The following is a 112,699-nucleotide window of genomic DNA, read 5'->3' as shown; positions in this document are numbered from 1 at the left end:
GGGGACCGGCTTGACCACAGCAACCGCTTTCAGTGTCCCGCCGGAGTCTCTCGGCTGGTGGCAGCAGCGGCTGCAGACACTTGGGGTCGACGCGGACGAGCCGGTCGCTAGCTCCGACGAGGAGGTCTTGAGGCTGCGCGATCCCGACGGCTTGGTGATCGAGTTGGTCGCGTCCGACGGCGACAGCCGGTCCGGTTGGGACGGTGTTGCGGCCATACCGTTCGATAACGCGATCCGGGGGCTCTTCTCGGTCACCATGACGGAGCAGCTGCTCGATCCGACGGCCGAGATGCTCGCAGGCATGCTGGGGATGCAGCACGGCCAGGACACCACCGATGGGTCACGGTTCGTGATGTCCGGCGGAGCCGAGGGTACGGCGGTGGATGTCCGGCCCAGCAACGTGTCTCGCGGAGTCCAGGCGGCCGGAACGGTCCACCACATCGCGTTCCGGGCACCCGATGGCGAGACCCAGGCGAAGTGGCGGATGGAATTGATCGAGGCCGGCGTACAGGTCACCGAGATCCTCGACCGGCAGTACTTCACCTCGATCTACTTTCGTGAACCGGGCGGGGTGCTGCTGGAGATCGCGACCGACCAGCCAGGCTTCACCGTGGATGAACCGCTGCTGGAACTCGGCCAGCACCTGAAGCTTCCGCCCTGGCTCGAACCGAACCGAGAGCAGATCCAAGCCACGTTGCCGGCCTTGCGCGTACCACCGCAGCCGGACAAAGCCGACTCATGAGCGACGACCCGCTGCAGCGGCCGCACGTCTGGCAGCCGGGCTCGTCCGCGCCGCCGCTGCTGTTACTGCATGGCACGGGAGGCGACGAGCACGACCTCCTTGTACTGCGGCAGCACCTGGCGCCCGACGCACCCGTGCTGTCTCCGCGGGGGACCGTGTCGGAGCAGGGGATGGCACGGTTCTTCCGCAGGCTCAGCGAGGGCGTGTTCGACGAGGACGACATTCGGCTGCGCGCCGACGAGCTGGCCGCCTTCCTCACCGCCGCAGAGCAGAAGTACGACGTGGCCGCCGGCTCGTGGCTCGCGGTCGGCTTCTCCAACGGCGCCAACATGGCCTCCGCGCTGCTCCTCCGCCACCCCGAGTCGCTCGCCGGAGCCGTACTGCTGGCCGCGATGGTCCCCTTCGGGCAGGACGAGCCCAGGGACCACGCGCTCGCCGGCAAGCGGGTGCTCATCGTCAACGGCGACAGCGACCCGATGGCCACGCCCGAACAGACCAGCAGACTGACCGAGCAACTCCGCCGTCGAGATGCCGACGTCGAGCTGCTGCCGTTCTCAGGCGGCCACACCATCGACCCTGGCCAACTTCCCCACATCAAGAAGTTCATCGACGCGGGCCGCCCGAGCGGCTAGCTCAGGTGAGGGACTCGATCGCGGAGTGGATGAGGTCGGCGACCGCTTGGGGCTGGGAGACGTAGACCGAGTGGCTGCCGGGGACCTCGCGGACCGTTGCGCCGGTGCGCTGGGCCATCTGGCGCTGGGCCGGCGGTGGGATCATCCGGTCGTCGGCGGCGACCAGGTACCAGCTCGGCTTGGAGCGCCAGCCGGGTTCGGTGACGGTGCCGTCGAGAGCGTTGACACCCCACGGGACCTGGGAGTCGGCCATGAAGGCTGCCTCGTCGGCGGGCAGGTCGCCGGCGAACGAGTCGTGGAACTTGTCGCGGTCCAGATACAGGTAGCCGTCGCGAGGCGGCAGGATCGGCGGAACCGGTGCGCCGGGCGCCGGGTTGGCGATCAGGGTGTTGACGGACTCGCCCTTGTCCGGAGCAAACGCCGCGATGTAGACGAGCCCCGCGACGCGCGGGTCGCTGCCGGTCTCGGTGACGACGACGCCGCCGTACGAATGTCCGACCAGGATCGCCGGGCCGTCGAGTTCGTCGAGCACCTGCATGGTCGCGGCCACGTCGCCTTCGAGTGACATGGTCGGGTTCTGTACGACGGCCACCCGGTGTCCCTGGGCTCGGAGACGATCGTACACACCTCGCCAGCCGGAGCCGTCGACGAAGCCGCCGTGGATGAGTAGGACGGTCGGCTGTGTCGTTGCGGTCATTGCTTCCTCCTCGAAATATTGGGTACGGCGGCGACGCTACGGATGGGATCGCTCTCATCGCAGCAGGGGAAACCCTCGATCGGGTCCGGCCCGACCCTCGATCGACGGGGCAGGGTGCCGGATGATGACCTGGTGGACGAGGTATCGGCGGCTGCCTACGGGCTGTACGGTCGCGAGGACGCCGTACGGGTCATTGGCGACCTCTTGGAACACGGTGGCAGCGTGGTCGCGATCGGCGAGCCGGGTGTCGGCAAGAGCAGTCTGCTGAAGGTCGCGGATCAGCTGGCGCAGCGCCGGGGGCGGAGGGTGCTGTCCGTCACGCCGACGCAGTTCGACCTCGGGTTGCCGTTCGCGGGACTGGCCGAGCTGGTGAGTCAGTGTCCGGAGTCAGCGGAGGATCGGCTGCCGGCGCCGCAGCGCCGCGCCCTGGCCGTTGCTCTGCAGCGCACGGAACCCGATGACCGCGAGGTCGACGCCTTGGCGGTGCCGTTGGCGATCCGGACCCTCCTGACCCAGCTGTGCGAGGCCGAGCCGATCCTGCTCGTGATCGACGATCTGCAGTGGCTCGATCAGGCGAGCGTCGGCAGCCTTGGGTTCGCGCTGCGGAACACCGACTCGCGTCGATTGAGTGTCCTCATCGCATCGCGACCCGATCCGGACTCCGGAGGCGACCTGATCCGGTCCTTGGTGGAGCCGCGCCGGGAGCTCATCCTCGGTGCCTTGCCGGAGTGGGCGATCGGTCAGTTGCTGCGCAAGCGTCTTGGGCCGCGATGGACTCCGCCGATGAGCGCCGGAGTGGCCAGGGCGAGCGGAGGGAACCCGTTCCTCGCCCTGATGATCGCGCAGGCCATGCAGTCCGATGTTTCGAAATGGCGGTGGAGCGCGCAGCAGGGCCACGATCCGATCTTCCCGGTCCCACCGAGCCTCACCGGACTTCTCTGCGAGAAGGTCGGACTGCTTCCGCAGGGCGCTCGCGACGTTCTGCTGCTGGTGTCCGCGGCGGGACGGCTCACAGTGACGCAGTTGCAGCGGTTCGTCGAGGAGACTCGGCTTCGGTCGGCCCTCGAAGCCGCCGGTGATGCTGACGTGGCGAAGGTCGGTGCGGGGTCGGTGGTCGCGTTCACGCACCCGCTGCTGGCCTCGGCCATGTACGACGTTGCCACGCCGGAAGAACGACGTCGTGCGCACCGGGTCCTTGCCGAAAAACTCGAGGATCCGGTCGAGCGCGCACGCCATCGCTCCACGTCGATCACCGCTCCCGACGAGATGGTGGCGAGTGAGCTGGAACGGGCCGCCGAGACCTCCCGGAGCCGTGGCGCACTGCAGTTGGCCGGTGAACTGCTGGAAGGCGCCGCTCTGGCAACCCCTTCCGATGTGGACACGGCCATCGGCTTTGCTCGCTGGCTCCGGGCCGTGGACACCTACACCGGTGCCGGCGACCCCTTGGCCGCACGTGCTGCCCTGGACAAGGGGTCGGCTTTGGCCGACGAGCCGCAGCAGCAAGCCCAAGTGCTGGTACGGCGTGCTCGGCTGGCCGACGACCTGACTGGGGCTCGAGTGCTCGCCGAGCAGGCGTTCCGGATGACGCCGCCTGGCAGTGAGAGCCGCGCCGAGATCCTGCAGGAACTCAGCGAGTACCACCGCATGGAAGGCCACGGCAGGCTCGCGCTGCGGCTGGACCAGATGGCCGTCCGCGAGGCGGCTGCGGTGAACCGTCCGGATATTCAGATCGTCGCGTTGAACCAGCTGCAAGGCGTCCAGCGGCTCTGGGGGATCGGAGATCCCGAGGAGACGTTGAGCGAGATCGACCGACTGGTCGAGTCTTCTTCACTGGAGCTGTCCCCGGCGGAGTGGGCCTGGGCTCACGGCTTTCATGCGCCCTGGAACGACGAGACCGCCGAGAGACGCACCCGCGACGGCATCGTGCGGACCATTGACGGCGGGCGATACGGAGAACTGTCGGGCCTCTTCATTTGTCTGATTCTGAACCTCATCCGCGCCTCCAAGGTTCGTGACGCCCGGGCGGCCCTGGACGAGGCGGATCGCATGGGCGCCTGGGTGAGCGGCTTTGGCCGCCAAGAAGCCATGGCTCGGGTTCTGGTCACGGAGTACGCGGGAGAGTTGGACGAGGCTCGTGTGTTGGCGCAGGCGGCGGCCGATCAAGCGAGAGCGAGCGGGCTGGTCTACTGGCTGGGTGGCTTCCTGGCACAGCTTGGGTTCATCGAGACTTCTGCCGGGGACTGGCGAGCGGCCCTCGTGCCGTTGCGTGAGCTCGCGCAGATCTTCGCGAGTACCAAGCTGGTCGACCTGGAGCAACTGCTGTGGCCGGTCGACTACGCCGACGCGGCTTTGCAGGTCGGCGCACTGGACGAGGTTGCGACGGCCATCTCCTTGCTCCGACGTCAGGCGGCGGCCGGCCGGCCCGAAGCGGCGGTCGCGGCGGACCGTTGCCAGGCACTGTTGAGTGCCGCTCGCGGGGAGATCGACAACGCGTTGTCCGAGCTTCGCAAACTCGTTGATCGGAAGGGATCCGAGTGCCCGTTCGAAGCGGCCCGGACCCGGCTGGCGCTGGGACAGGTCTGTCGTCGTGCCGGGTACCGAAGCATGGCCGACGAGCATCTGACCACGGCCGCAGAAGCCTTCGACGAGCTGGGCGTACCGCGATGGGCGGAGCGTGCCCGCCTTGAAGCCGGCCGGATCGGCCTGCAACCCACAACGAAGTTGCTCACAGCAACAGAATGCCGCGTCGCCGAGCTCGTCGCCGCCGGCCGCTCGAACCAGGAGACCGCCGCGGAACTCTTCATGTCCGTCAAGACCGTGGAAGCCAACCTGACCCGGATCTACCGCAAACTCTCGGTCCGATCCCGCACGGAACTGGCCAACAACCTGAAGAGCTCCGACTCGCCATGATGAGCGGTCACAGTGCTGGACTGCCACGTCGGCTGCACTTCAGACGAACGCCGATTGGCCGGTGATGGAGCGGCCGACGATGAGGGTGTTCATCTCGCGGGTGCCTTCGTAGGAGTAGATGGCTTCGGCGTCGGCGACGTAGCGGGCCACGTTGTGTTCGAGGAGGATGCCGTTGCCGCCGAGGAGTTCGCGTGCGTAGCCGACGGTTTCCCGCATGCGGACGGTGCAGAAGGCTTTGGCGAGCGAGGCGTGTTCGTCGTACGCGAGACCGGCGTCCTGCAACTGGGAGAGACGGGTGCAGAGGGTTGCGGACGCGGTGGTGTTGGCGAGCATCCGGACGAGCAGGTCCTGGACGAGCTGGAACGACGCGATCGGCCGGCCGAACTGCTCGCGCTCACCTGCGTAGGCAAGCGCATGACGGTAGGCGCCGCGCGCGCATCCGACCGCCATCCACGCGACACCGGCGCGGGTCATCAGCAAGACTTTGGCGGTGTCGCGGAAGGACTGAGCGCCCGCGAGGCGGTTCGTCTCCGGCACCCGTACGCCGTCCAGCGTGATGAGCGCGTTCTGTACGACGCGCAGCGCCATCTTGTCCTCGAGCTTCGTGGCCGTGAATCCCGGTGTGTCCTTCTCGACCACGAAGCCCTTCACCTGTCCGTCCTCGACGTCACGGGCCCAGATCACCGTGAGGTCGGCGAAGGTCGCGTTGCCGATCCACTTCTTCTGCCCGTCCAGCACCCACGTGTCGCCCTCGCGCCGGGCGGTGGTCTGGAGACCGCGTGAGGCGCCGGATCCGACCCCGGGCTCGGTGAGGCCGAACGCGCCGATCTTCTCCAGCCGGGCCATCGCCGGCAGCCAGCGTTCCTTCTGCTCCTCGGAGCCGCACAGATAGATCGATCCCATCGAGAGCCCGCTGTGTACGCCGAAGAACGTGGCGATCGACGGGTCCGCCGTACTGAGCTCCATCGAGATCAGGCCGTCGAGCAGGAAGCTCCGACCCGGGCAGCTGTACCCGGTGTACGGCGTACCGGCGATCCCCAGGTCACGCAGCGCCGGGACGAGTTCGAACGGGAACGCGGCCCGGTTCCAGTAGTCGTTGATGATCGGCGCCACCTGTTTGTCGCCGAACTCGCGGACGGCATGAAGGAGCTCGCGATCGTGGTTGTCCAGTAGCAGTTCGAGGCCGTAGAAGTCGATCGGGTCGGTGGTCATGGTTCCTCCTCAGCGGGATAGGAATCGGGTGATGACGGGCACCAGCGCGGGTGCCTCGGTGACGAGCTCGACGTGCCCGCCGCGGTAGATGTGCAACTCGGCGTGCGGGATCAGCCGGGCGAGGATCCGGCCGTTGACCACTGGGATGATCGGGTCGTCGTCGCCGGTCAGTACGAGCGTCGGCTGCCGGATCAGGCCGAGGAACGGCAGGCTGGTCCAGCAGGCCCCGGCCGCGAGTTGGTACAGGTAGCCGCGCAGCGATCCGGCCCGCACCTGGTTCTCGAAGACCGCCCGGATCTCCCCAGCGTGCTTCCGGGCGCTGCCGCCGTAGATGGCGCCGGCGATTCCTGCGGCGTACTCGGGATCGCCGAAGCGCCGCGGTGTGAGCATCCGCAGCAGCGTGCTCGGCCGTCCGGGCACCATCAGGATGCCCGTGCCGGTGCTCACCAGGACCAGGCGCCGGACCCGCCGCGGGTGCTGGACCGCGAGTTGCTGCGCGAGCGCGCCACCCCACGACAGTCCCAGTACGTCGACCTCGTCGTACCCGAGCTGCGACAGCATCCGGTCGACCATCCGGGCGAGTCGGGGGATGCCGTCCGGGAGCAGCCCGGTCTGCGAGCCGCCGACGCCGGGGACGTCGAACCGGATCACCGTCCGGTCCAGCGCGTCGACCACCGGCTGCAGCACTTCGAAGCCGGCGCCGATCCCGCAGCACAGCAGCAGCGGAGTACGTCGTACGTCCCCAGGGCGTACGTCGTACCGGATCCGTCTCCCGGCGGCGGTCAGCATCTCCACGTCACGTCTCCCGGACATAGCTGCCGGGCGCGGGTTCGAGCGGCTCCAGCCCGCCACCGCCGAGGCTCTCGGGCGCGGCCTTCGTCCGACCGCTCCGCCTGCCCAGCCAGTCGGCGTAGTCGGGCCACCACGACCCTTGCCGTGTCATTGCCGTCCGCAACCATTCGTCCGGATCCGGTGGGTTGGCCTCGTTGAGCTGGTACGTCGCCTTCGGATTGCCGGGCGGATTCACCATGGACGCGATGTGCCCGGCCGTGGACAACACGAACCGGCTCTCCCCGCCGAGCAACTGGGTACTGCGATAGCAGGCCTGCCAAGGGCAGATGTGATCGGAGATGCCGGCGATCACGTACGACGGGGTGCCGATCTTCCCGAGGTCGATCGCGGACCCGAGCATGGTCGCCTGACCCGGCTGGGTCAGCGCGTTCGTCATCGCCAGCTCGACGAAGCCGCGGTGCAGCGCAGCGGTCATCCGGGTGGTGTCGGCGTTCCAGAACAGCACGTCGAACGCCGCCGGTGGCCGTCCCTGCAGGTAGTTGTTGACCCAGTAACTCCAGACCAGATCGGTCGGGCGCAACCAGGCGAATACCTCGGCGAGCGCCCGGCCGTCCAGGTATCCCTTGGAGGCGGACGAGGCGACGGCCGCGGCGGCCACCCGCTCGTCGAGCGCGGCCGATGCGAATCCGGCGTGCGTCTGGTCGAGCACCGAGACCGCGAGGGTGAACCCGGCGACGCGGTCGAGTACACCGCGATCGGCGAGCTGACCGAGCAGCATCGAGGCCAGGATCCCGCCGGAGCAGGTGGCGAACAGCTGCGTGCTGTCGGTACGGCAGATTCGCTGGACGGCGTCCATCGCGTCGATGATTGCCTGGCCATAGGTGTCGATATCCCAGTCGCGGTGCCGGGCGTCCGGGTTCCGCCACGAGATGGTGAACACCTGCTGGCCCTGCTGGACGAAGTACTCGACCATGCTCCGGCCCGGCGCGAGGTCGACGACGTAGTACTTGTTGATCACCGGCGGCACGATCAGCAGCGGCACGGCGCGGACCTTCGGGGTCTGCGGGGCGTACTGGATCAGCTCCAGGACCTCGTTGCGGAACACGACCGCGCCAGCGGTCGCGGCGACCGTCTTGCCGACCTCGAACGCCGTCGGCTCGACCATGCTCGGGACGCGCGGTGCCGTGGCCAGGTCGCGGACCAGGTTGCGGGTTCCGGCGACCGAGCTCAGGCCGGCGGTGTCGATCATCGCCTTCCAGGCCACCGGGTTGACCAGCGGGTTGTTGCTCGGAGCAAGTGCTTCGACGAGGTTGTCGACAACGAAGCCCATCCGTTGCCGGTCCCGCCACTCCAGTTGCGCGTCCGCGGTCAGCGCGCCGGCGGTCTCGGCCGCGGCCAGGTAGGCCTGCACGATCCGGCGCAGCACCGGGTTGTGGGTCCACGCGGGGTCGGCAAACCGGCGGTCGCGGCGGGAAGGTGCCCGGTCGGAGTGGCCGATCGCGATCCGGCCGAGCTCGCCGGCCAGGTCTGTGGCGCGCCCGGCGACCGTGCGCGGCCGGCGAGCCAGTCCGGTCGTCATTCGGGCCCAGGAGGCGTTCGGCAGGAACCGGCGCAGCGGGCTGACGGCGGCACTGGTGAGCAGCAGGTCGAGCGCGGCGGCGAGCTCGTCGGCGTGCGCGTTGTGGGTGCTCATCGGAGGACTCCGTCCGGTACGACGACGTCGCGGCGCTGGATCTTGCCGGTCGGCCCCTTCGGCAGATTGTCGACAATCCACACCGCGCGCGGATACTTGTACGCCGCGATCCGGGTCTTGATGAAGTCCCGCAGTTCCTCGGGGGTCGCCGTCGTACCGGGCTTGAGGGCGACGGCGGCGCCGATCTCCTCGCCGAGGGACGCGTGCGGGATGCCGACCACGGCCGCCTCGGCGACCGCCGGGTGCTCGTAGAGGACCTCCTCGACCTCGCGGGGATAGACGTTGTACCCGCCACGGATGAGCAGGTCCTTCTTCCGGTCGACGATGAAGAAGTAGCCGTCCTCGTCCTGTCGCGCCAGGTCGCCGGTGCTCAGCCACCCGTCGGCGTCGACCGTGGCGGCGGTGGCGTCAGGCTTGTTCCAGTAGCCCTTCATCACGTTGTGCCCACCGATCTGGACCTCGCCGATCTCACCGGTCGGCAGCGGCTGCCCAGTGTCGTCGACGACCCGCATCCGCACGCCCTCGATCGGCGTACCGATCGACCCGGGCTTGCGGACCGCGTCCGGATGGTTGAACGAGGCGACCGGAGACGTCTCGGACAGCCCGTAGCCCTCCAGGATGATGCAGCCGAACGCGTCCTCGAAGGCGCGCAGCACCTCGACCGGAAGGGCCGCCCCGCCGGACACGCAGGTGCGCAGCGTGCTCACGTCGTACTTCTCGCGCTCGGGTACGCCGAGCATGGCGGCGTACATCGTCGGCACGCCCTCGTACACCGTGACGCCGTCGCGGGCGATCACCTCGAGCGCCTTCGCCGGGGCGTAGCGGGGGATGAGGGTCAGTGTCGCGCCGCTGGCGATCGCGGTGTTGAGTCCGCAGGTCAATCCGAACACATGGAAGAGCGGCAGGCATCCCATGACCACGTCGTCCGGGCCGATCCGGAACAGCGTCCGGGCGCTGACCGCCTGGTTGGTGTTGAGGCCGGCATGGGTCAGCTCGGCGCCCTTCGGCCGGCCGGTGGTGCCGGAGGTGTAGAGGATGACCGCCGTGTCGGAACCGTCCTTGCTGACCGGATCGGCGATCGGTTCGCGGGTCGAGATCAGAGCGCGGAACTCGTCCGGTGACACCGTCACCAGCTCGGCGCCCGCGGCCTTGGCGCCGGCTTCGGCTTCGGCGGCCACCTCGTGCCAGGCGAACAGCACCTTGGCGCCCGAGTCGGCGAGGTAGTACTCGACCTCGCGCCGCTTCAGCAGCGGATTCATCGGTACGGCGATCCCGCCGGCCAGGAGTGTTCCGTAGAACACGATCGCGAACTCGGGGATGTTCGGCAGCATCAGGCCGACCCGGTCACCGGACTGCACGCCGTACTCGCGGAGCAGGCTCACGATGCGGGCTGCGGCGTCACCGAGTTCGGCATAGCGCAGGACGTCGTCGTCCAGCCGGATTGCGGGGTGGTCCGGGTACATGGCCGCGGACTCGGTCAGGTTCAGGCTGAGATTCGTCATGGCGTCGCTCCGGGGATGGTTCGGGGGGATCTGACTCCACGATCCGTCCGGGTCCGGCCCGCGTCGATGGTCCGCAGGCCAACGTGGCGGGCGCGCGAGTGTGCCCGTGAACAACGGCCCGGGGCTTATGCTCCGAGGGTGAGCACGGAGCGCGCCAGCTCGGAGATCGAGGATCTTGTCGCCCGGCTCCGGGGCCGGGCCGGCGAATTCATCGAGGCCATGGCGGCCCAGATCGAGAGCGAGATCGACTTCTACCGCACCGGTGGTCTCGTACCGCCGGCCGCGTTGCGGGCGTCCTGCGGGGCGAACTTCGACTTCATGCTCGAATCACTGGTCGGCGACCGCTCCGACCCGGTGTCCGCCCGCGAGACCGGGCGGCTGCGGGCGGAGCAGGGTGCACCGCTGGCGGACGTGATGGCGGCGTACCGGGTCGGCACGCGCTATCTCTGGGACGCGGTGCTTACCGAGGCTCATTCCGCTGGGATCACCGACCAGGCCCTGGTGCGCGCATCGAGCCGGCTGTGGCAGATGCAGTCGTCCTACACCGACGCGATGACGGATGCCTATCGCGACGTGCAGTCCCGGCGGATGCTGGAGCAGGACCAGCAGCGCTCGGCGTTGGTCGAAGCGTTGCTCGAGGGCCGCGTGAGCGGCGGCGGCACGTTGTGGGAGGCGGCCGAGCTGTTGCGGCTGCCGCACAAGGGACCGTTCGTGGTCGTTGCCGCGGAGGTGCCCGAGGTCGGTCGGCAGGCACTGACCGCGGTGGAGGAGCGGCTGCGGTCTGTGGGTCTCGCGTCTGCCTGGCGACTGTTGCCCGAGCTGCAGATCGGCGTGGTGGGCGTGCCGCCCAGGCGTCTCGCCGTACTGATCGACCTGCTGCGCCAGTCCGCGACCGGTCGCGTCGGCGTCAGTCCGCCGTACGACGAACTCGACGGGACCGGGCAGGCGGTGCGGTTCGCGCGGGTCGCGTTGTCGGGTTCGACGCCGGACTCTCCGGTGGCGCTGTTCGACGAGTCACCGTTGACGATGGCGGCGGTCGCGGCACCGGACGTGATGCAGTACTTCGTCCGGAAGGTGCTCGGTGGGCTCGATGACCTACCGATCGACGACCGGGAGGTTCTGCTCGAGACCCTGGCGGTCTGGTCGACGCATCACGGCTCCGCCACCGAGACCGGCGAGCAGCTCTACTGTCACCCGAACACCGTCCGCCATCGTCTGCGCCGCATCGAGGAACGCACCGGGCGCTCGCTGAGCGATCCACAGTCGGTCGCCGAACTCCTCCTCGCCCTGGAAGCTTCCCGCCACGCTTAGCTCACATCAGCGGGTGATGCGGTCGATTCGGCGGCCGTTCGCGTCGAAGATGTGGAGGCGCGAGGTGTCGACGGACAGGCGTACGGTCGCGCCGGTCTGGAGACCGTCCGCGGCGCCCACCTCGATGACCAGGTCGCTCCGGCGATGTGCCGGAGTGGAAGGTTCCTCGGCCGGGGGCTGCGGGGGCCGCCGTCGGAAGGCGGCCTTGACTATCGCTCCCAGTGCTGATGCGAGTGCAGGCGAAGAGGCAGCCGCATGCCGCGTGCGTGTGCCGCTGGTCGGTGATGGCGGAGGTGGCGCCGTCGGCCGTGCCGGGACTGCGCCGACCAGGTCCGGGTTGATCATCTCGAGGTCGCAGTGGACGAACGCGATCCACTGATGACCGTGGAACTCGAGCGTTCGCAACGTTCCCGAGAGTTCGTTGGCGTCGCCGCCGGCGACCGGGGTGAACGCATCCGAGCGGGCGCCGACGATCACCTGGCGGCCGTCGTTATGCCTCAGCATCAACGACCGGCGGTCGATCGGTGGCAGCAAGATCGTCTGGGTGCCGAAGTCGAGGAAGACGCGATGGTGGTCGGTGACCCGGACGGTCGCCGACATCAGGTTGATGCGCGGGCTGCCCATGAACCCCGCAACGAAAGCGGTGGCCGGGTCGTTGTAGACCTGGGCGGGCGTCCCGACATCCTCGATCCGGCCTTCGCGCATGATCGCGATCCGGTCCGCCAGGGTGAGGGCCTCGATCTGATCATGAGTGACGTACACCGTGGTGACGTTGAGATCCCGGGCCATCGCCCCGATCTCCTGCCGCAACTCGGTCCGCATGGTCGCGTCGAGGTTGGACAGCGGCTCGTCCATCAGGAAAATCCGCGGCTGTCTCACCACCGCCCGTCCGATCGCGACCCGTTGCCGCTGACCGCCGGAGAGCGTTCTCGGCAGCCGGTCGAGATTCGCGTCGATCCCCAGGATCTTCGCCAGCCCGCTGACCTTCGCGTTCGCCTCGGTGGAGTCCTCGCCGGCGATCTCCAACGGGAACATGATGTTCCCGCGTGCCGTGCGGTTCGGATACAAGGCTCCGTTCTGAAAGACGAGCGCGACGCCGCGGTCCCGGGGTGGAAGAACTGTGGTCCTGATGCGGTCGAACCACAATTCTCCCTCGGTGATCTCCTCCAGACCGGCGATCATCCGGAGCAAGGTGGTCTTGCCGCAGCCTGATGGCCCCAGGAGCACCATGAACTCGCCCGCGGCGACCTCGAGCGAAACCCCGTCGACCGCAAGGTATTGGCCGTCGTACACCTTCGAAACAGCGTCCAGCCTGATTCCTGTCATGACCACCTCCCTCCGGCGAACACGGGCGAGTACACAGCCCAGGGATGTGCTTGTCCAGTGCCAGGGACGGGATCGAGTCCGGACAACGGTTGCCCGAGGCAAACGGTGAAAGAGATTCACTCCAGGACGGCCGACATGGAAGCTAGGCAACGGAAACGTTCAGGAACCCAGGGCGGGAGAAGGTCGACTTCGGCGACACCGCCGACGGAGTAGCTCAGCAGGTTCGCCTCGCCGGCGTCGGTGACGTTCGATCGCGAGGAGCGGTTGCTTGCCCGGGACAACGATCCGAACAGGCCCGTGCCCGTAGGGTCGTTGTGTGACCGTTGAAACGCTCCGACTGCGCGCGGCAACGCTGTCCGACGATGTGTTCACCTACACGGTGCACAGAGAGGCTCTCGGCGAGGTCGTCGAGGCCACGTGGGGGCCGTGGGACGACGTCGGCGATCGGACGGGCGCTGGTGAGACAGCCGCGGTTTCGGGTCCTACTGTGACGGGTAGAGCTGGGCTTCGATTACTTCCGGGCGGTTGCGGGCTTCTATTGACTGCAGGGACTCGCCTTGGCGCCAGAGGGTGCGGGCGATTTCGGCGTACGGGCGGACGGCTGTGGGGTTCCAGGTGTCGGGTTTCCAGGTTCTGGAGCGGGCGAAGGATTTCGGGCAGTGGAAGAACGTTTCCTCGACCGCTACGACGAGCACCACGGGGGGGCGCCGGACAGAGTGCCTGCGCAGGATCGGGGGCGTGGTCACGTCGAAGTCAACGGGGTAGTACGCACTGTGATGGGGGCTGCGCGACACTTGGCGATCGGGGGCGAAAGGCGGGGCGCGGTTCTACGATGGCGGAACGATGACGCCTACTCAGCTCCGCGCGTTCTCTGCGGTCGTCCGTCTCGGTTCGGTGAAGGCCGCCGCCGCCGAACTCCAGGTCACCGAGGCTGCCGTCTCGCTGCACGTTGCCCAACTGCGCAAGGAACTCGGGGATCAGCTCTTCACCCGGACGACGTCGGGCTTGGCGTTCACTCCCGGCGGACTGCGGCTCGCCAGCCGCGCCGTCGAACTGCTCGGGCTGCAGAACCGAACGATCCAGGAGGTCAGCCAGGCCGGGCGCGGCCGGCGGCTGATGCGGATCGCGTCCTCGACGTTGTTCGCCGAGCATGCCGCTCCGGGTCTGATCGAACTGTTCGCCGCCCGGGCCGACGACCTGGACGTCGAGCTGAGTGTGCACCATCCGCGCGAGTTCGCCGCGCTGCTGTCCGAACGCGCGGTGGACGTTGCCCTGGGCCCTGTTCCGGCCGACCTGCCGGATTCGATCCGGCGGATTCCGTTCCTCAACTACCGCCTGGTCGTGGTCGCCGGCAGTGCGCACCCCGCGGCGATCGGCCCGGCCCGGCCGGCGTTGCTGCGCGAGCAGACGTGGTTGCTGGGACCCTCGGCGGTCACCGACGGCGCGGTCGCGGCGATGCTGCGCAAGCTGGAGGTTCCGGAGTCGAGGCAGCGGATCTTCCAAAGTCACGCGGCGGCGATCGAGGAGGCGAAGCGTGACGGGGGAGTTGCCGTGGCGCTGTCGTCCGCGGCCGCCGGTGATGTGTCGAGTGGCCGGCTGACGATCGTCACCGGGCGGGGGCTGACGATGGGCGGAGTCTGGACCGCGATGACGCTGCCCGCGCATGCCGTCGTACCGGCGGCCGCCGAGTTGACGCGCTTCATCACCACACCACGTGCCACCCAGGCGATGCTGCGAGGAGCGGGGGTGACGATCGGGCATTTCCGGCCGTCGATCCACGTCACCTTGTGGAGTTGACCACCTCGGCGAGGCCATCGAGGGTGTTGCCGGGGAGCAGAGCATCGCAGTACGGCAGTGCGGCGACCAGCGCGCCGGTGAGTGGTTGGTAACCGGGTGCGGCGACTCGCGGGTTCAGCCAGATCACCCGATGGGCGCGTCGGGCCAGCCGGGCCATGGTCCGAGCCAGTTGCCCGGGATCGTCGCTGTCCCAGCCGTCGGAGGCGATGATCACCACCGCACCACGGACGAGAGCGCCGTACCTCGACTTCAGCAGTGCGCCGAGATTGGTAGCGATCCGGGTCCCGCCGAAGCGGTCCGTGACCAGCTTCGTCGCCTGGTCGACGGCCACCGCGACATCACGATGAGCGAGTACGGCGGTGAGCCGGGTCAACCTGGTCCCGAAGGCGAACACCTCGGCGTCGGCGGTGATCGTTGCCGCGCGCATCAGATGCAGGTACGGCGTGATGAAGGCCTGCATCGACTGGCTGACATCGCACAGCATGACCAGTCGTCGGGGTTTGTGGACGGGTCCGGTGCGAACGAGCTCGGTCGGTTCCCAGCCGGTGCTGCGTGAGCGTGCCATGGTGGCCCGGAGATCGATCATCGTCCCTCGGCTCCGCGTCGCGAAGCGGCGAGTACGACGGGTTGGCCAGTGCTCGCGAGCACTTTCGAGCCACGCTCCGACTTCCGCCAACTGCACCGGGTCGAGGACGTCGAACGGGGTGTCGCGCAGCCCGGCCAGTGCGCTCGGAAGCCGTTCGGGGACAGCGAGACCGGTGTTCGCCTCTTCGGCGCGGCCCGTGGCTGCGGCCACCGTGATCCACGGCAGACCTTCACCGTCCTGAACCGCCGAAGTTGGTGGCGAGATGGGGCCGGAAGCGCGCTCGAGGGCGGAGTCGAGCGGTCGGCGCCGGGTCTGTGGGTCGACACGGAGGACCGCGTCGGCGAACACGGCGGCGAACACGGCGTCGTACTTGTCGAGATCCGGCCGGCGGCGAACCAGGGTGACTCGGCCGAGCCAGTACAACCGGCGCCGGTCGGGTGCCGGGATCACGGTCAACGCCTCGGTGAAGATCTCGGTCGCGGTGAGATCGACGGCAGCTCCGGCCAGCCGTAGCCGTTCCGAGAACGCTACGGCGAAGGCCGCGCGGTCCACCGCGCGAAACAGGACAGCGTCATCGGACAAGGAAGTAGATCACCACCCCCACGACCACGACGCTCACGAGCACCGGCAACGCCCGTCGAGCCACCGATCCACCTGCCAGCTGCATCAGATCGAGCGGAGCTGGTTCCTCGCTGCTGCTTGACGTCGTGCCCGGCGACGGTTCCGCCACAGTGCTGGCTGGGCGATTAGCAGCGTGCCCGGCGCTCGTCGCGGTGTGCTGCGGTGCGGACACTTGTTGTGTCCCCGAGCCCAGTGCGCCCGCCGCCAGCTTGGCTTCCAGGCAGGTGGTGAACTCTCCGAGGAGCTTCTCGGACACCTGCTTGATCATGCTGCTGCCGAACTGGGCGACCTTGCCGGAGATGGTCAGATCGGTGTCGACACTCACCACAGTGCCGGCCGGATCGGGCCTGAGGTCCGCGGTGATCCGCGCGGCTGCGTTGCCGGCCCCGCGGGAGTCCTTGCCTTTGGCATCGATCACGGCGTGGTGCGTCGCCTCGTCCTTGGCGGTGAACCGGGCGGTGCCGCCGAAGTCGCTGATCACCGGTCCGAGCTTGACCCGGACCTTGCCCTGGTAGGTCTCGCCGTCGAACCCGGTCAGGCTCGCACCCGGCATACACGGCGCGATCGCCTCGAGGTCGGTCAGCACCGCCCAGGCCTCGGCCGGCGGTACGCTCACGGTGAACTCGTGGGTGATCTTCATCCTGTGCCCTCGCTCGGTTCGAACAGTTCGGTCATGGCGTCCACGTCGTCGGGCGACTTGGCGATCGCCGACAGGGTCCGGAGCGCGTTGTCGCGACCGAGCGAGCTCACACCGAGCGCGCTCAGTGCGGCCACCCAGTCGATCGTCTCGGCCAGCCCCGGCGGCTTGTCGAGATCCAGTTCCCGAGCCCGCCCGACGAAGTCGGTGACACTGCGGACGAGCGCTTCGGCGGCCGCCGGGATCCGGCGCCGGACGATCCGGACCGCTCGGTCGGGCGACGGGAACTCGATCCAGTGGTAGAGACAACGGCGCCGCAGCGCGTCGTGCAGCTCGCGGCTCCGGTTCGAGGTGAGGACGACGTACGGCGGTCTCGCGGAGGCGAACGTACCCAGCTCCGGGATCGTCACCGACGCCTCGCCCAGGAACTCCAGCAGCAGCGCCTCGAATTCGTCGTCGGCCCGGTCGATCTCGTCGAGCAGCAACACCGGCGGCACCGGCCCGGTCGCCGTCACACTGCGCAGGATCGGCCGCTCGATCAGGAACTCGGCGGTGAACAGGTCGGCATCCTCGAGCCGGTCGTGCCGGGATTCGGCCAGCCGGATCGCGAGCAGCTGACGCTGGTAGTTCCACTCGTACAAGGCTTCCCGCGCGGTCAGCCCCTCGTAGCACTGCAGGCGGATCAGGGACGTACCGAGAACCGTCGCCAGCGTGAGCGCCGACGTCGTCTTCCCGACCCCTGGCTCGCCTTCGAGCAACAGCGGCCGGGGGAGGGTCGACGCGAGATACAACGCCATGGCGGTGCCTTCGTCGAGCAGGTGCCCGGCCTCGTCGAACCGAGTGACGACCTCCTCGGGATCCTGGAACGGCGCCGTCATCGCCCGATCCCCTGTGCCAGCAGGCTTTCGTAGTCGGCCCAGGTGTCCACGTCGGCCGGCACGTCATCGTCCACGGGAACCTCGACGATGGCATGACTGCCCGACTCGATGAGCTTCCAGACCCCCTTGTCCCCGTGCAGGTTCGCGAGGTCGGGGAACACCGACCGGGCGAACCAGAAGGGATGGCCGATGCCGTCGCGGTACCGGCAGACCGCGATCGGCGCGTCCGGACGGATCACCGAGCGGGCCGACTCGGCACCCACTCCGGGCTGGTCGCCGAGCAGGAGCACGATGCCTGCCGAGCGATCGTCGACCGCCTCCAGCGCGGTGACGATCGAGGAAGAGCAGCCGGTCCCGTACGACGAGTTGAGAACGACCGCGGTCCCGGTCAGATCCACCGCCTCACGGACTTGCTCGGCAGCTCCGCCGAGGGTCACGAGCAGTTGGTCGAATGCACAGTCCCGTGCGGTGCGCAGTACGGCGTCCAGCAGCGTCGTGCCCTGGTAGGGGAGGAGTTGCTTCGGCCCGCCCAGCCGACGCGACCCACCCGCGGCGAGCACGAGTCCGGTGACGAACATGCCGCTCAACCCGTGACCTGCGCGGCGTACGCCTCACGGCAGCCGGTTCCGCAGAACCAGTAGGTGGTGCCATCGACGTCCAGGTACGGCGTGTCCGGTGTGATCACCACCGACATTCCGCAGACCGGATCAAGAGCCTGTGCAGGCACTGCGCTCTGCCCGGGAGCCGGGCCGAGACCCTCCTGCCGGACCGAGCGGACGATATCGGCGAGAACGGAGAGAGCGATCTCTCCCGGGGTCTCAGCGCCCAGATCGAGGCCGGCCGGGGTTCGGATCCGCGCACTCTCCTCGTCCGTCAGTCCGAGCTCGGCCAGCACCGCACGACCACGCTTGCTACTGGCAACCAATCCGACGAAGCCGACGCCGGCGTCGAGCGCGGCCCGCAGCGGTCCCGTCTCGTCCCGGCCGAGCCCGGCCACCACGATCGCCAACGTGCCCGGCGACGGCGGCTTGGTCCCGTCGAGCCGATCGATGGCGAAGCCGGCCGCGGCCCCGACCGCGGCGATCGCGTCGGCGATCGGAGTCGACCCCGAGATGCCGAGCAACGGCGGCGGGATCTGTGGTCGGAGGAAGATCTCCAGCGCGCCGCCACTCAGGCAAGGGTTCGTCGCCACCACCGCGCCCGGTACCTCCGGAAAGGCACCCGCCTCGGTGGGCACGACGCGCAGCAGGACCGCGCGGCCGTCGGCGAGGCTGTTGAGGGCGGCCGAGACCACCGACCCCTCGGCACAGACTCCGCCGACGAACCCCTCGATCGATCCGTCCGCGAGCACGATCGCATCGTCACCCGGGCGCGCCGAGGTCGGGTGCTCGGCGCGTACGACGGTCGCGTGGACGAAGGGCACCCGGGCACCGGTGAGCTCGGCGACCCGATCCGCGACGCCTGTCTTCATCAGCACCTCACACCGGGGGCCGTGGGTGGCCCTGCATGGCGTCCCAGACTCGCGACGGCGTCAGTGGCATGTCGGCGTGCCGGACCTCGAACGGCTTGAGCGCGTCCACCACGGCGTTGACGACCGCCGCCGGCGACCCGACGGTGGCGGACTCACCGATGCCCTTCGCGCCGATCGGGTGGTGCGGCGACGGAGTCACGGTGTAGCCGGTCTCCCAGTCAGGGACCTCCAGCGCGGTCGGAATCAGGTAGTCCATCAGCGATCCGCCGAGGCAGTTGCCGTCCTCGTCGAAGGCGATCATCTCCATCAGCGCCATCCCGACCCCGTCGGTGAGGCCGCCGTGCACCTGGCCCTCGATGATCATCGGGTTGATCCGCGTCCCGCAGTCGTCCACCGCGACAAACCGCCGTACCTTGACCACGGCCGTGCCCGGATCGATGTCGACGACGCAGATGTAGGCGCCGTACGGATAGGTGAGGTTCTCCGGGTTGTAGCAGATCTGGGCTTCCAGGCCGCCCTCGATGCCCTCGGGCAGATCGCCCGCTCCATGCGCCCGCATGGCGATGTCCTGGATGGTGACGGCAGTCCCCGGGTCGCCCTTCACATGGAACGAACCCTTGGTCCACTCCAGGTCCGCGACCGAGACCTCGAGCATCCCGGAGGCGATGATCCTGGCCTTGTCCCGCACCTTGCGGGCGACCAGGGCGGCTGCCGCCCCGGAGACGGGGGTGGAGCGGCTGCCGTACGTGCCCAGCCCGAACGGCGTGTTGTCCGTGTCGCCTTGCACCACCTCGATGTCATCGGGTGGGATACCGATCTCCTCGGCGACGATCTGCGCGAACGTCGTCTCGTGCCCCTGGCCCTGGGTCTTCACCGACAACCGGACCACGGCCTTCCCGGTCGGGTGGACCCGCAGTTCGCAGCCGTCGGCCATGCCGAGGCCGAGGATGTCCATGTCCTTGCGCGGCCCGGCGCCGACCGCCTCGGTGAAGAACGAGACGCCGATCCCCATCAGCTCGCCGCGCGCCCGACGTTCGGCCTGCTCGCGGCGCAGCTCGTCGTACCCGGCGAGCTCCATCGACAGCCGCATCGTCTTCTCGTAGTCGCCGGAGTCGTACACCCAGCCGGTCTTGCTCTGGTACGGGAACTGTTCGGGCCGGATGAAGTTCCGCAGCCGCAGCTCGACCGGGTCCATCTGCAGTTCGTCCGCGAGACAGTCGACCAGCCGCTCGACCAGGTACACCGCCTCGGTGATCCGGAACGAGCAGGCGTACGCGACACCGCCCGGTGCCTTGTTGGTGTAGACGGCGGTCATCTTGCAGTACGCCGCCTCGAGGTCGTAGCTGCCGGTGAACACACCGAAGAAGCCGGCCGGGTACTTCACCGGAGCCGCCGTGCCGTTGAACGCGCCATGATCGGCGAGCACGTTGGTCCGGATCGCGAGGATCTTGCCGTCCCGGGTCGCCGCGATCTCACCGCGCATGATGTAGTCGCGGGCGAAGCCGGTGCTGGTCAGGTTCTCCGACCGGTCCTCCATCCACTTGACCGGCTTGCCGAGCACGAGTGACGCGACGATCGCGCAGACGTACCCGGGATAGATCGGGACCTTGTTGCCGAAACCGCCGCCGAGGTCGGGAGCGACCACCCGGATCTTGTGTTCCGGCAGGCCTGACACGAGTGCGTAGATGGTGCGATGGGCGTGCGGAGCCTGACTCGTGGTCCAGAGCGTCAGCTTGCCGTCGACACGGTCGAAGTCCGCGACACACCCGCAGGTCTCCATCGGGGCCGGGTGGACCCGCGGATAGACGATGTCCTGCTTCACGACGACATCCGCCCGGGACATCACCTCCTCGGTCGCGGCCGCGTCCCCGGTCTCCCAGTCGAAGCAGTGGTTGTCGGTCTTGCCGTCCAGATCGTCGCGGATCACCGGCGCGTCCGCGGCCAGCGCCGTACGAGCGTCAATGACGGGCGGCAGCGGGTCGTAGTCGACGTCGATCAGTTCGAGTGCGTCACGGGCGGCGTACCGGTCCTCGGCGACGACGAAGGCGACCTCCTGGCCCTGGAACCGGACCTTGTCGGTGGCCAGCACCGCCTGGACGTCGTTGGACAGGGTCGGCATCCAGGCCAGGCCCTTCTCGGCGAGGTCGGCACCGGTGATGACCGCCTTCACCTTGGGATGCGCCTGCGCCGCGGAGACGTCGATGCTGAGGATGCGTGCGTGGGCCAGCGGCGAGCGCAGGACCGCGAGGTGCAGCATGCCCGGTAGCTGGATGTCGTCGACGTACCGGCCGAGGCCGCGGATGAACCGCGGATCCTCCTTGCGCAGCATCCGGCCGTGCCCGAGCGGCTTCTGGTCGTTGTTGTCGAATCTCTCGGTGGGACGAGTCGGTGTCGTGGTCATGCTGAGCTCCCGGCGGGCTCGGTGGCGCCGACGGCTTCTGGTTGCACACCGTCGGGATGGGTGGCGGCCCAGCGGATCGACCGGACGATCGTCGAGTAGCCGGTGCAGCGGCAGATCTGGCCCGAGATCGCCTCGCGGATCTCCTGCTCGGACGGGTCCGGCGTACGGTCGAGCAGTGCCCGAGCGGTCATCATCATTCCCGGCGTGCAGAAGCCACACTGCAGGCCGTGGCACTGCATGAAGCCCTGCTGGACCGGATCCAGCCCGTCCTCGGTCTCCAGGCCCTCGACTGTCCGCACCTCGTGTCCGCCGGCCATCGCCGCGAGCACCGTGCAGGACTTCACCGGTTCGCCGTCCATCCACACCACGCAGGTCCCGCAGTTGCTGGTGTCGCAGCCCCAGTGCGTCCCGGTCATCCCGAGGTTGTCCCGGAGGAAGTGCACGAGCAGAGTGCGACCCTCGATCTCGGCCGAGACCTCTTGGTCGTTGACGGTCATCGTCACCTGCATGGTCAGGCCCTCTCTTCCCCGGAGCGTTCGGCGTACCGCTGGACGGCTGTTCGGAGCGCGCGGGTGGTCAGCTCCGCGGCCAGATGCCGCTTGTACTCGGCACTTCCGCGCATGTCGGTGACGGGTTCGCTCGCCGCCGCGGCGAGCTCTCCGGCCTGCCGGAACAGCTCCTCGGAGGGCGGGTTGCCGCGCAACGCCTCGGAGATCGCCGGGATACCGGTCGTGTTCGGTCCCACGGCGGCCAGCCCGGCCCGGGCGTCCACGATCACGCCGTCGCGGATCCAGACCGCGGCACCGGCGGAGACGACCGCCCAGTCACCGGCTCGGCGCTCGACCTTGTAGTACGCACTGGAACCACCCGGCCGGATCGGGAACCGCACCTCGGTCAGGATCTCGTCGTCGCCGACCGCCGTCTCGTAGGGGCCGCGGTAGAACTCGTCCATGGTCACCACCCGGGTGCCGGACCGTCCCCGGATCACACAGCTCGCGTCCAGCGTCGTACACACCGCGGACAGGTCCTCGGACGGATCGGCCTGGCACAGGGAGCCGCCGATCGTCCCGCGGTTGCGGACCACGGGATCGGCGATCACCCGCTCCGCGTCGGCGAAGATCGGGAACAGGTCCGCGAGCTCGGCCGACTCCAGCAGTTCGCGGTGCCGGGTCATCGCGCCGACGCGGACCTCGTCCGGCGTGACCGTGATCCTGCCGAGCTCGTCGTGCAGGTCGTTGATGTCGATCAGGTACTCGAAGTTGGCCAGCCGCAGCTTCATCATCGGCAGCAGGCTGTGCCCGCCGGCGACCAGCCGGGCGGTGCTTCCCAGCCGGTCGAGCAGCTCGACGGCGTTGTCAACACTGGTGGCGCGCTCGTACTCGAATGGTGCTGGAACCTGCATGCCGGGTCCCTTCGTCGACGCTGACACCTCGATATCACCGCTCCGCGGGAGCGCTGTCAACGAGCACCTAAGACATCGCTTAGGTGCTCAGGCGGGACTTGCGCCAGACAATCGCCTGCGGCCTGGTCCAGCGGTCGCGCGGGCTACTTTCGACGTACCGGAGAAGGAGGCGGGATGCGCGATCTGCTCGACGACATCGACCGGTGGCGAGCCGACGGCCGGGCCGTCGTACTCGCCCGGGTGGTGGACTTGGAAGGCTCCGGCCCGCGCGGACCCGGCGCCGCGATGGCGGTCAACGACCGCTTGGAAGTCACCGGGTCGGTCTCGGGCGGTTGTATCGAGGGTGCGCTGGTCACCGCTGCCGAGGAGGTCTTCGCGACGGGGGAGCGTTCGGTCCACACATTCGGCTACTCCGACAGCGAGGCGTTCGCCGTCGGTCTCACCTGCGGCGGCACGATCCACGTGTACGTCGAGCCTCTCGACTGGTGAGGAACGTGTACGCCGAACTCGCCGACGCACTGCGCACCCGGCGGCCCGTCGTCCTCGTGACCGTGATCGACGGGCCCGAGACCGGAGCGAAGCTGCTGATCACGGCCGAGGGCGAACGATTCGGGAGCCTCGGCGACGAGACCCTCGACGAGCGGGTTGGCCGGGACGCATTCGGAGCGCTCGCGGCGGGCCTGACCGGAGTGCGGCACTACGGACGCCACGGCGAGCCGGCGCAGACCGAGCTGACGGTCTTCGTCGAGTCGTTCACGGCACCCCGCCGGATGATCATCTTCGGTGCCGTCGACTTCGCCGCCGCGCTGTCCCAGGCCGCAACTCTGCTCAAGTACTCCGTGACGGTGTGCGACGCGCGGCCCATCTTCGCCACCCGGGCGCGCTTCCCGCAGGCCGACGAGGTCGTCGTGGACTGGCCCCAGCGGTTGCTCGCCCGGATCGGACCCAGCCTGACCACCCGAGACGCCGTGTGTGTGCTCACCCATGATGCGAAGTTCGACGTACCGGCCATTGTTGCGGCGCTGGGAACCGAGGTCGGCTACCTCGGTGTCATGGGGAGTCGTAACACTCACCGCGACCGGTTGGAGAGACTCCGTGCCGAAGGCGTTCCGCCGGAGTCACTCGAGCGCCTGCACGCGCCGATCGGGCTGGACATCGGTGCCTTGACACCAGAGGAGACCGCGATCTCGATCTGCGCGGAGATCATCGCCGAACGCGCCGGCCTCGACATCGTCCGGCCCCTGCGACAGCTGAGCACCCCGATTCACCACTAGGCCGGGATCCCTGAGCATTCGAGTCAGCTGGTGGGACGGCCGTGGTTCTTCCGGCCGGATGCGACGGGCAGGTGATAGACAGGCTGTTTGAATCTGGGGACGGAGCGCGGCTCGGATGGTGATGGCCTGGCGGTTCGGCGCGATTGGCGTCGACGCCGTGATGGCGGTCGTCCAGGACGCGGAGCGGATCGCGGACTGGGTGGTCGCCGTACCGCCCGACGTTCGCGCCGATGCGCGCTGGCCACAGGCCGGCAGCGTGGTGCTAAAGGACACTGACCGGGAGCCCCATGGCAGGCACGCCTACGACCGCCATCTGACGGTCGCCGTCGTCGAGACCTGGCGGCCGGACCAGGAGTTGGTCCTCCGCCTGCGGAGCGGCCTGGGCGGATGGATCCGGCTGACGATCAGACTCCAGCCGCGTCCGGGCGGCTGCCTGATCGAGGTCAGGTCCGATCCGCTCACCGCCTCGGCCCGGCTGAGGTACGCCGGCCCGGCCCGATCCCGCGCCGAAGAGCGCTGTGCCCTGGTCGCCGAGCACCTGATCGAACTGGCAACGTCACCGGAGCCTGAGCCCTGATCGTGTGGACACCGCGCGGCGCGGTAGGCAGAGTTGGGCGGCCAGTAGGCCTGCCGCGCCGATCAAGGGCCATATGAGGAGACCGAAGTCCCGCGCGCTCAGACCCACGTCGCTGACATGCAGGGGCAGGCCGACGGTGGACTGGATGTAGACGAACTCGCCGACCACGGTCATCACGATCGCCGTCAGCCCGGCGGTGGGTACGGCGGACAGCACGATGGTCCATCGCCCGCCGATCTTGTCGGCGAGGTAGCCACCGATGGCGTTGCCGAGCACGTTGCACAGACCGGACACGCCCAGCACCAGCCCCGCGGCACCGGCGGAATAGCCGCGCCCGGTCAGGTAGAGCACGATGAACACGGGCAGGAAGTTGCCGACCCGGTTGACCAGGATGCCGAGACTGACGATCCACACCCTGCGGGCAGGCTGCGCAGTGCGTCGCGGAATCGCGGCTCGTCGACACCCGACCGGTCCGAGCCGCGCGTGACCATCTGGAGCGCCGCGGACACCCTTGACCCGGGGTTGGGGCGCGGAGGAGGCTGGCGGTAGTTACGACGCTGGGAAGGGGATTGCGATGCCTAAGGTGCTGATTGTTACCGGGGACGCGGCGGAGGATCTGGAGGTGTTCTACCCCTATCAGCGGTTGCTGGAGGAGGGGTACGACGTCGATGTGGCCGCGCCGGAAGTGAAGAAGTTGCAGTTCGTGGTGCATGACTTCGTGGACGGGTTCGATACCTATACCGAGAAGCCCGGGCACACGTGGCAGGCCGACGTGGCGTTTGCCGACGTGGACCCGGCGGACTACGTGGCCCTGGTGATTCCGGGTGGGCGGGCGCCGGAGTACATCCGCAACGATGCCGACTGCCAGCGGATCGTGAAGCACTTCTACGGTGAGTCGAAGCCCGTGGCCCAGCTCTGTCACGGACCGCTCGTCGCTGCGGCGGCCGGCGTACTGGCCGGTCGCAAGACTTCGGCCTACCCAGCTCTGGCGCTCGACATCAAGGCTGGGGGAGCGGAGTGGGTCGACGGCGACGCGGTCGTCGACGGCAACGTCGTATCCGGCCGCGCCTGGCCCGACCACCCGACCTGGATGCGCGCCTTCATGACGATCCTCAAGGAGCACGCACCTGCCTGACCCAGAGTGGTGGTGGCTGGCCCCGAGCCAACCGAGTGGGGTTCGAAAGTACGGCCCGAATCAGGCTGACTTTCAGCTGGGGAGTTTGCGGGTGTCGATCAGTTCCTGGGCGACGTCGCGGAGTTTGGTGTTGGTGTCTTGGGAGTAGCGCTTCAGGATGGTGAAGGCGCGGTCGGCGTCGACGGCGTACCGCTCCATCAGGATGCCCATCGCCTGGCCGACGAGCTTGCGGGCGTCGACCGCGGCTTCCATGGTCCGCTCGTGCCGGGCGGTCGCGAGCGCGACCGTGGCGTGCCGCGCCAGGATGTGGGCGATCGCCTCGTCGTCGGCGTCGAAGGCGTCCGGTTTGGGGCTGTACAGACCCAGTACGCCGACAGTCCGTGACGACTGCCCGAGCGCCAGCGGCACGTCCAGCACGCTGCGGACTCCGAGGGCGCTGACCCTGGCCGCCCAGTTGGGCCAACGGTCGTCGGTCGTGGTGTCGCGGACCAGGACCGTGGCCCGGTCCCGCATCGTCGCGATCAGCGGACCTTCCTCGCCGCGCAGCTGGGACTCGTAGATCTCGGCGACCACGGGGTCGGTCACGGCGGGTATCTCCGGCGGCCCGCCCCGGGTATGCAGTGCGACCCCGGCGAAGGTGCAGTTCAACGCCTGCAGAGCGAACTGGACGACCGACTCGACGGTCTCCTCCACGCCTTCGGCCTCGTGCATGTCCAGCGCCAACTGCGCGAAGGTCTCCGCCATCCGGCCACCGACGGGATCATCCGCCGCTAACTCACCTTCTTCCATGCCTCCCATCATGCTCCTCCTCAGACGCGCCGAGGCCACGAGTGGCGGGTCTCCACCATTTCCGCGGCGGCGGACCGCGGGATGCAGCATTCGTGCAGCGTTCCAAGCGGCAGGGTGGGGGATGAGTGGGGATTGGGTCGCGGAGAGGGGAGATCATGCCTGTCGCGCCGTTGAAGGGGCTTGTCGACGAGGCACTGGCCAAGGGGTACGCCGTACCGGCGATCAATGTGGTGGACGAGCTGAGTCTGCGGGCGGTCGTCGACGCGGCGGTGGAACTGGGGTCACCGCTGATCATCCAGACGTCGGTCAAGACGGTGAAGTCGGTCGGCCTCGATGTCGTCAAGGCGATGTTCGACGCGACGGTCGCTTCGGTTCCGGTGCCGGTCGCGCTGCACCTCGACCACTGTCCTGAGCGCGACGTGATCAGCTCGTGCCTCGCCGCGGGCTGGAACTCGGTCCTGTTCGACGCCTCCGCGCTCCCGGTCGAGGAGAACCAGCGCCAGACCGTCGAGGTGGTCGCCGAGGCCAGGAAGTACGGCGCTCACGTCGAGGGCGAGATCGAGGGCATCACCGGTGTCGAGGACGGCGTGGGTTCGGACACCGAGGCGGAGCGACACTCACTCGAAGTCGCTACTCGTTTCGTGGAGACGACCGGTGTGGATGTCTTCGCGCCGGCGATCGGGAACGCCCACGGCATCTACCACTCGACGCCCGAGCTGGACTCGCAGCGGATCACGGATCTGGTGGCGGCCACCGGCATCCCGATGGCGTTGCACGGCGGCTCGGGGCTGACCCGTGAGCAGTTCCAGGACCTGATCGGCCGGGGCTGCGCGAAGGTCAACATCTCCACGGCCCTCAAGGTCGCGTACATGACCTCATCGCTCGAGCACCTCGAACAGGCGCGGGCCACGAACAAGTGGGATCCGCCGACCTTGTTCCGTCACATCCACACGGCCGTGAAGACTATGACCGCCGAGCACATAGAGATCTTCGGCAGCGGCGGCCGGGTATGACCGCTTTGCTCTTCGACTGCGACGGTGTGCTGGGCGACACCGAGCGCGACGGGCACCTGCCGGCGTTCAACGCGACCTTCGAGCAGTTCGGGCTCCCGGTGCGGTGGTCGGTCGAGGACTACGGCCGCCTGCTCCGGATCGGCGGTGGGAAGGAACGGCTGGCGACCGTCCTCGACGACCCGGATGTCTGGCGCGCGGCTGGTTCACCGGCGACGCCCGAGGAGCGCGCCGACGTGGTGGCGACCTGGCATCGGGCCAAGACGAAGGCGTTCACCGACCTGGTCGCAGCCGGGGTCGTTCCGCCGCGTCCCGGCGTACGGCGGGTGATCACCGACGCACTGCGGGAGGGCTGGACGGTCGCGGTCGCGTCGACCTCGGCGGAACCGTCGGTCCGCGCGGTCCTCGCCGGAGCGGTCGGCGATGAGGTCGCGGCCACGATCCCGGTGTTCGCGGGTGACGTCGTACCGCGGAAGAAGCCCGACCCGGCGGTCTACCAATTGGCTCTCGAGAAGCTCGCCCTCGACCCGGCCGGCACCCTCGTCATCGAGGACTCGCGCAATGGACTCCTCGCTGCCATCGGTGCCGGGCTGGCGACGGTGGTGACCGTCAGCGGCTACACGCGCGACGAGGACTTCACCGAAGCCGCCCTGGTCCTCACCAGTCTGGGCGACCCCGACGGCGAACGGCTCGAGGTACTCGCGGATCCGTCCGGCATCGGCCCGGTCGACGCGCTCACCCTGGCCGATCTCGCCCGGCTGGCCGAGAACGCACCACGACCCACGCAAGGAGGCCAGACATGACGGACAGCTGGGGCGAGGTCGACCTCGTCCTCACCACGATCATCACCACCTGCCTCGACAACGAGAAGTACTTCGGCGACCTGGACTCGGTGGTCGGCGACGGCGATTTCGGCTACTCGCTGGCCCGCGGTTTCGAGAAGCTCCAGGACCAGTACGGCGATCTCGACCGGACCGACATCGGGACGTTCCTGAAGAAGGTCGGGATGCTGGTGACGTCCCGGATCGGGGGTACGTCGGGACCGATCTGGGGGACCGGGTTCCTGCGGGCCGGCATGACGGCCGGTGCGACCACCTCCCTGGACGGGGCCATGGTCGTGGCGATGCTGCGCTCGGCCGTGACGGGGATCCAGGCCCGCGGCGGCGCCGAGCTGGGGGACAAGACCCTGCTCGACGCGATCGTCCCGATGACCGATGCCATCGAGGAGTCCCTCGCCTCCGGGGCAAGCAGTGACGAGGTCGTCGAACGGGCCGCGGTCGCGGCCCGGACCGCGGCCGACGCGACGGCGGAGCTGGTCGCGAAGCGAGGCCGAGCCGCCTACACCGGCGAGCGGAGCCGTGGATCGGTCGACGCCGGAGCCACCGCCGTCGCCGTGATCATCGAGCAGATCGCAGAGGTCTGGAAGACAAGGGAGTCCCGATGAAGAAGTTCGTCAACGACCCGAAGAACTACGTGCCCGAGATGCTGCGGGGCATCGTGCTGGCCAACCCGGACACGCTGAAGTACGTGCCGGAGTACAACCTGATCATGCGGACGGACGCACCCCGCGACGACAAGGTCTCGATCGTGCAGGGCTCGGGGTCCGGACACGAACCCGCCCACGTGATGACGGTCGGCAAGGGCATGCTCGACGCCGCGTGTCCCGGCGACGTCTTCGCGGCGCCGCCGATGGACTACGTGTACGAGACCACCAAGCTGCTCGCGTCCGAGAAGGGCGTGCTCCTGCTGGTCAACAACTACACCGGTGACCGGATGGCGTTCGACATGTCGCAGGAGCTGAGCCAGGCCGACGGGCTGAACGTCCGTACGTTGATCATCGACGACGACGTCGCGGTCAAGGACTCGACGTACACGGTCGGCCGGCGCGGCGTGGCCGGCAACTTCTTCGTGATGAAGGCGGTCGGCGCGGCGTCCGAGCAAGGGGCGGATCTCGACGAGCTGGTCCGGATCGGGGAGAAGGTCAACTCGGTCACCCGCACGATGGGCATGGCGCTCACCGCCTGTACGCCGCCGGCCAAGGGATCCCCGCTGTTCGAGCTCGGTGCCGACGAGATGGAGATGGGTGTCGGTATCCACGGCGAGCCGGGCCGCAGCCGCGAGAAGCTTGCCTCGGCCAACGAGATCATCGACCAGATGCTCGAGGCGGTCCGCTCCGACCTGCCGTATGAGTCCGGTGACAACGTCGCGCTGATGATCAACGGTCTGGGCGGTACGCCGATCAGCGAGCTCTACCTGCTCTACGGTCGCGCTCACCAGGTGCTCACCGACCGTGGGATCAACGTACGGCGCAACTACGTCGGGGAGTACTGCACGTCCCTCGACATGGCCGGCGCCTCGGTCACGCTGGTCAAGCTCGACGACGAGATCGACGGTCTGCTCTCGGCACCGGCGGAGATCGCGATCCGGGTCTTCTGAGGGTTCAGCCCTCGGTCCCGGCCGGGTCCAGTCCGTAGTCGGCGCGGAGACGGCGTACTTCGGACTGGGCCGCGGGCCGGAGTGGGGACGTCGGGGACAGCAGCGTCAGTTGGCGTTCCCACGCGGCCAGGTCGTTCACTCCGGCGTACGAGCGTGTCCACGCCGCGACCAGGTCGACGTCGTACGTCTGCAGGACGGCGGCCCGGATCCGGTTCTCGAGCCGGTTCCGGGAGGCGACCACGCCTGGTGCGTCGGACTGCGGCAGCAGAGGGCCTGCGTAGCGGCGCAGGGCCGACGACAACAGGTGCGAGTCGAGGTCGTCGGCGGTTTCGAGCCAGTCCGCGGCGATGTCCGGGTGCAGTCGGTACGGACGTGATTCGACGATGTCGGCGCCGAGCAGAGCGCGGAGGCGGGTGACCTCGCCGCGCAGTGAGGACTGGTGGTCGTCGCCCTCGCCGTACAGGGCGTCCGACAGTTCTTCGGCGCTGAGGCCCTCGGGGTGTTCGGCGAGGAGAACCACGATGTCGCTGTGCCGTCGGCTGAGCCGGAGATCCCGGCCGTCGATGCGCACCGCCGCGTCCGGTCGGCCCAGTGCGGAGATCCGCATGCGCCGGGTCGAGTCGCCAAGGACCTTGCGAACGGTCATCAGTCGGCCAAGCTCGGCCTCGGCCATCCGGGCCGCAGCTCGCACCATCGCCAGCGACAGGGGTGAGCTGGCGTCGGCAGTGCCGGTGATGTCGACGACCCCGAGCACTCGCTGGGTCTCCGGATCGTAGATCGGTGCGGCGGCACACGACCACGGCTGCACCAGCAGGGTGAAGTGTTCCGCGGACCGGATCTGCACCGGTCCGGCCACTTCGAGGGAGGTGCCGAGGGCGTTGGTGCCGACCTGTCGCTCCGCCCACCAGGCGCCTTCGGTGAAATGGATGCCGTCGGCGGCGCGGAGTACGTTCGGCCGTCCGCACACCCACAGCAACCGGCCGTCACTGTCGCCGACCGCCATCACGAAGTCGCTGTCCTCGGCGGCCCGGCCTAGTACGTCGTACAGCATCGGGAAGACCGCGGAGAGTGGATGCTCGGCCCGGTACGCCGCCAGTTCGTCGGCCTCGAACGCGAAGGGTGCCGCCGCGTCGGACTGGAGCCCGGCCGCGATCGACCGCCCCCAGGAGGCCGCGACAAGGCCTCGCACGTTCCGGCCCCCACCTTCGAGGAACTCCTGGTGTCGGCGGTGAAGCCACCGGTCGACAGAATCCACCTCTCCAGGGAACTGCCGAACCCCCCGAAAGTCCAGCCCTACCCCGTCGGACCGTCGGCGAGCAGGTCGAGGGCCTCGGTGATGGAGTGGGTGACCGGGGCGCCGGTGGTTTCCAGGGCGTGGCGGGTCATGGCGCCGGTTGTCACGAGGATGCACTGGGCGCCGGCGGCCTGGGCTGCGTGAGCGTCGTCGACGACGTCGCCGATCAGCACAACCTCGGCGGGGTTCAGGTTCTGGGCCTCCAGGTGCTGGATCAGGCTGTCGGCCTTGGAGCCGCCGCCCACCTCAGCGGCCAGGCCGTCGATGCGCGTGAAGTACGGCGTGAGTCCGAACTGTTCGATCGTCGGGGTGAGCCGCGTGTGGAACCACATCGACAACAGTGACTGGGTACGCCCGCTCTCGGTCCACTGCCGTAGGACGTCCGGCACTCCGGCCGCGAGACCACAGCTGTGCAGGAGAGCGTCGTACCGCTCGTGGTAGAGCTTGTCCACGCGCGCCCACTCCTCGTCGTCGAGCACCCGGGACAGGATCGTCTCGTACGAGACCCGCATCGGCCGTGCGTACGCCGTCTGCCACTCAACCCACGTCAGATCCGGCCGGCCGAACCCGGCGCACACCTCGTTGACTGCCGCCAACACGACCTGGTTGTCATTCAGCAACGTCCCGTTCCAGTCCCACACCACATGCGAAGCGCTCATCACGCGCGCCACTCTAGACGGACGATCCGACGTACCGATGCCGGATATCGTTGAGCGATGACTCTCTCGCGGCATGTGATCAGGTCTGTCACGACGGCTGAGATCGGGTACCGGTACCTCCGCCCGGTGGGCCGGAACTCGTTCCGGGGCGAGCACGGGAGTGGCGGTACGACGACGGTGTACGTCGTCGAGACCGATCGAGGGGCCACCGGGTGGGGGCTCCCCTTGCATCAAGGCGACCCGGGTCCGCTCGTGGGGCGGAACCTCGCCGAGTTGATCGATCCGGACCGCGGCGTGATCGAGCCGGCGGCCGAGTTCCTCGACTACCCGCTGCATGATCTGGCGGCGCGGATCCTCGAGGTTCCGGTCTACGCGATGCTCGGGTCCGCGGGGACGCCCGAGGTCCGGTGCTACAGCGGCGGCATCTACTTCGACGACCTCGAGGGCGGGATCGAGGCGATCCGGGCGAATCTCCAGCAGGATCACGAGGCCGGGTTCCGCGACTTCAAGTTGAAGGTCGGACGGGGCTACCGGTGGATGGACTCCGAGGCCGGCCCCGCGCGGGACATCGAGGTGACCCGGCTGGCCCGCGAGCTGTACCCGGACGCCGACATCCTGGTGGACGCGAACGACGGCTTCACCGTGAACACGCTGCTCGCCTATCTCGAGGCGGTCGAGGACTGCCGGCTCTACTGGCTCGAGGAGCCGTTCGCGGAACGCTGGGAGGACTTCCGGTTCCTGCGCAAGCGCCTTGGCACGGCCGGGACGAAGATCGCGGACGGCGAGTTCGACCCTGACGAGGAGTACATCGTGAGGCTCGCGCAGGAAGGGCTGCTGGACGTCGCGCTGATGGACGTCACCGGTCACGGCCTGACTGCCTGGCGGCGGACGATGCCGCGCCTCGTCGGGGCCTCCACCGAGGCGTCCCCGCACGCCTGGGGCCTGCCGATCAAGACCCTGTACGCCGCTCACCTGGCCGCCGGACTCGGCAACATCCCGATCATCGAAGGCGTCCCCGGTCACACCGAAGGCACCGACGGCGACGGCTACACCCTGGCCGACGGGTACGTCAGCCTGTCGGATCAGCCGGGCTTCGGTATCAAGTTGCCGTAGCCAACGTTTGCCGGATGGCGTCGGTCAGCGTCGGGAGGTCCTGCGGGCCGTCGTGGCGGTGACTGTTGATGAAGAAGGTCGGCGTACCGGCGACCCCGCTACGGTCGGCGGAGTCGATGTCCTGGGCGATCCGGGCGGCGAAGTCGTGCGCGGTGAGATCCGTCCGGAAGCGCTCCAGGTCGAGACCCAGCGTCGCGGTGTAGGACAGGATGTCGTCGAGTTCGAGGTTGTCCTGGTTGAGCAGGAGGAGGTCGTGCATCTGCCAGAACTGCCCCTGCCGGCCCGCGGCCTCGGCGGCTTCGGCGGCTAGTTGGGCGTGCGGATGGACGTCGTGCAGTGGCAGATGCCGCCAGACGTAGCGGATGTGGGTGTTCGACGCGATCAGTTCGCGGGCGGTGGGGGCCGCCATCTGTGTCCACGGGCACTCGAAGTCGCCGTACTCGACGACCGTGACGACCGCGTCGGCCGGACCCCGGATGTGATCGCGGTCGGGGTCGACCGGGGGAGCCAGGTCGGTGAGCTGACCGCCGGTCCCGAGCAGGGCGCGAGTACGCGCGCGAGCGGGCAGCAGCGTGATCACCCGATAGAAGGCCAGTGTGAGCACGGCCGCTCCGAGAGCAGCCGCGAGTACGCCGAGCTTGGCCTCCTCCAACGCGGTCCCGGTGAAGGCAAGATCGGCGATCAGCAACGACAGCGTGAACGGCACTCCGGCGATCAGCCCACTGCCGACCACCCCGGCCCACCCGACCGACGGCCGCACAGCACCGTGGCTGGTCCGGGTGAGCAGCCAGGACGTCCCCGCGACAGCCACCGGCTTCCCGACCACGAACGCGACGAAGAGCCCGATGGTGACCGGCGCGGTGATCGCCTCGGTCAGCAAGCTGGGATGCAAGGCGATGCCCGCGTTGGCCAGCGCGAACAACGGCACGATCCCGTAGCTCGTCAGCCGGTGATACGTGTGCTGCAATCGCGCATTCGCCGACAGCGTGCCGGTCAGCTCGCGAGTAGCCGCCCGGGCGAGCTCCGGCGTCGGCTGCTCGCGGAACAGCCGGACCACCGTCGTCGCCTGCTCCAGGGCGTCCCGTCGAGGTACGTACGCCGACGTCGCGAGCCCGACCGCGAGCCCGGCGACGACCGGATCGATGCCGCTGGCAAGTAACGCGCACCACAGCACTACCGCGAGCCCGGTGAAGACCACGCGTCGGCGTGGGTACCGCAGCCGGGTGGCGGCCAGGAGTCCGGCGTACGACGCGATCGCCACGAGCAGGCCGGTCACATGCACCTCGTCGGTGTAGGCGAACGCGATCACCACGAGCGCGACCACGTCGTCGACGACGAACACGGTGAGCAGGAACGTGCGGATCCGGTCCGGCACCTGCTTGCCGGCCACCGCGAGTACGCCGAGCGCGAGGGCGGTGTCGGTCGACATCGCGGCGCCCCAGCCGTGCACTCCGGCGCCGGAGTGGTTGAACGCCAGGTAGATCAGCACGGGCAGTGCCATACCGACGAGGCCCGCCGCGACCGGGAGGATCATCCGGCGGCGTTCCCGGAGCTCGCCGAGGTCGAACTCACGACGCGCCTCGAGCCCGACGACGAGGAAGAAGAACGCCATCAGCCCGCTGTTCACCCAGGTGCGCAGGTCCAGGCTCGTGGACAGCGGCCCGAGCCGGACCGGCAGCTCTTTGGTCCAGAACGTCTCGTACCCGGTGCTCGTCACGTTCGCCCAGACCAGCGCGAGCGCGATCGCGGCGGCGAGGACGGACGCGCTGGCCGCCTCGGTCCGCAGGAACGCGCGCAGCGGACTCGTGGCCGGCCCGGACATCGACATCCCGCGCGGGTCCAGGTCCGTGTGCTCGGTCATCGGCGACGGATCTCCTGCAGGGTCCAGGTGTTCCCGTCCGGGTCGGCGAACTCGGCCAGGCTCGCGTACGCGCGCCGCTCGGGATCGGATCCGGGGGCGAACTCACCGGCCCACTCGGCGACCGGCGACTTGTGCCGGATGTCGCCGACCTTGATGCCGCGAGCAACCAATTCCTCGCGGGCAGCCTCGAGATCCTCGACGACGAGGTAGCTGGCGCGTGCCGATCCCGGGGCCGCGTCGGTCAACCCCGCACCGAACTGGATCGAGCAGGCCGACCCGGGCGGGGTCAGCTGGACGACCCGGAAACCGTCGCGCGGGTGATAGTCCACGTCGAGGTGGAAGCCTAGTGAGGTGTAGAAGGCCAGCGCGGTATCTACATCGCTGACGGCGAGAGTGACGACTTCGAGCTTGTAATCCATCACATGTCCAGGACTAGATCGGTGGTTGGGCGAGAACAGCAGATGAGGATCTGGCCGTCCGGAGGCGTCTCGAGCGGACTGGGGGAGTATCTGACCTCTCCGGACAGGAGCGGCGTGACGCAGGTCTGACAGACGCCGGTCCGGCAGCTGAAGCGCGTCGGGACATCGCAGGCCTCGGCCAGGTCGAGCAGACTGCCTGCACCGAACGGTGTCGAGATCCCACTCCGCGAGAAGGTCACCAGCGGGCCGGTGCCGAGTTCGGTAGGTTGGTGGGGTGGACGGACGGTCTGGTCGACGAGGCCCGGGTTGGTCGACGGCAGCGCACTGAACAGCTCGGTGTGCACCCGCTGGATCCCCACAGCCGTCAGTGCCTCGCGCATGTCGGTCATGAAGGACGCCGGACCGCAGATGTACGCCGTCGCATCCGCAGGGAGGTCCAGGTCGACCAGCATGTCCTTGGTAAGCCGCCTACCAGAGCTGTAGTAGATGTGTTCATGCGCATGCGCCAGCGTCCCCAGCACTTCGTGGGCTTCAGCGGCCAACGGGTGTTCCGCCGGTCGGCGAGCGGTGTGGATCCACCACACGTCGCGCGTACTGCGCTGTGCCGCCAGCGAATGCAGCATCGCCATCACCGGAGTGACGCCGATGCCGGCCGACACCAGGACGACCGGATCGGTGCCGTCCTCGAGCAGGAACTCACCACGCGGCGCGGCGACCTCAAGTACGGCGCCAACCGCCAGCCGGCTGGTGAGGTAGCCGCTCGCAATCCCGTGCGGCTCGTGCTTGACGCTGATCCGGTAGCTGCTGCTCCCGGGTGTGGAGGACAGCGAGTAACTGCGCACCGGGACCGGTAGACCCGCGTCCGGCAACCGGAACGTCAGATACTGGCCCGCCCGGGCCGCGGGCAGGTCCATACCGTCAACTGCGGCCAGGCTGATCGAGGAGACGGTCGCGGTCTCCGCCACCACCGCGGTGACCTGCAACTGGCGGAAGCCCTCCCACGCAGGTGGTGTCGCCGCTGTCGTCCCAGCGGCCGTGAACGTGCCGGCACCGGTCGCGTCAGCCTCGAGCAATTCGCGGAACGAGCCCTGCCAGCCGGGACTCAGCGCCGGGATCTCCAGAGCCCGGCGTACCGCCTCGAGGTCACGGTGCGGCAGGTAGAGCAGGGCATCGATGTCGGCGACGCTGAGTGCCCCCGGACCGGTCCGGGTCTTGACGATCGCGTCACCGGCTTCGATCTGCCCTTCGGTGATCACCCGGAAGTAGAACCCCGGCCGGTGGTGGGCGACCAGCAGCGCCGGCAGTTCCGGCTCACCCATCCGCAGTCCGACCCGATAGCACGTGACCCGCGGTTGCGTGACCTCGAACTCGGCCGCGCCGATCCGGTACCGGTCGCCGATGCACACCTCGTCATCCGCGAGCCCATCGACCGTCAGGTTCTCCCCGAACTGCCCGTACACGAAGTCGTCCCGGCCGAAGTGCTTCTCCCAGTGTCGGTACGACTCGATCTGGTAGACGAACACGGCCCGCTGCTCGCCGCCGTGTCCGGCGGTGTCGCCCTGGCCGTCTCCGTCGAGATTCAACCGCCGGGCCATCACCGGTCCGTCGACCTGCTCCTTCCAGACGCCGGTGTAGACGGTCTTGCCGTTCCACGAGACGTTCTTCGGCAGTCCGACGTTCACCGACAACAAAGTGGCACTTGTCATCCGGAAAGCTCCTCCACAGTCAGATCCCGGTCGATGCCGTGTGAGATCACACTCTGACCAGGTTCCAACCGCAGTCGCCGTCCGTCGAGTTCCACCTCGATCTTGTCCGGCTCGAACGAGACCATGCCGGAGATCCGCCGTACCTCGGTCCAGGCGTCTTCGTACCCCCACGCGGCGCCGCGAGCCTCGCCGATGTCCCAGTAGCTGCACAGGCCCTTGTAGGGACAGAACGTCTGGCCTTCGACCGGAGTCAACGCGTTGTCGTCCACGTCCTCGCGCGGTACGTACCAGCGGGGTGCGAACCCCGATTCGTAGAGCACCAGCGGGCGTGAGGAGTCCGCAATGACCCGGTCGCCGTCGCGCACGACCAGATGGCGGCTGGTCTGCCGGATGTCGATCCGGTGGTAGGCGTCGGCAGCATGACCGACGATCCGCTCGTCCTCCTCGTAGAACGCGTCCATCGCCCGCCACGCGAACGCGACTCGTCCCTTCAGCTCACCCGCATGGTCCGGCAGCGCGGTGTGCTGCCAGGCCGCGCGAGCCTTGCTGCTCTCGCCCGCGGCGACGGTGTACCACGTCGTCTCACCGAGATCGCGGTGCTGCGTGGTGTGCTCCGCGGCCTCGAGTACGTCGGCCACCACGTCACCCAGCGGGAAGTACGCCACCGGATACCGGGCGGGCTCATGGAGCAGTACGACGTCCTCACTGTCGGCGATCCAGGTGTCCCCGAATCGGACCCGCATCCGCCGGCGCAGTGGCTCGGCGAACAGCATCCGGTCGGGCAACTGCTCCGGAACCAGGAACTTGCCGATCCCACCGGTGGCGAGCGGTCCTTGCTGCCAGGACAGACCCATGACTCAGTTCCTCTCAACTCAGCGGTTCACGGCTGCACCCGGGCTCCGGGCGGGCGAACCGCGACCGGCGAGCACTGAACGAGCGTGCGCCGTGGCCGGTCGGGTTCGCATCCGCCAGTGGCTGGCCACCCCCGCGAGACGCCGGCAAGCGTTAGCGTGAGTGCGTGCATGGGCCTGCGGATCTGCTGGGATGGCGGCGCGCGGCGGAACTGACGGGCCGCCACGCGGAGTGCGCCGTCCTCGACCAGGTGATCGGGGCGGTGCGGTCGGGGGAGAGCCGCACGCTGGTGCTGCATGGGGAGGCCGGGGTCGGCAAGACCGCACTGCTGGACCAGTTGGCAGCACGAGCAAGTGGATTCCAGGTGACGCGGGTCTCTGCTGTGCAGTCCGAGATGGAGTTGGCCTTCGCCGGTCTGCACCAGTTGTGTGCGCCGGCACTCGATCGCCTCGGTCAGCTGCCCGCACCACAGTGCGAGGCACTGCGGACCGTGTTCGGCATCAGCGCCGGACCGCCGCCGGACATGTTCCTGATCGGCCTGGCGGTGTTGAGCCTGCTGTCCGAGGCCGCGGAGCAGCAGCCACTGGTGTGCTTGGTCGACGATCAGCAGTGGCTCGACAAGTGCTCGGCGCAGATCCTCGCCTTCGTGGCGCGCCGGTTGGGAGCGGAGTCAGTCGGCCTGATCTTCGCGACCCGCGAGGTCGGTGACGTTCTCGCCGGAGTCCCTGAGCTGCCGGTCGCCGGGCTGCGTGACGCCGATGCGCGTCTGCTGCTGGACGCCGTACTCACCGGACCGATCGACTCGCAGGTTCGGGATCAGCTGGTGGCCGAGGCGCATGGCAATCCGCTCGCCTTGCTGGAGCTGCCGCGCGGGTTGACTCCGGCACAGCTGGCCGGCGGATTCGGACTGCCCGGTGCGGGCGACATCGAGGAGAGCTTCGTGCGCCGGGTCAACGCCATGCCGAACGAGACCCGGCGGCTCCTGGTACTCGCCGCGGCCGACCCGTCCGGCGACGACGCCCTCGTACGCCGTGCGGCCGCGCGACTCGGGATCGGTCCGGACGCGGCGGCAGCGGCGACCGACGCGGGACTGGCCGAGTTCGCGACCCGGATCCGGTTCCGGCATCCGCTGGTGCGGTCGGCGGCGTACCGCTCGGCGTCGGCCGCGGAACGGCGTCAGGTGCACCAGGCCCTGGCTGAGGTGACCGACGCCGAGGCTGATCCGGATCGGCGGGCGTGGCACCGGGCCAAGGCCGCGGCCGGGCCGGACGAGGAGGTCGCCGCGGAGCTCGAACAGTCGGCCGGGAGAGCGCGCGCCCGCAGTGGCTACGCCGCGACAGCCGCCTTCTTCCAGCGCTCGGCTGAACTGACGGTCGATCCGGCGAAGCGAGCCGCCCGGGCCCTTGCGGCCGCACAGGCCGAGATGCAGGCCGGTGCGTTCGACTCGGCGGCCGAGTTGCTGGCCATGGCCGAGGCGGGTCGGCTCACCGAGCTGGAGCGTGCCCGCGCCGAGCTCGTCCGCGCACAACTCGCGTTCGTCACCAACCGTGGCAACGACGCGCCGCAGCTGATGCTGAAGGCGGCCAAGCGACTCGAGTCCGTCGACGTTGAGTTGTCGCGGGCGACGTACCTGGACGCCCTGTCGGCGGCCATCTTCGCCAGCAGCCTGGCCACGCCAGGTGGCGATGTGGTCGCGGTGGCGCGGGAGGCCGCGGCAGCACCGCGACCGTCGGTACTGCGCTCCGCGGACCTGCTGCTCGACGGGAGCGCGCTGTACTACCGGGACGGGTACGCCGCGGCCGCACCGCTGTTGCACAAGGCGCTGGCCGAGTTCGGGACCGGTGTGTCCGTCGAGGAGGAGCTACAGCTGCTGTGGATGGCGACCACCACGTCGCTGCGTCTGTGGGACGCGGATCGCTGGGAGGAGCTGTCCCGACGGCACCTTCAGCTCGCCCGTGAGACCGGAGTGCTCAGCAATGTCGCCCTCGCGCTCACGTCACTCGCTTATGTCTCGGTGTTCTCGGGAGATCTCGCCGCCGCGGCGACGTTGACCGACGAAGTGCAGGCGGCCAACGAGGTGACCGGCGGCAAGCTCGCTCCGTACGGACGGCTGGCGCTGGCGGCCTTCAGCGGTGATCGGGCCGAGACCCTCGCGCTCGTCGAAGCCACCAAACAGGACGGCACCCGGCGGGGTGAGGGGATCGGGATCGCGTTCGCCGAGTGGGCGAGCGCCGTACTCGACAACGGCCTCGGCCGCTACCAGGACGCGGCTGACGCGGCCGCGCGCGCGTTCGCGGATCCGCGTGACGCGCTGTCGATGATGCTGGTGCCGAGTGAGCTGGTCGAGGCCGCGGTGCGGACCGGGGCGATCGACACCGCGCACCGCGCCGGTCAAGCGCTCCGGGAGATGGCCACGGCGACCGGCACCGACTGGGCCCTCGGGGTGCATGCCCGATCCCAGGCGCTGCTCAGTGCCGGCGACACCGCCGAGCGCCTCTATCGGGAGGCGATCGCCCGCTTGGAGACGACCCGGCTCCAGGTCGAGCTCGCCCGTTCCCACCTCCTCTACGGCGAATGGCTGCGCCGGGAGCGACGCCGTACCGACGCCCGCGAGTACCTGCGTACGGCGTACTCGAGCTTCGAGGCGATGGGGATGACCGGCTTCGCCGAACGCGCCCGCCGCGAACTCCAGGCCGCCGGCGGCACCGCCCGCAAGCGCGTCGTCCCGGCCCAGAGCGAACTCACCGCCCAAGAAGCCCAGATCGCTCGCATGGCCCGCGACGGCCTCTCCAACCCCGAGATCGCCACCCGCCTCTTCATCAGCGCCCGCACAGTCCAGTACCACCTGCGCAAGGTCTTCCCCAAGCTAGGAATCACCTCTCGCAGCCAGCTGGACCAAGTCCTACCGCGCTAGCTCCACGGCCACACCGGGTGCGGCGTCGACGGGCCGGCGTACGGCGTGTCCGCGTAGTGCCCCTGCAGTTCGGCAAGCTGCTCGGTCAACGCCGCACGGGTCTCGGCGTACGCCGGATCGTCCGCAACGTTGACCAGCTCTTCCGGGTCGGCCCGCAGGTCGTACAGCTCCCACTCCGAGTCGAAGATCCGCTCCGACGACCCCGGTACGCCGAGGCCGGCGCCGTAGTAGTGGATGAGCTTGAACTCCTTTGTCCGTACGCCGTAGTGCGCCGGAGCGTGGTGATTGGGGTCGTCGTGCTCCCAGTACCGGTAGTAGATCGCGGACGGCCAGTCCGGGACCTCCGTACCGCGCAGCAACGGCAAGAAGCTCCGGCCCTGTGACGTCGGCAGCACCGACGCGGCCTCCAGCCCGGCCATGTCGAGGAACGTCGCGGCGAAGTCCACGTTCGTCACCATCGCATCGCACGTGCTGCCGGCCGGGATCTGCGACGGCCAGCGGATCATCATCGGCATCTGCAGCGACTCGTCGAACATCAGCCGCTTGTCGTACCACCCGTGGTCGCCGAGGAAGAACCCCTGGTCGGAGGTGTAGACGACGACGGTGTCGTCGCGGAGCCCTTCGTCGTCGAGGGTGTCGAGCACCCGGCCGACGTTGTCGTCGATCGACTGGACGCACTGCAGGTAGTCCCGCAGGTAGCGCTGGTAGTTCCACCGCATCCGCACGTCCCGGTTCTCCGGGCCGCGCAGCTCGGCGGGCAGCTCCTCGCCGAGCTCGTCCGTACCGAGGTCGTCGGCCACCGACATCCGCACGCCCCGGACGGCCTGGCTCCGGGTGGAGTAGTCGTCGAGCAGCGTGGCCGGCTCCGGGATCGATCCGACCGGGTAGAGGTGCTTGTGCTTCTCATCCGGCACCCACGGCCGGTGCGGAGCCTTGTGGTGCACCAGCAGCAGGAACGGCCGGTCCGGATCGCGCTGCCGGATCCAGTCGATGCTCTGCTCGGTGACGATGTCCGTCGCGTAGCCGGGCACGGTCTCGGCGCCGTCCGGTCCGAGCATCAGCGGATCGACGTACTCGCCCTGCCCGGGGAAGACCCGCCAGGAGTCGAAGTGCCGCGGGGCGGACTCCGGTCGCTCACCGAGGTGCCACTTGCCGAACAGCGCGGTCTGATAGCCGGCGTCCTTCAGCACCTCCGTGAACGTCGGCACCCGGTAGTCGATCTCGGTGTAGATCGACGCCACCCCGTTGACGTGGCTGTAGGTGCCGGTCAGGATCGACGCCCGCGACGGCGAGCAGATCGAGTTCGTGCAGTACGCCGCATCCATCCGGACCCCGTCCCGGGCCAGCCGGTCCAGGTGCGGGGTGCTGTTGACCTTGCTCCCGTACGCCGAGATCGCGTGCGCGGCGTGGTCGTCGGACATGACGAAGACGATGTTCGGTCCAGGCATCACCTCACCCTAGCCGGAAGTTGTCCGGCATTGGAGATCGTTTACCGCCGGAGCGTCGCGAGGCGTAGGTTTGTTGCTCATGGCCATGTTCGACCTTTCCCTCGACAAGCTCCGTGAGTACCGGCCCGATGTGGCCGCACCCGCCGACCTGGTCGAGTTCTGGCGCCGTTCCATCGAGAAGGCGCGCACCGACGACCTGTCCGCCTCGTTCACGGCGATCGACAACAAGCTCGCCGTCATCGACACCTACGACGTCACGTACGCCGGCTTCGGCGGTGCGCCGGTCAAGGGCTGGCTGCACGTGCCGGCCGGAGCCAGCGGTCCGCTCCCGACGGTCGTGCAGTACCACGGCTACTCCGGCGGCCGCGGCTTCCCGCATGCCACCACTCTGTGGGCGCAGGCCGGCTACGCCCACTTCGTGATGGACACCCGCGGTCAGGGCTACAGCGGCGGCGGCACCGCCGGTACGCCGGACGACAGCGCGTACGCCGGTCTGAACCACACCCCGGGCTTCATGACCGCAGGCATCACCGACCCGGAGACCTACTACTACCGCCGTGTCTTCATCGACGCGGTCCGCGCGATCGACGCGGCCAAGGCGTCACCGCTGGTCGACCCGGACAAGATCATCGTCACCGGCGGCAGCCAGGGTGGCGGGATCGCGATCGCGGCCGCCGGGCTGGCCGGCCTGGCCGGGATCGAGTTGCTCGGCTGTGCGCCCGACGTACCGTTCCTGTGTCACTTCCAGCGCGCGCTGGAGATCACCAACAAGGAGCCATACGCCGAGATCACGCGGTACCTGAAGGGGTTCCGCCAGGACGTGGACGCGGCGCTGCGGACACTGAGCTACTTCGACGGCGTGAACCTGGGCCGCCTGGCCACGGCGCCGGCGCTGTTCTCGGTCGCCCTGATGGACGCGACCTGCCCGCCGTCGACGGTGTTCGCCGCCTTCAACCACTACGGCAGTGCGGCGAAGGACATCGAGGTCTACAGCTACAACGAGCACGAGGGCGGCCAGACGTACCAGCAGCTCGCCCAGCTCGACTGGTTCGCGAAGATCTTCGCTGCGAAGGAGTCATCGGCGGACCGATGAGTTTCTGGTCCGGGCGGCGTTACACGATCAACAGCGTCGGTCAGACTGTGACCGACCCGATCGCAGGAGGCCGCAGATGGACTGGAAGCTCCAACTCGTCATCGTCCCGGTGTCGGACGTGGACCGGGCGAAGAAGTTCTACACCGAGCAGCTCGGGTTCCACGAGGACGTCGACCACAGCGCCGGGGATGCGTTCCGGGTCGTGCAGCTGACCCCGCCGGGGTCAGCCTGCTCGATCACGATCGGTACCGGGCTGACCAAGGCGGAGCCCGGCACGTACCAGGGCACGCATCTGGTGGTGAACGACATCGAGGCCGCCCGGGCCCAGCTGGTCGAGCGGGGTGTGGAGGTCAGCGAGCCGTTCCACTTCACCGCCGAGGGTCAGCAGACCGGCGTGAGCCCGAAGCGGGCCGACTACGAAACCTTCCTCACCTTCGCGGACCCGGACGGCAACGGCTGGACGGTCCAAGAGGTGGGGAAGGCCTAAAAATGAGCACGCTGGAGGAGGCGGCGTTCGCGGGTGATGAGACCGCGTTCGCCGACCTCGCCGGGCAGTATCGGCGTGAGCTGCACGTGCACTGCTACCGCATGCTGGCGTCCTTCGACGATGCGGAGGACGCCGTCCAGGAGACTCTGTTGCGCGCCTGGCGCGGCCGGGACTCCTTCGACGGGCGGACGTACTTCCGGGCGTGGTTGTACCGGATCGCGACCAACGTGTGTCTGGACGTCGTACGGCGGCACACCCGTCGTACGGCGTCACCCGGGGACCTGGTCTGGCTTCAGCCGTACCCGGACCAGCTGCTCGACGAGATCGCCCCACCGGCTGACCAGCCGGATGCGGTCGCGGTGGATCGGGAGACGATCGAGCTGGCGTTCCTGGTCGCACTGCAGGCGTTGCCGGCGCGGCAGCGGGCTGCGCTGATCGCCCGGGACGTGCTCGGGTGGTCGGCGGCGGACACCGCCGTACTGCTCGAGACCAGCGTGGCCGCGGCGAACAGTGCGTTGCAGCGGGCCCGGACGACGATGCAGCAGCGACTGCCGGCTCGTCGTGCGGACTGGAGCGCACCTCGGTCGACCGCGGAAGAGCGTGACGTTCTGGATCGGTTCATCGACGCGCACCAGCGGTGTGACGCGGCGGCGGCGATTGCGATCGCGGCCGAGGAACTGCGGGTGTCGATGCCGCCGGACCACCTCTCGTTCGACGGGCTCGCCGCGTGCCTTCCGCTCTTCGAGCGGGCGTTCGGGCCGGACCGCGACGGCGAGTGGCGCCTCGTCCCGACCTCGGCGAACCGGTTGCCCGCGGCAGCGTCGTACCTGCTCCGTCCGGGGGACACGGTGTGGCGAGCGTTCAAGCTCGACGTCCTGCGGGTCCACGACGGCAAGATCGTCGAGATCATGACCTTCGGCTACTCCCGTTTCCCCGCCTTCGGTCTACCGAACCAGTTGACGACCTAGTCTGGGGACATGCTGGGACTTCCTGCGGGGATCCGGGTCTGCTTGTTCGACCTGGATGGTGTGCTCACCGATACCGCTGCCGTCCACGCCGCCGCGTGGAAAGAGATGTTCGACGAGTTCCTCCGGGACTATGCGGAGCAGCACGGGATCGCGTTCGTCCCGTTCGACGCGCGCAAGGAGTACGACGCGTACGTCGACGGCAAGCCACGGGCCAGCGGGGTGCGGGACTTCCTCACCGCGCGCGGGATCGAGTTGCCCGAGGGTACGCCGGACGACCGGCCGGCCGCGATGACGGTGAACGGTCTCGGGAACCGCAAGAACGAGGCCGTTCAGCGCCGGATCCGGACCGAGGGCGTGCACGTCTTCGAGGGATCGCGGCGCTATCTGCAGGCCGCAGTACAGGCCGGACTCCGGCGGGCCGTGGTGTCGTCGAGCGCCAACACCCAGGAAGTGCTGAAGGTAACCGGACTCGCGCAGTACGTCGAGCTGGTCGTGGACGGCGTCACGATTCGGACCAAGGGCCTGCAGGGGAAACCGGCGCCCGACACGTTCCTGGCCGCGGCCAAGGGTTTCGGGGTCGATCCGGCCGAGGCTGCGGTGTACGAAGACGCACTGGCAGGTGTGGCGGCCGGCCGGGCTGGGCACTTCGGGCATGTCATCGGTGTGGACCGCGTCGGACAGGCGGATGAGCTGAAGAATCACGGCGCCGACGTCGTGGTCCGGGACCTGGCCGAACTGCTGGAGGACGAATGATCGACCGCGGACATCATCCGATCGAGCCGTGGCGGTTGCGGGAGACGCGGCTCGCGCTCGACAAGCTGGCGCAGTCGGAGTCGCTGTTCGCATTGTCGAACGGGCATATCGGATTGCGCGGCAACCTCGACGAGGGTGAGCCGTACGCGATCCCCGGCACCTACCTGAACTCGTTCTACGAGCAGCGCCCACTCCCGTACGCCGAAGCCGGCTACGGCTACCCCGAGTCCGGTCAGACGCTCGTCGACGTCACCAACGGCAAGCTGATCCGCTTGCTCGTGGACGATTCGCCGTTCGACATCCGGTACGGGTACCTGAGCAAGCACGAGCGGTCCCTGGACTTCCGCACCGGGATCCTGGAGCGGGACGTCGACTGGACCTCGCCGGGTGGCAAGCGGATCCGGGTCCGCAGCCGTCGGCTGGTGTCGCTGACTCAGCGGGCCGTCGCGGCGATCGAGTACATCGTCGAGCCGGTGGACCAGCCCGCGCGTTTCGTCGTCCAGTCCGAGCTGGTCGCGAACGAGGCCCAGCCGAAGCTGTCCGACGATCCGCGGGTGGCCGCCGTACTGGACAACCCGTTGAAGCCGGTCAGTCACGACGGCGGTGAGAACGGTGTCGTCCTGATTCACCGGACCACGCGCAGCCGTCAGCTGATGGCCGCCGCGATGGGCCACGAGGTGGACACGACGGTCCGCTACGCGATGGACCTGGACGTCCGCGACGACTGGGCTCGCTCCACAGTGATCTGCCAGCTTCAGCCGGGAGAGAGCCTGCGCGTGGTGAAGTACCTGTCCTACGGCTGGTCCAGCCTGCGGTCGGAGACTGCCATCCGGGACCAGGTCACGGCAGCGCTGGCAAGTGCCCGGTTCTCCGGTTGGGACGGGCTGACCAAGCAGCAGGTCGACTTCCTGGACGACTTCTGGGACGGCGCCGACGTGGAGGTGCAGGGACATCCAGAGTTGCAGCAGGCGGTGCGTTTCGCGCTCTTCCATGTCCTGCAGGCCGGTGCTCGGGCGGAGCGGCGGGCCATCCCGTCGAAGGGACTGACGGGCGCCGGGTACGACGGCCACACCTTCTGGGACACCGAAGGGTTCGTCCTCCCGGTGCTGACCTACACGATGCCCGGTGCGGCCGGCGATGCCCTGCGCTGGCGATATTCGACTCTCGGTATGGCCCGCGAGCGCGCCGAAGTACTGGGCCTGCGCGGCGCGGCCTTCCCCTGGCGCACGATCCGGGGACAGGAGTGCTCCGGCTACTGGCCTGCCGGTACGGCGGCCTTCCACGTCAACGCGGACATCGCCGAAGCGGTGATGAGGTACCACCGCGCCACCGGCGACGACCAGTTCCTCGAGGAGGTCGGGCTGGAACTGTTGATCGAGACGGCCCGGTTGTGGATGTCGCTGGGCCACCATGACCGCAACGGCCGCTGGCATCTGCCGGGCGTGACCGGACCGGACGAGTACAGCGCCGTTGCCGATGACAACGTCTTCACCAACCTGATGGCGGCGCGCAACCTGCGCTCGGCGGCGGAGACCGCGGCGCGGCTCCCGACCATGGCCCGGGAGCTCGGTGTCGACTCGGAGGAGGAAGCCACCTGGCGGGATGCGGCCGCCGCGGTGTACGTGCCGTACGACGAGGAGCTCGGCGTACACCCGCAGTCGGAGGGCTTCACCGGGTACGCCGTCTGGGACTTCGAGGCGTACAAGGACAGGTACCCGCTCCTGCTGCACGCGCCGTACTTCCAGCTGTACCGGATGCAGGTGGTCAAGCAGGCGGATCTGATGCTGGCGACGTACTGGTGTGGCGACGCGTTCACGCTGGAGGAGAAGGCGCGGAACTTCGACTACTACGAGCGGCTGACCGTCCGGGACTCGTCGTTGTCGGCGTGTGTGCAGGCCGTGATGGCGGCAGAGGTGGGTCACCTGGATCTGGCCTACGACTACGCCTACGAGGCTGCGCTGATCGACATGCGGAACCTGCATCACAACACCGGCGACGGCCTGCACATGGCGTCGCTGGGTGGTGCCTGGAGTGCTCTGGTCGCCGGCTTCGGCGGTCTGCGGGAACGGGATGGTTGTCTGTGCTTCGATCCTGCGCTGCCGCAGGGCCTGTCCGGGCTGAGCTTCGCGATCCGCTGGCGAGGTGCCCGGTTGAAGGTCGAGATCGATCCGCTGTCGGTGAAGTACTCGGTGCACAACGGCGAAGATGCCAGCGTGACGCTCCAGCACGCGGGGGAGGAGATCACCGTCACCACGGACCAGCCGGTGATCCGGACCCTGGAGAAACGCCGACCGCTGCTGCCCCGGCCGCCCCAGCCACCCGGCCGCGAACCGCGAGCGGCGATGGCCAGCAACGACCGGGGCAGCTGACCCTGCGTCGTCAGTGCCTGGTTGTTGTGCGTGGTTGCTAGTTCTTGATGGCCTGGTGCTTGCGGGCCGACAGGGATTCCGCGGTGCCGACCAGCAGCACCGAGGAGATCACGGCGACGATGAAGCCGAGCACGTTCAGCTCGAAGATGCCGCCGGTGCCGAGCACGCTCGCGATCGTGCCACCGATCACCGAGCCGGCCAGGCCGAGCAGCAGCGTGGCGAGCAGGCCGAGCTTCTGCTTGCCGGGCGTGAAGAGCCGTGCCAGCGCTCCGATGATGAGTCCGGCGACGATGAAGCCGATCATGTTCTGTGTCCTCCGAGAGCCAAGGGTTTCTGTTGTCCAGTGTCCGGCCCGGCTGAGGCCGGCGGCAGTGGAGTTCACCCTGATCGCACCCGGAGTCGACCCTGGTCGCTATTGGGCCACTGCCTCATAGAGTCTGCTGGTCTCCAGCAGCCGCGCGGTCCGTTCCAGCAGGTTCAGGACCGCGGTGCCGGTGCGCTGGGCGGCCCGCTCGTCGTTGCCGAGCAGGGCCTTGTATCCCGCGCGGCAGGTGGACTTCGCATCGAGGATCTCGGCGTACAGCTCGACGCCAAGTAGGTCCTTACGGACCTTCAGCATCTCCAGAGTGGCCTTCGTGCACCGCTGTAGCGTCGGACTGACCGTCTTCGCGTCGAACTGGGGCAGCAGTTGGTCGGCCAGTCCCTTCGCCACGAAGTACTCCGCGCTCGACCTCTTGTCCCGCAGATACCGCACGGCCGCGGTCCTGCGCACGTCGTCAGTGAGCCCGCAGACCGCCCACTGCGGCGGTACGACGAACACCTGCGACTTCGGCAGGTACGCCGGAAGCCCGCGATCGACGTCCGTGTTTCCGGTGCCGGCGGTCGCGGCCAGCGCCGCCTTCGACGCCTCGTCCTTGGGGCTCGCGGACGGCGCCGCGACCAGCCGGGTGGTGAAGCCCGAATCGGGAATGACGAGTACCGAAAGGCTCCCGGTGTTCTGCACCAGCAACGACGTCAGGCTCGGGTCGGTACTGATCTCCAACTGGACGCCGTCCACATCGGTCTCCGGCTGCAGCGGCTCTGTGGACTTCGAGCAATCCGTCGCGGGCTTCAGCGCCGGCGGCGTCTTCGGGATGACGATCGAGGGAGTCGGTACGACGGTCGTGCCGCCGTCTCCGTCGCCCGCGCCTTCCGCACTCGAACAGGCCACCGCGGTGACCACCACCATCAATACACCAAAGGGCATAAGTGCCCGACTACATAGCGCCACGATGACCCCCAACACCACCGAACTTTTCGGTCCCCACCTTCCAGTTCACTCCCAGTCTTGCATTACGCGGAGTAGCTGGACAACGTTTCGGCCGTCTCCGCAACTCCCACCGCCCAGGATTCCGGCATTCGCGGACCCACCGACGACCCGGACCGTTCCGGCCTGGTTACGCTGCGCGGCAGCCGCAGGTGTCCTGATCGCGGGGGAATTGTCTATGGGGTGGCTTAGCCTCGCGGTGTGACTGTGCATCAGCTTTCGCGACGGGATGCTCGGCGGATCGCCGTGCGGGCGCAGGTGCTGACGAGCGAGCGGCCGGGCGATCTGTTCGAGGTCGTCCGGCGGCTGACGGCGGTGCAGTTCGATCAGACGGCCGCGGTGGCGCCGAACGCTGATCTGGTTGCGTGGAGCCGGCTCGGATCGTCGTACTCGCCGAAAGAGTTGACCGAGGCGCTGGAGACGCAAGCGCTGGTGGAGTTGCAGGGTTTCGTCCGGCCGCCCGAGAGTGTGGCGCTGTTCCGGGCCGAGATGGCGGAGTGGCCGGGGAGTGGGCCGCTGCTCGACTGGCAGGAGTACCGGCGCGACTGGGTGATGGCCAATGAGGGGTGCCGCCTGGACCTCCTCGAGCGGCTCAGACAGGACGGCCCGCTGGTGATGCGCGAGCTGCCGGACACCTGCGTTGTTCCGTGGAAGTCATCCGGCTGGACCAACAACCGGAACGTGTCCCAGCTGCTCGAGTTCATGCTGCAACGCGGTGAGGTCGCGGTCGCCGGTCGCCAGGGCCGCGATCGCCTGTGGGACCTGGCCACGCGCGTCTACCCCGACGAGCCGATGATCCCGGTCGCCGAGGCGGAGCGGATTCGCGACGAGCAGCGGCTGCACGCGCTCGGCATCGCCCGACCCCGGGGTGCGGAGTGCCCGGTGGAGCCTCTCGACGCCGGCGTGGCGGGGGAGTGGGCCGTCGTCGATGGTGTCCGGGGCGAGTGGCGCGTCCACCCGGAGCTGCTCGGCCTGCCCTTCTCCGGACGTACGGCGCTGCTCTCACCACTCGACCGTTTGGTGTACGACCGCAAGCGGCTGACGGACCTGTTCGAGTTCGACTATCAGCTGGAGATGTACAAGCCGGTCGCGAAGCGCAAATGGGGGTACTTCGCGCTCCCGATCCTGCACGGCGACCGTTTGGTCGGGAAGGTCGACGCCACGTCGGACCGCAAGGCCGGTGTGTTCCGGGTCGACGCGATCCACGAGGACACGCCGTTCTCGAAGTCGCTCACCGCCGCCATCCACCGTGAGCTGCGCGACCTCGCCCAGTGGCTGCAGCTGGAGCTCGTCATCATGATGTGACCCCAGTCACATCGATGTTGACGCAAACATGAAGCATTGACGTGCCCGTATGTTTACGTGAACATCGCGGCGTGAGATCAACAGTTCGCCGTATCGCCGCCGCAGCCCTCGCTGCCACCGCCATCGCAGCTGCCATCACCGTCCAGGCCGAGGCGTCGCCCACCGCGCCGCCCACCGCGCCGCCGACCGCGCCCGCCGCCGCCGTGCAGGCGGGCGGACAGGCCGGGACCAACGACTTCCGGGGGGTGAACTGGGCCGATCCGCGGGACAACTACGCGGACGACGAGGTGGTCCCGTCCGGACTGAGCACGACCGACGACTACCGCACGACGTACCAGAAGGCCACCGGGATCGTCGGGGAGTTCCGCAAGGAGCTGAAGGCCAACACGATCCGGCTGCCGATCAACCCGTCGAGCGTGGGGACCACCTGGTGGAGTTCCTACCGCGGGGCGATCGACGCGTCGGTCGCGAGTGGCTTCAAGGTGATCCTCAGCTACTGGGAGGCCGACAACGCCAAGGACGGGCGGGTCGACGACCCGGCCGAGTACGCCGCGATGTGGGACACCGTGGTGCAGGCCTACGGCAAGAACCCGCACGTGTACTTCGAGCCGATGAACGAGCCCTTCGGCTACTCGCTGACCGAGTGGGTGTCGCTGACCTCGTCCTGGATCGCCGACCACAGCACGGTCCCGCGCAGCCGGATCGTCATCTCCGGCACCGGCTACAACGACAACGTCACCGGTGTCGGCGCGGCGCCCGAGCTCAACGGCACCCTGCTTTCGCTGCACTTCTACGGCTTCTGGGCCTCCGACACGACCGAGGCCGCCTGGCTCGCGAACCTGCGCCCGCGGATCGGTTCGTACGGCTGGCGCACGATCATCGACGAAGCCGGTTCGCCGATGACGATCGGCCTGAACTACGGCAACCACGAGGGCAACGTCTACACGGCGTACCTCGGTGCGCTCACCCAGGTGGCGAACGAGCAGAAGATGGGCATCGTCTACTGGCCGGGGCTGCGGACCGGCGACTCGTACTCGATGACCACGCAGGTCGGCCCGCGCGATCTGCAGGTCAACAGCGAGAGCGGCCGCGCACAGCTGTGGTGGGGCTGGGGTCTGCTGAAGAACGAGCCGACGAACACGCTGCCGCCCGCTCCGCCGGGTGAGCCCTTGCGCGGTGTGGCCAGCGGCCGGTGCGTCGACGTACCCGGCTTCTCGACCAACCCTGGTACGGCGCTCGACCTGTGGGACTGCAACAACGGCGGGAACCAGTCGTGGAACTACACCGCGACCAAGCAGCTCACCGTGTACGCCGACAAGTGCATGACCGCCGGCACCTCAGCCACCACCATCGAGGCCTGCACCGGCGCCGCCAACCAGGCGTGGGAGCTCAACGCCGACCAGACCGTCACCAGCGTCGCCACTCCCGCCCTCTGCCTCACCGCCACGGGCACGGGCAACGGCGCCGCCGTCACCACCGCCCCCTGCAACGGCTCCGACGACCAGAAGTGGACCCGCTCCTAACTACCTTCCTCGGACGGACCCAACCGCCGAGGACCTCGCCCGCACGGCGGGGCCCTCGCGGCGGGTGCGTTCGATGGATTGGCCCCAGGTGGTGCCGGCCAGCATGAGGACGGCGCCGAGTGCGGCCAGGGCGGTGAGGTGTTCGCCGCCGAGAAGGATGCCGATGGCAACGGCCCAGATCGGTTCGGTGCCGAGCAGGAGACTGGCTCGGCTGGCGGACGTTCGTTGCACGGCCCAGGTCTGCGCCAGGAAGGCGAACACGCTGCAGAACAAGGCGAGATAGATCAGCTGCAGCCAGGTCGTGGTGCCGGTGATGGCCGGCAGTTGAGGTACGGCGGGTGCCGCGAAGAGCGCCGTACCGACGAGGGTCTGGACCGCGGTCACCTGCAGCGGGCGCAGGCCGGTGGTGAGGCGGCCGACGAGCGCGACATGGCCGGCGCGGACGGCGGCGGCCGCGAGCATGAGCAGATCGCCGATGCCCGGGGTGTGCAGACCGTTGCCCGACATCAGCAGGCCGACCGCGACGACGCAGACCCCGGCCGCCAGGAAGAACCGTGGCGGGACCCGGTGGCGATCCAGGAGTGGTGTGAGGACGAGCGTGAGGCTGATGATCAGTCCCGCGTTGGCCGCGGTGGTGTGCGTGACGCCGTACGTCTCCAGCACCAGGACGGCCGCCTGGGTGAGGCCGAGCAGGCCGCCGATCTTCAACTCGTCGCGGCTGATGCGCCGGACGAAGAGGAGCAGGGCGATCGCGGAGATGCCGTAGCGGACGAAGAGTACGGCCAGCACGGGCACGCTGCCGGTCGCGGTCTTGGCCGCGAGGTAGCTCGAACCCCAGACCAGGGCGACCAGCAACAGGACGAGGTCGGTACGGCGGGTTCCGGGCACGGCTCAACGGTGCCGGGTGACGACGTTGTAGCCAAGGACCACTGTCTAAACCAACCTTGTAGAGCACCTACAGTGTGGAGATGGACGAACGGCAGCTACGGGTACTGAGGGAAGTCGGTGAGCTGGGGAGTGTGACCGCGGCCGCGGACGCGTTGCTGGTCACGCCGTCGGCGATCTCGCAGCAGTTGCGGTTGTTGCAGCGATCGATCCCGGTCCCGCTGACCGAACGCGACGGCCGGCGGGTGGTTCTCACCGCGGCCGGGCGGGCGCTCGCCGGCGCGGCGGCCGACGTGGAGTCGGCGCTGGCCCGCGCTCGGCACACCGTCGACGAGTTCGTCGAGCAGCCCGACGGTTCGGTCTCCGTCGCCGCCTTCCACAGCGCCGCCGCGACGTTCTTTCCGTTGCTGTTGAAGGCCGAGGCCGCGCCGCAACTCAGCCTGCACGACGAGGATGTGCCGCAGGACGAGTTTCCACCGCTGACCCGCGAGTACGACCTCGTGCTGGCGCATCGCCTCGATCACGGTGCCGCCTGGCCGCGCACGGTCGCGATCACCCCGCTGCTGCATGAGCCGCTGGACGTCGCCGTACCCGCCGGCCATCCGCTGGCGGCCAAGCGATCGCTGACCCCGCGCGACGTCGCCCGCGAACCGTGGATCACCGTGCACGACGGGTTCCCGCTGATGGCGACGATCGAGGCGATCGGCGCTGCCGCCAACCAGCGCTTGGACTTGGTCCACCGGGTCAACGAGTTCACCGTCGTCACCGAACTCGTCGCTGCCGGCGCGGGCATCGCCCTGATCCCTCGCTGGACCGCCCGCCGCCACCCAGCCGTCGTACTCCGTCCGCTCCGCGGAGTCCACGCCCGCCGGCACATCGACGTACTCCACCGCCCCGAACGAACCGCCCGCCAAGCGGTCCGCACCACGCTCGCGAACCTCCGATCTGCCGCCGCAACCATCAGAGCCTGAGAGTCACCGCCCGGAGATCCTGCGGTTCAGGGAGAACAGGCGACCGAGCACCGGCATCAGCACGATGTTCAGGCCGTGCAGTACGCCGATGACGAGCAGGATGCCGCCGATCCGGCCGGCCTCGAAGGCGACCTGGGCGGGCAGTACGCCGAGACCCCAGGTCTCCCGTGGTTCGAAGCTGACTGTGAACAAGATGTAGGCGGAGAAGATCAGGTAGTACACGATGTCGGTCAGCACGATGTAGCTCTTGCCGGTCTGCGGATTGTCGTGGAAGACATCCGCCGCGTACGCGCGGCCGAACCGTTTGATGAACGGCCCGAGCCAGAGCGCCAGCCCGATCAGCAGGACGTCGGTGAACAGTTCGAGGATCCACCAGTCCATCACCAGGTGACCGTTCGCCGCCGGCGGCGTGACGAGCAGAACGATTGCCGTCAGCAACGAGATGCCGATGGCCAGTCCGAGCGCTGCCCGGGTGATCCGGCGGCGCCGGATCCGGTCGTCGGCGATGCTGCCGAGGACGCGCTCGAACAGGTCGGGTGCGGGTGGCCGGGTCGACGCCGGGTCCAGAGCGTCGTACAGGCGGCGCTCGACCTCGGACGGCTCGTCGCCGGGAGTGCTGGGTCGCTGGGTCATCCCTGGACCTCCAGATCGGTTTTCAGCGCGCGCAGGCCGCGTTGCAGGTGGGTTTTGACCGAGTTCGGCGACAGGCCGAGGGTGTCGGCGATATCGGCGATCGAGAGTTCGAGGTAGTAGCGCAGGACGACACAGTCCCGCTGGCGCCGGGGGAGTGCGCGCAGGGCCGCGATGACCGCTTGCCGGCTTTCGCTGTCACCCGCGCCGCGGCGGTGGCTCGTCTGTCGTAGTGATCCGTGCTCCCAGCATGGACGTCAAGGGGGAGAGATGACAGTACGAGTGCTGACCACGACGGCGGCCGGACTCGGGCTCGGAGTGGGCTGGGGGATCGCAGCCCGGGGCTGGATGCGGCTGATCTCCACCGAGCCCGAGTTCAGCTGGACCGGGACCGCGATGATCCTCGCGCTGACCGGTGTCTCCGGCCTGGTCCTCGGTCTGCTCAACGGCCTCCGCCGTACCGGCCGGTCACGGTGGTGGCGGGTGCTGGCGATCTTGTGTCTACCGACGTTCGCCAGCCCGGGGATGCTCTTTCTCCCCGCGTTCCTGCTCGGTGGTCTGCTCTACCTGCCGCACCTCTGGGCGCGGCTGGCGGGCGTCGTCGGGATCGCGCTCTCCCAGGCCGGACTGTGGGTCACCACCCGAGACGACCCGGTCAGTCCGTGGGTGCTCCACGGCGGCTTTCTGGTCCTCTCGCTGACCCTGGCGGCCGGGGCCGCGGAGCTCTACCGGCCGAGTCGATCAGGCGAAGCCGCCGTTGCTCAGCAGGAGTTGGCCGTTGATCCATTCGCCGCGCGGTGAGCAGAGGAACTCGACCAGGTTGGCGGTGTCCTCCGGCGTACCGAGCCGGCCGAGCGGGGTCTGCTTGATACCGCTGGCCCGGATCTCGTCGTTCATCCAGCCGGTGTCGATCGGGCCGGGGTTGACCACGTTCGCGCTGACTCCGAGGTGTGACAGTTCGTGCGCGGCCGCCAGGGTGATCCTGTCCAGGGCACCCTTGCTCGCGCCGTACGGAAGGTTGTTGACTGTGTGATCGCTGGTCAGCGCGATGATCCGGCCGGTGCCCCGCGGTCCGGTGAAGCGGCGCCCGAACTCGCGGATCAGCAGCCAGGTCGCCCGGGCGTTCACCGCGAAATGGCGGTCGAAGCTCTCCACGGTCGTGTCCAGAATGCTGGAGTCGACCGATTCGCAGTGGCACATCACCAGCGCGGTGACGTTGCCCAGCTGCTCCTCGGCCGTGGCGAAGATCCGCTCCGGCGCCGCCGGGTCGACCAGGTCCGCCTCGATCGGGACCGCAGTCGCGCCGAGCGCGGTGAGCTCCTTGGTGATCTCGGCGGTCGCTCCGGACTCGACGCCCCAGTCCATCCGGTCGTCGTACGCCGTCCAGTAGGTGAACGCGATGTCCCACCCGGACGCCGCGAGCCGGCGGGCCAGTCCGGCACCGATACCGACGGTGCGGCCGACACCGGTGACGAGCGCGACGGGACGATCTGAGGTGGGGAAAGTCATCCCCCGATCCTGCTGGTCCAGGCCGTCATCGGGCAACTGGATTCGACTCGGTCACTCCGCGTGGATGATGTGGGCGTCCGGCCCGGGGAAGAACAGTGACTCGCTGTCGGTGTCGCTCCAGTGCACCAGGTAGGGAGGTGCGCCGTTCGGGTCGTGCACCTCGACGATCTCGCCCTGCCGCCGGTGCGCGCTCACATGGTTGCCCTCAACAACAACCTGGTCACCCGCCGCCGCCTTCATCGCTCCCACCCGCTCACGCCGTTCATCACATCGCCCCATCACCACCGAGAGGGTGACGCCTGCCCGCCACCCGGGATCACCCCCAGCTTTACCCCGGAACCCCGGCCCGCACCACCCCTCAGTGAATGTCGGTGGCTCAGCGGGGGAGGGTGATGGTGGCGGTTGTTCCGCCGGTGGGGGAGGGGGTGAGGCTGATGGTGCCTTGGTGGGCTCGGGTGATTTCGAGGGCTATGGACAGGCCCAGTCCGGAACCGCCGCTGGCGCGGGCGCGGCTGGTGTCCAGGCGGACGAAGCGCTCGAAGACGCGGAGGCGGTCGGCCTCGGGGATCCCGTCACCGTCGTCGGCAACGGTGATGATGGCTGACCCGTTCTGCTCGGCCGTGGTGACGTGGACGGTGCTGTGGGCGGCGCGGGCGGCGTTGTCGACCAGGTTCCGGAGTACCTGACTCAGCCGGGCCGGATCCCCGACCACGCGGACGGGGTGGACCTCGCCCGTCACGGCGAGATCGGGTGCGGAGCTCCGCAGCCGCTGGATCTCCGCCGCGACCAGGTCGTCGAGGTCGACGTCCGTACGCCGCATCCGCAACCCGGCGTCGTCCGCTTTCGCCAGCAGGAGCAGATCCTCGACGAGCTGTCGCATCCGGTCGGTCTCGGCCGCCATCACCTGATGCAGTTCCTGCCAGGCCCGTCCCGTGGTGTCCGCCTCCACAACCTCCAACGCCGCGGTCAACGTGGCCAACGGTGACCGCAGCTCATGACTGGCGTCCGACACGAACCGCCGCTGCATGGCCTGCCCGGTCTGCAGCCGATCGAGCATCTCGTTCATCGTCGTCGCGAGTCGCGCGATCTCGTCCCGCGTCGGAGGAACCGGGACCCGCTCACTCAGCTCTCCCGACCCGATTCCCTGCACCCGCGCGCGGATCCGCTCGACAGGTCCCAGCGCCTGCCCGACCAGCAACCAGCCCGCGACCCCGACCACGACCAGCAGCACCGGGAACCCGACCAGCAGGTACTTCGTCACCGTGGTGACCGTCTCCCGCTGCGTCTCCACCGACGACGCGACGACCACGGTGTACGTCTGCCCGCCGTACGCGGCACCCTGCGCGACGATGAGGTACTCGTGGTCGTCGTCGATCAGCGGCATCTCGCCGACGTCGGCCCGCTCGAGCACCCCCGGCGCGGGACGCAGGTCCGTCAGCGCCTTGTCGTCGACCCGCGCCGACGAAGCGGCGACCACCCGCCCGGACGCGTCCAGCACCTGGATCAGCTGGCTCGGCCGCGTCGACTCGGTCAGGTCGCGCGCCAGTCCCGACGTACCCTCTTCGGTCACCTGGCCGGCCACGTCGCCCGCCCGCCCGTCGGCCGCGTCCGAGACCCCGGTAATCAGCGCGCGCTGCAGGAGCAGCAGGAGTACGGCGGCCCCGAGCGCCATCGCCGCGGCTACGACGATTACCGCCGCCGCGGTAGACCTGCTCCGCACACTCGCCCGCCGCAGCTCACCGCTCACCCTGCTCCACGCCGCCACCGGACGCGCTCCTTTCCGGCGCACGAGGCTCACCCGCCGCCGGTCCTCTCAGCGACCATCTTCCCAGGTCCCGGGTGAGGTAGGCACCGGTCGCCACCAAGCTCAACCACGTCACCGCCAGCAGCCACCCGGCGAGTACGTCGGTGGCCCAGTGGTAGCCGAGGTCGATCCGGCTGGCCCGGACGGGAACGAGTAGGTGGTGTCCGCGCTGCCCAGCGTATAGACGGCCCCCGGCCGTGGTCGCCCGACCAGTAGTTTCACCCCGTAGGTGAGAGCCCCCGAGCCGTCGAAGGGTCACCGCTCAGCCGCCTTCGGGGTCGAGGCGGTAGCCCATGCCGCGGATGGTTTCGATGGAGTGGCGGGCGAAGGGGGCGTCGAGCTTGAGGCGGAGGTAGCGGATGTAGACCTCGACCACGTTGGGATCGCCGTCGAAGGCGGGGTCCCAGACGCCGGCGAGGATCTCGAGCTTGCTGACAGTGTCGCCGCGGTGACGCATCAGGAACTCGAGCAAGCCGTACTCGCGCGGTGTGAGCGCGATCTCCTGCCCGGCCCGTTCGACCCGTCGCCGGGCCGGATCGAGCATCAGGTCACCGGCGGTCAGCACCACCGGGCGCTCCGGACCGCCCCGCCGGATCAGCGCCCGCAGCCGGGCGATCAGGACGAGGAAGCTGAACGGTTTGGTCAGGTAGTCGTCCGCACCGAGGTCGAACGCATCGGTCTGGTCGTACTCCCCGTCCTTCGCGGTCAGCATCAGCACCGGCGTCCAGACACCCCGCTCCCGCAACTGCTCGAGCACCTTGTACCCGTTCAGCTTCGGCAACATGATGTCCAGCACGATCACGTCGTAGCTGTGTTCGGTCGCCGCCCACACCGCGTCCTCGCCGTTGTGCACCAGCTCCACCACGAACCCGCCGTCCGTGAGACCCCGACGGACCGTGTCGGCCAGCCGGATCTCGTCCTCCACCATCAGCACCCGCATGGTCTCAGTCTCACTGCCGGTCGCTGAGAATCCGCTGAGTAGACCTCATCGGAGCGTCGCGAACACGTCGTCGAGCCGGCTACCAGGTGTCCGGCCGTGTTCGACGTACCACTCCCGCCCGAGCACTCGCCGGAACAGCCACGGCGGTAGCTTGAGCAGCAGCCCGAGCGTCCGCGGCCCGCCGTCCGAGCTCGCCTGGCTGGCGTGCGCCCGGAACGCCTGCCGCTTCTGGTCCGCATACGCACGGACGTCGACACAGTGCGTGATCGCCGACGCGGGGGAGTACGCGCGGTCGTAGTCGGCTGCCCGGACGGCCGGCAGTACGCCGGGAATTGCCCCGGCCACGCGCACCAGCCGACGGATCAGCCGCCGGTCGATCGTTGCCTGCAGCACCAACGGCGTACCGGCCTGTGCGGCCGCGTACACGCCGGCCGCGTACACCTGCTTGTGGTCCGGATGTCCGTACCCGCCGGCCGGATCGTAGATCGTCAGCGCATCGGCGCGCTCGGCCCGCAGCAATTCGATCAACGGCGCCGCCGCCATCTCGACCGCGAGACGACTGAACGCGCCGTCGGCTACCGCACCCGACGACCCCGAGTCCCGGAACCCGAGCCGCACGACCCGCGCACACCCCAGCGCCGCCGCCGACCGCTCCAGCTCATCCCGCCGGTACGCCGCCAGCCGTCCGGCCGACCGGTACGGCGAAGCGGCCGCACCCGCCTCGCCATCCGTGGCGACGGCCAGCACGACGCGATGTCCTTCGGCGGCGAGCCGGGCCAACGTGCCGCCCATCAGCAGCGCTTCGTCGTCCGGGTGCGCGTGGAAAGCCACGAGCGTGAACCGGGCAGCGCCGGTCTCCTGCGGATGCGCCATGTCCCGAGCATCGCACGGCCGCCAGGGGTCGTTCGACCGACTCTCAGGGCCCTCTCAGCAGCCGCCTCCCACGATGGTGCGATGAAGTCCAGAGCCCCCCGCCGGGTCGTGACCTCGGTCGTGAGCGGGGTGGCGACCGCCGCCCTGATCGTCCTGCTGCCGCGAGCGGTGGGTGCGACCTGGAGCGAGGTCGGTGCCGTCCTCGGCCGGGTCTCCACCGGTGCACTCGTGGTTCTGGCGATCGTCTGGATCGCCGGGTTGTGGGCGCATTCGTTCGTCCTGGCCGCGTCCCTGCCAGGACTGACGAAGCGCCGCGGCCTGACGCTGAGTCTGACCGGCAGCGCCGTCGCGAATGTCCTGCCGCTGGGCGGCGCGGCCGGTACCGGGCTGAACTTCGCGATGGTCCGCCGCTGGGGTTTCAGCCCGGCCGCGTTCGGCGGCTTCCTCGCCGTGACGACCCTGCTGAACATCGTCTCCAAACTCGGGGTGATCGCGGTCGCACTCGCGCTGGTGCCGATCCTGCACAGCGCGTCGGCGTTCGGTGCGGCGAGTCTGGTCTTCGTTCCGGTGCCTCTCGCCGTGGTGGCGGTCATCTGGATGCTTGCCGACGAAAACGTTGCTGCGGGCATCGGTGCCGGACTGGACAAGCTGATCCGCCGAAAGCAACTGGCCGTAAGGATCCCGAAGCTGCGGCGCTCGATCCTGCGGGTGCTGCGTCACGGCTGGCGTCCGATGACGGCCGGCATGCTCGCCTACCTCGCGCTGCAACTGGCCCTGCTCTGGCTGTGCTTCCACGTCCTCGGCATCTCCCTCGGCCTTCCGGTGCTCTTCACCGCGCTGGCCGTCGAGCGACTGCTGACCCTGGTCGCGATCACCCCAGGCGCGGCCGGGGTGGTCGAGGTGGGCACCGCCGCCGCGCTGGTCGCCCTCGGCGGCGACCCTGCCGGCGTCGCGGCCGGGCTCCTGCTGTTCCGCGGTTTCACCTACGTCCTGGAGATCCCGGTCGGCGGTATCACGCTGGCGATCTGGTTCTGCACCCAGCGCCGGACCCGGGCACGCTCGGCCGAACTGGAAGCGGCCGCCGGATGAAGATCGCTCTGGTCAGCGACTGCTACCTCCCACGACTCGGTGGGATCGAACTCCAGGTCCACGACCTCGCCGGACAGCTGATCCGCGCCGGCCATCCGGTCACCGTCTTCACCAGCACCGACGGTCCATCCGCGGCCGGCGACGTTCCCGTCGTACGACTCCCGGCGCTCGGCGGCGTACCGTTGCCTGCAGCAACCGATCGTCTGCGTCGTGCGCTGGACGACTTCGACGTCGTGCACGCCCACACGTCCCTGCTGTCGCCACTCGCCTGGCGCGCGGCGCGCCTCGCCCCGGCCGCCGTGATCACGCTGCACTCGTTGCCCAGTCCAATGATGCCGTGGCCGCTCGCGCAGCTCGACCGGTACGTCGATCCAGCTCGATGGACCGCGGTCAGCGAGGTGGTGGCCGCCGTACTGCGTCGGTCGTTGCCAAACCGGCCGGTCGACCTACTGCACAACGGCGTCGATCCCACGCACTGGCGATTCCCGAGGCATGGCGGGCATCCGCTGACCATCGTGAGCACGATGCGGCTCACCCGGCGAAAGCGCCCGCTCGCCCTGCTGCGGACCCTCGAGCGGATCCGCAGCGTCCTGCCCACCGACGTGGACGTCAGAGCCGTCATCGTCGGCAGCGGGCCGCAAGCCGCGTCAGTTGCCGCCGAGGTGCGGCGCCGCGGCCTGACAGGTTGGGTCGAGTTGCCCGGACGCCTGACCCGCTTCGAGATCCAGCAGTTGTACGCCGCCGCGGACGTCTACCTCGCGCCCGCCGGTCTGGAGTCCTTCGGAGTCGCCGCGCTGGAAGCCCGCTGTGCCGGCCTTCCCGTGGTGGCGATGGCCTCCGGTGGGGTCGGCGAGTTCATCCGCCACGGGGTCGAGGGCTACCTGGTCGACTCCGACACCCAGATGGCTGAGACCACCGCAGCGCTGCTCAGCGATCCAGCGCTCCGCACGCGGATCCAGCGGCACAACCACGACACCGATCCAGCCATGACCTGGGACCACGTCATCCCTCAACATCTGACGACGTACCAGACTCAGGTGTCTCTCAGTGCCCTGACCCTAACGTCGGCATCATGACCTCCGACGACTCCAGCACGACCGAACTGTCCGGCTGGGGGCGGACGACTCACAAGCACTGCCAGGTACGGCGTCCGGACACCGGCGGCGGCGTCGTCGACGCAGTACTGGCCGATCCCAAGGTGACGATCCGCGGTGCCGGCAAGAGCTACGGCGACGCGGCGTTGCCTTACTCGTGGGCCGCTCTGGTCGGTGCCGGGCTCTACCTGCCCTGAGACCCGAGCCGGACCAACTTGACGGCGTGAAGTTGCCGACCTAGCGTTGTCGAAGCGCTTCGATGCCCAGCTGAGAGAGGCTCCGCGATGAAGTTCACCGATGGGTATTGGCAGCTGCGGGCGGGGTTGGAGCGGTTGCGGCCGGCTGAGGTCGAGAGTGTGGTGGCGGGCGAGCGGGAGCTGACGGTGTTCGCGCCGGCCAAGCGGATCGAGCGGCGCGGTGACACGCTGAACCAGCCGATGTTCACGGTGACGTTCTCCTCGCCGGGCCGCGGCGTGATCGGGGTCCGGATCGCGCACCACCTCGGTGGGTTGCCCGCGCGGCCGACGTACCAGCTGGACACCGACGACGATCACCCGGTGAAGGTGGACGTCGGCGCCGCGGAGGCACGGTTGACCTCAGGTGAGCTGAGCGTGGTCGTCCAGCTCGAGGGGCCGTGGGACGTGCGGTTCGAGCATGACGGGCGCCCGCTGACGAACTCAGGTGCCCGCAGCGTCGGCCTGATCACCGACGCCGGCGGAAAGCACTACCTGCACGAGCAACTCGCACTCGGCGTCGGCGAGACGATCTACGGCCTCGGTGAGCGCTTCGGCGCGCTGGTGAAGAACGGTCAGATTGTCGACAGCTGGAACGCTGACGGCGGTACATCGAGCGAGCAGGCCTACAAGAACGTCCCGTTCTACCTGAGCAGCAAGGGGTACGGCGTCCTCGTCGACAGCCCGGCCCGGGTGTCGTTCGAGGTCGGTTCGGAGGTCACCTCGCGCAACCAGTTCAGCGTCGAAGGCCAGGAGCTCGGGTACTACGTCTTCGCCGGCCCGACCCCGAAGGACGTCCTGCGCCGCTACACCGGCCTCACCGGCCGGCCCGCCCGCGTTCCCGCGTGGTCGATGGGGCTGTGGTTGTCGACGTCGTTCACCACCGACTACACCGAAGAGACCACGAGCGCCTTCGTCGACGGGATGGCCGAGCGCGACCTGCCGTTGAGCGTGTTCCACTTCGACTGCTTCTGGATGCGGCAGTTCCACTGGTGCGACTTCATCTGGGATCCGATTGCGTTCCCGGACCCGGCCGGGATGGTCCGCCGGCTGAAGGATCGCGGCCTGCGCGTCAGCCTCTGGATCAACCCGTACATCGCGCAGCGCTCGATCCTGTTCGACGAGGGCCGCCGGCTCGGGTACCTGCTCAAGCGCCTGGACGGCTCGGTCTGGCAGTGGGACATGTGGCAGGCCGGCATGGCGATCGTCGACTTCACCAACCCGGACGCGACCGCCTGGTACCGCTCGAAGCTGCAGGCGCTCATCGACCTGGGTGTCGACTGCTTCAAGACCGACTTCGGCGAGCGCATCCCGACCGACGTCGCCTGGTACGACGGTTCCGACCCGGAGCGGATGCACAACTACTACGCGCAGCTCTACAACGCCGCCGTCTTCGATCTGCTGAAGGAGAACCGCGGCGAGGGCGAGGCCGTACTGTTCGCGCGCTCGGCGACCGCGGGCGGTCAACAGTTCCCGGTGCACTGGGGTGGCGACTGCGAGTCGACGTTCGAGGCGATGGCGGAGTCCTTGCGTGGTGGGCTGTCGCTGGCCGCGTCCGGCTTCGGCTACTGGAGTCATGACATCGGCGGGTTCGAGGGCACGCCCGACCCGGCGATCTTCAAGCGCTGGGTTCCGTTCGGGCTGCTTTCGTCACACTCGCGGCTGCACGGCTCCTCGTCGTACCGGGTCCCGTGGGCGTTCGACGACGAGGCGGTCGACGTACTGCGGAGGTTCACCAAGCTGAAGCTGTCGTTGATGCCGTACCTGATGACGGCGGCGGCCGAGGCGCATCACGACGGGGTGCCGATGATGCGGCCGATGATTCTGGAGTTCCCCGACGATCCGGCTGTCGCGCACCTGGATCGCCAGTACATGCTCGGTCCTGACCTACTGGTCGCTCCGGTGATGAGCTGGGACGGCGAGGTCTCGTTCTACCTCCCCGAGGGCCGGTGGACCCACCTGCTGACCGGTGACGTGATCGCCGGCCCGCGCTGGGTGCGGCAGACCTACGGCTTCGACAGCCTGCCGGTGTTCGTCCGCGAGGGCGCGGTCATCCCGATCGGCGCGGTCGACGACCGACCCGAATACGACTGGGCCAACGGCGTCGACCTCCGCTGGTTCGCCCCGTCCGAGGGCCTCACGACTACCGTCGAACTGCCGGACGTCAACGGGGGAGTGGCCGCGGCGATCGAGCTCACCCTCCACGACGGCGAGGTCGAGTCCCGGGTGGTGGAGGGTGTCTGCGACGGCTACACCGTCACGCTCTCCAGTACGACGGACGCCGTCGAAAAGACCACGTAGAGCGTCTGGACTCCGCTCGCCGGTGCCAGCTCCGTGGCGATCGAGGTCAGCTGGTCCGTCGGTGCGATGGTGCCCAGCAGTTCGCCGTGCAGCGGATCGTCCAGGCGTAGCTCGATCGTGGCCGGCTCCGGGCCGCGGTTGGCGGCCGACACGTGACAGCTCTCGCGGCCGTCCAGCAGGACGTCGTGAAAGGCCAACCAGGCTTGGGGTTCCAGGGAGATGACCGCGTCGCCGCGCTCAGGTGACGCGGTTGTCATGGTGATGGCGCAGTACTCGTCGAAGCTGGTGGCCGCGAGGTGGTCGAGCGAACGTGGTGGGATCTGTTCGCCGCGGACATCGAGGGTCGCGGTCAGCCGGAGATCGGTGCTGGAACGGCCGATCATGATGCTGTGGCGTGCAGTCTCGATGCAGTGACGGTCGCGGGTTGCGTCCCAGAAGCCTAGGTCGGCCGCGGCGATGGTCAGCTCGACCTCGGCGCTTTCACCCGGCAGCAGTGAGACCGGTTGGAAGCCGCGGAGTTGCCGGAGTGGTTGCTTGACGCGTGAGCGTTGCTGGTGGGTGTACAGCTGGGCGACCTCGCGGCCCGGCCGGTCGCCGGTGTTGGTGATCGTGAACGTGACCCGGACCTCGCCGTCCGCCGGGACGGAGGGTGCGCTGAGCTGCAGGTCGCCGTACGCGAAGGTTGTGTAGCCGAGGCCGTGGCCGAAGGGGTAGAGCGGCGTGCCTCGGTAGTACAGGTACGTCGCGTCTGTCCCGATGATGTCGTAGTCGAGGAGATCGGGCAGGTCCGCGGCGGAGTGGTACCAGGTCTGCGTCAGCCGGCCGGCGGGGTCGGTGTCGCCGAACAGTACGTCGGCCAGCGCGCGACCGTACTCCTGGCCGCCGTGCGCCGACCAGAGGATCGCCGGCAGGTGCTGTTGCGCCCATCCGATTCCGAACGGGTAGCTGCTGCTCATCACCAGGACCGTGCGCGAGTTGGCCGCATGGACCTGACGGATCAGCCGGTCCTGCGCGGCCGGCAGTTCGAGGCTGGCACGATCCTCGGTCTCCCGGCCGTTCACCAGCGGGTGGTTGCCGACGACAACGATCGCGACGTCGGCGCGGGCGGCGGCCTCGGCGGCCCGGGAGGCGCCATCGATCACGATGTCGAGCTCGAAGGCGGTGGCCTGGTCGGACAGGGTGACGGCGCCGGTCGTGTCGACCTGGAGATAGCGCTCGCTGTGCAGATGCTGGATGGTCAACTGGTCAGACGTGTGCACGAGCCGGAACGTCTGCTTGACCTCCCACCCGTTCGGGCCGGGCTGGTCCGCGACCAGCTCACCGTCGTCGGTGACGGTCAGGTGCCGGCCGTTCCGCACCGACCTCAGCGCCCATGCATCACCACCCCAGTCGAAGAGGTCGAACTCACCGGGCTCGGCCTCGGCCCGCAGTACGGCGTCCGCACCGATAGCCAGGTACGACGATGAGCCGGCTACGCGGAGCGTGATCCGGTCGACGCCCTCGCAGTACCCGACGCGGTCCGATCCCAGCCGCTCGATGATTCCGTCCAGCGCAGTGATCTGGTACGGCAGGGTCCCGGCGTACCAGTCCTCCGACAGGGTGCCGGCGAGCGGGCCGACGACGGCGATCCGCTTGATGTCCGCGGCCGATAGCGGGAGGACGTGGCACTCGTGCTTGAGCAGGACGATGGCCTGCCGGGCGGCGTCCTGGGCGAGTTGGCGGTGGGCCGGGCAGTTGACCAGATCCGGCTCGAGCGAGCGGTACGGGTCGAGCTCGGGTGGGTCGAACTCGCCGAGCCGGAAGCGGATCGCCAGCACTCGCCGGACCGCGGCGTCGATCTCCGCGGCAGTGATCAAACCGCTCTCGAGCGCTTTGGTCAGCCGCTCGATCGTCGGAGCGGAGTCGGAGTCGTCCTGCGTGAAGCTGTCCACGCCGGCTCTGAGTGCGGCGGCGTACGCGGTCGGGCCGTCGGGGTAGTACTGCTGCAGGCCGAAGAGATTGGCCGGCGCGTACGCGTCGCTGACCACCAGCAGATCGTCGGTGGTCCAGGTGCGGAGCGCGTCGTTGATGAGCGGACTGAGGTGGGCGGGCCGTCCGTTCACCAGGTTGTACGACGGCATCACCGCGACGGCCGCGCCGGACGTGATCGGCGCCCGGAACGCCGGGAGCTCGTAGTCGTGCAGCACCCGGGGCGGCAGGTTGCTCGAGGTCGTGCAGCGGTCGGTTTCGTTGTTGTAGGCAAGGAAGTGCTTGAGGGTCGGCGCGGTCTTCAGGTAGGCCGGGTGGTCGCCGGCCAAGCCGTGTCCGTAGGCGGTGGCGATGACACCGGTCAGCCACGGATCCTCGGCGTACCCCTCCTCGTTGCGTCCCCAGCGCGGGTCGCGGAGCGGGTTGACCACCGGGGCCCAGACGTTCAGGCCGACGCCGACGGGGTCCTTGGAATGGAAGACCCGCACCTCGTCGCCGACCGCGGCGCCGACCGCGCGGACGAGGTCGGTGTTCCAGCTGGTCGCGAGGCCGATCGCCTGCGGGAACACCGTCGCCGGGCCGAGCCAGGCGACCCCGTGCAGGGCCTCGGTCCCGGTGCGGAACGCGTCCAGGCCGAGTCGGTCGATCGGCGGCTGGTGCTGATGCAGGAGCGCGGTCTTCTCGTCCGGGGTGAGCCGGGCAAGCAGGTCGTCGATCCGCTCGCCGACCGGCCGGGCCGGGTCGCGGAACGGGGGAGGCGTGGCTGGAGTACTCATCGGCGTCGACTCCACTGCGAGCTGTGTGTCGAAGCGCTTCGAGCGGCTCGAACAAATGGTGATCGAAGCGCTTCGACAGATGGGCGTGAAGAGAGGTTCGCATCCCCGGCCGCCGAGGTCAAGACCTCACCACTGTCCCCGGCACACGCTTTCCGCGCGGCCCGGCGGTGATGGGTCGGGGAGGATTCTGCCCCCGAATCGGGCCGAGATCCTCCCCGCCTCGGATCAGGGGGTGGGGAGGTTGCCGCGGGTGAGGGGAGCGAGGGCTTGGGCGGAGGCGCCGAGGGGAGTGGCGGTGTGGGGGAAGGTGGAGGCGGCGAGGGTGCAGCCGCCGGCGTCGGGGGCGATGGTGGCTTCGCGGAGGGCCTTGTCGATGGCCGGGATGAGGTGGGTGGCCAGCAACGCGTAGGCGCCGCCGAGGAGGACCACCTCGGGGTTGAGGATGTTGACCAGCGCGGCGATCCCGTGGCCCAGATGGGTGCCGGCCTCGGTCAGGACCTTCGTGACGGTCGCTTCCTCGGCGTCCGCCCGTCGGATCAGCTGCTCGAGCTGGAGCTGTGGATCCGCCTCGGCCGGACCGTCGATCCGGGACAGAATCGCCGGCAGGCTTGCGAGTGCCTCGAGGCAACCGCGCCGCCCACAACCACACAACGGCCCGTCCGGCACCAGCCGCAGGTGACCGATCTCGCCGACATAGCCGAGGTGCCCCTCCAGCGGCCGGCCGTCGGCGATGATCCCGGCCCCGACGCCCGTGTCCCCGGTGAGCTGGATCAGGTTCGCCGTACCGGCCAGTGGGCCGTAGAGATGCTCGGCCAGGACCCCCAACGACGCATCGTTGTCGACCGTCACCGGGATGTCCGGCCGCCCGAGCGCCGCGGCCAGCTCGGCCCGCAGCGGGACATCCCGCCACCCCAGCCCAGCCGCGAGTACGACGGCGCCCTCGCGATTCACGAGTCCCGGTACGCCGATGGTGATCCCCAGGACCCGCCGGCCCGACGACTGGACCGTGGTGATCGCCCGTCGAGCCAGCGCAGCCAGAGCCGCGATCGTCTTCGCCGGTCCGGCATCGACTCCCGGTCCGGCGCGGTGCCAGCGCAGCACCTGCTCGCCGGCCGTGTCGCAGCCGAGCGCGGTCAGCCCCCGCGAACTCACCTCCAGCCCGATCGTGGCGTACGCCGAACCGTCGAGCACGAGCAGCGTCGCCGGACGGCCGACGTGGTTCTGGGTCTGCTGGGTCTCGCGGACCAGCCGCCGGTCGAGCAGGTCGGAGACGATGCTCGTCACCGTCGCCTTGTTCAGCCCGGTCCCCGACGCGATCGCGGCCCGCGAGCAGGGAGCCTCGCGGCGCAGGTAGCCGAGCACCGCGGCCAGGTTGGTGGCGCGGATGTCGGTGTGGTCCGCGGTCTGTGTGGTCAAGGTCCGTCCCTCGATTGAGTCCTGGGTCAGTTCTACACCTTGTCGGGCTGTCGGCTCTGAGCTAATTTGTTTGGCTACCAGCCCAACTAATTCTAAGGGATCAACTATGACCGGACCAGTGGGCGGCGCCACCAGCCGCCGGACGTTCATTTCCTTGCTCGGCGCGGGCGCCGCGGCGACGGCGGTCGGCGGTGTCACGCTGACCGGCTGCTCGGACGGCAAGGCCGCGACGACGTCCGGCCGGGCCGAGACCGAGGACAAGCTGACCGGTCTGCTGCCGAAGTACGTCCCGTACGAGTCGGTCAAGCCGGACCTTCCGGGCGAGAACGGCGCGTCACCGGGCTTCTCGAAGTACCCGAGCCAGCTGCAGCGGGCGGTGCCGGACAAGGCGGTGCCCAGCGGCAAGGAAGTGTCGGCGATGACGCCCCTGTGGAGCCCGCTGCCGCCCGGGCTCGGCAACAACTCCTACTACGACGCCAACAACGAGCGAATCGGGGCGCCGGTCCGGTTCAACATCCTGAACGGCAACGACTACGGCGACAAGCTCGGCCCGATCCTTGCGGCGGGCAACGTTCCGGAGCTGCTCTGCATCCCGGGCTGGAACATCTCCAGCCTGACCCGGTTCAGCCAGGCCGCGGACAAGCTGTTCGAGGACCTCACGCCGTACCTGGCCGGTGACAAGGCGTCGGCGTACCCGATGCTGGCGAACCTGCCGACCCGGGCCTGGGCGTACGGCGTCTGGAATTCGCAGCTGAAGGCGGTTCCGTTCCCCGGCGACGGGTTCCCGTGGGCACTGTTCTACCGCAAGGACATCTTCGACCAGGTCGGTGCCGAACCGCCGAAGACGGCCGACGACCTGCTGGCCCTGGGCAAGCAACTCACCGACGCGAAGGCGAACCGCTGGGCCTTCGGTGCGATCGCCGACGAGGTGGTCCGGGCGTTCCGGGCGCCGGCCGACTGGCGCAAGGGCTCGGACGGCAAGCTGGTCAACAAGATCGAGACTCCCGAGTTCGAGGAGGCGGTCGCGTTCGTCCGCAAGGTGTTCCAGGCGGGCTATGTGCACCCCGAGGTGGTCGGGAACGCGTCCGCGGATCAGAACGCGCTGTTCGAGGGTGGCAAGCTCGTCATCCGGCAGAACGGTCTGGGTGGCTGGCACGAGGCTTTGCAGCGGCAGTTGACGATCAACCCGAAGTTCAATCCGCAGCCGGTGATGCCGTTCGCCCACGACGGCGGTGACCCGATCGTCTGGGGTGGTGACCCGGCGGGCATCTTCACGTTCATGAAGAAGGGGCTCGGCGAGGCCCGGATCAAGGAGCTGCTCGGGGTTCTGAACTACACCGCTGCGCCGTTCGGCACCGAGGAGTACCAGCTCTACAACTACGGGGTCGAGGGCAAGCACTACACCCGGCAGAGCAACGGTGCGCCGAAGCTGACGGCGCTGGGACAGAAGGAGGTGTCGCAGACCTACATCTTCCTTGGCGGACGGCCGGTTGCGATCACCGAGAGCGAGTATCCGGGGTATGTCCAGGCGATGAGCGAATGGCAGAACGCGGCGGCCAAGGTCCGGCAGAAGAGTCTCTTCGACGGCATCCGGGTCGAGCAGCCGGCCAAGATGGCGGCCCTGAACCAGCCGTTCGACGACGCGCTGCAGGACATCTTCCGCGGGCGCCGGCCGGTCAGCGAGCTGAAGACGGCCGTCAAGCAGTGGCAGACCAACGGCGGTGACGAAGGCCGCGACTTCTACGCCAAGGTGCTCAGTGACAACGGTCGTTAAGCCTCCGCTGAAGGCGGAGCGTGCCCCAGAGCCCAACCGATCCAGAAAACGCCCGAAACGTGGCGGGGCGGGTTTTCGGCATCGGTTCGTGCGGGACTGGCCGTTGTTGGTGATGGTTCTGCCGGTGGTGGTGTTGCTGGGGGTGTTCCACTACTTCCCGACGCTGGGGAACGTGATCGCCTTCCAGGACTACTCGCCGTACGCCGGGATCCGGGGGAGCGACTTCGTCGGGTTCGCCAACTTCAGCCGGATGTTCTCCGAGCCGGCCTTCTGGAAGGCGGTCGCGAACACCTTGTCGATCACCGCCGTCCAGCTGGTGTTCTTCTTCCCGATCCCGATCGCTTTGGCCCTGCTGCTCAACAGTGTGCTGTCGAGCAAGCTGCGCAACCTCATCCAGGGCGTCGTGTACCTGCCGCACTTCTTCTCCTGGGTGCTCGTCGTGTCGCTGTTCCAGCAGATGATCGGCGGCGCCGGCCTGCTCGCGCAGACCCTGCGCGACAACGGTCACCAGGCGATCGACCTGATGACGAAGCCGGACACGTTCATCCTGCTCGTCACCGCGCAGTCGGTCTGGAAGGACGCCGGCTGGGGGATGATCGTGTTCCTCGCCGCGCTGTCGACCATCAACCCGGCGCTCTACGAGGCCGCCGCGGCCGACGGCGCGAACCGCTGGCGACGGCTGTGGCATATCACGCTGCCCGGGCTGCGGCCGGTGATCGTGCTGCTGCTGATCCTGCGGCTCGGTGACGCGCTGACGGTCGGCTTCGAGCAGTTCATCCTCCAGCGCAGCGCCGTCGGCGGCGGTGCCGCGGAGGTGCTGGACACGTACGTCTACTACCAGGGTCTGCTCGTCGGCGACTTCGGGTACGGCGCTGCCGCCGGCCTGTTCAAGGGCGTCATCGGTCTCATCCTCGTCCTGGTAGCCAACCGATTCGCGCACCTGGTGGGCGAGCAGGGGGTGTATTCGCGCTCATGACGACAAGGGCTGTCTGGGAGGAAGAGCCGACCGCGGTCGGCCGGCTGAGCAAGCCGGTTGTGTTGACCCTGATCGCGCTTGCGGTGGCGTTCCCGCTGTACGTCGTGGTCGTGACGAGCCTGTCCACCACCGAAGCCGTGACCCGGGCCGGCGGGCTGGTCGTCGTACCGCGGGAGCTCACGGCGGCGGCGTACGTGCAGTTGCTGTCCGGGGGCGTGGTGACTCGTGCCTTGATGATCAGCGTGGTGATCACTGCGATCGGTACGGCGTTCAGCCTCGGGATCACCGTGCTTGCGGCGTACGGGCTGTCGCGGCCGGGGTCGTTGTTCCATCGGCCGCTGCTGTTCGTCGTACTGCTGACGTTTCTGTTCGGGCCGGGCATCATCCCGAGCTATCTCGTGGTCAACGCGCTCGGACTGATCGACAACTATGCGTCCCTGGTGCTGCCGACCGCGGTGTCGGCCTTCAACCTGATCGTGATGCGGTCGTTCTTCATGGGGATCCCGGGGGAACTGATCGACAGTGCGCGCATCGACGGGGCCGGGGAGTTCGCCATCCTGCGGCGGGTCGTACTGCCGCTGTCGAAGGCCGTCGTCGCAGTGGTCGGGTTGTTCTACGCGGTCGGTTACTGGAACGCGTTCTTCAACGCGCTCCTGTACATCAACGACAACAACAAGTGGCCGCTGCAGATGGTGCTCCGGACGTACATCGTCCAGCAGCAACCGCTGCCGACCGGAGCCGGCGGGGTGGCGAGCGGCGTCGGCCTCGGGATGGCGCCGGCGCCCGGTCTGGCGATCAAGATGGCGATCGTGGTGATCGCGATCGTGCCGGTCCTACTGGTCTACCCGTTCATCCAGCGGCACTTCACCAAGGGTGTCATCATCGGCGCGGTGAAAGGCTAGGCGCATGACGCGACTTTGGTACGGCGGCGACTACAACCCGGAGCAGTGGGACCCGGCGGTGTGGAAGGAGGACGTCGACCTGATGCGTCAGGCCGGCGTCAACCTGGTGACCGTCGGAGTGTTCTCGTGGTCGAGTCTGGAGCCGTCCCCGGGGCGGTACGAGTTCGGCTGGCTCGATCAGGTGCTCGACGGGCTACATGAAGGCGGTGTGAGCGTCGATCTGGCCACGCCGACCGCCTCACCGCCGCCGTGGTTCAGCCGGTTGCACCCGGAGGCGTTGCCGGTCACGGCTGACGGCGTACGACTGACGCACGGCAGCCGAGACACGTACTGCGCTTGCGCACCGGCGTACCGGGAGGCCGCCCGTGGGATCGCGCGGGCGTTGGCCGAGCGGTATCACGATCACCCGGCGCTGGCGATGTGGCATGTCCACAACGAGTACGGGACCACGTGTCACTGCGACTTGGCGGCGGAGCGATTCCGGACGTGGTTGCGGGAGCGGTACGGCTCGCTCGACCGGCTGAACGAGGCGTGGACGACGGCGTTCTGGAGCCAGGGGTACGGCGAATGGGAGGAAATCCAGCCGCCGCGGAGGACGCAGTACCTGGTGAATCCCACGCAGTTCCTGGATTACAAGCGATTCTGGTCCGACGAGCTGTTGGCGGCGTACCTGGAGCAGAAGGCCGAGCTCCGAAAGCGTTCGGCTTTGCCGATCACGACCAACTTCGTCTTCGGCGGCTGGGTGCCGGTGAACCATGCACAGTGGGCGGCCGAGGTCGATGTCGTTGCCATCGACCACTATCCGGACCAGACCGGGATCGGCGCCGAGGAGCAGACCGCCTTCGGCGCCGATCTCGCACGCTCATGGGCCGGCGGGAAGCCGTGGCTGCTGATGGAGCAGGCGGCCGGGACACTCAACGACGGGCAGCGGCTGCACGCGAAGGAGCCGGGGCGGATGGCGCGGCACAGCCTGTCGCACATCGCTCGGGGCTCGCAGGGTGCGTTGTCGTTCCAGTGGCGGGCGTCGCGTGGTGGGTCGGAGATGTACCACTCGGCGATGGTTCCGCATGCCGGAGCGGACAGCCGGATGTTCCGGGAGGTCGTGGAGCTCGGGTCAGTGCTGCCCCGGCTGGCCGAGGCCGCGGGCAGTACGGTCATCGCGGACGTCGCGATCCTGTGGGATGCCGAGTCCTGGTGGGCGATGCAGGGGACGCATTTGCCGTCGTCCTCGCTGGATTACCTGACCGCGGTGCGGTCCGCACACCGCCACTTCTGGCGGGCCGGCGTGACGGTCGACTTCGCGTCTCCTCATGCCGATCTCTCGTCGTACAAGATGGTTGTCGCGCCGAGCTTGTACGTGGTGAGTGATGAGACCGCGGCCGCTCTGACCACCTATGTGGAGGGTGGCGGGCAGTTGGTGGTCGGGTACTTCAGCGGGATCGTGGATCCCGACGTGCGGGTCCGGCTCGGCGGGTATCCGGGCGCGTTCGCGGAGCTGCTCGGCGTGCGGGTGGAGGAGTTCCATCCGTTGCCGGCCAACGGCGGGGTCGCATTGTCGTCCGGTGGGCGCGGGCGGCTGTGGAGTGAGGACGTGCGGGCCGTCTCGGCCGAGGTCGTGGACCGGTACGCCGGGGGAGTGCTGGACGGGAAGCCCGCGATCACCCGACGCGAGGTGGGCGCGGGCACGGCCTGGTACGTGTCGACCGAGCTGGATGACGAGACGGCAGCGACGTTGCTGGGGCTGACGACGTCGCCGGTCGAGATCGTCCGGCGACGCGACGGCGACACCACGTGGACCTTCCTGTTCAACCACGGTGATGCGGAGGTCGACGTACCGGCCGAGGGGACCAACCTGGTCGTCGGCGAGCTGCCGTTGGCACCTGGCGGTTATGCGGTGCTCAGGTCGCCGTGACGCGCCTGGCCGGTGCTCGCCCGCGCCGTGAGCGTCGGCGGGAGCAGGGTCAGCTCGGGTACGTCGCCACCCTCGAGCTTGGTGATCAGCGACTCGACCGCCTGATCGCCGATCTGTTCGGCCGGGATGGTCACCGACGACAGCTGCGGGACCTGGCGCTCGGCGACGTCGTCCGCGCAGATCGCCACCAGCGACATGTCCTCGGGCACCCGGCGGCCGAGCCGGCGCAGGACGTCGAGGAGCGGGCCGATGATCGGCTCGTTCTGGACGACGAGTCCGGTGATGTCCGGGTGGTCGTGGAGGAGCTGCTCGACGGTGTGCAGGATCGCGTCGAAGGTGTGCTCGCACGGAGTCTCGACCCCGAGCACCCCACGCCGTTCGGCGGCCTCGGCGAACCCGGTCAGCGTCCGTTGCGCGAAGCCGGTTTGCCGTTCGTAGACGGCGGACGGCGTACCGAGCAGTGCGAGCGAACGGTGCCCGAGATCCGCGAGGTGGTCGACACACTGCGCGCCGGCGGCAACGAAGTCGAGGTCGATGCAGGTCAGCCCGTCGGCGCTGTCCGGGTACCCGATCAGCACCGACGGCATCGGCAGCTCCCGCAGCACCGGGACGCGCTCGTCGTGCAGCTCGACGTCCATCACCACGAGCGCGTCCACGAGCGAGCTCTGAGCGACCCGCTCGAGGCCGTCCGGACCTTCGTCAGCGGTCAGCAGCAGTACGTCGTGGTCGTACCGGCGGGCCGTGGTCACGACCGCGGCGGCGAACTGCATCATCACCGGGACGTGCATGCCGGTCCGCAGCGGGATCACCAGCGCGAGCACGTTGGACCGCTGGCTGGCCAGTGCGCGGGCGCTCGCATTCGGCCGGTAGCCGAGCGCCTGGACACTGCGCTGCACTCGCTCACGGGTGTCCGACGAGATCGACCGCTTCCCACTGAGCACGTAGGAGACCGTGCTGGCCGCCACCCCGGCGTGCCGAGCAACGTCCCCAATCGTGACCATCGTCGTACTCCTTCGTGTGGTTGTCCCCTTTCTACAGCAGTCGAAGCGCTTCGACTAGCCCATCTCTCTCGGCACGCGCAGTGTCGCGAGCTAGCCCAGTTGGATGATCCGCGCCGACGGCTCGGTCAGCTCGGTTCTGACGGTGAGTGCGTCGCTGGACCAGGTGTAGGTCCAGCCGTCGGCGTCCGTCGGGAAGAGGGGCGCGATGGGGGCCTGGGGGAGGGGAAGAGTGATTTCGGCTGGGCCGGGAGTGCGGTGCCAGAGGGCCAGGTAGTCGCCGAGGCCGAGGGCTAGCCACTCGTCGTCCCACGCCGGGAGGCCGAGCGGCCAGTGCGGGATCAGAGTCTCGAGGTCCTTGAGTACGGCGCGGTGCGCGGCCAACGCCGATCGGACCAGGTCCAGTTCGGCGGTCGTCATCTGGTTGAGGTGACCGGAGAGGTAGAGGCGGCCGAGGATGCCGTTCACCAGGGCGAGCGTGAACTCCTCCCGCGTGGTGCCGCTGATCGGGTAGGCCCAGTGGCCGGCCTGCTCGGGCAGGACGGCGGCCGGTGCGGCCGCGGTGATCGGTGCGTAGAGCAACGGGTGTTGCTGATCCGATGTCGACTGTAGGTGCAGCCGGGACAGCATCGCGTAGTCCATCCGCATCGCCCCGGACGCGCAGTTCTCGATCAGCAGATCGGGGTGCCGTGCCTGGACCGCGTCGAGCCAGTCGAGCAGCGCCCGTTGGTGTTCGAGCAGCCCGTGGCCGAGCGACGTACCGCCCTTGTCGGTGCCGGGGCCGGTCATCGTGTTGTTGTCGAACTTGAAGAAGCCGACGCCGAAGTCGGTGACCAGCCGGTCGACCGTGTCGTCGAGGTGCTGCCGAGCCAGCGGGTTGCGCAGGTCGAGCAGGTAGCGGCCGTGCTCGGCGACGCGGATGCCGTGCCGGGTGAGGAACGCGTCGTCGGGGAGTTCGCGGGCGATCGGCGCGTCGACCCCGATCACCTCCGGCTCGAGCCAGAGGCCGGGCACCATGCCGCGCTGGTGGATCCGCTCGATCACCTCGCCGAGCCCGTTCGGGAAGCGGGTGGCCGACGGCTGCCAGTCGCCGACCGTGCTCCACCAGTCGCCTTCGGCGTACCAGCCGGCGTCGATGCAGAAGTAGTCCGCGCCGACGGCGGCCGCGGCATCGATGAGCGGGAGCAACTTGTCCGTCGTCGGGTCACCCATCAACGTGTTCATGTAGTCGTTGAAGATGACCGGCATCCGGTCGTCGATCGGCCGGCGCATCCGCACCGCACGGCGCTGGCGAGTGAGTGCGGCGAAGGTGCTGTCGCGATCGGTCCCGGCGACGAGCGACACCGGCACCGTCGTGAACGACTCCGCCTCAGTGAGTCGCACGGTCCACTGGTGCTCCTGGCCGGTCGGCCCGCTGAGCAGGAGGTACCCGCCGCGGCGGTTCTCCCCGAGTTCGTAGTGCCAGGGCCCGTTGTGCTCGATCTGCCAGCCGAGCGCGTACGACGTACCGACCAGGACGCCGACGGGAAGCCGTTCACCGGTCGACCACGAGCCGGTATTGGTCACGGCGAGCCGGCTCTTCGCGATCGGGAAGTGCGGGTCGCGGACGATCTTCGTCACGCCACTCGTGCGCAGCGATTGCACGGACCAGCGGTTCTCGCCCATCCAATCGTTGGCCGCGGAGTGGAACTCGGCGTCGACGGACTCCAGGCCGACGACGAGGGACGAGAGGAAGTCCAGGATGAGCTCGCCGGGTCGCGTGAGCGACGCCTCGGACCAAGTCCTGACCCCGGCTCCAGCTTCGAAGACGCTGGTCACGCGGAGACCGGTGTCGGCGTCCTCTTGCACGATGCGCAGGGTCGAGCCGTTGTCTTCGTGGGTGACGTAGCGCAGGCGCCGGCCGAGGACAGTGTCGACGTGACGGTTGGTGCCGGGGGAGCGCCCGTACCCGATCGCGGACACCTCCACGAGCGGTTGGGTCAGCTCACGGTCGGACCCGGTGATCAGCCGCACCGGCCCGTCGTCGATCGCGAACGTCAGGGTCAGCTCCGGCGTACTCCACTCGAGGTTCATCGATAAACCTTAGAAGGCTCCTCCCTTCGGACCTCAACCCCCGATCCGCGTCGTGGACGGCTCAGTGTGATCCCCAGCAGCACCAGTGCCAGCCCGAGCACCTGCCGAAGGGTCAGCACCTCACCCGACACCAGTACGCCGAGCAGTACGCCGGTCACCGGGTTGAGCAGCCCGATCAGTCCGACCGTGGCGGCGGTCAGATGACGCAAGCCGGTGAACCATGCGGTGAACGCGAGCGCGGTCGCGATCAACCCGACGTACGCGAAACCGGCGAGCGCCGGGCCGTCCAGCCTCGGCGGCGCACCCTCGAAGATCACCGCGAACGGGACCAGCACCAGACCACCCGCGATCAGTTGCCAGGAGGTCGTCGCGAGCGGACCGTCGGCGCGGCCCCACTTCTTGGCGAGGATGTACCCGCAGGACGACATCGTGAGGGCCGCGACCGAAGCGGCGACTCCGCGCAGGTCGACCGCTGTCGACCCCGCGCCGAGCAGGAGGAAGACACCGGCGATCCCAGCCGCGGCGCCAGTCAGCACTGCTGCGGTCGGCCGTTCCGCGAGCAGCGCCCAGGCGAACAACGCCATGGTCAGCGGCGAGGCGGACATGATCGTCGACGCCAGGCTGACCGGCAGTAGCTGTGACGCCAGGTAGATGAGCGCGAAGAACGCGCCCATGTTGCACACGCCGAGCAGCAGCGACCGCCACCACCACACCCCGCGCGGACGGCGCCGGGCCAGGCACAGCAGGAGTACGCCGGCCGGCAGCGCCCGGAACACCGCGCCGTACAAGGGGTAGCCGGCGGGCAGGTACTCGTGGGTGACGAAGTAGTTCGTGCCCCAGGCCACCGGGGCGATTGCCGTGACGAGCACCCAGCGCAAAGTATTTTCCATGGAAGCTATTATATCTTCCGTGGAAGATATAGTCAGTGGCATGACCGACGACCGGGTGGCCAGGATCCAGGCGGAGTGGGCGCGGGAGCGGCCGGACGTCGACACGGGCCCGCAGGGCGTGATCGGCCGGCTGCACCGGATCGCGAACCACCTGACCGGCGAGCTGACCCTGCTCTACGCGCAGTACGGGCTTTCCGAGGGCGAGTTCGACGTACTCGCGGCCCTGCGTCGCGCGGGAGCGCCGTACGAGCGTGCTCCGGGGGAGATCGCGCTGCACACGATGGTCACCACCGGAGCGGTCACCAAGCGGGTCGACCGGCTCGAGCAGGCGGGCCTGGTCCGGCGCCGCCGCAGTGACGACGACGGTCGCGGTCGCGTTGTCCGGCTCACCCCGGCCGGCAAGCGCCTGATCGACAAGGCCTTCGCCGCTCACATGGCCAATGAGCAACGGCTGCTGAACGAAGCGCTGACTCCGGCTGATGCCCAGCAGTTGGAGCGGCTGCTGGCTGCCTGGCTGGCCCGGATCGAGACCCCGGACAGTGACCAGGGCACCACGGTCTGATCCGAAAGCCCTCTTTTACCGGTCTAGAGGAGAATTTTGCCTCCCGATGCAACTTTCCTGTGGACTCGCGACATCTACGGAGTAGTCGGGGGCCGGCTGGTCTGGGGAGCGAGGGGGGCTATGAGCAACAAACAGGACATTTCCGGAACCGAGATCGCGGTGATCGTGCCTTGTTACAACGAGGCCGCGGCGGTCCGGAAAGTCGTCTCGGAACTGCGGGCGTCGTTGCCGACGGCCACGATCTACGTGTACGACAACAACTCCACCGACGACACCGCGGCGATCGCCGCGGCTGCCGGTGCGGTCGTGCGGCACGTGGCGCGCAAGGGCAAGGGCAACGTCGTACGCCGAGCCTTTGCCGACGTCGAGGCCGATGTCTACGTGCTGATCGACGGAGACGACACCTACGAGGCAGCGCGTGCGGCCGAGCTGGTCCGCGTGCTGCTGACCGGCCCGTACGACCACGTTGTCGGCGTACGGAAGCACTCCAACGTCGCCGCCTACCGGCCCGGCCACACCTTGGGCAACCGTGTGCTCACCGGTGCCACCGGCCTGTTGTTCGGCCGGGAGATCACCGACATGCTCAGCGGCTATCGGGCCTTCTCACGGCGATACGTCAAGTCGTTCCCGGCGTTGTCGCGGGAGTTCGAGATCGAGACCGAGCTGACCATCCACTCGCTGCACCTGCGGGTCCCGGTCGCGGAGATCCCGGTCGGATACAAGGAACGCCCCAGCGGTGGTGAGAGCAAGCTGCGCACCTACCGCGACGGTGTGCGCATTCTGCGGTGGATTCTGAGCCTGACCCGGCTCGAAAGGCCAACGCTCTTCCATGGTGTCCTGGCCGGCGTGCTCGGTCTGGTGGCGCTGATTCTCGGTGCACCCGTCGTACTGGACTATCTCGACACCGGCCTGGTGCCGAGGTTCCCGACCGCCGTCCTGGCCTCGTCGATCGGTCTGGTTGCCATCCTGATGCTCGTGCTCGGCTACGTGCTCGATGCTGTCGGGCGCAGCCGGCAGGAAGCCGCGCAGCTGTCCTACCTCAAGCATCCAGCGCCGTCTGCCTCGGTTGCCGAGTCCCGGCAGGCAGTATGAGGAGGAGGTTCCCCTGGCTCGGCCGTCACTGGCCGGTCCTGGTCGCCGCGGCGGCGGCCGGTACGACGTTCGTCGCGAGCGGGATCATCCGCGGCACCTACCCGTTCGGCGATCGCGCCCGGAGCACCAACGATCTCGGTCAGCAGTTCGTCCCGATGTATGCGCACCTGCGCGACATCGTCACCGGTCAGGCGCCCGGCGATCTGCTCTTCAACTGGTCGAGCGGATTCGGCGTTCCGTTCCTCGGTGATCTGATGGCCTACGTCGGTTCGACGCTGTCGTGGATCGCACTCGTACTGCCTCGCAACCGGATCGACCTGGCGCTGTTCTTCGTCGCGGTCGCCGCGATCTCGCTCGGCGCCGGCGCGATGACGGCGTACCTGCGTCGCCTGCGTCCGGCCGGACCTGTCTGGCTCGCGATAGCGGCCGGGCTCTCGTACGGCGCCTGCGCCTGGGCGATCGATGACGCGGCGTACATGACCGTGTGGCTGAACGGGATGATCGCTTTCCCGGTGCTCTGCCTGCTCTGCGAGTGGATCCTGCGCCGGCGGTCGATACCGTCGATGCTGGTGACGCCGTTCGTCGTCGCGCTGCTGTGGACGTCGCATTTCTACACGGTGTACATGGCAACGATCGGTGCGGCCATCGTCGTCGTGGCGCGCATCCTGTCGTACGACGCTGTGGTGTCCTGGCGTGATCGCCTGACCGGCGCGGTGCGCTGCATCGTTGCCGTCGGCCTCGGTATCGGACTGGCGGCGCCACTGCTGGTGCCCACGTTCCAAGCGATCCGGGCCGCGCGGCCGAGCCCGAAGACCGAGTTCCAGCCGATCTCCTGGGCGGACTTCCTGTCCCGGCTGCTCCCTGGCAGTGAAGGTGTCGGGACCAGCCCGGGTCTTGCCGTCGGTACGTTGATGTTGCTGCTGGCATTGAGTTTTCCGGTCAACCGGGCGATCCCGGTGCGCGAGCGGATCGTCTGGTCCGTCACCGTGCTGCTCACGCTGCTGAGCCTGCAGATCCGGTTCACCCACGAGGTATGGCACGGATTCGACTCGCCGAACGGCAGCCCGTTCCGCCAGGCCTTCGTGCTCGCCGGGATGCTCGTGATCATCGGTTGGATGTCAGCGGCCGCCGGCCTCCGTACGGTCGTCGCCGTCGCTGCACCGATCGCGGTGGTCTTTGTCCTGTACGCCGTGACCTGGGACATCGGCTATGTCACGGCGACCACGCGCATCGCCGTACCGGTGCTCGCTGTGCTCGCGGTCCTGGCCTGGCTGGTCAGTCGCCGTCCGCTGCCGGATTGGGCGCGCCGCGGGGCGGTCGCGTTGCTCGTCGGCGCCGTACTGGTCGAGGTGACGATGTCGTCGGTCGCGATCGACGTGGCGCGCGGCAGGATCCTGAGCGCCAAGGCGCCTTGGGGGAAGGAGCACGACGAGATCCGTTCGCTGGTGCTGTCCGCGGACGACTGGCCGCAGCAGCGGACGGCTCCCGGCGCGGCGCTGACGGTGAACGATCCGATGCTGATCGGGGGCCAGGGACCGCAGTACTACTCGAGCACCATCCCGGACGCCGTCTCGAGGGAGCTGATCGGGCTCGGCTTCGGGTACAGCTCCTACGGGCGGGCCACGGTGGATCCGCAGAACCCTGTGGTCGACGCGGTGTTCTCCGTCGGTGCTCGGGTGGTTGTGGACGAGGACTCCGAGACTGGTGACGGCGAGGTAGTACGGCTCGTGAAGAACGACCACGTGGGGCCGCTGGTCAGCGTGCGCCCGGTCAACGCCTGGGCGTCGGGCGACCCCGCCCCGTTCGGTGTGCAGGAGACCGCGCTCGGGTCCGACGTCTACACCGTTCCCAAGCTCGAGGCCCAGGACGTTCCCGCTGTCAGCGTGTCCGACCGGCAGGGGAGTCTGCTGCTCACTCCGGACGCCGCCACGCCGACCGAAGCGCGGTTCGTCGCGTCGTGCCGGCCCGGTTCGGAGGTCTATTTCGCGGCGCCGACCTTCATCGGCGAGGTGCTCGTCGATGGGACCCGTTGGGTGACGAACCTGGACCCGCAAGCGAAGCGTCCGGGCATCTACTCCGGAGCCCCGATGCGCCGGATCGGCACCGTCGGCGCAGACGGCGTCGTCGACCTGGCGGTGCGGGTGCGAGGCCCGGCGCGGCTGCCGGCCCCGGCGATCGGCTGCCTGAACCATGATCTGCTCACCGCGGCGGTGGGGCGGCTGAAGGCGAGTAGGCCGGCCGCGGTGAGCGTCGGCGGTCACAGCATCGACATCCGGCTCACTTCGGGTGCGCCTGGCGCGGTCGTCATCGGCGTGATCCGGATCGAAGGCTGGCGCTGCTCGGTCGACGGCGGCGCAGCGACCTCACCCAGCACGCGCGCAGGACTGATGGCGGTGCCGATCGGGGCCGGCGCCTCCGAGGTGTCCTGCGTCTACCGTCCCGTCGGCGCGCGCATGGGTCTCGCCGCCGGCGCGACCGCCCTGCTGGCCTTGGTTCTGCTGGCCGGAGCGCTCGTACTGACCCGCCGCCGCTCTACGACCTGAGCTTGGTCTTTCTGGCAGGCGATCTGGACCGGACCACTACCGGGCTGACCGCGCGCGGCCCTGCCTGCACTGGGCTTCAGGCACCTGTGGGTAACCTCGCCTGGTCGCCAGGTGAGCCGATAGGAGATGATGCCCACCGTGACCGGACCACGTACCCAGGACGCGCAGGACCGGCAGCCGCCGACCGAGGTCGATCCGGCTATCGCCGGCCTGACCGTTGGGCTCGGTGGGCCGACCGGGCGGTTCGCCCGGCTGAGCTCGTCCTGGTGGACGCCGCTGCGGATCGCGCTCGCGGTGTGCACGATCACGTTCGGTCTCGGCGTACTGCAGAAGGCGCCATGCATGGAGGCCGGCTGGGACCGGCAGAGCTGGCGGCCGTTCAAGGCGCTCTGCTACTCCGACATCGGGTTCCTGTACCAGGAGCGTGGTTTCGCCGAGGGCAACCGGCCGTTCCTGGACACCGGCAACTACCCGGTGCTGGAGTACCCGGTGCTCACCGGCGGCTTCATGGAGGTCGCGGCGAGGATCACCTGGCTGTTCACCGGAGACCCGAAGAAGGACCTGACCGTCGAGCAGAAGCGCGACACGGCGGGCGTGTTCTTCGTCGTCAACGTGGCGATGCTGTTCATCTGCGCACTGTTCATGGTCGGCTTCACCCTCGCCACCGCACGCGGCGTCGAATCGCGCCCGGGTGCGGCCCGAGGGCAGCCACTGGACGCGCTATACGTCGCCGCCGCGCCAGTACTCGCGCTCACGTCGACGATCAACTGGGACCTGTTCGCGGTCGCGCTCACAGCCGGGGCGATGTTCGCCTGGTCACGCGGGAGACCGATCTGGTTCGGCATCCTGCTCGGGCTCGGGACGGCGGCGAAGTTCTATCCGTTCCTGCTGCTCGGGCCGCTGCTGATCGTGTGCATCCGGGGCCGCAAGCTGTGGCCATGGTTCCAGGCGACGATCGCCGCGGCGGTCGCGTGGGGTCTGGTGAACGCGCCGATCTACCTGCTGGCGAAGAACGAGTGGATGTCGTTCTGGACGTTCAACGATCAGCGGGAGAGCGACTACGGCTCGATCTGGTACGTGCTGAAGCTGGCCAAGCACGAGGTCGCGGACGTCAACCAGCTGAACATCGTGATCTTCGCGGGCCTGTGCCTGTCGATCGCGATCCTCGGGTTGATGGCGCCACGACCACCTCGCTTCGCCCAACTGGCGTTCCTGGTGGTCGCCGCGTTCCTGCTGATCAACAAGGTCTACTCACCGCAGTACGTGCTGTGGCTGCTGCCGTTGGTGGCGCTGGCCCGGCCGCGGTTGCGGGACTGGCTGATCTGGCAGGCATGCGAGTGTTTCTACTGGATGTTGGTGTGGATGCATCTGGCCCAGTTCCTCGCGCCCGGGAATCCGGAGGTGCCGGACCGGATCTACTGGTTGTCAGTGATCCTGCGGATGGCCGGGACGCTCTGGCTGATGCTGGTGGTGGCGCGCGACATCCTGCTGCCGGAGCACGATCCGGTTCGCCAGGGTGACCTGATCGACGATCCGAGTGACGGGGTCAGGTCCGGCGCGCAGGCCCGGTTGGTTCCCGCCTAGAGCATCAGCTTCGAGACGTCCAGGTTGCCGCCGCTGACCACAGCGGCGGTGACCCCGTCGAGTTGAATGCTGCCTTCGAGCAGGGCGGCGAACGGTGCGGCGGCCGCTGGTTCGAGGGCGAGTTTGGTCCGCGACATCACCAGCCGGGTAGCCTCCAGCAGTGCGTCCTCACTCACGCGTACGACGGTGTCGACGTACTGCTGGATGAGCGGGAGGTTACGCGTGCCGCAGACCGGTGCGGCCAGCCCGTCGGCGATAGAACGGGCCGTCGGGAGCTTCTGCGGCTCGCCGGCTGCGAGGCTTCGGCTGACCACATCGGCCTGCTCGGGCTCGATGCCGATCACGCGGATCGTCGGCTTCACGAGCTTGACCGCCGTCGCGACGCCCGAGATCAGCCCGCCGCCGCCGACCGGGACGAGCACGGTGTCGAGATCGGGACGATCCGCCAGCAGTTCGAGGCCGAGGCTGCCGTGCCCGGTGATCACGTCCTCGTCGTCGAACGGGTGAACGCCGGTCAGCTTGCGCTCGTCCCGGATCCGCTCGTACTCCGCCATCAGGTCACCCTCGACCAGTTCGACGGTCGCGCCGTACCCGCGGGCCGCGTCCACCTTGGCCGGTACGGCGGTCTTCGCCATCACCACGGTCGCCGGCACACCGGCGTTCCGGGCGGCCCACGCGAGTGCGCCCGCCGCGTTGCCGGCCGAGACCGTGATCACGCCGCGATCCCGCTCCTCGGCACTCAACCGGAGCAGCTTGGTCAGCAGACCGCGGACCTTGAAACTGCCGGTCTTCTGGAACAACTCCGCCTTCAACGCGATCTCACCGCCGAACCGCTCGTCCAGCGCGCTGGAGCTCAGCATCGGGGTGCGGTGGATCCGGCCATCCAACTGTCGCGCGGCCTGGCGGATATCGTCGAGCGTCGGCATGCCCCGACCCTATCCGGCGGCCGCGAGCTAGATGCGGGCCGCGACGGTGGCAGCGAGCTTCTGGGTTGCTTCCGGGGAGTGGGGGAGGAACAGGTAGGGCTCGATCAGTTCGAGCTCCATCAGGAGGAAGCGGCCGTTGACGACCACGCCGTCGACGCGTGCGTACGCCGGCGTGGGACCCGCCGCCTCCAGGGCTGTCCGGGCACCGTCCAATACGGCGGGTGCCGGGTCAGTCAGGATCGAGTGGCCGCCGCGGTGTTCCTGGACCCGGTAGTCACCAGCTGCCGGGCGCTTCACGACGGCGTGCGTGTACTCACCGTCGATGAACATCAGGGACCACTCGCCGTCGGTGAGGATCTCGGACTGGAACGGCTGGACCAGGTAGACGAGGTCCGGCAGTTCGTCCAGGGCTCGGTCGAGCTCCGCGGATCCGGCCAGCCCGCGGATCGTGTGCAGGGCGCTCGCGCCGACGATCGGCTTGATGACGATCTCCTGGCCGCTCAGCCCGGCGACCACCTCGCGCAGGCAGGCACCGGCGGCAACCTGGGACGGCACGATCGCGACACCACGCTCGCGGAGCTCGAGCAGGTACCGCTTGTCGCCGTTCCAGCGGACCAGACCGCTGTCGTTCAGCACGGGGACGCCGGCCTTGTCGAGCTGCGCGAGCCACTCGGTGAACTCGTCGTACCGGCGGTGGTAGTTCCAGACCGAGCGCAGCAGGACGGCGTCGTACCCGGACCAGTCGACGGACGGGTCGGTCCAGATCTCGACGACCGGGTCGAGCCCGGCGGCGCGGAGGGCGTCGACGAGCGGGAGGTCGTGCTCATGCAACTCGGCGAAGTCGGCCGAGGTCGCGAGGGCGATGCGTTTCGTCACGCCGATCAGTGTTGGGTGGCGAACGTCGGCGCGTCAAACGCCTTTGCTGTAGCGGTTCGGCGACGGATGGTGAGGGTGATGACAACGATGACAGCCGCGGTGAGGTGGATCAGGCCCTGCCGGGTGTCGTGCCCGAAGCTCGCGTAGGCCAGGTACGACGCCAGCGGTACGGCGAGCCACTCGGGCCGGCGCGCGAGGATCGCGAGCGCGATCAGCGGGAGGCCGTACCACGGATAGGTCGGGGTGGCGATCAGCAGCGCGGCGCCGTACAGCCAGCAGCAGGTGACGGCGATCGGGTCGTGTTTCGCCCGCCGGAGAGCCGTCGCTGCCAGGGTCAGCGCGAGGGCCGCGGCGACCAGCTGACGGGCCTCAGGAGGCAGCAGGAGCGCGAGAATCGCCGATCGGGAGCTGCCGTCGTCGAAGCCTTCCTGGGTCAGGTAGCCGGGCAGGAAGCCGAGCACCAAGGTGCCGGCGGCAAGGAACTGCGGGACGTACGACGCGATGAAGGTGCCAACGGCAACTATTGGTCGCCGGCCGCGGAAGGCGGGGAGCAGCAGGAGCGGCAGCAGCTTCACGCTCGCGGCCGCGCCGAGGAGGACCGCGGCGAGCTTCGGGCGTCGGGTGGCGGTGACGACCGCGGCAGCGATCAGGAGCGCGGCGAGGACGTCGATGTGTGCGGCGTTGCCGGCCTCGAGGGCGACGATCGGTGACCAACCCCACAGAGCTGCCCACCTTGGTTCCCGCACTGCGAGTAGCCAGGTGAGTGCTAAGGCGATCAACGCTGCTGCTATCTGGAGACCTAACGTCCCCGCGAACCACGGCGTGAAGAACGCGACCACCGTGAAGTAGGCCTGCGCGACGGGCGGGTAGATGGTCGGCACGCGCGGCCGGTTGATCCGCGTCCGCGGGTCATCCTGCGAAAGCGCCGCCAGCGCCGCCGGGTCCTTGGGCACCCGCGGTGGTCCGCTCACCCCCGACCGCTCGGTCGGCCCTAACCCCGGAAACAACACGGGATCCCGCAACCGCGCCAGGCTGTCGTCCAACGGCACCCGCGCGTACGGCGAATGGCCCGACAACTGCACCCGCCCGTCCCACACGTACCGGTAAGCGTCCGTACTAGTGATCGGCCCCTGCATCAGCCCAGGCAGCTGACACAACGCAGCAACCACCACCACGGTCGCCACGGTGAGCCCCTTGACCCACCACACGACCCCCATCACCACCAAACACCCCACCACCAGCACCACATTCGGCAACCACTTCCCAGCCGAAGCCCCAATCACCCCACCACAACACCCCACCGCCACCACACCCCCCACAACCCCCCGCATCCGCCGGGGCATCAGGCGGACCGGCGGAGGGTCAGGAAGGCTCGGTGGGCGGCTCGCCAGTCTTCGGTGGGGTGGAGGTTGGCGTGGCGGGCGTGCCGGAGGACGGCGCGGGTGCCGACTCTTGCCCAGGGCAACGGTGTGGAGCGGCGGCCGGTGGAGCTGCGCAGGACGATCGGGGCGGGGTCGTCGAGGTCGTCGTCCGGGTCGACCTCGACCAGGACGAGTCCGTCGGGGCGGACGAGTTCGGCGCAGCGACGGAGCAGGTCGGACGGGTCGCCGCCGATCCCGATATTGCCGTCCATCAGCAGCACACTGCCCCACCGCCCCTCACCCGGCAGTCGATCCTGGACCGGCCGCCGCAATGCCGCCGCACCACGGGCCGTCGTCAGCGACACCGCCCGTGGCGACACATCGACCCCCAACGCGGGGATCCCTCGCTCCGCCAGCGCGGTCACGATCCGTCCCGGCCCGCAGCCGATGTCGAGCACCGGACCTTCACACCGGCTCAGCGCGAGCCGGTCGACCTCGTCCGCGGGCGACTGCCAGCGGTCCAGCTCGGACAGCGACGGTACGGTCCGCCCATCGATGCCGGTAGCAACGACTCGCGCCGTACCGCCCAACGCCTGCTCGAACAGCAACCCCGGATGGGCCGCGTGCCGCAGTCGCTCGTGAAGCCGGGACATGCGCAACGACGGATGCGCGGCAGCGATCAGCGCGGCGTCGCGAGGCGTATCCATGTCGCGCAAAGTCGGCAACAGCATCACCCGCAGTCCGAGTGCTCGCAGCCGCCGCAGTTGGTCGCGACCGGTGTGATCGGTAGACATCGGTACGCCGATCAACGCCCGCCGATCAGGCACCCGGAGTCCGAGGCACCAATAGCCACCGTCGGCGGTCAGCCCGAGGACAGCGTCGTACCCAGGCCACCGGAACCCCAGCAGAGCAGGCGTCACCTGAGGCGTGTCCATGCCGACGAGCAGCATCGGCGTACCGTCGAAAGCGTCCTCGAACGCTGCCGCCAGCCGCTCGGCCAACCCGTCTCCACGCTGCCCGACGACGTCGAAGCCAGCTGGGAGCCAAGGACCAGGCGAGCCGTCGAGCGCGAGGACCCGGCGCGAGGCCGGCGCCGAGCGCACCGCACTCAGCGTGTCCACGAGCGACGCCCGGGCCAGCACCGCAGCCTCGTCAGCGGTGAACTCGGTCTGCAGCCGCGTCTTCACCCGCCCCGGAACCGGCTCCTTCGCGATGACGATCAGCGTCCCGCGGGTCACCTCGCCAGCACCTTCGACATGTCGAGGACGGCCCGGGCCGCGCCGAGCGGCGTACCGGTGACTTTGGACCGCCCGGAACGCGGCAGGTAGTCGACATCGACCTCCGCGATCCGCCAACCGGCGTCGGCGGCGCGGACCACGGTCTCCAACGGGTACCCGGATCGCCGGTCCAGCAGCCCAAGGTCCAGAAGCGCGGTACGCCGGGCCGCCCGCATCGGGCCCAGATCGTGCAAGCGGATCCCGGTACGGCGTCTGATCCGGCGAGACAGCTCGGCGTTCGCCCACCGAAGATGCCACGGCCACGCGTCCCGGGACACTGCCCGTCGACGGCCGACCATGAGATCGATCGACCCTGCCAGCACCGGAGCGGTCACCCGGACCAGCTGCCGCGGATCCAACGACGCGTCGGCGTCCATGAACGCGACCACATCGGCCTCGGCCGCTTCCAGGCCGGCCTGACACGCGGCGCCGTACCCTTTCGTCGGGCACCGGACGACGGTCGCGCCCAGATCCGCGGCCACGTCCGCTGAACCGTCGGTGGAACCGTTGTCGACGACAACCGCCCGCACCCCGGACGGCAACCGTTCGAGCACCCAGGGCAGGGCGGCAGCCTCGTTGAGGCACGGCAGGACGAGATCGACTGACACACTTCGACGGTAGGGAACATCGGTCCCGACAACGGACCGAGCGCGACTACGGATCGCTTACATCGCGACGCCGCACGGTGCGGACCGGGGGTGCAGTCGATCCGAAGATCTAGGCTCTAGGCGTGGCTACTCGTGTGCTCGTGGTCGACGACGACCCGACCGTGTCCAACGTCGTCTCGGCGTACCTGACCAAGGCCGGGTACGACGCCCGCGTGGTGGCCGACGGTGCCGCGGCGGTCGAAGTCTGGCAGCAGTGGAAACCGTCGGTCGTCGTCCTGGACGTGATGCTGCCCGGACTGTCCGGGCTGGAGGTGCTGCGCCGGATGCGCGCGGCCGACGACGGGGCCGCGGTGATCATGCTGTCCGCGCGCGGCGAGGAGGAGGACCGGCTGGTCGGACTGGAGGTCGGTGCGGACGATTACATGGTCAAGCCGTTCAGCCCGCGGGAGCTCACACTGCGAGTGCAGGCGATGCTGCGGCGCGAGGAACGGCTGGCCGGGCTCGACCTGACGCCGACCAAGCTGAGCGCCGGGCCGATCACGGTCGACACGGCAGCCCGGATCGCCTACCTCGACGGCACGGAGCTCGCTCTGACTCATCGCGAGTTCGACCTGCTCGCGTACCTGGTGTCGCATCCCGGCAAGGCGTACACGAAGGCCGAGCTGCTGCGCCGGGTCTGGGGGTGGGACTTCGGCGACTCCTCGACCGTCACGGTCCACGTCCGGCGGCTGCGTGAGAAGATCGAGGTCGATCCGTCCGATCCCCGGCTGGTACTCACGGTGCCGCGGACGGGCTACCGGTTCGTCGGGGACGCCGAATGAACAAGGACATGTTCACGATCCTGGCGCTCACCACCGTGTGGACGCTGATCGTGGCGGCTCTCGGGGCCGGGATCCTGTGGCAGTTCCGGCGGCGGTCGTTGCGGATCACGATGATCGTGGCGGCGCTGGCGCCGATGGCGGCCGCGTTGGCCGCGGTGCTGCAGAGCGTGCGGGCGATGTTCATCTCCGAGCACGACTCGTGGGTAGTGCTCTGGACCCTGGCGTTCGCGGCCCTGCTCGGGCTGGGGATGTCGGTCCTGCTCGGGCACTGGATCAGCACGGGATCGCGCGACGTGGGCCGGCGGTTGCGTCACCTCGGGACGTCGTACGAGGCGCCGGTCGCACTGGCCGGTGCGGTGCCGGCCGAGCTGGCGGAATTGGCGGACGAACTGGAGATGACGCGTCGGAAGCTGGCGGCGTCACATCAACGCGAGCGTGCGCTGGAGGCGAGCCGGCGGGAGCTGGTGGCGTTCATGTCCCACGATCTTCGTACGCCGCTCGCCGGGTTGCGGGCCCTGTCCGAGGGGCTCGAGGACGGCGTGATCGACGACGCACCCGGCGCTCTGCGGCAGATGCGCGCGACGGTGGATCGGATGACCGGGCTGGTCGACGACCTCTTCGAGCTGTCCCGGTTGTCGGCGGCGCCTCCGCCGCGGCGCCGGTCGGCGGTGAGTCTGCGAGAGCTGGCCGAGGACGTGGCGGGGGAGAACGGTGAGCACGCACGGTCTTCGGGTGTCGGGCTCAAAGTGTCGACGCCGTCGGACAACGATCGGCTCGCCGTCCAAGGTGATCCCGACGAGCTCACCCGCGCCGTCACCAACCTGGTCGGCAACGCGATCCGTCACACCTCACCCGGTGGGACGGTGACCCTGGCCGTCGACCGCGAACCCGACGGCCGCGTCCGGCTCGCCGTCACGGACGGCTGCGGCGGCATCCCGGCCGATGACCTCGAGCGCGTCTTCGACATCGGCTGGCGCGGCGACGAGCAGCGCACCCCGGACGCCGATTCGTCGACCGGTGGCGGACTCGGTCTCGCGATCGCCCGCGGAGTCGTGGAGTCCCACGACGGCCAGATCGGCGTCAGCAACGTGGATGGCGGCTGCGCCTTCCAGATCGACTTACCGCCGGTGCCCGCCGGCAACTAGGTCGGCGAGGCCTGTCGTGAGGTCGTAGGTGGGCTTCCATCCGAGGGTGTCCTTGAGCCGATCCGACGAAGCGGTGATGTGGCGGACGTCGCCCAAGCGGTACTGCCCGGTGACGACCGGAGCCGGTCCGTTGTAGGCACGGGAGAGCGCTGTCGCGACGTCGCCGATGGTCTGAATGGTGCCGCTGCCGACGTTGTAGGCGGTGAACGCCGGCCGGTGGGGGAGTGCGGCGGCGGACATGGTGACGCCCGTGGCGATGTCCCGGACGTGGATGAAGTCGCGCCGCTGGCGGCCGTCCTCGAACACCCTCGGCGCGTCACCGCGCTCCAGCATCGAACGGAAGATTGCCGCGACCCCGGCGTACGGCGTGTTCCGCGGCATGCCCGGCCCGTAGACGTTGTGGAACCGGAGAGCGCTCACTTTCCCGCCGGTTTCGCGTGCCCACGACGCGGCCAGGTGCTCGCCGTTCAGCTTGCTGGCCGCGTAGGCGTTGCGTGGATCGAGGAGCGCGCTCTCTGCGACCAGACCCGGCCGGAGCTGAGCGCCGCAGATCGGGCACGGTGGTTCGAAGCGACCCGCCTCGAGATCCTCGGTACGGCGTGGACCGGGCGCCACCTGACCGTGCTGATCACAGTCGTAGCGGCCCTCGCCGTACACGACCATCGAACTGGCATAGACGACGTGCCGGATCTTCGTGTGCGCGAGTTGCCGGAGCAGGACCGCCGTACCGACGCTGTTGCTCGAGACGTAGTCGTCCAGATCGTCGAGATCGACGCCGAGCCCGACCTTCGCGGCGAGATGGATCACGGTGTCGATGCCGTCCAGCGCCGCCGCCACGGTCGCCCCGTCACGCACATCGCCGACGATCAGCCCGGGTCGCGGCTTCGGCTTGTGCGCGTGCACGTCCGGTCGAAACGAGTCGAGCACCACCACTTCGTGGCCCTCAGCAAAGAGTTGGTGGTGGACATGCCGTCCGATGAACCCGGCGCCGCCGGTCAGCAGAACCCTCACCGGGCAGCCGCCGTACCGTCGAGGGCGTGGCGGCAACTGCAGTCGGCGTCCGGCTTCGGCAGTTGGCCGATCACCTCGGTGAGCAGGTGCCGCAGGCGCTCGATGCTCGCGCCGAAGACCTTGAACACCTCCGCCTGCGTGACTCCCTCGCCCATCTGGATCCCCGCGTCGTGGTCGGTGACGAGCGCGATCGACGTGTAGCAGAGCGCGAGTTCGCGGGCGATCGACGCTTCGGGAGCGCCCGTCATGCCGACGATCGACCAGCCCTGCGCCGCATGCCAGATGGACTCGGCGCGAGTGGAGAACCGAGGCCCGTTGATGACCACCATCGTGCCCCCGGGTACGACGTTGCCCGCGGCAATCACCGTCGCGCGGCCGGTGGGACAGTACGGGTCGGCGACGGACGTGTGCACCACCGGCCGGCCGTCGTACACCGTGTGTTCGCGCCCCCAGGTGCGGTCGACGTACTGATCGGGTACGACGAACGTGCCCGGCACGAGCTCCGGTTGCAACGAGCCGACCGCACACGGCCCGAGCACCTGCCGTACGCCGAGCTCCCGCAGGGCCCACAGGTTGGCTCGGTAGTTGACGCGATGCGGCGGGAAGCGGTGATCGGCACCGTGCCGGGGGATGAACGCGACCGCACGCCCGCCGAGCTCACCGACCACGGGCGGCTCGCTGGGCGGGCCGAAGGGTGTGTCGAGCTCGACGGTCTGTGCGTCGGACAGGAACGAGTAGAAGCCGGAGCCACCGATCACGCCGATATCAGCCATGATCCCGACGCTAGTACCGGGCGATGGGACGACTACCGGATTCGGCCGGACCGTCAGCGCTCCGTAATCGATGATCGAATGGTGCCGTGGAGGTCTCCTGGGCGCTGCTCGCGATCGGCGTGGTGCTGCTGCTGTTCGGCGCCTACGCGAGCTGGACCGCCGGGCGGCTGGACCGCCTGCACCACCGGGTGGACCTCGCCCGAGCCTCCCTCGAGACCGAGCTTTCCCGCCGGTCCGCCCTGGTCGCCGAACTGGCCGGCACCGGCATCCTCGACCCCGCGTCGTCCTTGCTGTTGCTCGACGCGGCGCACCGCGCCCGGACCGCGCCGCTGGATGCGCCGGCCGATCTGGAGGCGCGCGAGCAGGCGGAGTCCGCCCTGACCCGCGCGATCCATGCCACCGGCACCGATGTCGAACCGTGGGCCGGCGAGCTGAGCCTGGCTCAACGGCGGGTCCAGTTGGCGCGCCGCTTCCACAACGACATCGTGGTGTCGACGCGCGACCTCCGCCACCGCCGCCTGGTCACCTGGTTCCGCTTGGCCGGCCACGCGCCGATGCCGTGCACGATCGAGCTGGAGGACGGGCGTTGACGTTCGAGGAGCAGGCCGAGCGGTACCGGCACGAGCTGCGGGTGCACTGCTACCGGATGCTCGGCTCGTACGACGACGCCGAGGACCTGGTCCAGGAGACCTACCTCCGTGCCTGGCGTGCCCGCGACACCTTCGACGGACGCTCGTCGTTGCGTGCCTGGCTCTACCGCATCGCCACCAACGCGTGCATCGACGACGTACGACGCCCGCAGCGAGTCCTCCCGTATCAGTTGGAACCGGCAACCTTTCCAGCGACGGCGCTACCGCCTCGCGAGGATATCCCGTGGCTCCAGCCGTTCCCCGACGTACTCCTGGACCGCGCCGAGGAACCTGATGCGGTGGCGATCCGGCGGGAGACGATCGAGCTCGCTTTCCTGATCGCGATCCAGCACCTCCCACCCCGCCAGCGCGCCGTGCTGATCTTCCGCGACGTCCTCGGCTGGCCCGCCCGCGAAACGGCGTCGGTCACCGACCTGACGGTTGCCGCGGTCAACTCCGCCCTCCAACGAGCGCGCCCGGTCCTCCGCGAGCACCTGCCCCCGCACCGGTCCGAGTGGTCCGCCGCAACCCCGTCGCCTCAGGAACAGGAACTGCTGAACAAGTACCTGGCTGCCTGGCATGCTGCCGACCCGGGGGCGCTCGCCGCCCTGATGCACGAGGACGTCCGCATCACGATGCCGCCGTACCCGTTCTGGTTCGAGGGCCGCGCCGATGCCGTCCGCTCCTTGGTCCCCAACCTCACGCCGGCCTACCGCGGTCACTGGCGCTTCCTGCCGACCACGGTCAACCGCCAACCCACCCTGGCTGCCTACCTGCAACCGCCGAATACTTCGGGATTCAGGCTGTTCGGCCTGGACATCTTCCGCATCGAACAGGGCTTGATCGCCGAGATGACGGCCTACGAGACCACCGACTTCGCCCGCTTCGGGCTTCCCGCCGAACTCCGCTCCCCGGTGACGCGGTAGGCGCCACCGGGGAGGGAGCCGGGTCACTCAGACGCCGTGCTCGTTGCCGCGTTTGGGCGTGCGCCGGGAGAAGTCCCCGGTCACCCGGCCCTTGGTGTCGCGAACCTTGCCGTCGTCACCCAGACCACCCGACCGGGTCGCCTTCTTGGCCTGACGGCCCGACAGGGTGCCGCCGTTCTCCACCGCGTCCCGCCGCTGCTGAGCCTTCTTGTCGCCCCATGCCATGCGCCTCACGTCCTTCACTTTGTCGTGACGAATCCCCCGTGAAGTGCCTTGCTTTTCTGACGAACCCGGCGAATGTACTGCTGTCGTCAAGACGCCGGCACCCGATGCAAAGCATCAGTTCGGTTACGTCGCACGGTCTGACGCGCGGGCCGGCGCATCGGTTCCGGCCTACTTCGCGTCGGCGTACGTCGTGACTGTCGCGGTGGTGAACGCGAAGCGTGCGGGAGTGCGGCCGAACGTCAGTGTGCCGGCCAGATCCGACGCGGACTGGACGGCCTCGGCGACAGTGTCGGCTTCGTCGGCCGGGCAGTGCACGATGACCTCGTCGTGCTGGAAGAAGACCAGCTCTGCTTTGAGATCCGTCAGGGATTGCCGCAACGCCGCGAGCATGAGCAACGCCCAGTCGGCGGCCGATCCTTGGACGACGAAGTTGCGCGTGAAGCGACCGCGCGCTCTGGCATGGCGGGCGTCGGTCTGTGGCTCGTCGGCGGGTGGACCTTCCAGCAGAGCATCGTCCAGCGGAGCGCCCGCGGGTGGGCAGGTCCGGCCCAGCCAAGTCCGGACAAGGCGGCCTTCCTCACCCGCCCGGGCCGCGTCGTCCACATAGGCGACCGCTGCCGGGAATCGCTTCCGCAGCATGGCGAGGTTCTTCAACCCATCACCCGAGGTCTGGCCGTAGATCGCGCCGAGGACGGCGACCTTCGCCGTCGCGCGATCGCCGGAGAACGCCTTGTCCGAAACCGCCTTGTAGAGATCGCCGGGATCACTGGCCACCTCCATCAACGCCGGGTCGCGGGAGATGGCAGCCAGGATGCGCGGCTCGAGTTGGGACGCATCGGCAACCACCAGACGCCACCCCGGATCGGCGACGACGGCTCGGCGGATGACCTTGGGGATCTGCAGACCGCCGCCTCCATTGGTGATCCAGCGACCAGAGACAGTCCCACCGGGGACGAAGCCGGGCCGGAAGCGACCGTCATGGACCCAGTCGTGCAACCACGACCAGCCGTTAGCGGTGTAGATGCGATAGAGCTTCTTGTACTCGACCAGTGGCGCGACCGCCGGATGGTCGATCGTCTCCAGCTCCCAGCGGCGCGTCGACTTCAGCTGATGACCCGCCTGCTTGAACGCCTTCAGTACGTCGGCCGGCAGATCAGGCCGCACCCGCCGGCCGAACGCCGCCGACACCTCGTCCGCAAGCTCGGTCAGTCGCCGCGGCTCTCCGGTCCCGCCGAAACGATCGCCGAGCAACTCCGCGAGTACGTCGCGATGCGCGGACTCACTCCACGGCAGCCCGGCGCGATCCATCTCGGCGGCGATCAGCATCCCCGAAGACTCCGACGCCGTGAGCAGCCGCATCCGGTCCGGGTGCTCGGTGAGACCATGCCGCCTGAGCTGGTCGGCGTACACCCTGAGGAGCGCTTCGAAGGCCACGGGCTCGGCGGCGATCTCGAAAAGCGATGACTGCTCGCCTGGCACGACGCCTCGCAGCGGCGGATCGGGTGGCACCGGTCCACCACTCAACCGCGCCCAAGCCGCAGCCGCCGAACGGGGCTCGCCCAGCCGTCCCTCGTGCCCCAGCAGCAGTCCCTCGGTGTTCTCGATGTCGTAGCAGCGCTCGACCCGCACGCCGCTCGCCAGCAACCGCGGGTAGATCTCGGCCGACGACCGCCACACCCAGCGCGTCACCTGAGGACGCGAGGCCACCGCAGTCGGCAGGTCCGGCTCGTGCAGCACCTCACCGGCAGGCTGACCGTCCGGATGCAGGGCGACAAGCACCGCTCCGCCACCCTCCTCCGGCGCAATCGCCCACCGCTCGTCCATACCCGAATCCAACCACCCGGCATGGACAGTCCTCGGTTCATCAGGCCAGTGGTGGCAGACTGGACTTATGTGGCGGGAGGCTGACCTCGATACGGCGGACGGGACGAAGACCGAGCAGGTCGAGGCGCTCGTGCTGCGGCGGATCGAACGGGGGGACCTCTCGATCGGCTCCCGGCTGCCGTCGGAGCGGGTGCTGGCGGACCGCCTGGGCCTCAGCCGGGTGACCGTCGTCCGCGCGTTGGAGAACTTGCGGGCGGACGGCGTACTGGAGACCAAGCGGGGCTCCGGGACCGTGGTCCGGCCGCTCGATCGGCTCCTGGACCCGATCGCGCCGGCGTCCACGGTGACGGCAGGGGATCAGCCCGTGCTGGATCTACGCTTCGCCACGACCGCGGCGCCGCACGATGTGGCTGAGGTGGCGGCTCAGATCGTGCGGGATGGTCTCCCGCAGGCCATGGGCGGAGACGGGCCGCCGCCGGGCGGCTCTTTGGAGCTACGTACGGCGCTCGCCGAGCGGCTGACCCTGGAGGGCGTACCAACCGAGCCGGACCAGTTGACCCTCACCGTCGGCGCGGCAGCCGGTTTGAATGCCGCACTGGCCGGACTGGACCTCGGACCGGGTGTAGCGATCACCGAGACACCGACGTACCCGGCCGCCTTCGACCTGCTCAGAAAACACCGCCTGGATGTAGCAGGTTGGCCGGCCGGCGTCTGGGACACCGACCAGCTCGCACACCTCTGCCGACGACACCGCCCGAAGGTCATCTACCTCCAGGCCGACAACCACAACCCAACCGGCCTGAGCCTCCCGGCAGATCGCCGTACCGCGGTAGTCGAGATAGCACGCCGGTACGGCGCCGCACTGATCAGCGACGAGACCATGCGACCGCTTTGGCTGGCCGGCGGGAAGCAAGCGGAGCCACTGAGTCGCTACCCGCGCACGGTCAGTGTGGGCTCGCTGAGCAAGACCGTGTGGGGCGGACTGCGCGTCGGCTGGGTCAGAACCGGCAAACAGCTCCGCAGACGCATTAACACCGCCGCACAGCTCAGCGTCGCGTCACCCAGCGCTCTCGACGACCTACTGGCCCAGGCCATCGTCCAGAAGCTCGACAAGGTGATCAGCCGCCGCCGCACTCGGCTGCGCGCCAACCTGACCGCTCTGGAGACAGGACTCAGGACTCTCGACGGTGTGGCGTGGCCCACGCCCACGGGCGGGATGACCCTGTGGCTGGAGCTGACCGAGACCAGAGCACGCCGAGTGCTGGAGGCAGCGCGTGAGCACGGTCTGCTGCTCGGTGCCGGCGACCTGTTTACGCCGGAGGGGACGGACCGCCGGCACATCCGGATTCCGTTCACCGCACCGCCCGCCACGCTCCGGCTGGTGGTCGCCCGGCTCGGCGAAGCGCTGGCTCAGTCCACTTGATCTGAGGTGGACTGAAGATCCATGCCGCCCGCCCCCTAATCTGGAACCGAGCCCCACGACCAGGAGGATGCAGTGACCGAGAACCAGACTCCCCAGACCGGTACCGCGAAGGTGAAGCGCGGCATGGCGGAGATGCTCAAGGGCGGCGTGATCATGGACGTCGTCACCGCCGAGCAGGCCAAGATCGCCGAGGACGCGGGTGCGGTCGCGGTGATGGCGCTGGAGCGGGTTCCGGCCGACATCCGCGCGCAGGGCGGCGTCTCCCGGATGAGCGACCCGGACATGATCGACTCGATCATCGCTGCCGTGTCGATCCCGGTGATGGCCAAGGCCCGGATCGGTCACTTCGTCGAGGCGCAGGTGCTGCAGAGCCTCGGTGTCGACTACATCGACGAGTCCGAGGTGCTCACCCCGGCCGACTACGCCAACCACATCGACAAGTGGAACTTCACCGTCCCGTTCGTGTGTGGTGCGACCAACCTGGGCGAGGCGCTGCGCCGGATCACCGAGGGTGCGGCGATGATCCGCTCCAAGGGCGAGGCCGGCACCGGTGACGTGTCCAACGCGACCACCCACATGCGCCAGATCCGCCAGGAAATCCGCAAGCTGCAGAACCTCCCCCAGGACGAGCTGTATGTCGCCGCCAAGGAGTTGCAGGCGCCGTACGAACTGGTCAAGGAGGTCGCCCAGCTCGGCAAGCTCCCGGTGGTGCTGTTCACCGCCGGCGGGATCGCCACTCCGGCCGACGCCGCGATGATGATGCAGCTCGGCGCCGAGGGTGTGTTCGTCGGCTCCGGCATCTTCAAGTCCGGCAACCCGGCGCAGCGCGCCGAGGCGATCGTCAAGGCCACCACCTTCTACGACGACCCGGACGTGCTCGCCAAGGTCTCCCGCGGTCTGGGCGAGGCCATGGTCGGCATCAACGTCGACGAGATCCCGCAGCCGCACCGGCTCGCCGAGCGCGGCTGGTGACGACCCCCGAGGGTCTGCTCGCGGTGGACGAACGGACCGCCCGGGAGCTGCGGGGTCTGGCCCGCGTCCTGGTGCGGTCCGGGTACGCCGACCACGCGGCGATCACGGCCGCGCTGACCGAGGCGGTTCAGGAGGACGCTCCGTCGATGGACGCGGCCACCCTGGTGCCGCTGCTGATCGGCGAAGCGGTGATCGATCTGAACGCCGAGGCGGCTGGGTGGCCGTCGGCGACGGATCCGGACCGGCTGGACGCCGTACTGTCCGAGCTGGAGTCCCGAGGCATCGTGGTCGTCCGCTACACGTCGGACCACCACGCCGCACGGCAGGCGCTGGAGGCTGCGGCGGACCCCCGGGGACTGGTCTTCTTCACCGACACGGACGTCTGGCACGCCGTGGACTTCGGGATGCTCGAGCTGAAGGTCTGGCACCCCGACACAGCCAACGTCGCCCCCGGCGAGCCGCTCCTCGAGGACGTACTCGCGCTGTTGTACCAGCACGACCTCCCGGCCGTCTTCGACGAAGGCCGGATCGAGGTCACCCTCAACTGGCAGCGAAAGGTGTCCATATGACCGTGATCGGTGTGTTCGCGCTGCAGGGGAATGTGCGGGAGCACCTGGCCATGCTGGCCGACGTCGGCGTCGAGGCCCGGCCGGTACGGCGTCCGTCCGAGCTGGAGCAGGTCGACGCGCTGGTGCTGCCGGGTGGCGAGTCGACGACGATGGACAAGCTGGCCCGCTCGTTCGAGCTGTTCGAGCCGCTGCAGAAGCGGATCGCGGACGGGATGCCGGTCTTCGGCACCTGCGCCGGGATGATCATGCTGGCGAACGAGATCACCGGCGGGATCGAGGGCCAGGAGACGCTCGGCGGACTGGACGTGACGGTCCGCCGGAACGCGTTCGGGCGGCAGGTGGACTCGTTCGAGGCGGATCTGGAGTTCGCCGCGTTCGACACGCCGTACCACGCCGTGTTCATCCGGGCACCGTGGGTGGAGCGGGTCGGACGGGACGTCGAGGTACTCTCGACGGTGAGCTCAGGCCCCGCCGCGGGTAGGATCGTCGCGGTCCGCCACGATCGGCTGCTGGCCACGTCGTTCCATCCGGAGATGACCGGGGACGCGAGGCTGCACGGCTACTTCGCCGAGCTGGTCCGCGGGCTCTGAGTCGACAGCGGTAAAAGAAGGGTTGGGTTCGCCATGTCAGGCCACTCCAAGTGGGCCACCACGAAGCACAAGAAGGCCGTCGTCGACGCGAGGCGCGGCAAGCTCTTCGCGAAGCTGATCAAGAACATCGAGGTGGCCGCCCGGATGGGCGGTGGCGACCCTGGCGGGAACCCGACCCTGTACGACGCCATCCAGAAGGCGAAGAAGTCCTCGGTCCCGAACGACAACATCGACCGCGCGGTCAAGCGTGGTTCCGGTGCCGAGGCCGGCGGCGCGGAGTACCAGACGATCATGTACGAGGGCTACGGCCCGAACGGCGTGGCGATGCTGGTCGAGTGCCTGACCGACAACCGCAACCGGGCCGCCGCCGACGTCCGTACGGCGATGACCCGCAACGGCGGCTCGCTGGCCGACCCGAACTCGGTCGCCTACCTGTTCAACCGCAAGGGCGTCATCGTCGTCGCCAAGAACCAGGACGGGAAGTCGCTGTCCGAGGACGACGTGATGGAGGCCGTGCTCGAGGCCGGCGCCGAGGAGGTCAACGACCTCGACGAGTCCTGGGAGGTCGTCACCGAGGCGACCGACCTGGTCCCGGCCCGGACCGCGCTGCAGGACGCCGGCATCGACTACGAGTCGGCAGACGTCCAGTTCGTCCCGTCGATGACGGTCGAACTGGACGCCGACGGCGCCGGCAAGATCTTCCGCCTGATCGACGCCCTCGAAGACAGCGACGACGTCCAGAACGTCTACGCCAACTTCGATGTCTCCGACGAAATCATGGCCGAGGTCGGCTGACCTCACAGTGCGAGCTCAGGGGTTGACGATCTGGTCGCCGACCAGGGCCAGGGTTTGGATGGCGGCCAGGCCGTAGAGGGCTGTGGTGTTGGTGGAGACCCACTTCGCGGCCTTCGTCGGGTTCAGGGTGGAGTCCACCTCCTCCGAGGCCCACGGCAGGTTCGGGCCGTAGCCGTCACCGGTGTAGAACTCCTTCCACGCCCGCGCGGCCAGGTCGTCACGGTCGAGGCGGACCGCGGCGTACGCGGTCAACCGGGAGTGACCCTGGCGGAGGATGAGGTTGCCGAAGTACGCACCGCACTCGGCCGTCTGCTCTTCCCGGGTGGCGTTGAACAGGCGGCAGTACTGCAGCCACGCCGCCTCGAACGCGGGCAGGTCCACCAGGTCGATCAGCTCGGCGCAGATCTCCACCTGACCGAACATCGCGCTCAGGTGCGACACACTGACCGTCTTCTCGGTCACCGGCGCGAAGCGACCGGTGTCCAGGTCATAGAGCCCACCACCGGTGACGAACCCGTTCGGCATCGCCCCGATCGTCTCCATCGTCCCGAGCAGCTTCGCGTGAGCAACGTCGGCCTTTGGCCCCTGACGCTCCCACTCTGTCAACCACGCGGCCGCCAGACCACTCCAGTCCGTACCAAGACCGATCGCCAGCGCATGCGGGTCAGGCGTGTACGGCTCGGTCCTGATCTTCCGCAGTGGGTCCAGCACCAGGAAGGTCCGATCGGAGTCGACCAGCTCCGACAACAGGTCGCCCGTACGCTCGTCTGCCGTCAGGTAGTAGTAGAACCGCCGGTAGATCGCCGTACTGATCCGCTGCTGCTTCGCACTGTCCGCCCAGTGCTGTACGCCGTGCCTCGTACCCAGACCGGCCCACTGACCGAGGTGATAGACGTCGACCTCACCAGTGTGTCGCGTCATCGCCTCGGCGAACCGGAAGATGTCACTGCGACCGGACCGCAGGAACGCGTACCAGAGCCACAGATCCGGCGAGAGTTCCGAGTTGTCCCACGCGTACCCGCCCACGTCGTACCGCCAGACGAGTCGGTCCTCGTCGAACGTGTGCATGATGTCGCCGTAGTCCCAGAACCCGTACCAGTGCCGTGACTCGACCTGACCGCGGTAGTAGTCGAACAAGAAGTCCAGATGGTCCTCGATCGACTTCTTCGCCGGCACCGACCGGTCCACCGGCGTGACCAGCCCACCGAAGACGCGTGTGTTGACGATCTGGTCCACCGGGTTGATCAGCTGCGGAGGAGTCCGCACCTGGTCCGCCATATCACCCAGCCGAGCCGCAGTGGGCGTCGCCGCCAGTGCCCAGAACGTGAGCTCTGAAGTCCTGGCGATCCCGTACGGCGTCCCGAAAGCCGGCTCGTAGTCCTCGTAGGTGATGTTGAGGCCCTCGAGCTGCTCCGGATACGTGTCCTGCCCCATGCCGTCGTGGTAGAACCGCGTGTCCATCGCACCGGCGTCCGGCGACCACAGCCACACGGTGACCTCGGCCTCCTCGGTCGCGGCCCCGCGGATGTCCAGCTGCGTGGGGTGCCGTTGCCAGAAGTCCCTTAGTCCAAAGGCGAACCCGCCGCTCACGCCACCGACATACCCGAGCCCGGATGCACGCTTCCCCTGGTCCACCGAGATCCATCCATACCCGCGCCGCGTCCGCTTCTTCACCGTGAAGCCATCGGCGTTCAGCTGGCTGAGCGAGTAGTCACCCCACTCGGGGATGTACTGCAGCCGCGTCGTCACCCGCTGGTCCCAGGTGGCCGGATCCGGCAGCTTCGTCCCCGCGATCTGCGCCGCCCGAACAGCGGCACCCGGGTCGCGCCGCAGACCGGTGATCCCCTTCACCGCCTCGGAGACCATCCCATGACCCTCACCGACGAACCGGACATGCCGGTCGTACGCCGCATCCCGCAGCGGCACCCGGAAGCGCACACCGAGCCCGGCGATGTAGTCCTGCTGCCCATCGCGGTCGTAGACGAACGTGTGCACCATCCGCACGTTCTCGGCACCCGCGACGAAGTACAGCCGGACCGAGAACGGCAGCCAGGTCCTGCCCTTGCGGGACTTGTGCCGGCCATCGATCCGGACCACCGCGCGAACCGGGCCGGCCTGCTCGACCGTGACGCGGGAGATATCGCTCTCGTAGCGTTCCCGGACGCTGCCGCCCTCTTCGTCCTCGGCGATCTTGTCCTGCTTCAGGTTGACCAGCTGACCCTTGCGCGCGATCAGCACGTCACCACGCCAGATCTGACTGATCAGCTCCGTGCCGCTCTTGCGGATCCGGGTCTTGATCACCCCCGTGTCGACATCGACGTACAGCTTCTCGTTCTTGACGGTCACCGGCTTCTCCGGTGCGGCCGTCCTCCCCGGGCCGAGGGTGTACGACTCGGCCGGTGTGTCCACGGCGATGGCGTGGGCGCTCCACTTGAGTGAGCCGTCCGGCCAATAGGCGGTCGGCCAGCTCTGCAGCGGTACGGCGCTGCCGTCGGCGGACTGGAGTGCGAAGGACTGGCTGGCTGGTACGGCGCCTTTCGGCCACGGCGTACCCCACGTCGTGACGGCGGCCGTGGTCGGCTTGCCTTCCAGCCAGGTGAGTTTCACTTCCGGTGCCTCGGCCGCAACTGCCGCCGGGGCGCTTGTGAGCAGTGACGCAGCAGGTACGGCTGCCATACCTGCTAGGACGGTGCGTCGGGTGACCTCCATGCCTTTCCACCTCTGTCAGGTCGGTGTTCGGGGATCAGGGACAGGTTCTGGATCGCTGCGAGCGCGTACTGCGACGCGCCGTTGGTGCTGACGAACGCGGCCTCGTCGACGGGCATCAGGGCGCCCTCGATGTGCGTGGTCTTCCAGTCCGCCTCGCGCTGCATCGCGTTGCGGTTGAGGTGGTCGCCTTCGTCGACGAAGAACTTGCGCCAGGCCAGCCGCGCCAGCTCCGCGTCACCGGTGCGGGCGGCGGCGTACGCGGCGAGCCGGCTGTGGGCCTGCACGAGTGAAATACCTTGCAGTGGTTGACCGACCTCGGCCGTCTGCTCCTCGGGCTTCAGCAGATAGAGCCGGCAGTAGTCGAGCCACGCCTTCTCGAACCCGGGTACGTCGAGGTCCAGGTCGATCAGCTCCGAACAGAGCTCGGGAAGCCCGAAGAGCGAGGACAGGTGAGACACCGCGATCCCGCGCCGGCTGGTGTCGAAACGTCCGGTGGACAGGTCCAGTCGCGCGTTGCCGGTGAGGAAGCCGTAGTGCAGTGCTGCGATGTCGGCCATCGTTCCGACCAGCCGTGCCCGGGCTCGCTCGTCGCCATGCCGCTCCCACCGTGTGAGCCAGGCCGCGGCGAGCGCACCCCAGTCCACTCCCAGTTCGACCGAGAGCGCATGCGGGTCGGGGGAGTAGACATCAGGCCGCACCTTGCGTTGCGGATCGACTGTCAGGTACGTCTCCTCGATCGCCGCCAGCTCGTCCATCAGGTCGCCGGTGCGCTCGTCCGCGGTCAGGTAGTAGAAGAAACGTCGATAGATCGCACTGGAGATGCGCACCTGCTTGCAACTGCAACCCCAGTGCTGCACGTTGTGCCGGGACCCGAGTCCCTTCCAGCGGCCGAGGTGATGGACGTCGACCTCGCCGGTATGCCGGGTCATCGCCTCGGCGAACCGGAACACGTCCGCCCGTCCGGTCCGCAGGAACTGGTACCACAGCCACAGGTCCGGTGAGAGCTCCGAGTTGTCCCACGCGAAGCCGCCGATGTCGTACCGCCAGGTGTGCCGGTCCCTGTCGTAGGTGTGCATGACGTCGCCGTAGTCCCAGAACCCGTACCAGCGTCGTTGCTCGCGCTGGCCGACGTAGTACTGGAAGAGGAAGTTCAGCCGGGCCTCGATGTCCTGATGGTCGGCCGTGGGCAGGCTCCAGCTGCCGAAGACATTTGCCTCCAACAGCCGGGCCGGAGCCGCCACGAGCAGACCGGGGGAGTTGAGCAGCGCTGCGTGCTCGGCAAGGTCCTCCGCCGACGGAGTGGAGTCGTGGACTCGCAACGTGAGCTCATGCGTACGCGCGATCCCGTGAGCGTTCCCGAAGCCCGGTTCGTAGTCCTCGTAGGTGATCTCGAGTCCTTCGAGCTGTTCGGCGTACGTGTCCTGGTCCATGCCGTCGTGCCAGTAGCGCACGTCCATGGCCGGCGCGCTCGGCGACCACATCCACACTGTTGCGGTGGCGAGGTCGCTGGCGGCGTTGCGGATATCGAGGCGAGTCGGGTGCAGCTTCCAGAAGTCACGCAGTCCGAAGCCCAGTCCGCCGCTGACACCGCCGACGTACCCGTAGCCCGGCGATCTGGTCCCGGCGGGGATCGTCACCCACGCATGCCCCGGGGCGGTGCGCTTGCGCAGGGTGAAGCCGTCGGCGCTGCTCTGGTCGAGGGTGTAGTCGTTCCACTGCGGGATGAGGTGCAGTCGGTCGGACACCTCGGGGTTGGGGATCTCCTCGATCGCACGGCCGGCTGTCTGCGCACGTCGTACGTCTTCGCCTGGATCGCGGCGCAGACCGGTGAGACCGCGGACCGCCTCGGTCAGGAAGCCGGATGGACCGGCCAACCGGATGTGGCGGTTGTGCGGCTCGTCGCGCATCACGACATCCGCACTGAGGCCGAGACCGGCCAGGAAGTCGCGGTCCGGGTCGCCGTCCCAGATGAAGCTGTGGACGACGCGTACGTCGGTCGCACCGGCATAGAAGTAGAGCCGGACGGAGAACGGCAGCCAGTCACCATGCTTGCCGTCCAGCCTGACCACGGCCCGAACCGGTCCGTCCTGTTCGACAATGAGATTGTCGACAGTCGCCGTCGTCTGTTCCCGGGTGCCGCCTAGGTCCTCGTCCGGCGCGTCCTGGCGGAGACTGACCAGGCGGACATTGCGCACGACCTCCTGCTCGCCGTACGCGATGGACGCGATCAGCCCCGGCTTGCGGAGTACCCAGGTGATCTCGCCGGTGGTGACCCGGACCTCGCCACCGGACCGCTCGACGTGCACGGGCTGGGCCGGCGGAGCGGGGTCACCGGTGACCAGCTCGTACGACGACTCCGGATGCTCGGCCGGGCCGATCGCGTGGGCGGACCACTTGATCGAGCCGTCCGGCCAGCTCGCGGTCGTCCAGCTCTGGACCGGCGTACCGTCCGCCAGCGCGAATCCGGTGCCTTCGGCAACCGTTCCACGCGGCCACGGAACACCCCAGGAAACACCTTGTTTGCAGGGAGTTTCCAGCCATTGCAGTGTTGTCATTCCTTCACCGATCCGATCAGGACGCCCTTGGCGAAGTGCTTCTGCAGGAACGGGTAGAAGAACAGGATCGGCAGCGTCGCCACCACCACGACCGCGAACTTCAGGCCCTGCTCCGGGAACGTCACGGTTTCCAGTTGCTGCAGCACGTTCGCCGAGTCCGCGTTCGCCGCGGTGAGCTGACGGACGATCATCTGCAGGGTCCACTTCTTGCTGTCGTCGATGTAGAGCAAGGGCGACATGTAGTCGTTCCAGATCCCGACCGCGTAGAACAGCGAGAACGTCGCGATGATCGGCTTCGACAGCGGCAGCACGATCCGCAGGAACACGTTCAGCTCGTTGCAGCCGTCGATCCGGGCCGCCTCCTCGAGCGCCTCCGGCAACTCCTGGAAGAAGCTCTTCACCACGATCAGGTAGAACGGGTTGATCGCCAGCGGCAGGATCAGCGCCCAATAACTGTCCAACAGCCCGAGATCACGCACCACCAGGTACGTCGGGATCATGCCGCCGCTGAACACCAGCGTGAAGATCACCAGGTTCAGGATCAGCGCCCGCCCCGGCAGGAACCGTTTCGCCAGCGGGTAGGCCATCGTCAGCGTCAGTACCAGCTGGACCACGGTGCCGACCGCGGTCACGCCGATCGTGGTCAGCAACGCCCGGACGAAGGTATCGGTGGAGAAGATGTAGTGGTAGGTGTCGGTGACGAACGTGTGCGGCCACAGGAAGAACGGCCGCGAGCTGATCTCGGACTCGCTCGCGAACGACCCGGCCAGGACGTACAGCAGCGGCAGGACCGTGACCAGCGACAGGGCGGTCAGCAGGACGGCGTTCGCGATGTCGAACGCGCGGCTGCCGCGGGAGTCGTAGTACCGGACGGATTGAGTGGTTGCCATGGTCACCGCCCCTTTCAGAACAGGCCTCGCTGGCCCAGACGCTTGGCCAGGAAGTTGGAGCCGAAGATCAGCACGACCCCGACGACGCCCTTGAACAGGCCGACGGCGGTCGCGTAGCTGAATGAACCCTGGGTGATGCCGACGTAGTAGACGAACGTGTCGAACACGTCGGCGACGTCGCGGTTGAGTGACGTGGTCATCAGCCAGATCTGCTCGAACCCGGAGTCCATCAGGTGACCGGACGTCAGGATCGCCATCACCACGATCGTCGGCCGGATCGCCGGCAGCGTGATGTGCCAGAACTGCCGCCACCGGCCGGCGCCGTCCACCCGGGCCGCCTCGTACAGCTGCGAGTCCACCCCGGCGAGCGCGGCCAGGTAGATGATCGTGCCCCAGCCGGTCTGCTTCCACAGCAACTGCAGCACGATCAGCGGCCGGAACCAGTCGGCCTGCGCGACGTAGTCGGTCTTCTGCCCGCCGACCAGGCCGTGGATCCAGTTCGCGATTACGCCGAAGTCCACCGAGAAGAGCAGGTAGGTCAGCGACGCGACGATCGTCCAGGACAGGAAGTGCGGGATGTAGATCAGCGACTGCACGGACCGCTTCATCACGTTGACCCGCAACTCGTTCAGCATCAGCGCGACGACGATCGGGGCCGGGAAGACGAACACGATCGTGAGGAGCGCGAGCAGCAGGGTGTTGAACATCAGCCGGCCGAAGTCCGGCCCGGTGAACAACTCCTGGAAGTGCTTCAGCCCGACCCACTCACTACCCGAGTAGCCGAGGAACGGCACGTAGTCCTTGAACGCGATCGTGAGGCCGTACATCGGCAGGTATTTGAAGACGGCGAAGTACACCAGGCCAGGGAGCAACAGCAGATACAGCCAGCGGTACCGCAGCAGCTCCCTCCACAGCGGGACCTGACGGCGCTTCTTGCCCGGTGGGGCCTGCCGCGGAGCTCCCGCGGCAGGCTGAACCACCTCAGGCACCAGATCGGTGGCCATGAGTCAGACGCCTCTCAGCCGCCGGCCTTGGCAGCCAGGTCGTTGACCTCCTGGGCGATCTGCGTGCCGCCGCCGTCGTACCAGCGCTTGATCTGCGCCTTCAGCTGGTCCTCGGTGATCGCACCGGACAGGTACTTGATCCGGGCGTCCGGGATGATCGTGTCCAGGGTCTGGCCCTTGGCTACCGCGGTCGGCGCGATCACGCTGAGGGCCGGGTTGAAGACCGCGGTCTTCAGGTCCTCGTTCATCAGCACGTCGAACTTCGCCCGCATCGTCCGGCTGGCCTCGTCGTTCGGCCGCAGCGCGTACGCGCCGAGTCCGACGGAGGCGCGCGTACCGAGCTGGATGAAGGCCTTGTCCACGTCGTTCTGGACCGCCTTGACCTTCGGGTCGTCCTGGTTGATCGGTACGGCGTACTGCCCGTCGACCTTGAAGTTGCGGCCCTCGATGCCGTTCGTGAGCAGGATCGAGCCCTCCTTGGACTCGAGCTTGTCCAGCGTCTGCAGCACCTGGTCGAGCTGTTCCTCGGTCCGGACGTGCTGCTTGGAGATCGCCATCACCATGTTGTAACCGGTGAACGGGTAGGAGAACTTCTGCCCGTCGGAGCGCTTCAGGTTCCCGACCAGGGTGACCTTGTCGAAGTCCTTCGGGTTCTTCTCCTTGAACAGATCGAGCAGCTGGGTGGCCCGGACGTTGACGTCGATGATCATGCCGCCCTTGCCTTGCACGAACGGGTCGTTCCAGTTCGCGCTGTCCAGGGTGGCGAAGTCCGGGTTGACCAGGCCCTCGGTGACCCACTTGCGCAGCCACTGGTTGGCCTGCAGGAACTCCGGGGTGTCGAAGCCCGGGACCAGCTTGCCGTCGCGCTCACCCCAGCCGTTCGGGGCACCGAACCAGGTCTCGATCACGTCGTACGGGCTGGCACTGGCGTAGTTGCCGGGCCACTTCGGGATGATCAGGCCGTAGGTGTCCTTCTTGCCATTGCCGTCCGGGTCCTGCTCGGTGAACGCCTTCGCGATCGTGTAGAGGTCGTCGACGGTCTGCGGTTCCTTCAGGCCGAGCTTGGCCAGCCAGTCCTTGCGGATCACGATGCCGGACCGCAGCAACGGGCGGACCCGGTAGATGCCGTACGTCTTGCCGTTGGTCATCGAGTTCTTGGCGATCTGCTCGTTGGCCGGCTTGAGGTTCGGGTACTTGTCCAGCTTGCCGCTCAGGTCCCAGAACGCGCCGGCCTCGGCCGCCTTGACGAACGAGGGGCTCTTCTCGTTCGCGACCATCACGTCCGGGATCTTGTCCGAGGCGAGCGTGACGTTCGACTTGTCGCCGTACTCGGCGTTCGGCACCCAGGTGATCTTGAGCTTCTTGCCGATCAGCTTCTCGACCGCCTGCTGCAGTTCGCCGCTCGGGTCCGGAGCGGTGCCGAACAGCGGCGCCATCACGGTCAGCTCGCTGCTGGCGGCCTCGCTTGATTTGTCCTCGCCACCACCGGAACAGGCCGATGCGAGTAATGCCGTCGACAGCGCGACGGTGACGGCGATTCGCCGTCGGGAGAAGATGGTCATGAGTTCCCTTTCAGGTGCAGGCGCGCCTCGTTCTCGGCGAAGAAGCGCAGGCAGAGCCAGGTGTCGATCTGAATCCAGGCGCCGGTCGCCAGCACGAACCCGAGCACCGGGAACTTCGCTGACACGTAGGCGATGGACACCGCGACGAAGAGCAGGACCAGCGACGACGCCGGCCGCGCAAGCGCGACCAACGATGCCTTGGGCAACAACTCGCGGACCCGGAGGTCGTAGTGCACGGCCATCGGGAGCAGGTAGGCGGCGATCACTCCGAGCGCGACGAGCGCTGCCAGGCTGACCAGGCGGGGGAGTGACGCCTTCGCGCCGAGCGACGCGAAGTACAGGTAGTTGCCGATCAGTACGACGGCCGCGGCGACGAGGGGCAGCACCACGAGCGTGCCGCGGCGGAACTCCCGGCGGAATGCGGCACGGAAGGCAGGCAGAGCATGAAACGATTCACCCGAAGACCTGCGTCTAGCCAGGGAATAGGCTGCGAGCGTAGCCGGGCCGATACCGAGCGCAACTCCGCCGAGCAGGCTGAAGAGCATCCACAGGGCGTTCAGTTTGATCGCCCAGACGACTTCGTCCGCAGCGTCGTACAGCTTGATCGACCAACCAGTACTGCTCATGTTCCTGCCTTGTGACGTGGGTGTTTCGGGCGAAAAGTGATGTGACCATATGGTTGAATCGTCTCAATGTCAACGCCTCGGAAAGCGTTTGTCAGAGAGTGGTCATGGAGTGCCCCGAGCCTGTGGCCGGGGTGTGCGTGAAGGCGGTGCTCAGCGCTGCGAGATCCGCAGGTTCGCGTACTCGCCGATCAGCGGCGCCATCTGGCGGAAGCCGATCTTGCCGCCGGTCAGCGGGCGGTCGTCGTACCACTGGAAGCTGTCCAGGTCGTTGATCGCGAACGTGATCAGGCCGTGGTCGACCGAAAGCCTCAGTTTGTAAGGACCTTCGGCGTCGTGGACGTCCGGGATCGGATCGGCTCCCTGCGCGACCAGGTGGAAGCCGTGACTCTTGCGCAGGTTGCAGGTGTGGAAGGCGCGCTCGGCCGGCCAGCGGCGGCGGAAGTACGAGACGTGGTACGTGTCGAGGTCGCCGTGGTGGTACTGCTCGTACGGGCCGGTGCGCGGGGTCAGCTCGAAGAGATCCTCTCCCTGACGGCCCTTGGCATGGAAGAACAGGATGCAGAGGCCGGGCTCACGAATCGGCCAGAAGTCCCACTCCACGGTGATGTCCGGCGGGAAGTCTTCTGGACACCAGAGGACGACGTTGGCGTCCTGCCCGTCCTCCGGCGGTCTGGTGCTCTCGAGCCGGAGCCGTCCGAGCGGGAACGAGACCGCGCCGTCGCCTTCCATCCGGAAGCCGTCGAGGTCTGTGCTTGCTGCCAGCGGATTCTCGTACAGCATCAGCGGCGGGTGTAGTCGCTGGACTCACGGACGATCAGGTCCGGCTGGAAGATGACCTGGCGGTGGCGATGCCGGTCGGCCGCCTCGACCTCCTCCTGCAGCAACTCCATCGCGGATCGCCCGAGCAACTCGGCGGGCTGCCGCACCGACGACAGCGGTACGGCGGCGGCCCGGGCGAAGTCGATGTCGTCGTACCCGACGATCGCCATGTCCCGCGGCACCCGCAGGCCGGCCACGGACATGGCCTGCAGGAAGCCCAGCGCAAGCAGGTCATTGGCGAGGAACGCCGCGGTCGGCCGGGACCTCGCCGGCATCGCCGCAATCTGCTCACCGATCGCGCGCCCCTCGACCACGCCCATCACGGCGACTTCGTAGTACTCGAGATCAACGCTCTTCTGCTCGGCGGTGGCAGTGATGCCGGCCATCCGGTCGGACACCTGCTGCATCGTGAAAGGCCCACCGATAAAGGCGATCCGGCGATGACCGGACTCGATCAGGTGATTCCCCGCGAGGCGTCCACCGAGCTGGTCGTCGACGCTGACCGAGCAGAGCCCGCGGTCGGCGGCCCGGTCGACCAGGACTACCGGCGTACCGCGGGCGACCAGCGCGGTCAGCCGTGGATCGTTGCTGTCGAACGGCGTGATCAGGATGCCGAGAACGCGCTGCTGCTCGAGCTGATCGAGGTGGTGACCTTCGCGGACCGGGTCGGTCTTGCTGTTGCAGAGCATCACCACGGTGTCGTGCTCGTACGCCAGCGCTTCGGCGCCTTCCGCGAGATCGGTGAAGAAGGGGTTCGCCACGTCGAGCACCACGAGCCCGACCGTCCGGCTCTTGCCGGCCCGCAGATGCCTGGCCGCCTCGTTCCGCACGAACCCGAGCGCGTGAATGCTGTCCTGCACCCGCTGCCTGGTCGCCGGCGCCACGATCCACGGCCGATTCAGCACGTTGCTGACCGTGCCCACCGAAACCCCGGCCCGATGCGCAACCTCTTTGATGCTGGGCGTCGCCATCGTCCCCCGTCCAGCAGCGGTCACGTTGGCGGCAGTCTATCCGGCCGAATTGAATCGTCTAAATCCGTTCGCATCTGAAGTAGAGCAGACCGGGTACCGCCTGCCAGACCGGGCGCTCGCCGACCGGCTCGACCATCCGTACGACGTTCAGCCCGGCCGCCACCAAGGTGTTGAGGTACGTCGACAGCATCCGGTGGTACGCGACCCGCGGCAGGATCGCCCACCGGGTGACGCTGTCATACGGCCCTTCCTCGAAGTACCGACCTGTGATCCGCCGAGTCGAGCCATCGACGTGGTCGATCAACTCACCGTCGGCGGGCGTCTTGTAGCACGGGTGCACGATCGAGGCTGCGAACCATCCACCAGGCTTGAGGATCCGGGCGATCGACCGGACGGTCGGCTCGAGCTCCGGGATGTCCATCAACGCCATGTAACACACCACGCCGTCGAACTCGCCGTCGCCGATCTCACGCAGTTGCTGAGCATCGCCATGGACGTAATGGATGCCTCGCGGTACGCGCTGCTCGAGCCTGCGCGCATGGGCCAGGAGCGATTCCGAGGCGTCGATGCCGACGACCTCGGCGCCGAGATCGGCCAGGCGACGCGCGTCGCGGCCCTGACCGCAGGCGATCGCGGCCACGCGCTGACCACGCACATCGCCCACCAGAGCGTCGAATGTCTGATCGTCCAGGCCGGCGCCGTCTGGATCGACGGTCGCGTGGTACGCGTCTGCCAGCTCTTCGTATGCACTCGTCAGGTTGCTCATGTGCCTACCAACGGCAGCCGCCTCCCCGACGTTCCAAATCTGCTACAAGCTAACGAGGTCCGACACCCCATCACGGCGATCCGGGTCGTCACCTGCCTCTCCTTCGATTGCAGCCGGTACGACCCACCGCCAGGCGCACAGCATCCTTTTGGGACCTTCGGTATATCAGCCCTTCGGCTTCCTGCGGTGTGACGTTTCCCCTTGTGGATAAGGGCTTTGCGGCTGCCGGCCGGTTTGCATCCGGCTGAGTTGATTGCGTAAGATCGAACACATGTTCGAAGGAGATCTGACGACGCTGTCGACGGCCGACCTGCTGGACTCGGCCGCCGAGCACCGCGCCGAGGCCAACC

The 112,699-nt window shown here is 68.6% G+C and carries 100 protein-coding genes and 1 pseudogene (1 of these 101 cut by a window edge); 45 read left to right on the top strand and 56 right to left on the bottom strand.

The annotated features are described in order from the left end of the window. Together ACZ3HV_RS38550 and ACZ3HV_RS38545 are read left to right on the top strand one after the other, a co-directional pair. Window positions 1-742 carry the 3' portion of a ring-cleaving dioxygenase gene (locus tag ACZ3HV_RS38550; protein ID WP_465692031.1) on the top strand. The gene continues 227 nt to the left of window position 1, outside the view, so the window shows 742 of its 969 coding nt (coding positions 228-969); its start codon lies beyond the left edge, outside the window; its stop codon occupies window positions 740-742. After that, window positions 739-1,374, top strand: a complete 636-nt coding sequence (locus ACZ3HV_RS38545) for an alpha/beta hydrolase (protein ID WP_465692029.1) — start codon at window positions 739-741, stop codon at window positions 1,372-1,374. Before ACZ3HV_RS38550 ends, ACZ3HV_RS38545 begins: the two co-directional genes overlap by 4 nt. A gap of 1 nt (window position 1,375) precedes the next feature. Here ACZ3HV_RS38545 and ACZ3HV_RS38540 read toward each other — a convergent pair whose 3' ends face one another. Then, window positions 1,376-2,071, bottom strand: coding sequence for an alpha/beta fold hydrolase (locus ACZ3HV_RS38540; RefSeq protein ID WP_465692027.1), 696 nt, complete (start codon window positions 2,069-2,071; stop codon window positions 1,376-1,378). Between the two features lie 132 nt (window positions 2,072-2,203). Between ACZ3HV_RS38540 and ACZ3HV_RS38535 the strand changes: the two genes are divergently transcribed. Next, window positions 2,204-4,981, top strand: coding sequence for a helix-turn-helix transcriptional regulator (locus ACZ3HV_RS38535; protein WP_465692025.1), 2,778 nt, complete (start codon window positions 2,204-2,206; stop codon window positions 4,979-4,981). 39 nt (window positions 4,982-5,020) lie between these two features. Here the strand turns inward: ACZ3HV_RS38535 and ACZ3HV_RS38530 are convergent, their stop codons facing one another. The 4 genes from ACZ3HV_RS38530 to ACZ3HV_RS38515 are packed head-to-tail and all read right to left on the bottom strand — an operon-like array spanning window position 5,021 to window position 10,180. Beyond that, window positions 5,021-6,193: an acyl-CoA dehydrogenase family protein gene (locus ACZ3HV_RS38530; RefSeq protein WP_465692023.1), complete on the bottom strand. Its 1,173-nt coding sequence runs from the start codon at window positions 6,191-6,193 to the stop codon at window positions 5,021-5,023. A gap of 9 nt (window positions 6,194-6,202) precedes the next feature. After that, window positions 6,203-6,982, bottom strand: coding sequence for a poly(3-hydroxyalkanoate) depolymerase (gene phaZ / locus ACZ3HV_RS38525; protein WP_465692058.1), 780 nt, complete (start codon window positions 6,980-6,982; stop codon window positions 6,203-6,205). 7 nt (window positions 6,983-6,989) lie between these two features. Beyond that, window positions 6,990-8,678: a PHA/PHB synthase family protein gene (locus ACZ3HV_RS38520; protein WP_465692021.1), complete on the bottom strand. Its 1,689-nt coding sequence runs from the start codon at window positions 8,676-8,678 to the stop codon at window positions 6,990-6,992. After that, window positions 8,675-10,180 carry a long-chain-fatty-acid--CoA ligase gene (locus ACZ3HV_RS38515; protein ID WP_465692019.1) on the bottom strand — a complete coding sequence of 502 codons (1,506 nt, stop codon included), beginning with the start codon at window positions 10,178-10,180 and terminating at the stop codon, window positions 8,675-8,677. The genes ACZ3HV_RS38520 and ACZ3HV_RS38515 overlap by 4 nt, the downstream gene beginning before the upstream one ends. A 138-nt stretch (window positions 10,181-10,318) precedes the next feature. On the opposite strand from ACZ3HV_RS38515, the gene ACZ3HV_RS38510 reads away from it, so the two are divergent. Beyond that, window positions 10,319-11,491: a PucR family transcriptional regulator gene (locus ACZ3HV_RS38510; RefSeq protein ID WP_465692017.1), complete on the top strand. Its 1,173-nt coding sequence runs from the start codon at window positions 10,319-10,321 to the stop codon at window positions 11,489-11,491. Between the two features lie 6 nt (window positions 11,492-11,497). Here ACZ3HV_RS38510 and ACZ3HV_RS38505 read toward each other — a convergent pair whose 3' ends face one another. Then, window positions 11,498-12,817 carry an ABC transporter ATP-binding protein gene (locus tag ACZ3HV_RS38505; protein WP_465692015.1) on the bottom strand — a complete coding sequence of 440 codons (1,320 nt, stop codon included), beginning with the start codon at window positions 12,815-12,817 and terminating at the stop codon, window positions 11,498-11,500. An 843-nt stretch (window positions 12,818-13,660) separates the two neighbouring features. On the opposite strand from ACZ3HV_RS38505, the gene ACZ3HV_RS38500 reads away from it, so the two are divergent. Further along, window positions 13,661-14,614: a LysR family transcriptional regulator gene (locus ACZ3HV_RS38500; protein ID WP_465692014.1), complete on the top strand. Its 954-nt coding sequence runs from the start codon at window positions 13,661-13,663 to the stop codon at window positions 14,612-14,614. On the opposite strand, the gene ACZ3HV_RS38495 is transcribed toward ACZ3HV_RS38500, so the two are convergent. From ACZ3HV_RS38495 to ACZ3HV_RS38460, 8 genes are read right to left on the bottom strand one after another with little or no spacing between them, the layout of a single operon-like run. After that, window positions 14,598-15,782: a vWA domain-containing protein gene (locus tag ACZ3HV_RS38495; RefSeq protein ID WP_465692012.1), complete on the bottom strand. Its 1,185-nt coding sequence runs from the start codon at window positions 15,780-15,782 to the stop codon at window positions 14,598-14,600. The genes ACZ3HV_RS38500 and ACZ3HV_RS38495 overlap by 17 nt on opposite strands. Then, window positions 15,772-16,461 carry an SRPBCC family protein gene (locus ACZ3HV_RS38490; RefSeq protein ID WP_465692010.1) on the bottom strand — a complete coding sequence of 230 codons (690 nt, stop codon included), beginning with the start codon at window positions 16,459-16,461 and terminating at the stop codon, window positions 15,772-15,774. Before ACZ3HV_RS38490 ends, ACZ3HV_RS38495 begins: the two co-directional genes overlap by 11 nt. Then, entirely contained in the window at window positions 16,458-17,336 is an 879-nt protein-coding gene (locus ACZ3HV_RS38485) for an AAA family ATPase (RefSeq protein WP_360376382.1), read from the bottom strand. Before ACZ3HV_RS38485 ends, ACZ3HV_RS38490 begins: the two co-directional genes overlap by 4 nt. After that, window positions 17,333-17,914 (bottom strand): nucleotidyltransferase family protein, encoded by a 582-nt coding sequence (locus ACZ3HV_RS38480; protein ID WP_465692007.1) that lies wholly within the window; start codon window positions 17,912-17,914, stop codon window positions 17,333-17,335. The genes ACZ3HV_RS38485 and ACZ3HV_RS38480 overlap by 4 nt, the downstream gene beginning before the upstream one ends. Window positions 17,915-17,919: 5 nt before the next feature. Further along, entirely contained in the window at window positions 17,920-18,807 is an 888-nt protein-coding gene (locus tag ACZ3HV_RS38475) for an XdhC family protein (RefSeq protein WP_465692005.1), read from the bottom strand. A gap of 7 nt (window positions 18,808-18,814) precedes the next feature. Then, complete coding sequence (locus tag ACZ3HV_RS38470) at window positions 18,815-21,208, bottom strand: aerobic carbon-monoxide dehydrogenase large subunit (protein WP_465692003.1); 2,394 nt, start codon at window positions 21,206-21,208, stop codon at window positions 18,815-18,817. Then, complete coding sequence (locus ACZ3HV_RS38465; protein ID WP_465692001.1) at window positions 21,205-21,705, bottom strand: (2Fe-2S)-binding protein; 501 nt, start codon at window positions 21,703-21,705, stop codon at window positions 21,205-21,207. Before ACZ3HV_RS38465 ends, ACZ3HV_RS38470 begins: the two co-directional genes overlap by 4 nt. A 14-nt stretch (window positions 21,706-21,719) precedes the next feature. Further along, on the bottom strand, window positions 21,720-22,610 hold the full coding sequence (locus tag ACZ3HV_RS38460) for an FAD binding domain-containing protein (protein WP_465691999.1): 891 nt from the start codon (window positions 22,608-22,610) through the stop codon (window positions 21,720-21,722). Window positions 22,611-22,784: 174 nt separating this feature from the next. Here ACZ3HV_RS38460 and ACZ3HV_RS38455 point away from each other — a divergent pair, with 174 nt between their 5' ends. From ACZ3HV_RS38455 to ACZ3HV_RS38445, 3 genes are all read left to right on the top strand, one after another. Further along, window positions 22,785-23,099 carry an XdhC family protein gene (locus ACZ3HV_RS38455; protein ID WP_465691997.1) on the top strand — a complete coding sequence of 105 codons (315 nt, stop codon included), beginning with the start codon at window positions 22,785-22,787 and terminating at the stop codon, window positions 23,097-23,099. After that, window positions 23,096-23,884, top strand: coding sequence for an XdhC family protein (locus ACZ3HV_RS38450; RefSeq protein WP_465691995.1), 789 nt, complete (start codon window positions 23,096-23,098; stop codon window positions 23,882-23,884). The genes ACZ3HV_RS38455 and ACZ3HV_RS38450 overlap by 4 nt, the downstream gene beginning before the upstream one ends. 115 nt (window positions 23,885-23,999) lie before the next feature. Then, window positions 24,000-24,461, top strand: a complete 462-nt coding sequence (locus tag ACZ3HV_RS38445; protein WP_465691993.1) for a hypothetical protein — start codon at window positions 24,000-24,002, stop codon at window positions 24,459-24,461. Here the strand turns inward: ACZ3HV_RS38445 and ACZ3HV_RS38440 are convergent. Then, window positions 24,441-24,875: an MFS transporter gene (locus tag ACZ3HV_RS38440; protein ID WP_465691991.1), complete on the bottom strand. Its 435-nt coding sequence runs from the start codon at window positions 24,873-24,875 to the stop codon at window positions 24,441-24,443. The two genes, ACZ3HV_RS38445 and ACZ3HV_RS38440, sit on opposite strands and share 21 nt — an antisense overlap. 160 nt (window positions 24,876-25,035) lie before the next feature. On the opposite strand from ACZ3HV_RS38440, the gene ACZ3HV_RS38435 reads away from it, so the two are divergent. After that, window positions 25,036-25,596, top strand: a complete 561-nt coding sequence (locus ACZ3HV_RS38435) for a DJ-1/PfpI family protein (protein WP_465691989.1) — start codon at window positions 25,036-25,038, stop codon at window positions 25,594-25,596. A 72-nt stretch (window positions 25,597-25,668) separates the two neighbouring features. On the opposite strand, the gene ACZ3HV_RS38430 is transcribed toward ACZ3HV_RS38435, so the two are convergent. After that, entirely contained in the window at window positions 25,669-26,385 is a 717-nt protein-coding gene (locus ACZ3HV_RS38430; protein WP_465691987.1) for a GAF and ANTAR domain-containing protein, read from the bottom strand. A 155-nt stretch (window positions 26,386-26,540) separates the two neighbouring features. On the opposite strand from ACZ3HV_RS38430, the gene ACZ3HV_RS38425 reads away from it, so the two are divergent. From ACZ3HV_RS38425 to dhaK, 4 genes are read left to right on the top strand one after another with little or no spacing between them, the layout of a single operon-like run. Continuing rightward, complete coding sequence (locus tag ACZ3HV_RS38425) at window positions 26,541-27,398, top strand: class II fructose-bisphosphate aldolase (protein ID WP_465691985.1); 858 nt, start codon at window positions 26,541-26,543, stop codon at window positions 27,396-27,398. After that, window positions 27,395-28,198 carry an HAD-IA family hydrolase gene (locus ACZ3HV_RS38420; protein ID WP_465691983.1) on the top strand — a complete coding sequence of 268 codons (804 nt, stop codon included), beginning with the start codon at window positions 27,395-27,397 and terminating at the stop codon, window positions 28,196-28,198. The genes ACZ3HV_RS38425 and ACZ3HV_RS38420 overlap by 4 nt, the downstream gene beginning before the upstream one ends. Further along, window positions 28,195-28,839, top strand: a complete 645-nt coding sequence (gene dhaL / locus ACZ3HV_RS38415; RefSeq protein WP_360375760.1) for a dihydroxyacetone kinase subunit DhaL — start codon at window positions 28,195-28,197, stop codon at window positions 28,837-28,839. Before ACZ3HV_RS38420 ends, dhaL begins: the two co-directional genes overlap by 4 nt. After that, the gene (gene dhaK / locus ACZ3HV_RS38410) at window positions 28,836-29,831 is read left to right on the top strand and encodes a dihydroxyacetone kinase subunit DhaK (protein ID WP_465691981.1); all 996 of its coding nucleotides are present in this window, start codon (window positions 28,836-28,838) and stop codon (window positions 29,829-29,831) included. Before dhaL ends, dhaK begins: the two co-directional genes overlap by 4 nt. A gap of 4 nt (window positions 29,832-29,835) precedes the next feature. On the opposite strand, the gene ACZ3HV_RS38405 is transcribed toward dhaK, so the two are convergent. Further along, window positions 29,836-31,020: a GAF domain-containing protein gene (locus tag ACZ3HV_RS38405; protein ID WP_465691979.1), complete on the bottom strand. Its 1,185-nt coding sequence runs from the start codon at window positions 31,018-31,020 to the stop codon at window positions 29,836-29,838. A 104-nt stretch (window positions 31,021-31,124) separates the two neighbouring features. Then, complete coding sequence (locus tag ACZ3HV_RS38400) at window positions 31,125-31,784, bottom strand: HAD family hydrolase (protein ID WP_465691977.1); 660 nt, start codon at window positions 31,782-31,784, stop codon at window positions 31,125-31,127. A 57-nt stretch (window positions 31,785-31,841) separates the two neighbouring features. Between ACZ3HV_RS38400 and ACZ3HV_RS38395 the strand changes: the two genes are divergently transcribed. After that, window positions 31,842-32,897, top strand: coding sequence for a mandelate racemase/muconate lactonizing enzyme family protein (locus ACZ3HV_RS38395; RefSeq protein WP_465691975.1), 1,056 nt, complete (start codon window positions 31,842-31,844; stop codon window positions 32,895-32,897). Here the strand turns inward: ACZ3HV_RS38395 and ACZ3HV_RS38390 are convergent. From ACZ3HV_RS38390 to ACZ3HV_RS38375, 4 genes are read right to left on the bottom strand one after another with little or no spacing between them, the layout of a single operon-like run. Further along, window positions 32,884-34,758 (bottom strand): Na+/H+ antiporter NhaA, encoded by a 1,875-nt coding sequence (locus ACZ3HV_RS38390; protein WP_465691973.1) that lies wholly within the window; start codon window positions 34,756-34,758, stop codon window positions 32,884-32,886. The two genes, ACZ3HV_RS38395 and ACZ3HV_RS38390, sit on opposite strands and share 14 nt — an antisense overlap. Beyond that, a complete protein-coding gene (locus ACZ3HV_RS38385) occupies window positions 34,755-35,177 on the bottom strand; it encodes a VOC family protein (protein ID WP_465691971.1) in 423 nt (140 codons plus the stop codon). The genes ACZ3HV_RS38390 and ACZ3HV_RS38385 overlap by 4 nt, the downstream gene beginning before the upstream one ends. Further along, entirely contained in the window at window positions 35,177-36,883 is a 1,707-nt protein-coding gene (locus tag ACZ3HV_RS38380; RefSeq protein WP_465691969.1) for an MOSC domain-containing protein, read from the bottom strand. The genes ACZ3HV_RS38385 and ACZ3HV_RS38380 overlap by 1 nt, the downstream gene beginning before the upstream one ends. After that, window positions 36,880-37,737, bottom strand: coding sequence for a DUF427 domain-containing protein (locus ACZ3HV_RS38375; protein ID WP_465691967.1), 858 nt, complete (start codon window positions 37,735-37,737; stop codon window positions 36,880-36,882). The genes ACZ3HV_RS38380 and ACZ3HV_RS38375 overlap by 4 nt, the downstream gene beginning before the upstream one ends. A gap of 164 nt (window positions 37,738-37,901) precedes the next feature. Between ACZ3HV_RS38375 and ACZ3HV_RS38370 the strand changes: the two genes are divergently transcribed. Beyond that, window positions 37,902-40,649, top strand: a complete 2,748-nt coding sequence (locus ACZ3HV_RS38370; RefSeq protein WP_465691965.1) for an AAA family ATPase — start codon at window positions 37,902-37,904, stop codon at window positions 40,647-40,649. Here the strand turns inward: ACZ3HV_RS38370 and ACZ3HV_RS38365 are convergent. Beyond that, window positions 40,646-42,097 (bottom strand): sulfatase family protein, encoded by a 1,452-nt coding sequence (locus tag ACZ3HV_RS38365; RefSeq protein WP_465691963.1) that lies wholly within the window; start codon window positions 42,095-42,097, stop codon window positions 40,646-40,648. The two genes, ACZ3HV_RS38370 and ACZ3HV_RS38365, sit on opposite strands and share 4 nt — an antisense overlap. A gap of 79 nt (window positions 42,098-42,176) precedes the next feature. Here ACZ3HV_RS38365 and ACZ3HV_RS38360 point away from each other — a divergent pair, with 79 nt between their 5' ends. The 5 genes from ACZ3HV_RS38360 (at window position 42,177) to ACZ3HV_RS38340 (ending at window position 47,767) form a co-directional block, all read left to right on the top strand. Beyond that, complete coding sequence (locus ACZ3HV_RS38360; protein WP_465691961.1) at window positions 42,177-43,190, top strand: acetylxylan esterase; 1,014 nt, start codon at window positions 42,177-42,179, stop codon at window positions 43,188-43,190. 76 nt (window positions 43,191-43,266) lie between these two features. Further along, entirely contained in the window at window positions 43,267-43,677 is a 411-nt protein-coding gene (locus ACZ3HV_RS38355) for a VOC family protein (protein WP_465691959.1), read from the top strand. Between the two features lie 2 nt (window positions 43,678-43,679). Next, window positions 43,680-44,645 (top strand): RNA polymerase subunit sigma-70, encoded by a 966-nt coding sequence (locus ACZ3HV_RS38350; protein WP_465691957.1) that lies wholly within the window; start codon window positions 43,680-43,682, stop codon window positions 44,643-44,645. Between the two features lie 9 nt (window positions 44,646-44,654). Next, window positions 44,655-45,398 carry a beta-phosphoglucomutase family hydrolase gene (locus tag ACZ3HV_RS38345; protein ID WP_465691955.1) on the top strand — a complete coding sequence of 248 codons (744 nt, stop codon included), beginning with the start codon at window positions 44,655-44,657 and terminating at the stop codon, window positions 45,396-45,398. Then, entirely contained in the window at window positions 45,395-47,767 is a 2,373-nt protein-coding gene (locus ACZ3HV_RS38340) for a glycoside hydrolase family 65 protein (RefSeq protein WP_465691953.1), read from the top strand. Before ACZ3HV_RS38345 ends, ACZ3HV_RS38340 begins: the two co-directional genes overlap by 4 nt. Window positions 47,768-47,804: 37 nt before the next feature. Here the strand turns inward: ACZ3HV_RS38340 and ACZ3HV_RS38335 are convergent, their stop codons facing one another. Next, entirely contained in the window at window positions 47,805-48,071 is a 267-nt protein-coding gene (locus ACZ3HV_RS38335; RefSeq protein WP_465691951.1) for a GlsB/YeaQ/YmgE family stress response membrane protein, read from the bottom strand. Window positions 48,072-48,179: 108 nt separating this feature from the next. Further along, a complete protein-coding gene (locus ACZ3HV_RS38330; RefSeq protein ID WP_465691949.1) occupies window positions 48,180-48,995 on the bottom strand; it encodes a hypothetical protein in 816 nt (271 codons plus the stop codon). Between the two features lie 279 nt (window positions 48,996-49,274). On the opposite strand from ACZ3HV_RS38330, the gene ACZ3HV_RS38325 reads away from it, so the two are divergent. Both ACZ3HV_RS38325 and ACZ3HV_RS38320 read left to right on the top strand, forming a co-directional pair. Then, window positions 49,275-50,378, top strand: a complete 1,104-nt coding sequence (locus ACZ3HV_RS38325; protein WP_465691947.1) for a DNA glycosylase AlkZ-like family protein — start codon at window positions 49,275-49,277, stop codon at window positions 50,376-50,378. Between the two features lie 71 nt (window positions 50,379-50,449). Then, window positions 50,450-51,901 (top strand): ricin-type beta-trefoil lectin domain protein, encoded by a 1,452-nt coding sequence (locus ACZ3HV_RS38320; RefSeq protein WP_465691945.1) that lies wholly within the window; start codon window positions 50,450-50,452, stop codon window positions 51,899-51,901. On the opposite strand, the gene ACZ3HV_RS38315 is transcribed toward ACZ3HV_RS38320, so the two are convergent. Continuing rightward, on the bottom strand, window positions 51,902-52,789 hold the full coding sequence (locus ACZ3HV_RS38315; protein WP_465691943.1) for a DMT family transporter: 888 nt from the start codon (window positions 52,787-52,789) through the stop codon (window positions 51,902-51,904). Window positions 52,790-52,869: 80 nt separating this feature from the next. Here ACZ3HV_RS38315 and ACZ3HV_RS38310 point away from each other — a divergent pair, with 80 nt between their 5' ends. Further along, on the top strand, window positions 52,870-53,757 hold the full coding sequence (locus tag ACZ3HV_RS38310; RefSeq protein ID WP_465691941.1) for a LysR family transcriptional regulator: 888 nt from the start codon (window positions 52,870-52,872) through the stop codon (window positions 53,755-53,757). 3 nt (window positions 53,758-53,760) lie between these two features. On the opposite strand, the gene ACZ3HV_RS38305 is transcribed toward ACZ3HV_RS38310, so the two are convergent. Then, window positions 53,761-54,390 carry a hypothetical protein gene (locus tag ACZ3HV_RS38305; RefSeq protein ID WP_465691939.1) on the bottom strand — a complete coding sequence of 210 codons (630 nt, stop codon included), beginning with the start codon at window positions 54,388-54,390 and terminating at the stop codon, window positions 53,761-53,763. Then, window positions 54,387-54,578: pseudogene (locus ACZ3HV_RS38300) on the bottom strand (sigma factor-like helix-turn-helix DNA-binding protein); the annotation flags it as partial. The pseudogene ACZ3HV_RS38300 and the gene ACZ3HV_RS38305, both read right to left, overlap by 4 nt. 79 nt (window positions 54,579-54,657) lie before the next feature. Between ACZ3HV_RS38300 and ACZ3HV_RS38295 the strand changes: the two are divergent. Then, window positions 54,658-55,188 (top strand): hypothetical protein, encoded by a 531-nt coding sequence (locus ACZ3HV_RS38295; RefSeq protein WP_465691937.1) that lies wholly within the window; start codon window positions 54,658-54,660, stop codon window positions 55,186-55,188. Here ACZ3HV_RS38295 and ACZ3HV_RS38290 read toward each other — a convergent pair. The 5 genes from ACZ3HV_RS38290 to ACZ3HV_RS38270 all read right to left on the bottom strand — a co-directional run bounded on the left by ACZ3HV_RS38290 (window position 55,129) and on the right by ACZ3HV_RS38270 (window position 59,513). Continuing rightward, complete coding sequence (locus tag ACZ3HV_RS38290) at window positions 55,129-55,896, bottom strand: SDR family oxidoreductase (RefSeq protein ID WP_360375712.1); 768 nt, start codon at window positions 55,894-55,896, stop codon at window positions 55,129-55,131. The two genes, ACZ3HV_RS38295 and ACZ3HV_RS38290, sit on opposite strands and share 60 nt — an antisense overlap. Before the next feature lie 51 nt (window positions 55,897-55,947). Then, window positions 55,948-56,136, bottom strand: coding sequence for a DUF1918 domain-containing protein (locus ACZ3HV_RS38285; protein ID WP_360375708.1), 189 nt, complete (start codon window positions 56,134-56,136; stop codon window positions 55,948-55,950). 136 nt (window positions 56,137-56,272) lie between these two features. Beyond that, on the bottom strand, window positions 56,273-57,643 hold the full coding sequence (locus ACZ3HV_RS38280; protein WP_465691934.1) for a sensor histidine kinase: 1,371 nt from the start codon (window positions 57,641-57,643) through the stop codon (window positions 56,273-56,275). A gap of 319 nt (window positions 57,644-57,962) precedes the next feature. Beyond that, complete coding sequence (locus tag ACZ3HV_RS38275; RefSeq protein ID WP_465691932.1) at window positions 57,963-58,640, bottom strand: response regulator transcription factor; 678 nt, start codon at window positions 58,638-58,640, stop codon at window positions 57,963-57,965. Window positions 58,641-58,685: 45 nt separating this feature from the next. Then, the gene (locus ACZ3HV_RS38270) at window positions 58,686-59,513 is read right to left on the bottom strand and encodes a PIG-L deacetylase family protein (RefSeq protein WP_465691930.1); all 828 of its coding nucleotides are present in this window, start codon (window positions 59,511-59,513) and stop codon (window positions 58,686-58,688) included. Window positions 59,514-59,594: 81 nt separating this feature from the next. Between ACZ3HV_RS38270 and ACZ3HV_RS38265 the strand changes: the two genes are divergently transcribed. From ACZ3HV_RS38265 to yicI, 4 genes are all read left to right on the top strand, one after another. After that, a complete protein-coding gene (locus ACZ3HV_RS38265) occupies window positions 59,595-60,602 on the top strand; it encodes a lysylphosphatidylglycerol synthase domain-containing protein (RefSeq protein WP_465691928.1) in 1,008 nt (335 codons plus the stop codon). Continuing rightward, window positions 60,599-61,678: a glycosyltransferase family 4 protein gene (locus ACZ3HV_RS38260; protein ID WP_465691926.1), complete on the top strand. Its 1,080-nt coding sequence runs from the start codon at window positions 60,599-60,601 to the stop codon at window positions 61,676-61,678. Before ACZ3HV_RS38265 ends, ACZ3HV_RS38260 begins: the two co-directional genes overlap by 4 nt. After that, window positions 61,675-61,893, top strand: a complete 219-nt coding sequence (locus ACZ3HV_RS38255; protein WP_465691924.1) for a hypothetical protein — start codon at window positions 61,675-61,677, stop codon at window positions 61,891-61,893. Before ACZ3HV_RS38260 ends, ACZ3HV_RS38255 begins: the two co-directional genes overlap by 4 nt. An 87-nt stretch (window positions 61,894-61,980) precedes the next feature. Further along, entirely contained in the window at window positions 61,981-64,230 is a 2,250-nt protein-coding gene (gene yicI, locus ACZ3HV_RS38250; protein WP_465691922.1) for an alpha-xylosidase, read from the top strand. Here the strand turns inward: yicI and ACZ3HV_RS38245 are convergent. Together ACZ3HV_RS38245 and ACZ3HV_RS38240 are read right to left on the bottom strand one after the other, a co-directional pair. Next, a complete protein-coding gene (locus tag ACZ3HV_RS38245; protein ID WP_465691920.1) occupies window positions 64,179-66,974 on the bottom strand; it encodes a glycoside hydrolase family 3 protein in 2,796 nt (931 codons plus the stop codon). The two genes, yicI and ACZ3HV_RS38245, sit on opposite strands and share 52 nt — an antisense overlap. A gap of 225 nt (window positions 66,975-67,199) precedes the next feature. Then, window positions 67,200-68,390, bottom strand: coding sequence for an ROK family protein (locus ACZ3HV_RS38240; protein ID WP_465691918.1), 1,191 nt, complete (start codon window positions 68,388-68,390; stop codon window positions 67,200-67,202). Window positions 68,391-68,496: 106 nt separating this feature from the next. Here ACZ3HV_RS38240 and ACZ3HV_RS38235 point away from each other — a divergent pair, with 106 nt between their 5' ends. From ACZ3HV_RS38235 to ACZ3HV_RS38220, 4 genes are all read left to right on the top strand, one after another. Then, a complete protein-coding gene (locus ACZ3HV_RS38235) occupies window positions 68,497-70,164 on the top strand; it encodes a type 2 periplasmic-binding domain-containing protein (protein ID WP_465691916.1) in 1,668 nt (555 codons plus the stop codon). Window positions 70,165-70,252: 88 nt separating this feature from the next. Continuing rightward, window positions 70,253-71,140, top strand: a complete 888-nt coding sequence (locus tag ACZ3HV_RS38230) for an ABC transporter permease (protein ID WP_465691914.1) — start codon at window positions 70,253-70,255, stop codon at window positions 71,138-71,140. Continuing rightward, entirely contained in the window at window positions 71,137-72,042 is a 906-nt protein-coding gene (locus tag ACZ3HV_RS38225) for a carbohydrate ABC transporter permease (protein WP_360375678.1), read from the top strand. The genes ACZ3HV_RS38230 and ACZ3HV_RS38225 overlap by 4 nt, the downstream gene beginning before the upstream one ends. Window positions 72,043-72,046: 4 nt before the next feature. Next, on the top strand, window positions 72,047-73,954 hold the full coding sequence (locus ACZ3HV_RS38220) for a beta-galactosidase (protein ID WP_465691912.1): 1,908 nt from the start codon (window positions 72,047-72,049) through the stop codon (window positions 73,952-73,954). Here ACZ3HV_RS38220 and ACZ3HV_RS38215 read toward each other — a convergent pair. From ACZ3HV_RS38215 to ACZ3HV_RS38205, 3 genes are all read right to left on the bottom strand, one after another. Continuing rightward, the gene (locus ACZ3HV_RS38215; RefSeq protein WP_465691910.1) at window positions 73,930-74,955 is read right to left on the bottom strand and encodes a LacI family DNA-binding transcriptional regulator; all 1,026 of its coding nucleotides are present in this window, start codon (window positions 74,953-74,955) and stop codon (window positions 73,930-73,932) included. The two genes, ACZ3HV_RS38220 and ACZ3HV_RS38215, sit on opposite strands and share 25 nt — an antisense overlap. Window positions 74,956-75,045: 90 nt before the next feature. Further along, complete coding sequence (locus ACZ3HV_RS38210; RefSeq protein WP_465691908.1) at window positions 75,046-77,025, bottom strand: glycoside hydrolase family 36 protein; 1,980 nt, start codon at window positions 77,023-77,025, stop codon at window positions 75,046-75,048. After that, window positions 77,022-77,915: a DMT family transporter gene (locus ACZ3HV_RS38205; protein ID WP_465691906.1), complete on the bottom strand. Its 894-nt coding sequence runs from the start codon at window positions 77,913-77,915 to the stop codon at window positions 77,022-77,024. Before ACZ3HV_RS38205 ends, ACZ3HV_RS38210 begins: the two co-directional genes overlap by 4 nt. 40 nt (window positions 77,916-77,955) lie before the next feature. On the opposite strand from ACZ3HV_RS38205, the gene ACZ3HV_RS38200 reads away from it, so the two are divergent. The 4 genes from ACZ3HV_RS38200 (at window position 77,956) to ACZ3HV_RS38185 (ending at window position 83,696) form a co-directional block, all read left to right on the top strand. Further along, window positions 77,956-78,477 (top strand): MarR family winged helix-turn-helix transcriptional regulator, encoded by a 522-nt coding sequence (locus ACZ3HV_RS38200; RefSeq protein WP_360373386.1) that lies wholly within the window; start codon window positions 77,956-77,958, stop codon window positions 78,475-78,477. Window positions 78,478-78,597: 120 nt separating this feature from the next. Beyond that, window positions 78,598-79,569, top strand: a complete 972-nt coding sequence (locus ACZ3HV_RS38195; protein ID WP_465691904.1) for a glycosyltransferase — start codon at window positions 78,598-78,600, stop codon at window positions 79,567-79,569. Further along, window positions 79,566-82,112: a YfhO family protein gene (locus ACZ3HV_RS38190; RefSeq protein ID WP_465691902.1), complete on the top strand. Its 2,547-nt coding sequence runs from the start codon at window positions 79,566-79,568 to the stop codon at window positions 82,110-82,112. The genes ACZ3HV_RS38195 and ACZ3HV_RS38190 overlap by 4 nt, the downstream gene beginning before the upstream one ends. A gap of 129 nt (window positions 82,113-82,241) precedes the next feature. Beyond that, a complete protein-coding gene (locus ACZ3HV_RS38185; RefSeq protein WP_465692056.1) occupies window positions 82,242-83,696 on the top strand; it encodes a glycosyltransferase family 87 protein in 1,455 nt (484 codons plus the stop codon). Here ACZ3HV_RS38185 and ACZ3HV_RS38180 read toward each other — a convergent pair. Genes ACZ3HV_RS38180 through ACZ3HV_RS38160 form a run of 5 tightly spaced genes read right to left on the bottom strand, consistent with a single transcriptional unit; the run spans window position 83,693 to window position 88,744 of the window. Beyond that, complete coding sequence (locus ACZ3HV_RS38180; RefSeq protein ID WP_465691900.1) at window positions 83,693-84,622, bottom strand: threonine ammonia-lyase; 930 nt, start codon at window positions 84,620-84,622, stop codon at window positions 83,693-83,695. The genes ACZ3HV_RS38185 and ACZ3HV_RS38180 overlap by 4 nt on opposite strands. Before the next feature lie 27 nt (window positions 84,623-84,649). After that, on the bottom strand, window positions 84,650-85,498 hold the full coding sequence (locus ACZ3HV_RS38175; RefSeq protein WP_465691898.1) for an ATP-grasp domain-containing protein: 849 nt from the start codon (window positions 85,496-85,498) through the stop codon (window positions 84,650-84,652). 5 nt (window positions 85,499-85,503) lie between these two features. Beyond that, window positions 85,504-86,829: an MptA/MptB family glycosyltransferase gene (locus tag ACZ3HV_RS38170; RefSeq protein WP_465691896.1), complete on the bottom strand. Its 1,326-nt coding sequence runs from the start codon at window positions 86,827-86,829 to the stop codon at window positions 85,504-85,506. A gap of 11 nt (window positions 86,830-86,840) precedes the next feature. Further along, complete coding sequence (locus tag ACZ3HV_RS38165; RefSeq protein WP_465691894.1) at window positions 86,841-88,097, bottom strand: DUF2064 domain-containing protein; 1,257 nt, start codon at window positions 88,095-88,097, stop codon at window positions 86,841-86,843. Then, window positions 88,094-88,744 carry a glycosyltransferase family 2 protein gene (locus ACZ3HV_RS38160; protein WP_465691892.1) on the bottom strand — a complete coding sequence of 217 codons (651 nt, stop codon included), beginning with the start codon at window positions 88,742-88,744 and terminating at the stop codon, window positions 88,094-88,096. Before ACZ3HV_RS38160 ends, ACZ3HV_RS38165 begins: the two co-directional genes overlap by 4 nt. 122 nt (window positions 88,745-88,866) lie before the next feature. On the opposite strand from ACZ3HV_RS38160, the gene ACZ3HV_RS38155 reads away from it, so the two are divergent. Next, the gene (locus ACZ3HV_RS38155) at window positions 88,867-89,565 is read left to right on the top strand and encodes a response regulator transcription factor (protein WP_465691890.1); all 699 of its coding nucleotides are present in this window, start codon (window positions 88,867-88,869) and stop codon (window positions 89,563-89,565) included. Beyond that, a complete protein-coding gene (locus tag ACZ3HV_RS38150) occupies window positions 89,562-90,710 on the top strand; it encodes a sensor histidine kinase (RefSeq protein WP_465691888.1) in 1,149 nt (382 codons plus the stop codon). Before ACZ3HV_RS38155 ends, ACZ3HV_RS38150 begins: the two co-directional genes overlap by 4 nt. Here the strand turns inward: ACZ3HV_RS38150 and ACZ3HV_RS38145 are convergent. After that, window positions 90,684-91,721, bottom strand: coding sequence for an NAD-dependent epimerase/dehydratase family protein (locus tag ACZ3HV_RS38145; RefSeq protein ID WP_465691886.1), 1,038 nt, complete (start codon window positions 91,719-91,721; stop codon window positions 90,684-90,686). The two genes, ACZ3HV_RS38150 and ACZ3HV_RS38145, sit on opposite strands and share 27 nt — an antisense overlap. After that, window positions 91,718-92,494: an S-methyl-5'-thioadenosine phosphorylase gene (locus ACZ3HV_RS38140; RefSeq protein WP_465691884.1), complete on the bottom strand. Its 777-nt coding sequence runs from the start codon at window positions 92,492-92,494 to the stop codon at window positions 91,718-91,720. The genes ACZ3HV_RS38145 and ACZ3HV_RS38140 overlap by 4 nt, the downstream gene beginning before the upstream one ends. Window positions 92,495-92,580: 86 nt before the next feature. On the opposite strand from ACZ3HV_RS38140, the gene ACZ3HV_RS38135 reads away from it, so the two are divergent. Together ACZ3HV_RS38135 and ACZ3HV_RS38130 are read left to right on the top strand one after the other, a co-directional pair. Next, window positions 92,581-93,084, top strand: coding sequence for a hypothetical protein (locus ACZ3HV_RS38135; protein ID WP_465691882.1), 504 nt, complete (start codon window positions 92,581-92,583; stop codon window positions 93,082-93,084). Then, a complete protein-coding gene (locus ACZ3HV_RS38130) occupies window positions 93,081-94,049 on the top strand; it encodes a sigma-70 family RNA polymerase sigma factor (RefSeq protein ID WP_465691880.1) in 969 nt (322 codons plus the stop codon). The genes ACZ3HV_RS38135 and ACZ3HV_RS38130 overlap by 4 nt, the downstream gene beginning before the upstream one ends. Before the next feature lie 27 nt (window positions 94,050-94,076). On the opposite strand, the gene ACZ3HV_RS38125 is transcribed toward ACZ3HV_RS38130, so the two are convergent. Next, window positions 94,077-94,283, bottom strand: coding sequence for a hypothetical protein (locus ACZ3HV_RS38125; RefSeq protein ID WP_465691878.1), 207 nt, complete (start codon window positions 94,281-94,283; stop codon window positions 94,077-94,079). Between the two features lie 159 nt (window positions 94,284-94,442). After that, window positions 94,443-96,098, bottom strand: a complete 1,656-nt coding sequence (locus tag ACZ3HV_RS38120) for a bifunctional 3'-5' exonuclease/DNA polymerase (RefSeq protein ID WP_465691876.1) — start codon at window positions 96,096-96,098, stop codon at window positions 94,443-94,445. A gap of 67 nt (window positions 96,099-96,165) precedes the next feature. Between ACZ3HV_RS38120 and ACZ3HV_RS38115 the strand changes: the two genes are divergently transcribed. The 5 genes from ACZ3HV_RS38115 (at window position 96,166) to ACZ3HV_RS38095 (ending at window position 100,447) form a co-directional block, all read left to right on the top strand. Then, window positions 96,166-97,521 carry an aminotransferase-like domain-containing protein gene (locus ACZ3HV_RS38115; RefSeq protein ID WP_465691874.1) on the top strand — a complete coding sequence of 452 codons (1,356 nt, stop codon included), beginning with the start codon at window positions 96,166-96,168 and terminating at the stop codon, window positions 97,519-97,521. Between the two features lie 72 nt (window positions 97,522-97,593). Further along, window positions 97,594-98,493 (top strand): pyridoxal 5'-phosphate synthase lyase subunit PdxS, encoded by a 900-nt coding sequence (gene pdxS, locus ACZ3HV_RS38110; protein WP_465691872.1) that lies wholly within the window; start codon window positions 97,594-97,596, stop codon window positions 98,491-98,493. Continuing rightward, window positions 98,490-99,062: a DUF6891 domain-containing protein gene (locus tag ACZ3HV_RS38105; RefSeq protein WP_465691870.1), complete on the top strand. Its 573-nt coding sequence runs from the start codon at window positions 98,490-98,492 to the stop codon at window positions 99,060-99,062. Before pdxS ends, ACZ3HV_RS38105 begins: the two co-directional genes overlap by 4 nt. Beyond that, a complete protein-coding gene (gene pdxT / locus ACZ3HV_RS38100; RefSeq protein WP_360373334.1) occupies window positions 99,059-99,652 on the top strand; it encodes a pyridoxal 5'-phosphate synthase glutaminase subunit PdxT in 594 nt (197 codons plus the stop codon). Before ACZ3HV_RS38105 ends, pdxT begins: the two co-directional genes overlap by 4 nt. 33 nt (window positions 99,653-99,685) lie before the next feature. Then, entirely contained in the window at window positions 99,686-100,447 is a 762-nt protein-coding gene (locus ACZ3HV_RS38095; protein WP_360373331.1) for a YebC/PmpR family DNA-binding transcriptional regulator, read from the top strand. Between the two features lie 15 nt (window positions 100,448-100,462). On the opposite strand, the gene ACZ3HV_RS38090 is transcribed toward ACZ3HV_RS38095, so the two are convergent. From ACZ3HV_RS38090 to ACZ3HV_RS38050, 9 genes are all read right to left on the bottom strand, one after another. After that, window positions 100,463-103,156, bottom strand: a complete 2,694-nt coding sequence (locus tag ACZ3HV_RS38090) for an exo-rhamnogalacturonan lyase family protein (RefSeq protein WP_465691868.1) — start codon at window positions 103,154-103,156, stop codon at window positions 100,463-100,465. Beyond that, complete coding sequence (locus ACZ3HV_RS38085) at window positions 103,129-105,711, bottom strand: exo-rhamnogalacturonan lyase family protein (RefSeq protein WP_465691866.1); 2,583 nt, start codon at window positions 105,709-105,711, stop codon at window positions 103,129-103,131. The genes ACZ3HV_RS38090 and ACZ3HV_RS38085 overlap by 28 nt, the downstream gene beginning before the upstream one ends. Then, complete coding sequence (locus ACZ3HV_RS38080) at window positions 105,708-106,601, bottom strand: carbohydrate ABC transporter permease (RefSeq protein WP_360373323.1); 894 nt, start codon at window positions 106,599-106,601, stop codon at window positions 105,708-105,710. Before ACZ3HV_RS38080 ends, ACZ3HV_RS38085 begins: the two co-directional genes overlap by 4 nt. A 14-nt stretch (window positions 106,602-106,615) precedes the next feature. Next, on the bottom strand, window positions 106,616-107,605 hold the full coding sequence (locus ACZ3HV_RS38075; protein WP_465691864.1) for an ABC transporter permease: 990 nt from the start codon (window positions 107,603-107,605) through the stop codon (window positions 106,616-106,618). A gap of 14 nt (window positions 107,606-107,619) precedes the next feature. Further along, window positions 107,620-109,167, bottom strand: coding sequence for an extracellular solute-binding protein (locus tag ACZ3HV_RS38070; RefSeq protein WP_465691862.1), 1,548 nt, complete (start codon window positions 109,165-109,167; stop codon window positions 107,620-107,622). Beyond that, window positions 109,164-109,793: a YesL family protein gene (locus ACZ3HV_RS38065; protein ID WP_465691860.1), complete on the bottom strand. Its 630-nt coding sequence runs from the start codon at window positions 109,791-109,793 to the stop codon at window positions 109,164-109,166. Before ACZ3HV_RS38065 ends, ACZ3HV_RS38070 begins: the two co-directional genes overlap by 4 nt. Before the next feature lie 150 nt (window positions 109,794-109,943). Continuing rightward, complete coding sequence (locus tag ACZ3HV_RS38060; protein ID WP_465691858.1) at window positions 109,944-110,573, bottom strand: DUF1961 family protein; 630 nt, start codon at window positions 110,571-110,573, stop codon at window positions 109,944-109,946. Beyond that, entirely contained in the window at window positions 110,573-111,607 is a 1,035-nt protein-coding gene (locus ACZ3HV_RS38055; RefSeq protein WP_465691856.1) for a LacI family DNA-binding transcriptional regulator, read from the bottom strand. The genes ACZ3HV_RS38060 and ACZ3HV_RS38055 overlap by 1 nt, the downstream gene beginning before the upstream one ends. A 34-nt stretch (window positions 111,608-111,641) precedes the next feature. After that, entirely contained in the window at window positions 111,642-112,349 is a 708-nt protein-coding gene (locus ACZ3HV_RS38050; protein WP_465691854.1) for a class I SAM-dependent methyltransferase, read from the bottom strand. Window positions 112,350-112,699 lie beyond the last annotated feature (350 nt).

This window comes from Kribbella sp. NPDC020701 (assembly GCF_055562215.1).
This window is presented reverse-complemented; position numbering and strand designations above follow the sequence as displayed.

Bases quoted from the DNA above. Each gene is read 5' to 3' on its own strand.
- ACZ3HV_RS38545 (WP_465692029.1), top strand. From the start codon at position 739: ATGAGCGACGACCCGCTGCAGCGGCCGCACGTCTGGCAGCCGGGCTCG.
- ACZ3HV_RS38540 (WP_465692027.1), bottom strand. From the start codon at position 2,071: ATGACCGCAACGACACAGCCGACCGTCCTACTCATCCACGGCGGCTTC.
- ACZ3HV_RS38530 (WP_465692023.1), bottom strand. From the start codon at position 6,193: ATGACCACCGACCCGATCGACTTCTACGGCCTCGAACTGCTACTGGAC.
- phaZ (WP_465692058.1), bottom strand. From the start codon at position 6,982: ATGCTGACCGCCGCCGGGAGACGGATCCGGTACGACGTACGCCCTGGG.
- ACZ3HV_RS38520 (WP_465692021.1), bottom strand. From the start codon at position 8,678: ATGAGCACCCACAACGCGCACGCCGACGAGCTCGCCGCCGCGCTCGAC.
- ACZ3HV_RS38515 (WP_465692019.1), bottom strand. From the start codon at position 10,180: ATGACGAATCTCAGCCTGAACCTGACCGAGTCCGCGGCCATGTACCCG.
- ACZ3HV_RS38505 (WP_465692015.1), bottom strand. From the start codon at position 12,817: ATGACAGGAATCAGGCTGGACGCTGTTTCGAAGGTGTACGACGGCCAA.
- ACZ3HV_RS38500 (WP_465692014.1), top strand. From the start codon at position 13,661: ATGACGCCTACTCAGCTCCGCGCGTTCTCTGCGGTCGTCCGTCTCGGT.
- ACZ3HV_RS38490 (WP_465692010.1), bottom strand. From the start codon at position 16,461: ATGAAGATCACCCACGAGTTCACCGTGAGCGTACCGCCGGCCGAGGCC.
- ACZ3HV_RS38485 (WP_360376382.1), bottom strand. From the start codon at position 17,336: ATGACGGCGCCGTTCCAGGATCCCGAGGAGGTCGTCACTCGGTTCGAC.
- ACZ3HV_RS38480 (WP_465692007.1), bottom strand. From the start codon at position 17,914: ATGTTCGTCACCGGACTCGTGCTCGCCGCGGGTGGGTCGCGTCGGCTG.
- ACZ3HV_RS38475 (WP_465692005.1), bottom strand. From the start codon at position 18,807: ATGAAGACAGGCGTCGCGGATCGGGTCGCCGAGCTCACCGGTGCCCGG.
- ACZ3HV_RS38470 (WP_465692003.1), bottom strand. From the start codon at position 21,208: ATGACCACGACACCGACTCGTCCCACCGAGAGATTCGACAACAACGAC.
- ACZ3HV_RS38465 (WP_465692001.1), bottom strand. From the start codon at position 21,705: ATGACCGTCAACGACCAAGAGGTCTCGGCCGAGATCGAGGGTCGCACT.
- ACZ3HV_RS38460 (WP_465691999.1), bottom strand. From the start codon at position 22,610: ATGCAGGTTCCAGCACCATTCGAGTACGAGCGCGCCACCAGTGTTGAC.
- ACZ3HV_RS38455 (WP_465691997.1), top strand. From the start codon at position 22,785: ATGCGCGATCTGCTCGACGACATCGACCGGTGGCGAGCCGACGGCCGG.
- ACZ3HV_RS38445 (WP_465691993.1), top strand. From the start codon at position 24,000: ATGGTGATGGCCTGGCGGTTCGGCGCGATTGGCGTCGACGCCGTGATG.
- ACZ3HV_RS38435 (WP_465691989.1), top strand. From the start codon at position 25,036: ATGCCTAAGGTGCTGATTGTTACCGGGGACGCGGCGGAGGATCTGGAG.
- ACZ3HV_RS38430 (WP_465691987.1), bottom strand. From the start codon at position 26,385: ATGGAAGAAGGTGAGTTAGCGGCGGATGATCCCGTCGGTGGCCGGATG.
- ACZ3HV_RS38425 (WP_465691985.1), top strand. From the start codon at position 26,541: ATGCCTGTCGCGCCGTTGAAGGGGCTTGTCGACGAGGCACTGGCCAAG.
- ACZ3HV_RS38420 (WP_465691983.1), top strand. From the start codon at position 27,395: ATGACCGCTTTGCTCTTCGACTGCGACGGTGTGCTGGGCGACACCGAG.
- dhaL (WP_360375760.1), top strand. From the start codon at position 28,195: ATGACGGACAGCTGGGGCGAGGTCGACCTCGTCCTCACCACGATCATC.
- dhaK (WP_465691981.1), top strand. From the start codon at position 28,836: ATGAAGAAGTTCGTCAACGACCCGAAGAACTACGTGCCCGAGATGCTG.
- ACZ3HV_RS38400 (WP_465691977.1), bottom strand. From the start codon at position 31,784: ATGAGCGCTTCGCATGTGGTGTGGGACTGGAACGGGACGTTGCTGAAT.
- ACZ3HV_RS38395 (WP_465691975.1), top strand. From the start codon at position 31,842: ATGACTCTCTCGCGGCATGTGATCAGGTCTGTCACGACGGCTGAGATC.
- ACZ3HV_RS38390 (WP_465691973.1), bottom strand. From the start codon at position 34,758: ATGACCGAGCACACGGACCTGGACCCGCGCGGGATGTCGATGTCCGGG.
- ACZ3HV_RS38385 (WP_465691971.1), bottom strand. From the start codon at position 35,177: ATGGATTACAAGCTCGAAGTCGTCACTCTCGCCGTCAGCGATGTAGAT.
- ACZ3HV_RS38380 (WP_465691969.1), bottom strand. From the start codon at position 36,883: ATGACAAGTGCCACTTTGTTGTCGGTGAACGTCGGACTGCCGAAGAAC.
- ACZ3HV_RS38375 (WP_465691967.1), bottom strand. From the start codon at position 37,737: ATGGGTCTGTCCTGGCAGCAAGGACCGCTCGCCACCGGTGGGATCGGC.
- ACZ3HV_RS38365 (WP_465691963.1), bottom strand. From the start codon at position 42,097: ATGCCTGGACCGAACATCGTCTTCGTCATGTCCGACGACCACGCCGCG.
- ACZ3HV_RS38360 (WP_465691961.1), top strand. From the start codon at position 42,177: ATGGCCATGTTCGACCTTTCCCTCGACAAGCTCCGTGAGTACCGGCCC.
- ACZ3HV_RS38355 (WP_465691959.1), top strand. From the start codon at position 43,267: ATGGACTGGAAGCTCCAACTCGTCATCGTCCCGGTGTCGGACGTGGAC.
- ACZ3HV_RS38350 (WP_465691957.1), top strand. From the start codon at position 43,680: ATGAGCACGCTGGAGGAGGCGGCGTTCGCGGGTGATGAGACCGCGTTC.
- ACZ3HV_RS38345 (WP_465691955.1), top strand. From the start codon at position 44,655: ATGCTGGGACTTCCTGCGGGGATCCGGGTCTGCTTGTTCGACCTGGAT.
- ACZ3HV_RS38340 (WP_465691953.1), top strand. From the start codon at position 45,395: ATGATCGACCGCGGACATCATCCGATCGAGCCGTGGCGGTTGCGGGAG.
- ACZ3HV_RS38335 (WP_465691951.1), bottom strand. From the start codon at position 48,071: ATGATCGGCTTCATCGTCGCCGGACTCATCATCGGAGCGCTGGCACGG.
- ACZ3HV_RS38330 (WP_465691949.1), bottom strand. From the start codon at position 48,995: ATGGTGGTGGTCACCGCGGTGGCCTGTTCGAGTGCGGAAGGCGCGGGC.
- ACZ3HV_RS38310 (WP_465691941.1), top strand. From the start codon at position 52,870: ATGGACGAACGGCAGCTACGGGTACTGAGGGAAGTCGGTGAGCTGGGG.
- ACZ3HV_RS38305 (WP_465691939.1), bottom strand. From the start codon at position 54,390: ATGACCCAGCGACCCAGCACTCCCGGCGACGAGCCGTCCGAGGTCGAG.
- ACZ3HV_RS38295 (WP_465691937.1), top strand. From the start codon at position 54,658: ATGACAGTACGAGTGCTGACCACGACGGCGGCCGGACTCGGGCTCGGA.
- ACZ3HV_RS38290 (WP_360375712.1), bottom strand. From the start codon at position 55,896: ATGACTTTCCCCACCTCAGATCGTCCCGTCGCGCTCGTCACCGGTGTC.
- ACZ3HV_RS38285 (WP_360375708.1), bottom strand. From the start codon at position 56,136: ATGAAGGCGGCGGCGGGTGACCAGGTTGTTGTTGAGGGCAACCATGTG.
- ACZ3HV_RS38275 (WP_465691932.1), bottom strand. From the start codon at position 58,640: ATGCGGGTGCTGATGGTGGAGGACGAGATCCGGCTGGCCGACACGGTC.
- ACZ3HV_RS38270 (WP_465691930.1), bottom strand. From the start codon at position 59,513: ATGGCGCATCCGCAGGAGACCGGCGCTGCCCGGTTCACGCTCGTGGCT.
- ACZ3HV_RS38265 (WP_465691928.1), top strand. From the start codon at position 59,595: ATGAAGTCCAGAGCCCCCCGCCGGGTCGTGACCTCGGTCGTGAGCGGG.
- ACZ3HV_RS38260 (WP_465691926.1), top strand. From the start codon at position 60,599: ATGAAGATCGCTCTGGTCAGCGACTGCTACCTCCCACGACTCGGTGGG.
- ACZ3HV_RS38255 (WP_465691924.1), top strand. From the start codon at position 61,675: ATGACCTCCGACGACTCCAGCACGACCGAACTGTCCGGCTGGGGGCGG.
- yicI (WP_465691922.1), top strand. From the start codon at position 61,981: ATGAAGTTCACCGATGGGTATTGGCAGCTGCGGGCGGGGTTGGAGCGG.
- ACZ3HV_RS38245 (WP_465691920.1), bottom strand. From the start codon at position 66,974: ATGAGTACTCCAGCCACGCCTCCCCCGTTCCGCGACCCGGCCCGGCCG.
- ACZ3HV_RS38235 (WP_465691916.1), top strand. From the start codon at position 68,497: ATGACCGGACCAGTGGGCGGCGCCACCAGCCGCCGGACGTTCATTTCC.
- ACZ3HV_RS38225 (WP_360375678.1), top strand. From the start codon at position 71,137: ATGACGACAAGGGCTGTCTGGGAGGAAGAGCCGACCGCGGTCGGCCGG.
- ACZ3HV_RS38220 (WP_465691912.1), top strand. From the start codon at position 72,047: ATGACGCGACTTTGGTACGGCGGCGACTACAACCCGGAGCAGTGGGAC.
- ACZ3HV_RS38215 (WP_465691910.1), bottom strand. From the start codon at position 74,955: ATGGTCACGATTGGGGACGTTGCTCGGCACGCCGGGGTGGCGGCCAGC.
- ACZ3HV_RS38210 (WP_465691908.1), bottom strand. From the start codon at position 77,025: ATGAACCTCGAGTGGAGTACGCCGGAGCTGACCCTGACGTTCGCGATC.
- ACZ3HV_RS38205 (WP_465691906.1), bottom strand. From the start codon at position 77,915: ATGGAAAATACTTTGCGCTGGGTGCTCGTCACGGCAATCGCCCCGGTG.
- ACZ3HV_RS38200 (WP_360373386.1), top strand. From the start codon at position 77,956: ATGACCGACGACCGGGTGGCCAGGATCCAGGCGGAGTGGGCGCGGGAG.
- ACZ3HV_RS38195 (WP_465691904.1), top strand. From the start codon at position 78,598: ATGAGCAACAAACAGGACATTTCCGGAACCGAGATCGCGGTGATCGTG.
- ACZ3HV_RS38190 (WP_465691902.1), top strand. From the start codon at position 79,566: ATGAGGAGGAGGTTCCCCTGGCTCGGCCGTCACTGGCCGGTCCTGGTC.
- ACZ3HV_RS38185 (WP_465692056.1), top strand. From the start codon at position 82,242: ATGCCCACCGTGACCGGACCACGTACCCAGGACGCGCAGGACCGGCAG.
- ACZ3HV_RS38180 (WP_465691900.1), bottom strand. From the start codon at position 84,622: ATGCCGACGCTCGACGATATCCGCCAGGCCGCGCGACAGTTGGATGGC.
- ACZ3HV_RS38170 (WP_465691896.1), bottom strand. From the start codon at position 86,829: ATGCGGGGGGTTGTGGGGGGTGTGGTGGCGGTGGGGTGTTGTGGTGGG.
- ACZ3HV_RS38150 (WP_465691888.1), top strand. From the start codon at position 89,562: ATGAACAAGGACATGTTCACGATCCTGGCGCTCACCACCGTGTGGACG.
- ACZ3HV_RS38140 (WP_465691884.1), bottom strand. From the start codon at position 92,494: ATGGCTGATATCGGCGTGATCGGTGGCTCCGGCTTCTACTCGTTCCTG.
- ACZ3HV_RS38120 (WP_465691876.1), bottom strand. From the start codon at position 96,098: ATGGACGAGCGGTGGGCGATTGCGCCGGAGGAGGGTGGCGGAGCGGTG.
- ACZ3HV_RS38115 (WP_465691874.1), top strand. From the start codon at position 96,166: ATGTGGCGGGAGGCTGACCTCGATACGGCGGACGGGACGAAGACCGAG.
- pdxT (WP_360373334.1), top strand. From the start codon at position 99,059: ATGACCGTGATCGGTGTGTTCGCGCTGCAGGGGAATGTGCGGGAGCAC.
- ACZ3HV_RS38095 (WP_360373331.1), top strand. From the start codon at position 99,686: ATGTCAGGCCACTCCAAGTGGGCCACCACGAAGCACAAGAAGGCCGTC.
- ACZ3HV_RS38090 (WP_465691868.1), bottom strand. From the start codon at position 103,156: ATGGAGGTCACCCGACGCACCGTCCTAGCAGGTATGGCAGCCGTACCT.
- ACZ3HV_RS38085 (WP_465691866.1), bottom strand. From the start codon at position 105,711: ATGACAACACTGCAATGGCTGGAAACTCCCTGCAAACAAGGTGTTTCC.
- ACZ3HV_RS38080 (WP_360373323.1), bottom strand. From the start codon at position 106,601: ATGGCAACCACTCAATCCGTCCGGTACTACGACTCCCGCGGCAGCCGC.
- ACZ3HV_RS38075 (WP_465691864.1), bottom strand. From the start codon at position 107,605: ATGGCCACCGATCTGGTGCCTGAGGTGGTTCAGCCTGCCGCGGGAGCT.
- ACZ3HV_RS38070 (WP_465691862.1), bottom strand. From the start codon at position 109,167: ATGACCATCTTCTCCCGACGGCGAATCGCCGTCACCGTCGCGCTGTCG.
- ACZ3HV_RS38065 (WP_465691860.1), bottom strand. From the start codon at position 109,793: ATGAGCAGTACTGGTTGGTCGATCAAGCTGTACGACGCTGCGGACGAA.
- ACZ3HV_RS38060 (WP_465691858.1), bottom strand. From the start codon at position 110,573: ATGCTGTACGAGAATCCGCTGGCAGCAAGCACAGACCTCGACGGCTTC.
- ACZ3HV_RS38050 (WP_465691854.1), bottom strand. From the start codon at position 112,349: ATGAGCAACCTGACGAGTGCATACGAAGAGCTGGCAGACGCGTACCAC.